Annotated in this window: 92 protein-coding genes and 1 tRNA gene (2 of these 93 only partly in view); 51 read left to right on the forward strand and 42 right to left on the reverse strand. The window is 47.6% G+C overall.

The features are described from left to right. On the forward strand, positions 1-15 hold the end of the coding sequence (locus A0W33_RS03345) for a hypothetical protein (protein ID WP_068836858.1). 531 nt of this gene lie to the left of the window's left edge; the window shows 15 of its 546 coding nt (coding positions 532-546); its start codon lies beyond the left edge, outside the window; the stop codon is at positions 13-15. 256 nt (positions 16-271) lie between these two features. On the opposite strand, the gene A0W33_RS03355 is transcribed toward A0W33_RS03345, so the two are convergent. The 5 genes from A0W33_RS03355 to A0W33_RS03375 form a co-directional block, all read right to left on the reverse strand. Continuing rightward, positions 272-1,045 carry a DUF6503 family protein gene (locus A0W33_RS03355; protein WP_068836860.1) on the reverse strand — a complete coding sequence of 258 codons (774 nt, stop codon included), beginning with the start codon at positions 1,043-1,045 and terminating at the stop codon, positions 272-274. A 106-nt stretch (positions 1,046-1,151) separates the two neighbouring features. Then, complete coding sequence (locus tag A0W33_RS03360) at positions 1,152-1,820, reverse strand: YceI family protein (RefSeq protein WP_068836861.1); 669 nt, start codon at positions 1,818-1,820, stop codon at positions 1,152-1,154. 96 nt (positions 1,821-1,916) lie between these two features. Continuing rightward, positions 1,917-2,573, reverse strand: a complete 657-nt coding sequence (locus A0W33_RS03365) for a YceI family protein (RefSeq protein ID WP_068836862.1) — start codon at positions 2,571-2,573, stop codon at positions 1,917-1,919. A 38-nt stretch (positions 2,574-2,611) separates the two neighbouring features. Beyond that, positions 2,612-3,061 (reverse strand): MarR family winged helix-turn-helix transcriptional regulator, encoded by a 450-nt coding sequence (locus A0W33_RS03370; protein WP_068836863.1) that lies wholly within the window; start codon positions 3,059-3,061, stop codon positions 2,612-2,614. A 266-nt stretch (positions 3,062-3,327) separates the two neighbouring features. Continuing rightward, positions 3,328-4,314 carry an enolase C-terminal domain-like protein gene (locus A0W33_RS03375; RefSeq protein ID WP_068836864.1) on the reverse strand — a complete coding sequence of 329 codons (987 nt, stop codon included), beginning with the start codon at positions 4,312-4,314 and terminating at the stop codon, positions 3,328-3,330. A gap of 308 nt (positions 4,315-4,622) precedes the next feature. Between A0W33_RS03375 and A0W33_RS03380 the strand changes: the two genes are divergently transcribed. Both A0W33_RS03380 and A0W33_RS03385 read left to right on the forward strand, forming a co-directional pair. Then, positions 4,623-6,059: a dicarboxylate/amino acid:cation symporter gene (locus A0W33_RS03380; protein ID WP_068836865.1), complete on the forward strand. Its 1,437-nt coding sequence runs from the start codon at positions 4,623-4,625 to the stop codon at positions 6,057-6,059. Positions 6,060-6,416: 357 nt separating this feature from the next. Continuing rightward, positions 6,417-8,084: a gliding motility-associated C-terminal domain-containing protein gene (locus tag A0W33_RS03385; protein WP_068836866.1), complete on the forward strand. Its 1,668-nt coding sequence runs from the start codon at positions 6,417-6,419 to the stop codon at positions 8,082-8,084. 288 nt (positions 8,085-8,372) lie between these two features. Here the strand turns inward: A0W33_RS03385 and A0W33_RS03390 are convergent, their stop codons facing one another. Then, positions 8,373-8,750: an NHL repeat-containing protein gene (locus tag A0W33_RS03390; RefSeq protein WP_139237195.1), complete on the reverse strand. Its 378-nt coding sequence runs from the start codon at positions 8,748-8,750 to the stop codon at positions 8,373-8,375. A 57-nt stretch (positions 8,751-8,807) separates the two neighbouring features. After that, the gene (locus A0W33_RS03395; RefSeq protein ID WP_068836868.1) at positions 8,808-9,209 is read right to left on the reverse strand and encodes an NHL repeat-containing protein; all 402 of its coding nucleotides are present in this window, start codon (positions 9,207-9,209) and stop codon (positions 8,808-8,810) included. Between the two features lie 663 nt (positions 9,210-9,872). Here A0W33_RS03395 and A0W33_RS03400 point away from each other — a divergent pair. The 7 genes from A0W33_RS03400 to A0W33_RS03430 all read left to right on the forward strand — a co-directional run bounded on the left by A0W33_RS03400 (position 9,873) and on the right by A0W33_RS03430 (position 17,698). Then, the gene (locus A0W33_RS03400; RefSeq protein WP_068836869.1) at positions 9,873-10,133 is read left to right on the forward strand and encodes a hypothetical protein; all 261 of its coding nucleotides are present in this window, start codon (positions 9,873-9,875) and stop codon (positions 10,131-10,133) included. A gap of 190 nt (positions 10,134-10,323) precedes the next feature. Continuing rightward, on the forward strand, positions 10,324-11,907 hold the full coding sequence (locus A0W33_RS03405) for an amidohydrolase family protein (RefSeq protein ID WP_068836870.1): 1,584 nt from the start codon (positions 10,324-10,326) through the stop codon (positions 11,905-11,907). 372 nt (positions 11,908-12,279) lie between these two features. Continuing rightward, on the forward strand, positions 12,280-13,638 hold the full coding sequence (locus A0W33_RS03410; protein ID WP_068836871.1) for a M16 family metallopeptidase: 1,359 nt from the start codon (positions 12,280-12,282) through the stop codon (positions 13,636-13,638). 37 nt (positions 13,639-13,675) lie between these two features. Then, positions 13,676-15,322, forward strand: a complete 1,647-nt coding sequence (locus A0W33_RS03415) for a M16 family metallopeptidase (RefSeq protein ID WP_068836872.1) — start codon at positions 13,676-13,678, stop codon at positions 15,320-15,322. Between the two features lie 178 nt (positions 15,323-15,500). Then, positions 15,501-16,499, forward strand: a complete 999-nt coding sequence (locus A0W33_RS03420; protein WP_068836873.1) for a c-type cytochrome — start codon at positions 15,501-15,503, stop codon at positions 16,497-16,499. Between the two features lie 105 nt (positions 16,500-16,604). Continuing rightward, positions 16,605-17,084, forward strand: a complete 480-nt coding sequence (locus tag A0W33_RS03425) for an RDD family protein (protein WP_068836874.1) — start codon at positions 16,605-16,607, stop codon at positions 17,082-17,084. Positions 17,085-17,266: 182 nt separating this feature from the next. Further along, positions 17,267-17,698, forward strand: a complete 432-nt coding sequence (locus A0W33_RS03430) for an RDD family protein (protein WP_068836875.1) — start codon at positions 17,267-17,269, stop codon at positions 17,696-17,698. Here A0W33_RS03430 and A0W33_RS03435 read toward each other — a convergent pair whose 3' ends face one another. The 5 genes from A0W33_RS03435 to A0W33_RS03455 all read right to left on the reverse strand — a co-directional run bounded on the left by A0W33_RS03435 (position 17,699) and on the right by A0W33_RS03455 (position 23,904). Next, positions 17,699-18,979: a DUF389 domain-containing protein gene (locus A0W33_RS03435; RefSeq protein ID WP_068836876.1), complete on the reverse strand. Its 1,281-nt coding sequence runs from the start codon at positions 18,977-18,979 to the stop codon at positions 17,699-17,701. Positions 18,980-19,099: 120 nt separating this feature from the next. After that, entirely contained in the window at positions 19,100-19,681 is a 582-nt protein-coding gene (locus A0W33_RS03440; protein ID WP_068836877.1) for a histidine phosphatase family protein, read from the reverse strand. Positions 19,682-19,720: 39 nt separating this feature from the next. Beyond that, a complete protein-coding gene (locus tag A0W33_RS03445) occupies positions 19,721-22,600 on the reverse strand; it encodes a tetratricopeptide repeat protein (protein WP_068836878.1) in 2,880 nt (959 codons plus the stop codon). Between the two features lie 268 nt (positions 22,601-22,868). Next, positions 22,869-22,950 (reverse strand) — tRNA-Leu (locus A0W33_RS03450). A gap of 237 nt (positions 22,951-23,187) precedes the next feature. Continuing rightward, a complete protein-coding gene (locus A0W33_RS03455; protein WP_068836879.1) occupies positions 23,188-23,904 on the reverse strand; it encodes a phosphatase PAP2 family protein in 717 nt (238 codons plus the stop codon). A gap of 94 nt (positions 23,905-23,998) precedes the next feature. Between A0W33_RS03455 and thpR the strand changes: the two genes are divergently transcribed. The 11 genes from thpR to A0W33_RS03510 all read left to right on the forward strand — a co-directional run bounded on the left by thpR (position 23,999) and on the right by A0W33_RS03510 (position 37,443). Continuing rightward, positions 23,999-24,544, forward strand: a complete 546-nt coding sequence (thpR, locus tag A0W33_RS03460; RefSeq protein ID WP_068836880.1) for an RNA 2',3'-cyclic phosphodiesterase — start codon at positions 23,999-24,001, stop codon at positions 24,542-24,544. A 66-nt stretch (positions 24,545-24,610) separates the two neighbouring features. Further along, entirely contained in the window at positions 24,611-25,102 is a 492-nt protein-coding gene (locus A0W33_RS03465) for a CinA family protein (RefSeq protein WP_068836881.1), read from the forward strand. Positions 25,103-25,136: 34 nt separating this feature from the next. Beyond that, positions 25,137-25,790, forward strand: a complete 654-nt coding sequence (locus A0W33_RS03470; protein WP_068836882.1) for a class I SAM-dependent methyltransferase — start codon at positions 25,137-25,139, stop codon at positions 25,788-25,790. A 789-nt stretch (positions 25,791-26,579) separates the two neighbouring features. Next, on the forward strand, positions 26,580-28,412 hold the full coding sequence (locus A0W33_RS03475) for a M61 family metallopeptidase (RefSeq protein WP_068836883.1): 1,833 nt from the start codon (positions 26,580-26,582) through the stop codon (positions 28,410-28,412). A 95-nt stretch (positions 28,413-28,507) separates the two neighbouring features. Beyond that, positions 28,508-29,176, forward strand: a complete 669-nt coding sequence (locus A0W33_RS03480; protein WP_068836884.1) for a hypothetical protein — start codon at positions 28,508-28,510, stop codon at positions 29,174-29,176. Positions 29,177-29,441: 265 nt separating this feature from the next. Next, positions 29,442-30,464, forward strand: a complete 1,023-nt coding sequence (locus tag A0W33_RS03485; RefSeq protein ID WP_068836885.1) for an MBL fold metallo-hydrolase — start codon at positions 29,442-29,444, stop codon at positions 30,462-30,464. 71 nt (positions 30,465-30,535) lie between these two features. Continuing rightward, on the forward strand, positions 30,536-32,011 hold the full coding sequence (locus A0W33_RS03490) for a sodium:solute symporter (protein ID WP_068836886.1): 1,476 nt from the start codon (positions 30,536-30,538) through the stop codon (positions 32,009-32,011). An 898-nt stretch (positions 32,012-32,909) separates the two neighbouring features. Continuing rightward, entirely contained in the window at positions 32,910-34,733 is a 1,824-nt protein-coding gene (locus A0W33_RS03495; RefSeq protein ID WP_068836887.1) for an ABC transporter ATP-binding protein, read from the forward strand. Positions 34,734-34,957: 224 nt separating this feature from the next. Then, positions 34,958-35,461, forward strand: coding sequence for a hypothetical protein (locus A0W33_RS03500; protein ID WP_244888614.1), 504 nt, complete (start codon positions 34,958-34,960; stop codon positions 35,459-35,461). A gap of 100 nt (positions 35,462-35,561) precedes the next feature. Continuing rightward, positions 35,562-36,443, forward strand: coding sequence for a DUF2911 domain-containing protein (locus A0W33_RS03505; protein ID WP_068839902.1), 882 nt, complete (start codon positions 35,562-35,564; stop codon positions 36,441-36,443). A gap of 85 nt (positions 36,444-36,528) precedes the next feature. Further along, positions 36,529-37,443 carry a class I SAM-dependent methyltransferase gene (locus A0W33_RS03510; protein ID WP_068839903.1) on the forward strand — a complete coding sequence of 305 codons (915 nt, stop codon included), beginning with the start codon at positions 36,529-36,531 and terminating at the stop codon, positions 37,441-37,443. Positions 37,444-38,173: 730 nt separating this feature from the next. On the opposite strand, the gene A0W33_RS03515 is transcribed toward A0W33_RS03510, so the two are convergent. The 3 genes from A0W33_RS03515 to A0W33_RS03520 form a co-directional block, all read right to left on the reverse strand. Continuing rightward, positions 38,174-39,883, reverse strand: coding sequence for a sodium:solute symporter (locus tag A0W33_RS03515; protein WP_068836888.1), 1,710 nt, complete (start codon positions 39,881-39,883; stop codon positions 38,174-38,176). Then, positions 39,880-40,026, reverse strand: a complete 147-nt coding sequence (locus tag A0W33_RS21050) for a hypothetical protein (protein ID WP_172798082.1) — start codon at positions 40,024-40,026, stop codon at positions 39,880-39,882. The genes A0W33_RS03515 and A0W33_RS21050 overlap by 4 nt, the downstream gene beginning before the upstream one ends. Positions 40,027-40,119: 93 nt before the next feature. After that, positions 40,120-42,666 carry a PIG-L family deacetylase gene (locus tag A0W33_RS03520; RefSeq protein WP_068836889.1) on the reverse strand — a complete coding sequence of 849 codons (2,547 nt, stop codon included), beginning with the start codon at positions 42,664-42,666 and terminating at the stop codon, positions 40,120-40,122. A gap of 362 nt (positions 42,667-43,028) precedes the next feature. Between A0W33_RS03520 and A0W33_RS03525 the strand changes: the two genes are divergently transcribed. The 7 genes from A0W33_RS03525 to A0W33_RS03555 all read left to right on the forward strand — a co-directional run bounded on the left by A0W33_RS03525 (position 43,029) and on the right by A0W33_RS03555 (position 47,111). Continuing rightward, complete coding sequence (locus A0W33_RS03525) at positions 43,029-43,724, forward strand: hypothetical protein (RefSeq protein ID WP_068836890.1); 696 nt, start codon at positions 43,029-43,031, stop codon at positions 43,722-43,724. 205 nt (positions 43,725-43,929) lie between these two features. Further along, positions 43,930-44,595 carry a DUF2461 domain-containing protein gene (locus A0W33_RS03530; protein ID WP_068836891.1) on the forward strand — a complete coding sequence of 222 codons (666 nt, stop codon included), beginning with the start codon at positions 43,930-43,932 and terminating at the stop codon, positions 44,593-44,595. Continuing rightward, on the forward strand, positions 44,596-44,973 hold the full coding sequence (locus A0W33_RS03535; RefSeq protein WP_068836892.1) for a hypothetical protein: 378 nt from the start codon (positions 44,596-44,598) through the stop codon (positions 44,971-44,973). A gap of 19 nt (positions 44,974-44,992) precedes the next feature. Continuing rightward, positions 44,993-45,451, forward strand: a complete 459-nt coding sequence (locus A0W33_RS03540) for a hypothetical protein (protein ID WP_139237196.1) — start codon at positions 44,993-44,995, stop codon at positions 45,449-45,451. 106 nt (positions 45,452-45,557) lie between these two features. After that, positions 45,558-45,908, forward strand: a complete 351-nt coding sequence (locus A0W33_RS03545; protein ID WP_068836894.1) for a Rieske (2Fe-2S) protein — start codon at positions 45,558-45,560, stop codon at positions 45,906-45,908. 131 nt (positions 45,909-46,039) lie between these two features. Beyond that, positions 46,040-46,528 (forward strand): hypothetical protein, encoded by a 489-nt coding sequence (locus tag A0W33_RS03550; protein ID WP_229802257.1) that lies wholly within the window; start codon positions 46,040-46,042, stop codon positions 46,526-46,528. Between the two features lie 133 nt (positions 46,529-46,661). Beyond that, positions 46,662-47,111, forward strand: coding sequence for a hypothetical protein (locus A0W33_RS03555; protein ID WP_229802254.1), 450 nt, complete (start codon positions 46,662-46,664; stop codon positions 47,109-47,111). Positions 47,112-47,133: 22 nt separating this feature from the next. Here the strand turns inward: A0W33_RS03555 and A0W33_RS03560 are convergent, their stop codons facing one another. Beyond that, positions 47,134-47,331: a hypothetical protein gene (locus A0W33_RS03560; RefSeq protein ID WP_068836895.1), complete on the reverse strand. Its 198-nt coding sequence runs from the start codon at positions 47,329-47,331 to the stop codon at positions 47,134-47,136. 282 nt (positions 47,332-47,613) lie between these two features. On the opposite strand from A0W33_RS03560, the gene A0W33_RS03565 reads away from it, so the two are divergent. The 6 genes from A0W33_RS03565 to A0W33_RS03590 all read left to right on the forward strand — a co-directional run bounded on the left by A0W33_RS03565 (position 47,614) and on the right by A0W33_RS03590 (position 52,643). Continuing rightward, positions 47,614-49,089: an APC family permease gene (locus A0W33_RS03565; protein ID WP_068836896.1), complete on the forward strand. Its 1,476-nt coding sequence runs from the start codon at positions 47,614-47,616 to the stop codon at positions 49,087-49,089. Between the two features lie 201 nt (positions 49,090-49,290). Next, a complete protein-coding gene (locus tag A0W33_RS03570; protein WP_068836897.1) occupies positions 49,291-49,851 on the forward strand; it encodes a vitamin K epoxide reductase family protein in 561 nt (186 codons plus the stop codon). 2 nt (positions 49,852-49,853) lie between these two features. Continuing rightward, positions 49,854-50,255, forward strand: a complete 402-nt coding sequence (locus A0W33_RS03575) for an SPW repeat protein (RefSeq protein WP_068836898.1) — start codon at positions 49,854-49,856, stop codon at positions 50,253-50,255. 337 nt (positions 50,256-50,592) lie between these two features. After that, a complete protein-coding gene (locus A0W33_RS03580) occupies positions 50,593-51,291 on the forward strand; it encodes an alpha/beta hydrolase (protein WP_068836899.1) in 699 nt (232 codons plus the stop codon). Then, positions 51,243-51,494, forward strand: coding sequence for a hypothetical protein (locus tag A0W33_RS03585; protein ID WP_068836900.1), 252 nt, complete (start codon positions 51,243-51,245; stop codon positions 51,492-51,494). The genes A0W33_RS03580 and A0W33_RS03585 overlap by 49 nt, the downstream gene beginning before the upstream one ends. Before the next feature lie 3 nt (positions 51,495-51,497). Next, a complete protein-coding gene (locus A0W33_RS03590) occupies positions 51,498-52,643 on the forward strand; it encodes an NAD(P)/FAD-dependent oxidoreductase (RefSeq protein ID WP_068836901.1) in 1,146 nt (381 codons plus the stop codon). 109 nt (positions 52,644-52,752) lie between these two features. Here A0W33_RS03590 and A0W33_RS03595 read toward each other — a convergent pair whose 3' ends face one another. The 3 genes from A0W33_RS03595 to A0W33_RS03605 form a co-directional block, all read right to left on the reverse strand. After that, positions 52,753-52,962 (reverse strand): hypothetical protein, encoded by a 210-nt coding sequence (locus A0W33_RS03595; protein WP_068836902.1) that lies wholly within the window; start codon positions 52,960-52,962, stop codon positions 52,753-52,755. Between the two features lie 418 nt (positions 52,963-53,380). Next, positions 53,381-55,036, reverse strand: coding sequence for a dipeptidyl-peptidase 3 family protein (locus tag A0W33_RS03600; RefSeq protein WP_068836903.1), 1,656 nt, complete (start codon positions 55,034-55,036; stop codon positions 53,381-53,383). Between the two features lie 865 nt (positions 55,037-55,901). Continuing rightward, positions 55,902-56,516: a deoxynucleoside kinase gene (locus A0W33_RS03605; protein ID WP_068836904.1), complete on the reverse strand. Its 615-nt coding sequence runs from the start codon at positions 56,514-56,516 to the stop codon at positions 55,902-55,904. Between the two features lie 452 nt (positions 56,517-56,968). Between A0W33_RS03605 and A0W33_RS03610 the strand changes: the two genes are divergently transcribed. The 4 genes from A0W33_RS03610 (at position 56,969) to A0W33_RS03625 (ending at position 60,118) form a co-directional block, all read left to right on the forward strand. Further along, positions 56,969-58,111 (forward strand): tyrosine-type recombinase/integrase, encoded by a 1,143-nt coding sequence (locus A0W33_RS03610; protein WP_172798083.1) that lies wholly within the window; start codon positions 56,969-56,971, stop codon positions 58,109-58,111. Between the two features lie 138 nt (positions 58,112-58,249). Further along, positions 58,250-58,561, forward strand: a complete 312-nt coding sequence (locus tag A0W33_RS03615; RefSeq protein WP_068836906.1) for a helix-turn-helix domain-containing protein — start codon at positions 58,250-58,252, stop codon at positions 58,559-58,561. A 177-nt stretch (positions 58,562-58,738) separates the two neighbouring features. Further along, the gene (locus tag A0W33_RS03620) at positions 58,739-59,764 is read left to right on the forward strand and encodes a phage/plasmid replication domain-containing protein (RefSeq protein ID WP_068836907.1); all 1,026 of its coding nucleotides are present in this window, start codon (positions 58,739-58,741) and stop codon (positions 59,762-59,764) included. A gap of 150 nt (positions 59,765-59,914) precedes the next feature. Beyond that, positions 59,915-60,118 carry a hypothetical protein gene (locus A0W33_RS03625; RefSeq protein ID WP_068836908.1) on the forward strand — a complete coding sequence of 68 codons (204 nt, stop codon included), beginning with the start codon at positions 59,915-59,917 and terminating at the stop codon, positions 60,116-60,118. 421 nt (positions 60,119-60,539) lie between these two features. On the opposite strand, the gene A0W33_RS03630 is transcribed toward A0W33_RS03625, so the two are convergent. Then, positions 60,540-60,776 (reverse strand): helix-turn-helix domain-containing protein, encoded by a 237-nt coding sequence (locus A0W33_RS03630; RefSeq protein WP_068839906.1) that lies wholly within the window; start codon positions 60,774-60,776, stop codon positions 60,540-60,542. Between the two features lie 240 nt (positions 60,777-61,016). On the opposite strand from A0W33_RS03630, the gene A0W33_RS03640 reads away from it, so the two are divergent. The 4 genes from A0W33_RS03640 (at position 61,017) to A0W33_RS03660 (ending at position 66,077) form a co-directional block, all read left to right on the forward strand. After that, a protein-coding gene (locus tag A0W33_RS03640) for an IS3 family transposase (RefSeq protein WP_394331609.1) occupies positions 61,017-62,164 on the forward strand; the annotation gives its coding sequence in 2 pieces (ribosomal slippage) (positions 61,017-61,278 and positions 61,278-62,164; 1,149 coding nt in all). A 948-nt stretch (positions 62,165-63,112) separates the two neighbouring features. Then, on the forward strand, positions 63,113-64,204 hold the full coding sequence (locus A0W33_RS03650) for a sensor histidine kinase (RefSeq protein WP_068836911.1): 1,092 nt from the start codon (positions 63,113-63,115) through the stop codon (positions 64,202-64,204). Between the two features lie 392 nt (positions 64,205-64,596). Continuing rightward, positions 64,597-65,670, forward strand: coding sequence for a PAS domain-containing sensor histidine kinase (locus A0W33_RS03655; RefSeq protein WP_172798084.1), 1,074 nt, complete (start codon positions 64,597-64,599; stop codon positions 65,668-65,670). Positions 65,671-65,681: 11 nt separating this feature from the next. Continuing rightward, a complete protein-coding gene (locus A0W33_RS03660) occupies positions 65,682-66,077 on the forward strand; it encodes a response regulator (protein WP_068836913.1) in 396 nt (131 codons plus the stop codon). Positions 66,078-66,167: 90 nt separating this feature from the next. Here A0W33_RS03660 and A0W33_RS03665 read toward each other — a convergent pair whose 3' ends face one another. Continuing rightward, positions 66,168-66,365 carry a hypothetical protein gene (locus A0W33_RS03665; RefSeq protein WP_068836914.1) on the reverse strand — a complete coding sequence of 66 codons (198 nt, stop codon included), beginning with the start codon at positions 66,363-66,365 and terminating at the stop codon, positions 66,168-66,170. A gap of 191 nt (positions 66,366-66,556) precedes the next feature. Beyond that, positions 66,557-68,131 carry a PQQ-dependent sugar dehydrogenase gene (locus A0W33_RS03670; RefSeq protein WP_068836915.1) on the reverse strand — a complete coding sequence of 525 codons (1,575 nt, stop codon included), beginning with the start codon at positions 68,129-68,131 and terminating at the stop codon, positions 66,557-66,559. Positions 68,132-68,608: 477 nt separating this feature from the next. On the opposite strand from A0W33_RS03670, the gene A0W33_RS03680 reads away from it, so the two are divergent. Next, positions 68,609-69,364: an SDR family NAD(P)-dependent oxidoreductase gene (locus A0W33_RS03680; RefSeq protein WP_068839908.1), complete on the forward strand. Its 756-nt coding sequence runs from the start codon at positions 68,609-68,611 to the stop codon at positions 69,362-69,364. A gap of 516 nt (positions 69,365-69,880) precedes the next feature. Here A0W33_RS03680 and A0W33_RS03685 read toward each other — a convergent pair. Then, complete coding sequence (locus A0W33_RS03685; protein ID WP_068836917.1) at positions 69,881-70,804, reverse strand: hypothetical protein; 924 nt, start codon at positions 70,802-70,804, stop codon at positions 69,881-69,883. 563 nt (positions 70,805-71,367) lie between these two features. On the opposite strand from A0W33_RS03685, the gene A0W33_RS03690 reads away from it, so the two are divergent. Beyond that, positions 71,368-72,537, forward strand: a complete 1,170-nt coding sequence (locus A0W33_RS03690) for an alpha/beta hydrolase (RefSeq protein ID WP_068836918.1) — start codon at positions 71,368-71,370, stop codon at positions 72,535-72,537. 252 nt (positions 72,538-72,789) lie between these two features. Next, the gene (locus A0W33_RS03695; protein WP_068836919.1) at positions 72,790-73,473 is read left to right on the forward strand and encodes a hypothetical protein; all 684 of its coding nucleotides are present in this window, start codon (positions 72,790-72,792) and stop codon (positions 73,471-73,473) included. Positions 73,474-73,777: 304 nt separating this feature from the next. On the opposite strand, the gene A0W33_RS03700 is transcribed toward A0W33_RS03695, so the two are convergent. Continuing rightward, positions 73,778-74,599 carry a ferritin-like domain-containing protein gene (locus tag A0W33_RS03700; RefSeq protein ID WP_068836920.1) on the reverse strand — a complete coding sequence of 274 codons (822 nt, stop codon included), beginning with the start codon at positions 74,597-74,599 and terminating at the stop codon, positions 73,778-73,780. 13 nt (positions 74,600-74,612) lie between these two features. After that, positions 74,613-75,341 carry a ferritin-like domain-containing protein gene (locus tag A0W33_RS03705; protein WP_068836921.1) on the reverse strand — a complete coding sequence of 243 codons (729 nt, stop codon included), beginning with the start codon at positions 75,339-75,341 and terminating at the stop codon, positions 74,613-74,615. Positions 75,342-75,926: 585 nt separating this feature from the next. Here A0W33_RS03705 and A0W33_RS03710 point away from each other — a divergent pair. Continuing rightward, entirely contained in the window at positions 75,927-76,487 is a 561-nt protein-coding gene (locus tag A0W33_RS03710) for an RNA polymerase sigma factor (protein WP_068836922.1), read from the forward strand. 545 nt (positions 76,488-77,032) lie between these two features. On the opposite strand, the gene A0W33_RS03715 is transcribed toward A0W33_RS03710, so the two are convergent. From A0W33_RS03715 to A0W33_RS03780, 14 genes are all read right to left on the reverse strand, one after another. Further along, complete coding sequence (locus tag A0W33_RS03715) at positions 77,033-80,299, reverse strand: SNF2-related protein (RefSeq protein ID WP_068836923.1); 3,267 nt, start codon at positions 80,297-80,299, stop codon at positions 77,033-77,035. Beyond that, positions 80,292-81,740, reverse strand: a complete 1,449-nt coding sequence (locus A0W33_RS03720; RefSeq protein ID WP_068836924.1) for an EH signature domain-containing protein — start codon at positions 81,738-81,740, stop codon at positions 80,292-80,294. Before A0W33_RS03720 ends, A0W33_RS03715 begins: the two co-directional genes overlap by 8 nt. Further along, positions 81,740-82,435 carry an OmpA family protein gene (locus A0W33_RS03725; RefSeq protein ID WP_068836925.1) on the reverse strand — a complete coding sequence of 232 codons (696 nt, stop codon included), beginning with the start codon at positions 82,433-82,435 and terminating at the stop codon, positions 81,740-81,742. The genes A0W33_RS03720 and A0W33_RS03725 overlap by 1 nt, the downstream gene beginning before the upstream one ends. Next, positions 82,432-84,240, reverse strand: coding sequence for a MotA/TolQ/ExbB proton channel family protein (locus tag A0W33_RS03730; RefSeq protein WP_068836926.1), 1,809 nt, complete (start codon positions 84,238-84,240; stop codon positions 82,432-82,434). The genes A0W33_RS03725 and A0W33_RS03730 overlap by 4 nt, the downstream gene beginning before the upstream one ends. A gap of 79 nt (positions 84,241-84,319) precedes the next feature. After that, on the reverse strand, positions 84,320-87,286 hold the full coding sequence (locus A0W33_RS03735; RefSeq protein WP_068836927.1) for a type I restriction endonuclease subunit R: 2,967 nt from the start codon (positions 87,284-87,286) through the stop codon (positions 84,320-84,322). A gap of 11 nt (positions 87,287-87,297) precedes the next feature. After that, positions 87,298-91,164 carry a UvrD-helicase domain-containing protein gene (locus A0W33_RS03740; RefSeq protein ID WP_068836928.1) on the reverse strand — a complete coding sequence of 1,289 codons (3,867 nt, stop codon included), beginning with the start codon at positions 91,162-91,164 and terminating at the stop codon, positions 87,298-87,300. Further along, a complete protein-coding gene (locus tag A0W33_RS03745) occupies positions 91,161-95,450 on the reverse strand; it encodes a DEAD/DEAH box helicase (protein ID WP_068836929.1) in 4,290 nt (1,429 codons plus the stop codon). The genes A0W33_RS03740 and A0W33_RS03745 overlap by 4 nt, the downstream gene beginning before the upstream one ends. Positions 95,451-95,668: 218 nt before the next feature. After that, entirely contained in the window at positions 95,669-96,625 is a 957-nt protein-coding gene (locus A0W33_RS03750) for a hypothetical protein (RefSeq protein ID WP_068836930.1), read from the reverse strand. Between the two features lie 68 nt (positions 96,626-96,693). Continuing rightward, positions 96,694-97,926, reverse strand: a complete 1,233-nt coding sequence (locus A0W33_RS03755; RefSeq protein WP_068836931.1) for a restriction endonuclease subunit S — start codon at positions 97,924-97,926, stop codon at positions 96,694-96,696. After that, the gene (locus tag A0W33_RS03760) at positions 97,923-99,386 is read right to left on the reverse strand and encodes a type I restriction-modification system subunit M (protein WP_068839909.1); all 1,464 of its coding nucleotides are present in this window, start codon (positions 99,384-99,386) and stop codon (positions 97,923-97,925) included. Before A0W33_RS03760 ends, A0W33_RS03755 begins: the two co-directional genes overlap by 4 nt. A gap of 1 nt (position 99,387) precedes the next feature. Beyond that, a complete protein-coding gene (locus tag A0W33_RS03765) occupies positions 99,388-101,280 on the reverse strand; it encodes a DUF262 domain-containing protein (RefSeq protein WP_068836932.1) in 1,893 nt (630 codons plus the stop codon). A 10-nt stretch (positions 101,281-101,290) separates the two neighbouring features. After that, entirely contained in the window at positions 101,291-102,796 is a 1,506-nt protein-coding gene (locus tag A0W33_RS03770; protein WP_068836933.1) for a type I restriction-modification system subunit M, read from the reverse strand. A 117-nt stretch (positions 102,797-102,913) separates the two neighbouring features. Continuing rightward, positions 102,914-103,945, reverse strand: a complete 1,032-nt coding sequence (locus A0W33_RS03775) for a hypothetical protein (RefSeq protein ID WP_068836934.1) — start codon at positions 103,943-103,945, stop codon at positions 102,914-102,916. A gap of 7 nt (positions 103,946-103,952) precedes the next feature. Further along, complete coding sequence (locus A0W33_RS03780) at positions 103,953-105,701, reverse strand: AAA family ATPase (protein WP_068836935.1); 1,749 nt, start codon at positions 105,699-105,701, stop codon at positions 103,953-103,955. 570 nt (positions 105,702-106,271) lie between these two features. Between A0W33_RS03780 and A0W33_RS21055 the strand changes: the two genes are divergently transcribed. Then, a complete protein-coding gene (locus A0W33_RS21055) occupies positions 106,272-106,448 on the forward strand; it encodes a hypothetical protein (RefSeq protein ID WP_172798085.1) in 177 nt (58 codons plus the stop codon). Between the two features lie 74 nt (positions 106,449-106,522). On the opposite strand, the gene A0W33_RS03785 is transcribed toward A0W33_RS21055, so the two are convergent. Further along, complete coding sequence (locus tag A0W33_RS03785; protein ID WP_068836936.1) at positions 106,523-107,152, reverse strand: DUF1640 domain-containing protein; 630 nt, start codon at positions 107,150-107,152, stop codon at positions 106,523-106,525. A 233-nt stretch (positions 107,153-107,385) separates the two neighbouring features. On the opposite strand from A0W33_RS03785, the gene A0W33_RS03790 reads away from it, so the two are divergent. From A0W33_RS03790 to A0W33_RS03805, 4 genes are all read left to right on the forward strand, one after another. Beyond that, on the forward strand, positions 107,386-109,827 hold the full coding sequence (locus tag A0W33_RS03790) for a GAF domain-containing protein (protein ID WP_068839910.1): 2,442 nt from the start codon (positions 107,386-107,388) through the stop codon (positions 109,825-109,827). Between the two features lie 262 nt (positions 109,828-110,089). Next, on the forward strand, positions 110,090-110,896 hold the full coding sequence (locus A0W33_RS03795) for a hypothetical protein (RefSeq protein WP_068836937.1): 807 nt from the start codon (positions 110,090-110,092) through the stop codon (positions 110,894-110,896). 139 nt (positions 110,897-111,035) lie between these two features. Then, on the forward strand, positions 111,036-111,257 hold the full coding sequence (locus tag A0W33_RS03800) for a CDGSH iron-sulfur domain-containing protein (protein ID WP_068839911.1): 222 nt from the start codon (positions 111,036-111,038) through the stop codon (positions 111,255-111,257). A 9-nt stretch (positions 111,258-111,266) separates the two neighbouring features. Continuing rightward, entirely contained in the window at positions 111,267-111,716 is a 450-nt protein-coding gene (locus tag A0W33_RS03805) for a putative signal transducing protein (protein ID WP_068836938.1), read from the forward strand. Positions 111,717-111,769: 53 nt separating this feature from the next. Here A0W33_RS03805 and A0W33_RS03810 read toward each other — a convergent pair whose 3' ends face one another. Then, positions 111,770-113,125 (reverse strand): RagB/SusD family nutrient uptake outer membrane protein, encoded by a 1,356-nt coding sequence (locus A0W33_RS03810; protein ID WP_068839912.1) that lies wholly within the window; start codon positions 113,123-113,125, stop codon positions 111,770-111,772. 18 nt (positions 113,126-113,143) lie between these two features. Beyond that, a protein-coding gene (locus A0W33_RS03815; RefSeq protein ID WP_068836939.1) for a SusC/RagA family TonB-linked outer membrane protein crosses the window boundary here: on the reverse strand, positions 113,144-115,343 show its 3' portion. It continues 767 nt past the right edge of the window; only the last 2,200 of its 2,967 coding nucleotides appear in the window; the start codon falls outside the window, past its right edge — the gene reads right to left on this strand; its stop codon occupies positions 113,144-113,146.

Here is a 115,343-nt window from a genome sequence, read left to right on the forward strand (position 1 = left end):
TTTGAGGTGGAGTAATTCTAATTTTGAATGAGTGAATTTTGAATTAATGAATAAGATCTGCAGGGAATGGATGCTTTATACTTGCTTCATTCTTTCTACCTTTCCAACGCACCTGCTGTTCCAAGCTGTCATCCTGGAAGGATCTCGTGGGCGAACTCCAGAAGCTGTTCCTTTTTACAGCCAAAATCTTCGTAAACAAAAAGAGACGGAGCTTATACTTCGCCTTGCCCCCTGAATTCACTCAAACACTCATTCACTCATTCAAAATTCACTAGTTCAGCCCGAATACCTTTACTTCCTCCAGGTTAACCTCTGACACTTTCTCCAGTTTGCCGGCTTCGAAGACCCTGTCGTAATTCGCTATGGGGAAATCTTTGCCGTTATTGGGGGCTTTGTAGTTGTTGTAGTCCTGGAAGCGGATGTTGCCGATCTCGCGTGGGTTGGTGGCCTCGCGGAAGCGCGAACCGCCGCCGTTCTCCTCAAAGTTGTAGGCCAGGTAATCCATGGTATGGCGCTGCTGGTGGAACCAGTATACGTACTCGTCCTCAAAGCCCTCTCCGCCACCCTCCTGCCTAAAGGTAACTTTTACCTTGTGGTAAGGCTCCCCTTTCACGGTGGCTTCTCCTAAGTACTCTTTCTGCACAGCAGCATCGTTCAGGAAGTAGGGCAGCAGCGCAAAGTATATCACCGCGTTTACCGACTCACTGTACGCCTGCTGCTCCTCTTGTGGCAGCGTAACTTCCGCGTCATCCACCGTACGCTTAAAGCCACTGTTGCTCAGCACATCATGCACCCGCTGCCCCGTGGAGTCGGTGAAGGTGCGGCTATACACAAACGCGCCGTTGTCGCGCAGGGCGCGGTATTGCCTGTCGCGGAGCCGGAACGTCACCACGCCCTGCTCCAGGTTCTGAGTACCGTGCGCCGCCAGGGCCGCATCAACAATCTCCTGCGCCTCTGATGGCTTCTCATTGTTAGTGCAGGAGGTAAACGCCAGCAGCAAAGCCAGCAAAAACAAAGTATAGGTGTGGGTTCGAAAGAAATACATGCTCAGGTATAAAGTATGGCCAAAGGTAAGCAAAAGGCGCAAGGCATAAAAAAACCGCACCAGACTAAAAGGCCGGAGCGGTTTTTCAGGATATAATTTAATACGGTTACTGCTTGGCAGTCACGTCAAAAGTAACAGTGAACTCATCGGAGATCGCCTTGTCGCCTAGCTCGCCCAGCAGGGTCTCGGAGCCATAACGCACATCATACTTAGAGCGATCTACCTTTACATCGGCTTTTGCGTTTACAGTGCCATTCTGGATGTTCACCGTTGCCGGGAAGCTCACAGGCTCTGTTTTGCCTTTGATTGTCAGGTTACCTTCTACGTTATAGTTCGGCTGGCCGGCAGCTGCATTCTGGATCGGGGATGCGTTCACCAGCTCGAATGTAGCTGTTGGATGTGCCTCCACGCCGAAGAAGTCATCAGACTTCAGGTGTCCTACCAGGTTTGCGTTATCTTCTGCTGCTGTGATATCGGTGTTGGTGATAGTCGTCATGTCGATCACGATGTTACCACCCACCAGTTGGTTGTCCGCTACGCGCAGTTCACCACCCTGCAGCTCAATTTCACCTCTGTGCTCGCCAGCTACTTTCGTTCCATGCCACTTCACGTTGCTTTGGTCCTGTACAATCTGGTAAGCTTCGCCTTCAGTTGTTGCTGCGGCAGCTTCTTCAGTTGTCACGGCAGTTGTTTCTTCCACTGCTTCCGTTTCGCCTCCGCAAGCAGTAAAGAAAAGGGCTGCGGCAAACGTGGCATAAATGGCTGTTTTTTTCATGATTCGTCTTTTTAATTTATACTTATACTTCGTTTCTAAAAAATAAACCACTCCGGTTTAAGGTGCCGGAGTGATTTTATACTTGTCTTTCTGTGATTACTGCTTTGCAGTCACATCCAGCGTTACTACAAACTCATCCATAATCGCTTTGTCGCCAAGGCCATCAAAAAAGCTGTTGGAGCCGTAGCGCACGTCATACTTGGAGCGGTCGATGGTTACGTCGCCTTTGGCTGTCGCTACACCGTTGCGCACTGAAACAGTGGCAGGAAAAGAAACAGGCTTCGTGATGCCTTTTATTGTCAGGTCGCCGGTTACGGTGGCGTTTGGCTTGCCTGCGGCAGCCTTTGCGTTAGACTTTACTTCGGTGATTTTGAAAGTGGCGGTCGGGTGCTTCTCCACGCTGAAAAAATCATCAGACTTCAGGTGGCCGATCAGTTTGCCGTTGTACTCAGCATCCTTTATATCGGAGCAGGTCATCGCGTTCATGTCGATCACGAAGGTACCGCCCACAATCTTGTTTCCCTCAACCAGCATCTGGCCGCTCTTAAGGCCAATGTTGCCCATGTGCTCGCCGGTAACTTTCTTGGCGTGCCACTTCAGGTCGCTCTTGGCCACGTCTACATTGTAAGCACGAGCCTTCGCGGGCGCAGCCACTTCGGTAGCAGCCTTCGCAGCTGCATTGTTTGTGTTGCCTGCGGAAGCGGAGAACACCAGCGCACTAGCAAGTGAGGCTAAAATAACGTACTTTTTCATCTGTTTGATCTTTAAACTTTAGTGGTTATGGTTTTTTGTTAGTCTCTGATTTTGTCAAGCAATACATTCAGTTGGGCAGCTTCTTCCTCGGTAAGGTTGGTGATGCCGGTACCCTTGCCGCCCTCCAGCACGTCCATTTCCTTCAGGAGATCCAGCCCTTTGGCTGTGATCAGCACATCCACGGTGCGGCGATCGGCAGGACACTGCTTGCGCGTTACCAGCTCCTTTGCCTCCAGCTTGTCCACAATGCGCGAGGCATTAGAGGTTTTATCCAGCATGCGCTCAATCAGCATGCTGATGGTAGCCGGCTTCGGGTGCTGTCCCCGCAGAATGCGCAACACGTTGTACTGGGGCAGTGTAACGCCGAACGGCTTAAACATAGCCGACTGCCGCTGCTCCAGGTACCCCGACGTATACACCACGTTGATGTAGGCTTTCTGGTACTCACTCTTAAAAGAACCTTGCTTTATTTCTTCTTCTATCTTCATATCAAGCCTCTGCTTCAGAATGACAATGCAAATGTATGTACATACATTTAATGTATCAACAGTTATTGCAAATTTATTTTAACCACTTTAAATAAATGCCTGTGTAACAGGTTTTCCGGGCTTTTGTTCAGCTGCCTAAAACATGTCGTTATATAACAGGCTATTTAACCGCTCAAAAAAGTATAACGAAACGCATCGCCATATCTTTTATATCCTATATTAAGTTGTTTGGTTGAATTCTTTCACGCTTTAGTATAGGGACAGGGCTACAGGTACAGAAACCCCTCCCGCTCCTTCACCAGCCCGAAAGGGTCCTGCTCCAGCGCCAGGAAGCCGCTAAGATCCACAAAATCGAAAGCGTTGGAGAGTTGCAGCGCGCTCCAGGTGCTTAGGCTTGTCTCCACCACCGAGTTCAACACCGTCAGAAGTCCGTTGTTTTTGGCCTGCTGCAGCAGCCGCACAGTGTTCAGGTAGCCGCCCGCTTTCATAAGCCGGATGCTGATGCCGTGAAACTGTGTGCGCAGCATGTCGAAATCAGCCTCATCGGTCAGCGACTCCTCTGCAATCAGCGGGATCGGGGTTTCGTTTTTGAGATGCGCATAGGCAGCTACCTTAGCAGCGGGCATTGGCTGCTCCACAAAAAGCACGCGCCGGCGGTCAAGGCTCTCCAGGAATACCAGCAGCGCATCAGGGTTCTGCCAGCTTTCATGGCCATCCAGCACAAGCGGCAAATCCGTGACCTGCAGCAGCTCGTGCACCAGGGGCATGCCTGCTTCCGGGCTCACCCTCACTTTCAGGTGCTGAAACCGGTCCAGGTCGTGGTGCTGCACAAACTCCCGCACTTGCCACGGCTCCAGCGCGGGCAAGGTAAAGCCGGTGGCCTGCGCCTGCGGCAGCGACTGGCCCAGCAGCTGGTAAACCGGTATGGCCTTGTGCTGGCAAAAGTAATGCAGGTAAGCCGACTCAATGGCAAAGCGGAGCGCATTCACCGGTGGGTGCTGCACCAGCAACTGCAGGAGCTCATCCATACTTTGCAGCTGGGGTAGGCCAGCCAGCAGCAGGACTTTGTACTGTTTCAGCAGCAGCTCGGGTGTTTCGCCATAGCGCAGGGCAAGTGCTGCCTCCCCAAACCCACTGTACGTGCCGTCCGACACCTGCACGAGGAAATTGATCTTCCCGTTGCCTGCGGCCTGTGCCGCACTGCGGCTATACTGTAATTTCAGGTCCAGGGCCTCGATGCGCCATATCAGCATAGGTGGTAAAGGGTTAAAGGTTGAGGGCTTGAATTTGCACTTTTTATCGCAAACAAGCCAATTTTGCGTTGGCTTCCACTGGCTATACTTCTATTTGTTTTCAGGATGCGGTGGCGCCAATAAATTAATTTTACAATACGCCCCGGGCTGCTTGCAGATGCATTTCCAACACTTATATTTGCTAAGTTTTTGTAGGTGTGCCCTGTCGGCAAATTCATCATTTCAAGGCTTTTCAGCCGCACTTGCTACAAAGGCTTTTCTTGAGGAAAAGGCTAATCCGACCCTTTCCTTTTTACAACTCACTGTATATGAAAAAGTCTTTATTACCGATGGCGGCGCTGCTAAGTATAACTGTGGCGGCCATCCTGACTGTACTGCAGCAGTACAGCTTTATTTCACTGCCGGCAGAGGTGCTGATGGGCGTGCGTTGGACGGTGGTGGGCGTTTTGCTGCTCTACGGCCTGCAGAAGCGCTCCCTCACCACCTGGATTCTGGTCAGCATGGTGGTGGGCTGCGCCATAGGCTACGACTTCCCCGGGTTTGCCGTCAGCCTGAACGTGCTGAGCAAGATCTTCCTCAAGCTGATCAAGACCATCATCGCCCCGCTTATCTTCGCCACGCTGGTGGTGGGCATTGCCGGCCACTCCAACCTGAAGCAGGTGGGCAGCATGGGTTGGAAAGCCATCCTGTACTTTGAGATCGTTACCACGCTGGCCCTGTTCATCGGCCTGGCCGCCATCAACATCAGCCGCGCCGGCGTGGGCATAGACCCGGGACTGGCGCAGAGCCAGGAGGAGATCGCCCCGGTGGCCGCGCAGAGCACATCCGACATCATCCTGCACGTGTTCCCCGAGAACATCGTGAAGTCCATATCCGAGGGGCAGGTGCTGCAGATTGTGGTGTTCAGCGTCCTGTTCGCCATCGGCCTTGCCATGGTGGGCGAGAAGAAGCGCAAGCCGATGCTGGACTTCTGCGAGAGCCTCTCCGAGACCATGTTCAAGTTCACCAACATCATCATGTACTTCGCCCCGATCGGTGTGGGCGCCGCCATTGCCTACACGGTGGGGCACATGGGCTTCGGCATCCTGCTGAACCTGTTCCAGCTGCTCATCACCCTCTACGTGGCCCTGATCGTCTTTGCGGTGGTGGTGCTGCTGCCGGTGGCCCTGATCGCCCGCGTGCCGATCGTGCGTTTCCTGAAAGCCATCTCCGGCCCGGTGTCCATCGCCTTTGCCACCACCAGCTCGGAGGCGGCCCTGCCGCGCGCCATGGAGGAGATGGAGAAGCTGGGCGTGCCGCGCAAGATCGTGGCCTTCGTTATGCCTACCGGCTACAGCTTTAACCTCGACGGCACTACCTTGTATCTGGCCCTCGCCTCCGTTTTCGTGGCCCAGGCCGCGGGCATCAACCTGACGTGGGAGCAGCAGCTGGTGATGGTGTTCACCCTGATGCTGACGAGCAAAGGCGTGGCCGGTGTGCCGCGCGCCTCCCTGGTGATCCTGCTGGGCACCGTGGCCTCGTTCAACCTGCCGGTGTGGCCGGTGTTCGCCATACTTGGCATCGACGAGCTGATGGACATGGCCCGCACATCGGTGAACGTGACCGGTAACTGCCTTGCCACCGCCGTAGTGGCCCGCTGGGAGGGCGAGTTCCACCCGGAGCGCGAAGTAGGCCTGGTGGAAACCTCGAACCCGGAGTTGCTTCAGAAACTGGAGGAAGAAAACAGAGTTGCAAAATTGGTGTAAGTATACCGCGCAGCTAAGTATATAAATACTCCTGCTTATATTATTAAACCCGCCCCTATTGTCCATTGGCAGTTGGGGCGGGTTTTGGATTTTAAAGTAATGAAGGCCTCCGCTATAAACTACCCTAAAATGTATTTAGCCTATATAGTATATTCGTTAGCCCGATTCCATTTATCTGCCTATATTGGGCAATTAAGAATAATAAAATAATGAGAAATAGTCAAATATAGATTCAATAGATGCGAAAGTTAATGGCTTTTGCATCTATTGAATTTAGCTGTGCCCCGTTCATTTTACGCCCTGCTGGAAAACAAATAATAATCTTTACCTGTGCATACCTCGCATACTTCTGCTTTTATGAATCTTAGAATCTGCTCCCTTATAATATTTCTACTTTTCCCCCTTTTTAGCGACAGCTCTAACCTAATTGCACAAGATAATGGATGGCTGAAAAGATACGGCAGTTCTGAAACTAACAATTTTAGCTCTTCTCTTCTTACACCAGCGGGTGACGTAATTTTAACAGGATACTTTACAGGAGGTGAAGGCAGGATGCTTTTGGGTAATGTTGAACTAGTCAGTCATGCTCCTAAAGAGAAAAGCTGTGGATTTATTGCAAAGGTAAACAGAAGTGGTGAAACTGTCTGGGCACAGACACTACAGAGCACTTTTGGAGGAGTTCTGCATACAGCCACCCTAGATACTAAGGGAAACATATACGTTATGGGAAATTTTATAGGGGAATTAACATATGGCTCTCAAAAATACGTTAGCTTTCCAAATACTCCTCAAAGCTTCCTGGCAAAATATGATCCGGAGGGCAGACCTCTTTGGGTTTGGATGGCACCTGCCTCCATCTATTTTAATGCATTTAATGCAGTTGCTGCCGACCCCTTGAATAACATTTATTTCGCTTACAATGAATCACAAACAATATATTCTGATAGACTGGGATATAATCTTAAACTAGCAAAATTAGATGTAAATGGAAATCTGCTTTCAGACCAGTTGATAGCAGAATCAGTACATTCAATCGGTTGTACTTCCATTAAATTTAATACACAGTTACAACCTGTATTGCTGGGATCTTATAAAGACAAGATTGTAATAGGAAGTCAGGAGCATGCATCACCAAATACATTTAACATGTTCCTACTAAAATCTACAACAAACGGAATACCCCTATGGTCTATAGACATAGGCAAAAATGCTCACACCTTAAGCGGAAGCAGTGAGTTAGCCCTAGATGATGCAAATAACATATATGTTGCAGGTAGCTTTTCTGATTCACCTGCAAAGGTTACTGTACTCAAGAAATTTAATTTAAATGGAAGGCTGATCTGGCAATATACCCTTGACAGAGAACTGGTGCCCTATTTAGGCGGCTTAGCGGGCACAAGTTTAAAAATTACTAGTAGCCACCATATTATACTTACAGGCTTTTTCTCCGGTGATGTTAGTTTCGGTTCAACTCGTTTCAAGACACAATTTCCAGAATACACAGATCTTTTTGTTACTAAAATAACCAAAGACGGACAAGTAGCAGGGGCAATCCGCTCAGATGCAAAAGGCGCTGTCAATCCCATGTCTATACTTATTAATAACATGGGCGATTTCTACGTGTCTGGTTCTTTTGTATCAGACAACTTCGTTTTTCAAAATTCAACATCGAAGCAATCAGGAAACTTTTACGATATATTTCTTTTGAAAGGCTCTCTTGCGGCTCTGGAAACAAATGAAATACCAGAAGAAATAGAAGAAAATAATAGTCCGGCTCTCATCATACCTAATATCATCACGCCTAATGGTGATGGGAAGAATGATGCTTTTGTTATAAACACGCTACAGCAAGATACAGAGAACCTAATTCTGATATACAACAGGTGGGGCAAGCTCGTATACCAGTCTAAATCCTATCAAAATGACTGGTCTGCCGCCGGACTTCCTAATGGCTCTTATTTCTATGTGCTGCAGCACCTTAAAACAAACCGGCAATACAAAGGCTGGGTGGAGGTAATGAGATAGCATGATGGGATAGACGGTAAAAAAATCAAAAGCACTTGGTGCCGTGAAGATTACCGACTGAATCAGTAAAAAAACATAGTAAAGCAGGTGCCAGACAAACCAAACGTATTAGTAATACGTGGTCGTAATAAGCGACGAAGCAGAACAGCTGAGTATATATTTGAGAACTAATAAATGTGTTTTGCCATTAGATTTGCTAGACTCAGCTTTATTTATCTATTGGCAAAATACATAAGTAAGATTTTTTTTAGCAGATACAGCTAATTTTTTGTTTCTAGACACAGCAGCCTATTCTTGCCTCCACCTCTGTACACGTGCATTTCCAGAATCAGCTACATAGATGTATCCCTTTTCATCCACAAAGATGCCTGTTGGCTCAGTTAACTGGAAAGCTGCGTTACCTGGTCCTTTGCCTCCAGCAACAATAACACCCTCAGTGGCTCCTGGTGCCCACTTCTGGACGCGGTCATAATGAGAGTCCGTTACATAAACATTACCTTCAGCATCCACAAACAAACCATGAGGAAATACAAGATGGCTTGATGTTTGGCCTTCTATTCTTTCTCCTGCGACAGTGATACCTACCGAGTTTCCAGGGGGATACTTTTGAACACGCTTGCTCCCGTACTCAACAACATAAATGTTTCCCTGTGGGTCCACGTGGATCCCTTTGGGAGAGTAGCTATTTTCAACTACGGTAACGCCTTCCTTTGCACCAGGGGCCTACTTCTGAACACGGTTGTTTCTGGAGTCAGCTACATAAATGTTACCTGCCTTGTCAACGAAAACTCCCCATGGATTGTCTAACTGGTTGGCTGCACTGCCCCAACCTTTCCCTCCCGCTACGGTTATGCCTTTTAAGGCACCTGGTGCCCATTTCTGTACGCGGTGGTTGGCTTCATCAGATACATACACATTACCTTCTGCGTCAACGTGTACACCTTTAGCATGAAAGCTAAGTTGGTTATCATTATCTCCAAAATTATTGCCGCCTGCCACAGTAACTACTAAGGGCTCCTTTGGCGCTGGCTCGGGCGCTTCTTCCTTTTCACCGCAAGAAATAGTTAATAGGAGCAGCGAAAAAGCAAAACTTCTTAAAAGGGGGAGAGAAATGTAATGTTTCATTCTGTTTGTTTTTATAGTTTAGAATTGAGACACAATATAAGTTATATAAAAGAAACGCTATAGTAGATTTGTCCAATGTTACAGTCAATACAAAAAACAGAGGCAACCGAAAAGCCATTCGGCATGGATGGTTTTTATTGTGCGCTTGAAACATACAATTCCTATTATGTCTACCTGCCGTACATTTAGCCATTATAGAGATGGTTGTGATAATGTTCTTCTTTCCGAAGTCGTCTTTTAGTAGATATCAAGCTGAATTCATTTTCTAAGGGCTTTCAGCCTGCACTAGCCAGTATTTAGAGAATTATTTTAAAAAACTTCATTCTGAACGACGTGGAAAATTGAGTTTGATATTAAAAGAGATCAAAAGCAGGAGAACACCACCTGAGAGGAGATACAAGATATTGTGTCTGATGTAATTAATAAGAATATATAGTATAAGCCTGTATTAAAATAGTCTGTTGTTCAGCATAACTTCTTTTTTTAAAGCAGTTGATTTTAGCTTAAATCTATAATGGCTGCACTCTCCATGCTTACAGAGAAATCACCCCTTCGTCGAGGTTATATCACTATATAGCCACACTCTTAGTCTTCACCTGCAAAATTTCGTAGTCTAAAACGCTACTTGATGCACAGTCATTATCAATCAACAAAAAAGTACATATGAGACACAGGTTTGCAGCCCTGTTGCTGCTGCTGACTGTTGCCCTTACCTCGGCAACGGCACAGCAAAACAGCCAGAAAGACAAAATCCTGCCCTACCCTATTCACCAAAAGGAACTTGCCAATGGCCTGAACGTGGTCACGGTGCCATACAACAGCCCGGGCCTGGCAGCTTTTTACATTGTGGTGCGGGCGAGCTCCCGCGAGGAAGTGGAAAAAGGCAAAACCGGCTTTGCCCACCCTATTATTTCTTTTAACTAAATAATTAGAAAATATTTTGAAGTAAGCTAACACAGGAGGGGCAGTTGAGCTAAATTATAAAAAAGGGCTTAGCCTAACCAAACCTATTGTGCATAAACGCACAATAGCCAGAACGTTACTATCCCCCTATTTATACCCTTTTTTTCTCATAAATTCATATATTAGTCTCTCCTAACTAACTAGAGGTTCAATGAAAAGGCCCCTGCTCACTTTTATACTTTGCTCTATCTTTTTCACATCGCTGGCCCAGGTTCGGAAAGCACCTCCGAGACAGGAAGGTGAAGGCCCCTGGCCTCAACTCATTATTCGTGGGGTTACCCTGATCAATGGGAATGGCGCACCGCCAACCGGACCGGTAGATGTTGTGGTGGAGAACAACAAGATCGTTGCTATAAAAACCGTTGGTTACCCCGGGGTAAAAATAGATGCTGCAAGCAGGCCTAAACTTAAGATCGGTGGCAAAGAGCTTGATGCCACTGGTATGTACCTGCTGCCAGGATTTGTAGATACGCACGGCCATATCGGTGGTGAAGCCCAGGGCGCAGATGCAGAATACGTTTTCAAATTGTGGCTGGCTCATGGTGTTACCACTGTTAGAGATCCTTCGGCAGGCAATGGGTTGGATTGGGTGCTCGACCAGAAAAGAAAGAGTGCCAAAAATGAAATTACCGCGCCACGTATTTTGGCTTATACAGCTTTCGGGCAAGGTAGTAGTGAGCCGATCAGTACGCCGGAGATGGCACGCAAGTGGGTGAAGAACAATGCGGCCAAGGGTGCAGACGGTATAAAATTCTTTGCTGCCAGCCCGAAGATTATGGCTGCCGCGCTCGAACAGAACAAGAAGGAGGGCCTCCGGTCTGCCGGACACCACGCCCAGATGGATGTAGCCCGTTGGAACGTACTGCACTCTGCAAGGGCAGGCCTTACTTCTATGGAGCATTGGTACGGCTTGCCGGAAGCGCTTTTTACCGACCGTACCATTCAAAATTATCCTGCCGATTACAACTATAACAACGAGCAGGATCGCTTTAGTGAAGCAGGTAAGCTGTGGCAGCAGGCTGCTCCGCCCTATTCTGAAAAATGGAACCAGGTGATGGATGAATTGCTTTCCCTGGATTTCACCATTGGACCAACGTTTAACATTTATGAGGCAAGCCGTGATCTGATGCGAGCAACCCGTGCTGAGTGGCACGAAACCTATACCATGCCTTCTCTTTGGGAGTTTTACCAGCCCAGCAAGGTATCGCACGGCTCTTACTGGCATTACTGGGGTACTGAGCAGGAAGTAGACTGGAAAAACAACTACAGGCTATGGATGACTTTCATTAACGAATACAAAAACCGTGGCGGCCGCGTTACAGCGGGTTCAGACTCAGGCTTTATTTTCCAGTTATACGGCTTTGCTTATATCAGAGAACTAGAGCTGCTACGGGAGGCAGGTTTTCATCCATTAGAAGTGATCAGGGCAGCTACCCTAAACGGTGCCGAGGCCTTGGGCATGGACGACAAGATAGGTTCGGTGGAGATAGGAAAGCTGGCCGATTTTGTGATTGTAGCGGAAAACCCATTGGTGAACCTGAAAGTGCTTTATGGTACCGGGGCGATAAAGCTTACAGAAGATAACGAAGTAGTACGGGTTGGCGGGGTAAAGTATACCATCAAAGACGGCATTGTTTACGATGCAAAAGCCCTTTTGGAAGATGTTGCGCAGATGGTAGCTAAAGAAAAAGAAAAGACCGGCTATAAGATCATGCAGCCGGGAATTAAGGAGTAACAGGAAATTTCCTTCAAGTTTTCAAAGACCTTTATGAGAAAGTCGAGGGAAAATTATTGTCGATTTTAAAATAGCGGGAGAATATTTCTGTAGAGGAAGTAGTAGATATTACGCTGAAGCGACAGATAAAAATGTAAGGCAGGTAATCAATCTATACTTAGAGAATCTGTTGCTGAGCATGCATTAAAATGTTTTCAGTAACAGATTTTTGCTTAAAACTAAAAATTGCCGCACGCACACTCACAGAGAAATCTGCCTCTTAGTCGGGCTTATATCGCTATATAGCCACGCTCTTAGCCCTAAAGATCAAAATCTCGTAGTCTAGAATGCTACTTGTTTCACAAGCATTTAACATTCAACGAAATAGTACATATGAGACACAGATTTGCAGCCCTGTTGCTGCTGCTTGCTATTGCCTTTTCCCCGGCAATGGCACAGCAAAGAAGCCAGAAAGACAAAATCCTGCCCTACCCTATTCACCAGAAAGAGCTGGCCAACGGCCTGAATGTGGTAACGGTGCCTTACAACAGCCCGGGCCTGGCAGCCTTTTACATTGTGGTGCGGGCGGGCTCCCGCGAGGAAGTGGAAAAAGGTAAAACCGGCTTCGCCCACTTTTTTGAGCACATGATGTTTCGGGGCACCGACAACTACTCTAAAGAAGCTTATGGCGATATTTTGAAAGCCATTGGGGCCTCTGCCAACGCCAACACCTCCATCGACCGCACCGTGTACCACATGACGGGCAACGCCGAAATGCTGGACAAGATGTTTGAAATTGAGGCCGACCGTTTCCAGAACCTGAACTACAGCGTGCACGACTTTAAAACAGAGGCCGGCGCCGTGAAGGGCGAGTACACCAAGAACTCCGCCAGCCCCTACCAGCAGCTGTATGAGAAACTGGTGAGCACCGCCTTCACCAAACATACATACGCGCACACCACTATGGGCTTTTTTGAGGATGTGGTAGACATGCCCAACCAGTACGATTACTCCCTCACTTTCTTCGACCGCTTTTACCGCCCCGAGTATGCTACAATAGTGGTAGTAGGTGATGTAACGCCGGAGCGCGTGAATGCCCTGGCACAGCAGTACTTCGGCGACTGGAAGCGCGGCAACTATAAGCCTAAAATAGCCACGGAGCCAAAGCAAACAGAAACCCGCTATGCCCACGTGAAACAGGAAGGCTTTCCGCCTTACCTCACGCTGGCTTTTAAAGGGCCGGCTTTCTCTGACAAGGACAAGGACCTCCCGGCTCTAAGTATCCTCTCCACGCTACTCTTTGCCGAAAACTCCGATTTGTACCGCAAACTGGTGGTGGAAGAGCAGAAGGCACGCTTTATTGGTGGTGGCCCGCAGTTCTCCCGCGATCCAAACCTGATCTCCGTGTCGGCCTCGCTGTTGGATGCAAAGGACATGCAGTACGTGAAAGACGAACTGATGAAAGCGCTGAACCAGGCGAAAACGAAGCCGATGGATTCGAAGAAAATCGAGGAAACAAAGTCGCGCATCAAGTATTCGTTTGCCATGAGTATGGATAGCCCGGATGCGATCGCCAATTCGCTGGCCCGTTTCATCTGGCTTTCCGGCGATCCGGAGTCGCTCAACAACATCTACAGTGTGTACGATACCATCACGGCAGATGACCTGATGCGCGTGGCAAAGAAGTATTTCACGCCAGCAACCATGACCGTGGGCACCATCGCCCCAACAGAAAAGTCGCCGGTAAAGTAAGGCGGTGTTCTCTCAAGTATAAACCGATCGCAAGCACATGAGCATGAAAAAAATAGCTGCCTACATACTTCCCTTTGCCCTGCTGGCCACCTCGTGCGCCAGGCAGCCGCAGGAAGCACAGCAAACCAATACCGAAACAACCACAACGGCTACTACCGCCGCAACAACCCCTTTCAACGCAAACGAGGCATTTGGTCCCGGTAAGGTGGTGGAACTGAAGCAGCCCGAATCAAACAAGGTGATCATCAAGCTGATGTTCAAAAACGGCTCGATGGTGGACCCGGAAGATAAAAAGGGCCTGACTTATACTACCGCCCAGATGATTTCCGAATCGGGCACGCAGGACATGACCATAACAGAAATCAAGGATAAGATTTTTCCGTGGGCAGCCGAGTACGGGGCCAATGTGGACAAGGAGGTAACAACCTTTACCTTTGCGGTGCACACCGACTTCCTTGATCAGTTTTATCCCATTGTGCGTGGCCTGATGCTGAACCCTGCCTTTGCCGAGGAGGATTTCAAACGCGTAAAGTCGAACCAGCAGAACTTTGTGGACCAGGTGATTCGGGCCTCTTCGGATGAGGAGTACAGCAAAAAAGCGCTGGAAGACCTACTGTTCCGGGGCACCAACTACCAGCATGTGGTGGAAGGCACTTCCGCCACCGTGCCGAACATTACGCTGGAGGACGTTAAGAAACACTGGCGCAACTACTTTACCCGAAACAACGTGCTGATTGGCATAGCAGGCAACTACAGCCAGGAATTCCTGGACAGGCTGAAGGCCGATGTAGCGCAACTATCGGAGGTAACGCCCAACATTCCTAAAGCCGGAGAGCCAAACAAGCCGAATGGCATTCAGGTGGAAATTATCAAGAAAAATGATGCGCTTGGTTCTGCCATCTTCACAGGCACCCCCATGCCGGTTACCCGCTCTGCCGATGATTTTGCTGCCCTGATGGTGGCTAACTCCTACCTGGGCGAGCACCGCAAAAGCTATGGCCAACTGTACGACAAGATCCGGACAACGCGCTCGATGAACTACGGCGACTACTCTTACATTGAGTGGTACGACCAGGGCGGCTCCTACCAGTTGCCCAACCCCGGCGTGCCGCGTACCTCGAACTACTTTGCCCTCTGGATTCGCCCGGTGCAGATTGCCGAGGGCCTGCAAAAGCAGTATGCCGAGCTGAAGGGAATAGATGTGGGCCATGCCCATTTCGCGCTGAGGCTGGCCATTCGGGAGGTGGATGACCTGATTAAGAACGGGCTGACGCAGGAGGAGTTTGAGCTGACACGCAAGTTCCTGCGCTCATATATGAAGCTCTACATCCAGACAACTGAGAAGCAACTGGGCTTTTTGATGGACTCGCGCTTTTACGGCCGCCAGAACTATATTGAGGAGATGGACCAGTTGCTGGCTAACCTGACAGTGGAGGACGTGAACGAGGCGGTGAAGAAATACTGGCAGACGGAAAACATGTTTATCACCATCGTGACGGATGACAGTGAGGCCGAACCGCTGAAACAGGCGCTCCTGAACAATACACCCTCGCCAATGAGCTACTCCAACCTTGTAAAGGAGGGCCTTCCGCAGGAGGTTCTGGCAGAGGACGAAGAGGTTGCCAACTATAAACTGAACGTGAAAGATGTAAAGATCATCGACAGCAAAGACACCTTCAAGTAACTCATTCTTAGGTCTTAAACAAATGAAAAAAGCCGCATGATTATTTCTGCGGCTTTTTTATTTGCCTCTGCCCATCAAATTATTCACCACACTAAATATCCAGGAAGTTGCAAAAAAGTTGTGTTGCTTACTATAAATATTTTAACATAATTTATACTTATAATAAGCAAGTCTAAGTATGAAAAAAGTATTTAAAGTGATTGGCTATGTACTGATGGCTGCCATGGTAGCTGTCGCAGCTGGGGTAATCTACCTGCAGTACGCTTTTCCGAATGTGGATGCGGCACCAAACATAAATGTGGTGAAAAGCTCTGACCAGATAGAACGCGGTCGTTACCTTGCCAACCATGTCACCGTCTGCATTGACTGCCACTCTACCCGGGACTTTTCCCGCCTGGCCGGACCTCCCGTGCCCGGTACGGAAGGCAAAGGCGGCGACAGGTTTGACCACTCCTTTGGCTTCCCGGGCACCTTCTACGCCAGAAACATCACCTCCGACAAGGAAACAGGCATTGGCTCCTGGACGGACGGCGAAATATACCGAGCCATCACCAAGGGTGTAAGCAGGAACGGAGAACCACTCTTCCCGGTGATGCCGTACAAGTCGTACCGCAACCTGACAACTGAAGATGCCTATGCCATTGTGGCCTATATCCGCACGCTGGCTCCTGTTAAGCACCAGGTGCCGGCGTCTGACCCTGATTTCCCGGTGAACCTCTTGCTGCGTACCATGCCGTCTAACGACGCACCGCCCGCCCTGCAGCAAACAGCACTGAACGATGAACTAGCCCGGGGCGAGTACCTGACAACCATAGGCGGCTGCGCTGATTGCCACACACCAAAAGATAAAAAGACAGCAGGCAAGAGTTTTGCAGGTGGCATGGACTTCACCTTTCCAAACGGTGCCGTGCTGCGGGCAGCCAATCTCTCTCCCGACAAGCAGCATGGTATAGGACGTTGGACAGAGGATGCGTTTGTGCGCCGGTTTAAGATGTTTGAGGACCCGGCGTTGACAGAAAAGCAGCTGGCACCCGGCGATTTCCAGACGCTGATGCCCTGGAAAATGTATTCCGGCATGAAGGAGGAGGACCTGCGGGCCATTTATACCTATTTAATGAGCCTGGAGCCAAGCCCGAATAAGGTGGTGAAGTATACGCCGGCACCGGAGAAGTCCTGACCTTTGGCAAGTATAAAACAGCACCAGAGAGCCGCCCGCACCTGCAGACGGCTTTTTTTTGTGCCCCAGATGTCGTATCATCGCTGCCAGTATCAACTTTTACCCATGCAACTTTACCAACACGACGAGGACAACACGCCTCTAGCCCTTGCCTACGCCCGTTTCTGGACCCGGCTTTCTGCTTTTTTTGTGGATGCCCTCCTAATGTCCCTCGCGCTGGCGCTGCTCATTCCAATTCTTGGCCTTCCGCTGGCACCGGAGCTGGATGATTGGGAAAACCGGGCGAAATTACAGGGAATCAGCGCCTTTATCGGGTGGCTATACTACGCCGGCTTTGAGAGTTCAGCCAAACAGGCCACTTTGGGAAAGCAACTCTTCGGCATTTTTGTAACGGATACGCAGGGGTACCCCTTGTCATTTGCCCGCGCCAGCGGCCGCTACTTTGGCAAGCTGCTGTCGGGCCTGATCTTCCTGATCGGGTACATTATGGCTGCCTTCACCAAACGCCGCCAGGCCCTGCACGACATGCTGGCCAACACCCTGGTATTGCAACACCCGGGCGTAAAGCAGGAGCAGGAAAATTAGCTTTTTCTAATACTTGTAACTGCCTGGGATAATCCCACTACGTGGTAACTCAGGGAAAAACACCTCATCGCACAAACATCAAACCCCTGGTTTTTAACACGGTACAAAACAAAAATCATCCATGGCTGTAACCAAGTGTCTGGCTGCAAGTATAGTAAGGTTCCCGAATAACTTTACCATATATGCAGGCCACTTTTACCGAATCTAACACGAACGCTGAACTCGCCACCCTTGGCCCCCGACTTACCGCCTTTGCCCTGGATGTGCTGCTGCTGCTCACGTTAATAGGGCTGGCTGATTATTTCACCATTAGCACCGACGAAAACGCGCTGTTCCTGAAACCTGAACGGCTTCTGCACCTGGTGCTGGGCTGGCTATACTTTGCCGGCGGCGAAACCTGCTACTGCCAGGCCACCCCAGGCAAATACCTCCTCCACCTGCGCGTGACCACTACCCGCGGTAGCCGCCCCTCCTTTAGGGCGACAACAATACGGTTTTTTGCCCGACCATTTTCCGTTCTGCTTTTCACGCTTCGCTTCCTCGTAAGCGCTCCCTCTGATACTCGCAGCATGTTTCACGACCGGCTGGCAAACTCACAGGTGGTAAAAAACTAATTAGGGCTTCTCGGCTTTACCGGGGTAATTCAGCACGGTGATACTGAACATTGGGTCGGCGTTCCAGTCTTCGGCCTTCACACGCGCATACAGTACTTCACTCACCAGCTTCTTTACCTCTTCATCTGTCATAGCATCGTTGCGCTTGTACAGGTATACCTCGCAAATAACGGGGTTCAGGTTGGGTAACGTGCCGCGGGTAAAACGAGCATTCACCTCAATGGGCTCAATCCCTTCCATCTTGTTTAGCTCGGTACGAATAACGGAGGCTATCTGTACATTTACACTGCCTTTCTGCAGGCCCGGCTGCCCGGCGTATTGCCAGTACAGCAGCCCTGCCACCAGCAGCGTAGACACGGCCAGCGAAAGTTTGAAGACATAGGCCTTCCCATCTGCAAAGCGCACCCCATTGGTCGTAACTTTGCCCATGTACCGGAATATTAGCGCAGCCGTGAGTTGGATGACTGCCAATTGCAGCAGCAACAGAAACACGCCGCTCCGCACCAGTTGCCAGTTGCCAAAGTTCACCGCCATGCCAATCAGGCCGGTGGGTGGCGCCAGCGAAGCCGCCACCAGCACCCCTACGGCAGCGCCAGGCACTAAACTGTCCCGTTCCGACGAAATCAGGTTAACGCCGCCTGCCAGGCCTGCCACTATGGGCAGCAGTATCGACATCTGCGAAATATGGCTCACCGAGACCATCAAAGGCGTTGCGAATTTCTGATCGATAAAAAAAGACAGCAGGAAGGTCACGAGGATACCTGTGCCAATCGCCATAAAATAGCGCATCAGGCTTTGCTTTAGCAACTGCATTTTGCCTGCCGCGGCGGCCAGGGCCGCATTCATGGCCGGCCCGGCAAATGGCGACACCAGCATGGCGGCCACCAGCAGGTATACAGTGCCGGTGTACAAGCCAACCCAAACTAAAATTCCGCCTGCCGCCGAATAGATAAGCATTCCCTTTTTCGATCCGACACTCTGTATACCTCCCAAAAATATTTCAATCGGGCTGCGCAGGGACACATCTGCCACCTGGTCGGGCGCCTCACCCTGCGGAGGGTACAGCGTAATAATACCGCGTGGAATGAGGGTAATTTCTGCGTCCTCATATTTGCTGATGCTTTCTAAAAAGCTGCTTACCTTCTGGTTGTTCAGGTGCAGGGTCAACAGTTCTCCGTCCTCCAGTGGCTGCAACTGCAGATTTTTTCCGTTGTGCTCCTTGGCTATTTTTTGTATTTCTCTACCTTCTCCTTGTTTTACTTTAATAGATAGTTGGCGCATAAGTTTCTGTTTGTCTTCTTTATATTACGGCGGCACCTGCTGTTGGTGTTTAGTTAAAAAGCAAAAGCCCCCTGCAGCCTTTGCTGCAGGGGGCTTTTGAAAAGTGGATCGCTCGCCGTTTTAGTTGCTGGTCGCGCCATACTTGTCTGTCTCTACCGTTGCGGTGCCATTGGGCGCCACAGTAACTTTAAAGATGTAATCGTACTGCTGTTCCGAGATATCCGACACCGGACGCTTTGCCCCAAGGGCCTCCACGAGCGGCAGCAGGGTGTTTGAGTGGCCTGCTACCACCACGGTCTGGCCAGCATGGTTTTGCAACAATTTCTCCGTAATCCCTTTAAAATCGTGCGCCTCATACTGCTGCACTTCTAGCTGGGCGCTTTCGGCAATTGGCTTCAGTGTATTTTTTGTGCGCATGTACTTGGTGGCGTACAGGGCATCTACCTGCTGCCCCTCCAGCAGTGAGCGCAATGCCTCTGCCCGCGCCACTCCCGCTGAGGTCAGGTCCGGGTCCTGGTTGCCCGGGTCCGATATATCTTTCTCTGCGTGGCGCACCAGGTAAATCACCGTAGGCTGAGCGTTGTTGTCTACCGGATTCACCACCGTCAGCGCTCCTTCCTGTCCGGTTGGCGCCTGTTGGCAGGCAGCAAAAAGCAGCATCAAAAGAAATACCCATGCCTGTTTTAGTAGTGTTTTTTTCATGTAATCGAAGTTGTTGGTTAGATGGTTTGGATGTATGGATTAATTGGATTGTGTTAAATGCTCTCCTGCCTCCTGCACGTTCTGGGCATCCTGCCGGCGCTTCTTCTGCTGTAGCAGCTGCACCAGCCGCTGCCGGATGTCCAGCTGGTAAGGGTACAGCAACAGCGACCGCTCATAGGTGCGGATGGCACTACCCGCCTGGCCCTTTGCTTCCTGCATACGCCCTTTAGCAGCTAGTTGCTGCGCCTGTTCTACCACTGTCTGCGGCTTAGGCAGTTGCTTTAAGGTTGCTTTGGCCTTGTCAGCTTCTCCCAGCGCCGCCAGCACCGGCACCAGCAGGTGCTGCTCCGCCACAGCCAGTTTTGCCTTGCCATCCAGCAAAGGTTGCGCGGCAGCCCGGGCAGCATCTTTGTTGCCCAGCTGCAGGTGGTAATCAGCCATGCGCACCATAAAATCTGCCCGTGGCACGCCAGCGGCGGCAAGAATGCGCTGGGCCTCCTCCAGCGTTTCGATGGCTGCTTTAGACTTGCCCTGAGCCGCCAGCACATCCGCGTACTGCTTGCGGAGCTCATAACGCTGTGGCTTTAGCGCAACGAGCTTCTTCAGCTCCTGCGCTGCCTCGTCTGTGGCGCGAGTGGTACCCTTTAGCCAGTTGGCATAGGCCAGCGCCTCGTCGCGGCTGTCGCGGAGGTAGGTGGAGATTGTGGGAGCATTTGCCGCATACGTCTCAGCGACGGCAATTGCCTCGGGTACCATGCCATAATCCGCGTAGAACTCCCGGAAGCGCTCGTTTATGCTGGCACGCGTAAGCAGGTCGTTTTCGAGTGCCGCTGCTTTCTGGTAGAGCGCCACCTGGCGCATCATGGCATCAGTGGCTTTTAATTTGCCGCTGCGTTTCATGGCTTCGTACAAGTTGGCCTCGGCCACATACACCGGAGCGTAATCAGGGTTAACTTTTATTGCCCTGTCCAGCCACTCCCTTGCCGCCTGATACTCCTGCTGTTCCTGCTTCACACCTGCGTAGGCAAGTATGGCGGGTTGGTAGGCCGCATCCCACACCAGGGCACTGTCTAAGTATACTGTGGCTTTTTTCAGATCTTTCTGCCGCTGCGCCTGCTCAGCCAGGTTCAGGTATACCTGGGCCCAGTTACTGGCCATGGCCTGCTTGTCTCCTGCCAAGTAAGCCTGCTGCCGCTTCACCAAGCCATCCAGGAAAGTATAAAGCTCGGGGTCTTTGGCTTTAAGGTCGGCGGTGGTATTGATGGACTTATGATTGAGCGGGTGCACTTTCACCGGCTCAAAGTAGGCTGGATAGGTTTGGGCCAAGTACTCGTGCTCGTTGTTGGCAGAGTAATAGTCGAGGGTGCGGTTTTCGGCCATGGCCTGGTTGTAGAGCCGGCGCACCTCACGCTTCTCGGCATCGGTGAAAACGCTCTGGTGGAAAAGGTGTACATACTCATGCAGCACCACGTTTCGCTCCAGGTATGAGCCACGCACCACGTACTCAATGCCCGCCGCACCGCTGCCCACGCCCCGGATATCCATCCACTGGCGGTTATCGAACGTGGTAGCCTGCCGGAAGTACGGTGAGCCCATGGCAATCGTCAGATCAACGTGCAGCGGCGGAATCACGAATTTTTCGTCTTGTTTAGAGAGAAACGGAAAGTACACGATGCTCTCATACAGCTGCGACCACACCATCTGCTGCACTTCCTTGCCTGGGTAATAGGCGGCATCCGGGAAAACACGTGCAAAGTTCTTCGGGTCTTTAATCACCGTTTGCTCCACCACCTGGTGCAGCGAGTCATAATTGTGGAGGTAAGTAAGTTGCTTTTGCTTGATCACGGCGGCAAGGGCATTATGAGCCGGACCGTAATGCTCTTTTTTGTCCAGGATGCGCTGAAAAATAGCCTGGGCAGAATCAAGCCGCGCCACCCGCTCCATATCAAAGGCCATATAGTAGGCAGAGCCCCTCAGCATGGCAGGCAAAACAGAGGCTTTATACTTCTGCTGCACCATCTGGATCTCAGCTAGCGCCTCTCTCAGTTTATTTTCCGACAACAGTTTATCAGCTGAGGCTAGTGCCTTCCGTACTTCCTCGTCTTCCGGCTGGGCGTAGTCGGCATAGGTTAAATTTGTGTGTCCGTTGCCCCAATGCCAGTGCGTGACGTAGTGCAGCGGGTTCAGCGCCAGCGCCAGCTCCCACTGCGCCGCCATGGCGTCGAGCTGGGTGGCATCTACGCGCCGCCAGATGGCATAGCCGTAGCTAAAGCGGGCATCCGCGTTAAAGGGGTCTAAGGTCAGGCTGTTGATGAGCGGCTGCTCGGCCAGCTCCGGCTTTTGGTTCCAGAAATGCACATCCGACTCCAGCAGGTAAGCCTGGGCATTCTCCGGGTTCCAGACCTGTACTTTCTTTGCCCATCCCAACGCCTCATCATACTTCTTCTGCAGCATCAGGGCACGGCCTACCGCCAAGGCAGCGGCTTCGTCTTTTGGGTTCTTCCGGAGCAGATGCTTAGCGGTGGCCTTTGCTTTTTCCAGTTCCCATGCCTGCACCTGCAGTTTGCTTTGCAGCAGCAGTGCCTCGCGCTCCTGAGGGCTTTTCTGCAGCACCTCCTGCACTAGTTTCTCTGCCCGCTCAAATTCGTTCTGAAGTATGGCGAGCCGTGCCTGCACCAGTTTTGCCTCCTGATCTGGCTCTGCCGCCTGCAGCACTTGTTTTGCCTGCTGCCAGGCACCCAGATCCAACAGCCGCGAAGCCTTTGCGGCGGGGCTGGTGTTTGCAGTCAGTGCCTCCTGTCGCTCCTGTTGCAGCTTTTGCCGCACGGCAGCCACTTCATCGGGGTGCTGGGCGAAAGCGGAAAGACTGGCCAGAAACGCGGCACTGCAGAGCAGGAGTTTTTTTGGAGTGAGGAGCATTGGGAGGTGGCTTGGTTTTCTAATCTCTAAAAATAGCAACTTCCGCCTACTGATGAAAGCCTGCTCCCCTAAACTTCAGAATTGGACTATCTGCTGCCGGAATTTGCGGGTATGAGGCCTCCTCGGTGTGGCATTTGGCACAAGCGAAGCTTGTGCCAGCGGGATTAGTTAGTGGAAGCGGGGTTTAAGGAGGGTTTCCCTGGCCTGAGCACGGCAGAAAACAAAAAAGGCTAACCCGAAGATTAGCCTTTTTTAATGAAGTATGATGTGCGCACGGGGAGATTCGAACTCCCACACCCGAAGGCACAGGCTTCTGAGACCTGCACGTCTACCAGTTTCGCCACGTGCGCAAAACTCGTTACACTACTTCAAAATCCCCAAAACCCTTAAACCCTTTGCGTTGATTGGGATTGCAAAATTAGCAGGCATTTCAGAATATGCAATACTTCAGAATAAAAATTTCTGATCTGGTTATGCAAATTCCGACGCAAAAGGAGCCTGGCACCTGCTGCATGAGCTGTAATTATCTGGAAGTGTGCTTCTTAATACAGCCATCCCTGTTTAAAAATATTTTTTTGCGATCTGCGCTATTTCACAACCGGATCGTCCTCCAGCACAGGAGTGATCTCCTTTTTAGAGTATCGCTCGATGCGGCGCAGTGCCCCGATGCCAATGATTACCCACAGAAAACCCGCCGCGAAACCGGCTACCACATCCGTAGCGTAATGCACCCGCAGGTAAATGCGGCTGAAGCCAATCAAAAAGGCGAAAGTCAGCAGCAGCACCGTGAGCGTATACTTCAGGGCCTTGCTTTCCACATTTTGCCAGACCAGGTATATGATCAGGCCGTAAAAAGAGGCTGCCATCATGCTGTGCCCGCTCGGAAAGCTTAGGCCCGAAGCCTTCACCAGGGGCTCCATGGGCCGCTCTCTGTCAAAAAAATACTTCAAGATAAGATTGAGCGATATACTGCCCAGAGCCACAACCGGCACTTTGAGGGAGTACCAGCGGTGTTTGCGCACAAACAGAAAATAGGCAATCAGGATCAAGCCAGCCGGAATCAGGAACTGCTGTGAGGCAAAAAAAGTAATGAACTTGATAAAGCTGTCCATGGCCGGGCTGCCCAAGCTGGCCGCAAAGTCGAAGGCTGCCTCATCGAACCCAAGGGTATCGCCCTGTAGCAACTCGGCCCCGATATAGAGAAACGTGACAATGCACACCAGGAAAAGGAGCCATACAAACAGCAACTCGAAGGTGAAAAGCGCCGCGCCCGCCGCAACTCTTTTATATATGTTTCGGATCATACGGAATTAATTTCGTTTAAAACCTGAAGAAATCCTGCTGCCAGGGCCTCTTTGTTTTTACGCATTTACCATCATAAACGTACCCTTTAAAACTATGAAAGACACTATCAGGTTGTTTGTAGCCGCTATTTTGCCCCCTGACGTACAAAATACGCTGCAGCAGCACCTACAGCCCTATACGCACCCGGCCATTCGGTTTCTGCCTGTACAGAACCTGCACCTCACCTTGTTCTTTATCGGCAACGTGCCGCAGGAGCAGCTCACAAGTATAACCCACAGGGTGCAGGAAGTAGCCCAGCGGCATCAGCCTTTTATACTTGACCTGGAGCAGCTGGAGCCGGGACCGAACCGCAGGCAGCCGCGTTTGCTGTGGGCACGTTTTGCCGCCAATCCCACTTTTGAGGCGCTTAGCTATGAACTATCGGCGGCCCTGGCACAGCAGCCGGCAAAAAAGCTGAAGCCCATTCCGCATGTTACGCTGGCCCGCTTTAAGAAGGACAAACCTGTCCCCGCTGATCTGCCGGTAGTAGAATTGGATGCCCCGCTTCAGCTGCCTGTGCCGGAAATAGCCCTGTGGCAGTCGGAACTGGCTTCGCCGCACCCAGTTTACTCAGTTCTAAAGCATTTCCCGCTCTCGTAAAACCACAAAACCCGACGGCGCCAAAACGAGTAAACCAAGCTTCATTTATACTTTAAATTTTACCCCATGGATCCGAAAGAGCTGACTGAGCTGATGATGGAATTAAAGGACAAGGGCCTGACGGTGGCATTTGCAGAGAGTTGCACCGCCGGTTTGCTGGCCTCTGAGTTTGTGCGCGCCAAAGGCAGCAGCGATGTGTTTAAGGGAAGTATGGTGGTGTACCAGCCCGAGGTGAAGCAGAAACTGCTGAACGTTAAAAAGGAAACCCTTGAGTTATACACCGCAGAGTCGCAGCAGGTAACTAACGAGATGGTGATGGGCCTGAAAAAGCAGTTGGATGCTGACTTTAGCATTGCCACCACCGGCTTGCTGGGCCAAGGAGGCTCTGAGACGGCTGAAAAGCCTGTGGGCACAGTGTTTATCTCTTTCCTGTATGACGGCAAGGCAGAGGAGTTCCGCGAGGTGTTTAAGGGTGATGGCGAGAAGATGCGCCAGCAAGTTGTAGCCTTTGTTTTCAAGAAGATAAAAGGCGTGCTGGACCAACACTATAACCGCTAACATGTATTTTTGAGGCATCAAGCAAAGAACCAACTTGCCCAAACTCCCCGACAGCGGCTTTTCCCGAACAGCTCCCTTTTATGATACGCTGGCGCACCTGGTATACGGCCGATCGCTGCAGCAGGCGCAGCTGGCTTTATTGCCGGCCATACCTGCACAGGCGCGGGTGCTCGTAATTGGCGGGGGCAGCGGCTGGATTTTACTGCAACTGCTGCAAACCGCGAAACGGCTCGATATTTTATACCTGGATGCCGCCCCGGCAATGCTTCAGCGCGCGCAGAAAAAATATGCCCAGGGCAGGCAGGCTCATACGTGTACTGTCAGTTTCAGGCTAGGCAACGAAGATAGCCTGCAGCCTCAGGAACGCTTCGATGTAATCCTAACGCCTTTCCTGCTCGACCTTTTCCCGCCTAAGCGCCTGCAACACCTCATGGGGAACTTGGCGCATGCCCTTGCTCCTGAAGGGAAATGGCTCTTCGCTGATTTCTGGCCAGTACAACAGCCGCCGCCGCTGTGGCAAAGGCTTCTGATCCGGGGCATGTATACTTTTTTCGGCCTGATCAGCGGCGTACAGGCCAGGCAACTCCCGGATTATGAAGAGCATTTTAGTTTATTGGGCTTTAAAGAGAAGTATAGCCAACAGTTCTATGGCGGTATGGTGCAGGCGAAGGTGTTTGAGAGAGGCTAGAAAGGTAATTTTTTTGTAAGCTATTGCTTGCCTTCTCCTAAATAGCCACACTGATTACCTCTGTCCCTCCTTTTCAAAAGTTGTGGTTTATCTTTAACAAGCGTTTTCGAAGGCTTCGATGGCTCCCTGGCCCTCTCCCCAAGGAGCATAGTAATCTGCTGGTGGCTTGGCTGAAGTATGAAAGTCAAGCGCAACTTTCTGTGCACGATTAACCCACCCCTGCCCCTCCGAGGAGGGGAATGCTCAGCAGTAGTAAAAACATCCCCCTACCCCCTCCAAAGGAGGACTTTAGGTTAAAGTTGCATGAACAGTGGCTACTAGAACTGATTCCATTCCTTGGGTGGGGGTAGGGGCCCTCGAAAAAGAGCGCCTTTGGAGGTTTTCGGTCCCGCTGGAGGCGGGATTGCAAAGCGTAAGTGAGCAAAGAAAAGGTCCCAGCGCGATGCCCGAGGACGGGGCTTCGCTTATATAGGGCCCCTACCCCAGCCGTGAGCGCCCCAAAGTAGGAGGTGAAACATTAGGTATTTGGGAGTTAGAGGATGAGCCGTTGCTTGAAAAGATAGCTTGTTCTGAGTTGCGGAAAGCAGAAGCTATGCAAGTATAGCAGAAGCAGTTAACGGCACAAGCGGACGCTTACGCCAGATAAGTATGTTAGAAGAGTAGCTACAGCAGCTATAAATTCCGACAAAATCAACATCCTAAATCTGCGACTTTTAACTATAACAACCACAAATTGCTCCCCTCCTCCCCAATCACTATATTTAAATCCTGAACTACTCCCACTACCCCATGAAGTCTAAACTATACAGCCTGCTTGGCCTGGCGCTAGGTTTGATGGCCCAACCCGCACTGGCACAGCAGCAGGCACGGTATGAACTGTCTTTCCCGAACGCGGTGCACCACGAGGCGGAGATAAAAATCACGTTTTCGGATGTGAAGACGGACACGCTGAAAGTGCTGATGCCGCGCACCTCGCCCGGACGCTACGCCATACATGAGTTTGCCAAGAACGTGTACAACGTGCGCGCCACCAATGCACAGGGCCAGCCGCTCCGAATCTTCCGCCCGAACACGAGCGAGTGGGACGTGCTGGGGCACCAAGGAGAAGTAATCATCACCTATACCTTATTTGCAGACCATGCCGACGGCACCTATGCCGGTGTGGACGAAACGCACGCGCACCTGAACATGCCGGCCACTCTGATGTATGCGAGGAGCTTTGAAAAATCCCCTGCCTACGTCACCTTCAACATACCTGAGGGCAGCAACTGGAAAGTAGCCACACAGCTAAAGCAGGAACAGGGCAACACGTATTTCGCGCCTGATTTTCAGTACCTGATGGACAGCCCGACCGAGTTGAGCAACTTCGATTTCGCGGAATGGACGGTGAACGAGAACGGCAATCCTAAAACTATCCAGGTGGCGCTCCATCACCGGGGTACAGCGGAGCAGTTTCAGCAGTATGTGACCCAGACGAGAAAAATTGTAGCAGAGCAGCGCGCGGTGTATGGCGAATTGCCCGACTACGATTTCGGCCGCTATACCTTTATCGGCTGCTACATGCCGCAGGCCGTGGGCGATGGCATGGAACACCGCAACTCCACCATCCTCACCAGCTCCAGGCCACTGGCTACGGCTATGAGTTCTCTGCTGAACACGGTATCACATGAGTTCTTTCATGCATGGAATGTGGAGCGCATCCGTCCGAAAACACTGGAGCCCTTCAATTTTCAGGAGGCGAACATGAGCGAGGCGCTGTGGCTGGCTGAAGGATTTACCAGCTATTACGGCGATTTAACGCTCGCCCGCACCGGCATTTTTAATGTAAAGGAGTATGCAGAGAATTTGGCCGGAGACCTGAACTACGTGCTGCTTTCGCCTGGCCGCCAGTACCACAACTTGGCACAGATGAGCCAGCAGGCGCCCTTTGTAGATGCAGCCCGCTCTGTAGACCCTGTGAACCGCCACAATACGTTTATCTCTTACTATACTTATGGCAGCATGCTCGGCCTTGCCCTAGACATGACGCTGCGCCAGCAGCACAACAAAACACTCGACGATTACATGCAGGCGCTCTGGCGCAAGTATGGCTCACCGGAAAAGCCCTATACCTCAGCCGACCTGCAGGAAACGTTGGCGGGAGTAAGCGGCGATGCGGCCTGGGCAAAGCAGATTTTTGAGCAAAGCGTAAATGGCAGCCGGTTGCCGGACTATGCCCCGCTCTTAGCCCAGGCTGGCCTGGAGTTGCGCAAGGCAAAGCCCGGAGAGGCTACGCTGGCCATGGTTTCGCTGAACCACAAGGCGGGCGGAGCCGAGATCATGAACGGTACTTTTGTGAATTCAGAGGCGTATAAGGCAGGTTTGGATCGTGGCGATGTGATTCTGACGCTGGACGGCCGCAAGATCAAAGGCGAGAAAGACTTGCAGAAAGTGCTCAAGGCGCACAAACCCGGCGACAGCATTCCGGTAACATTTAACCGCCTCGGCCAGACCCGCAGCACCACCATAGTGCTGGAGGAGGTGCCAACGCTGGAGGTGGTGACGTTTGAAAGTATAAACAAGCAGGTGACGCCGGAAATAAAGCAGTTTCGCAGTGCCTGGCTGGGTTCCAAGGCAAAGTAGTGCAATAACACTAAGGGCAGCGCGTTTTAGTGAAGTTGCTTTTGAACCATCAAAGCGCTACCTTAGTATAAGCATTTATACTTCAGAGATTTCACGTGAAAAATATACTTAGAACATTAATGGCGGCTGGCCTGCTGTACGCCGGTCAGGCAACAGCACAGGAGGTGAAGCCTAGCCTGAATGCAGCGCCAGTGCCTACAGCAGAAATGACTGCCCCGGTTGCGGCCACTGCTTCAGAAGCAAGTATAGCTGCCGATGAGAAGCCATCCTGGACTGGCCCAAAGCTTAGCTACGGCCTTAACATGGGTGCCAGCTTCAGCAGCGCGTATGGCAGTGCCACTTTTGTGGAGCCAACTGTGCGCTACCAGGTTAGCAATCGCTTCCGGGTAAACGCCGGCATGAGCTATGTGCACACCACGCCTTACCAAACCTCCTTTACCGGTGCCGAGGGCACTACGGTGATGTACCGCAACAACGGTGGCAGCCACTATATCGGCAGTGTCGGGGTCGATTACCTGGCCAGCGACCGGCTTATACTTAGCGGCAACATCTGGAAAGACTTTTCGAACATGCCAGCCAACGGGCTGAATGGCGGCTTCTACAGCCCCGGCCGCATGGGCGCTGATTTCAGGGCCACGTACAAGGTTACCAGCAACTTTACCATCACAGGCGGTATTCGCTACACAGACGGCGCCTCGCCTTACGGCAGCCCCTACGGAAACCAAGGCTTCGGCTACGGCAACCCGAACAGTCTCTGGTACTAGTGCTGCGCCAAATTAGAAATGATGAATTATGAATTAGAAATGATTCATAAAAAGACTTCAACACATTTTTTAATGACACGGGCTAACTCAAAAGATTAAATTGGTCAAGCACGAGGAATAGTCACCTATAAAATCATAAAACGCTTTCCTGCACGACAGGAAAGCGTTTTATGTTTACAGCCGTACCGGATTCCACCGCATTTGTATCTGCTTAACCTTAACCGCCGTTATGCTGTTATAGGAACAGAACCAACAAAGACACACTTTGCAGCAGCACAATACCACCATCCGCCATGTACGTAACGAACGCCTCGAAACCATAAAGCCCGGTTACCGCGGCAACAAAACCATCGACGGCCAGTTTGCCAATGGCGAGGAACTTTTCAACCCGCCGTTCAGGAAGGTATTGCGCTGGCAGCTGACAAAGAACCCGCAGCGTGAGGAGAAGAAGCACGATACCTATACACCGCACGTACAGGTGGGCAGCGATTTCATTCACAGCGATCAGGACATGGTGGTCTGGCTGGGTCACGCCTCGTTTTTCATTCGCCTGAACGGTGTTACGTTTATAACCGATCCGATCTTCTACGACCTGCCCCTGGTGAAGCGCCGCGTGAGGATGCCCTGCTCTCCGGAAGAGCTGCGCCACATCGATTTCCTGCTGCTCTCCCACGGACACCGCGATCACCTCGACAAGCAGTCTGTTCACACTGTTTTTAAGAGCAACCCGCAGGTAAAGGCCCTGATCCCCTTGCGCGCCGGGAATATCCTGCGGGGTATAGAACCGCAGTTGCCGTACCAGGAAGCAGGCTGGTTCCAGAAGTTTGACCTGGTGCCCGGTCAGGTGGAAGTATACTTTATGCCCGCCTCCCACTGGCACCGCCGCGGCTTGCTGGACATGAACAAGGTGCTTTGGGGGAGCTTTGTGCTCAAAACCCCCGAGCTTACCCTGTACTTTGCCGGGGATTCTGCCCTGGCCCCGCATTTTGAGGAGATTGAGAACCTGCTCGGCCCGATGGATGTGTGCATTATGCCCGTAGGCGCCTACAAGCCGGCTTTTATGATGAGCAAGAGCCATATGAACCCGCACGAAGCCATCAAAGCCTACAACTTATTGCGCGGCGGCGTGTTTATCCCGATGCACTACGGCACCTACGACCTCTCTGACGAGCCGGCAAGCGAGCCTGTACGCCTGCTGGAGCAAGTAGCCGCTTCCGGGGCACTGCGCGGGCTACGGATTCCGGCTGTTGGCGAGCCGGTGCTGTTAAATGACAACCTGCTACAATAGCTTGGGATGCTAGTTTTGCTATATTTGTAAATCCGGCATAATCGCCGCGTTTACGAACTATAGTTTATACTATGTCCTCTACCCTTATTATTGGCCTGATAGTCGCCTACTTTTGCATTCTTATTTTTATATCCTACCTCACCAGCCGAAACACCGATTCCGATACCTTCTTTCTGGCTAACCGAAACTCGCCCTGGTACGTGGTGGCTTTTGGTATGATCGGCACCTCACTCTCGGGTGTTACCTTTGTGTCGATACCTGGTATGGTGGCTGCAGCCCAGTTTTCGTACCTGCAGTTGGTGCTGGGGTACCTGCTCGGCTATTTTGTGATTGCCACGGTACTGATGCCTATGTACTACCGCCTGAACCTCGTATCGATTTATACTTATCTGGAGGACCGTTTCGGGTACTGGTCGTACAAAACCGGGGCGGCGTTTTTCCTGCTTTCCCGCACGCTGGGTGCTGCTATTCGCCTATTTCTGGTAGCGGGTGTGCTGCAGCTGGCTGTTTTCAACGATCTGGGTGTTCCGTTCTCCGTTTCGGTGGTCATCACCATTCTGCTCATCTGGGTATACACGTTCCGGGGCGGCATGAAAACCATCATCTGGACAGACACTTTTCAGACCGCCGCCATGTTGCTTGCTGTTGCAACCAGCATCTGGCTAATCTCCGATGAACTGAACCTGGGCTTCCAGGGCCTGATAGACACGGTGCAAGCAAGCGAATACTCTCAGGTGTTTTTCTGGGATGTGAAGGACAGCAAGTACTTTCTGAAGCAATTCTTCTCCGGCGCTTTCATTGCCATCGTGATGACGGGCCTGGACCAGGACATGATGCAGAAAAACCTAAGCTGCAAAAACATCGGCGAGGCCCAGAAAAACATGTTCTGGTTCAGCATTATCCTGGTGTTCGTGAACATCCTGTTCCTGGCGCTCGGTGCTTTGCTTTACATTTATGCCAACGCCAAGGGCATTGCGCTGCCAACCCGTGGCGACGATGTGTTCCCGTTCCTGGCTCTGAACCATTTCACCTACTTTGCGGGCATCGTTTTTATATTGGGCATCATTGCCATCACCTACGCCTCCGCCGACTCTGCCCTCACCGCCCTCACCACTTCCTTTTGCGTCGATTTCCTGGACTTCAAGAACAAGACTGAGCAAGAGAGGGTCCGCATCCGCTATATTGTGCACGCGGGTATTTCGCTTGTAATGGTGGTGGTGATTATTGTCTTTGATATCCTGAACAACCAAAACGTAATCACGGCTGTGTTTAAGGTGGCGGGCTATACATATGGTCCGTTGCTGGGGCTTTATGCTTTTGGACTTTACACCAAGCGCGCCGTCCGCGACAGGTTTGTGCCCGCCGTTTGTGTTATCGCACCGCTGCTCACGCTCATCATCAGCTTCAATTCTGTAGACTGGTTCTGGGGCTACGAGTTTGGCTTCGAGGTGCTCATCCTCAACGGCTTCCTGACGTTTGTTGGCCTGATGGGCATTTCCACTGGCCGAATCGATGAACTGGAGCTTGCGCAAGAACAGACAGTGTAATCTATACTTGAGTTTTAATCTCAAAGGAAGCACTTTATGTGCCTCCTTTTTTTGTGGCTGTTTATACTTCCTAGACGCTCGCAGGAGCTGCGCACACTGCGAGGTCTTTGGGTGCTGGAATAGTTGTAGTTCTTGGAGGTGTACCCCCCTCACCCTAGCCCTCTCCCCGAGGGGCGAGGGAATACTGCTGTTGGTTTGGCTGCAGTGTCTGCGCTTTAGTCTCGGTTATTGTGATAACCCACCCCTGCCCCTCCGAGGAGGGGAATCTACCTTACTGCTGATACTCAAGTATAAGTTACAAAGCTGATGCTATGGAGTGGCTTTATGAACCAATTCCAGTCCTTGGGTTGAGCGCCTTGTGCATGTTGCGGTGCCCGCTAGGGCAGCCCGCAGCGGAGCGAGGAGCAGCTTCATGCACACAGCGCGAGGCCCGAGGACGAGGCCTCGCGGCCGTGAGCGCTCCAAAGTATGGAATGAAACATTGGGTATGTGCGAACTGGAGGATGAACAGCAGCTAGTAAGGATAGCTTGTTTGAAATTGCGGCATGCAGATGATATAGAAGTATAAACTGTAGTTAGCAAAGGTAGATTAAGTCACAAGCGGATGCTTGCGCCAGGGAAGGACTGGAGGCTAAACGGCATCTAGAAATAATTGCAAGCCGGCAAAACGAAATATGAAGTGCAACTAACAAGTGGCGGTAGCAGCTAAAAATCACTCGCACACCACATCCCGTCACACAAACAGCCATTCTTTCCGCATAATGCTTACCTTTGTAAGATTTTGCAGGGCGGTGGCATTATTAGGCTTGTTTGGCTGTTATACCACTATACCTACACGGCTGCAGAGGCTTTGATTAAGCCTACAGCCGCCTTTACACACTAAAGCAGCGTACTATTAATGGCTAAACGCGGATTCGGGTCAGGCAACAACGGCGAACAGGATCAAGAGGGCAGAAAGAAGATCAGCAAAGAGAGCTTTCGCCGTGGCCTCCAGGTTTTCAGGTATGTACTTCCTTACAAAGTAAAATTCATTATCGGTCTTGTGTTCCTGGTGCTGTCTAGCCTTACGTTCATGGCTTTTCCGTACCTGGTGGGCAAGCTGTTCGATTCGGCTGGCGGCAATGCCAATGGGTTGTTGCAGGACATTAACATGATTGCGCTGGGCCTATTCGGCATTATCATGCTGCAGGGCATCTTCTCCTTTTTCAGGGTATTCTTCTTTGCACAGGTAAGTGAGAACGCGGTGGCCGATTTGCGCCGTGACCTCTACAGTAAGTTTGTGCAGCTGCCCCTGGCTTTTTACGAGAAACGCCGCATCGGCGAAATCACCAGCCGCATCACCACCGACGTGGCGCAGGTGCAGGATGCCATGTCCATTACGCTGGCAGAGCTTTTCCGGCAGATAACCACCCTTGTGGTTGGTGTGATTGTGATCATGTTCATGTCGATCAAGCTGTCGCTGTTTATGCTGGCCACCTTTCCGGTGTTAGTGGCACTGGCGCTGGTGTTTGGCCGCCGTATCAAAACCCTTTCCAAAAAGACGCAGGACGAGCTTGCCAACACGAACGTGATTGTGGAGGAAACACTGCAGGCCATCAATACGGTGAAGGCATTTACCAACGAAATGTTTGAAGTGAACCGCTACAAGACTACTCTGAGCAGAGCCGTTAAAACAGCCCTCACCACAGCTTATTTCCGCGGCGCTTTTATCTCCTTCATCATTGTGGGCTTGTTTGGCGGTATTATATTGGTGATCTGGTACGGCGTAACGCTGGTGGCAAACGGCGAACTGGCGCAGGGCGATCTGGTTTCCTTTGTGCTATACACGGTCTTTATTGGGGCATCTGTGGGTGGCCTGGGTGATTTGTATGGTAAGGTGCAGTCAGCCCTGGGTGCGACAGAGCGTATTCTGGAGATACTGCAGGAACAGGAGGAGCCAACCGATAAGAGCTACATCAGCTTAAGCGAAATTCCGAGGATGGAGGGCAATATCGCCTACCGCCACGTGGCATTCGCCTACCCTACCCGCCCGGATCTGCAGGTGCTGGGGGATATAAACTTTAACGTGCGGGCCGGCGAGAAAGTAGCCTTGGTGGGCCCAAGCGGTTCCGGAAAGTCTACCATCATACAGCTGCTCATGCGCTATTACGATGTGCTGGGCGGAAGTATAACGGTGGATGGCCGGGATATCCGGGACCTGAACCTGACCATGCTGCGCGGAAACATAGGCGTGGTACCGCAGGAAGTGCTCCTGTTCGGAGGCACCATCCGCGAGAACATCGCCTATGGCCGCCCAGAAGCAACAGCAGCTGAAATAGAAAGCGCCGCCCGCAAAGCGAATGCCTACGATTTTATCATGTCTTTCCCCGAAGGGTTGGAAACGCTGGTGGGCGAGCGTGGCATCAAGCTCTCTGGTGGGCAGCGTCAGCGCGTAGCCATTGCCCGGGCTATACTGAAAGACCCGGCCATACTTATACTTGATGAGGCTACGAGTGCCCTGGACTCCGAGTCGGAGCACCTGGTGCAGCAGGCCATGGACGAGCTGATGAAAGACCGTACCACCATCGTAATCGCCCACCGTTTGGCCACCATACGCAAGGTAGACAAGATCCTGGTGATTGAAAATGGCGAAATTGTGGAGGAAGGCTCGCATGAGGAGCTTTCGCTGAACCCGGAAGGAATGTATGCAAACCTGCTGAAGCTGCAGTTTGAGTTAAGCTAGCGGTATTTTGAATTCTGACTTAGGTGCCACTATCTTTGCTTTCTTACAAAACACCGTCTCTTTTCCAGTTTAAGAATAAAAATGAACACCAGCCTGCGCTCTATTTTGCAGCCCGGGCTAGCTTTACCGCCATCACACCACAACTTATAAACCCTTATTTATTTCAAATGCACTTCCTTTTCAAATTACGCTTAAGGTTTTTCTTATTGGTATCGTTTCTACTTTTGGCTGGCGCAGCGCAAGCTCAGGACGACGAGGGAAAAGAAGGCCCCGAGATAGAAGTACCCGGTAAGGAATTTACCGCCCTTAGCGCCTATTACCTCGAGATCGGCAACAACTCAGATGCCTATTCCATCAACTACGACCGCATTGTGTACACGCGCGACATCTTTAAAGCCGCTGTCCGCATTGGATTGGGAACCAACATCTTCTTTCAGGAAAATGAGCCTGGCGTTTACCCGGTGGTACCGGTGGAGGCCATCGGCATGTTCGGGCGCTATGAGAAGCACCTGGAGCTTGGCCTGGGCTATACCCGCCGCTTCACCGACGAGCCAGACCTGTTGCAGAACATGTACTTCGGCCGGGTTGGCTTCCGGTACCAAAAGCCGAACGGAGGCCTGGTGGTGCGTGTTGCCGTGACTCCATTTATCTCGCCCGAAAACAAATCCTCGTCCTCAGGGTTAGCTGTTGTGCCCCGGTTTGGCTTAAGTATAGGCCGCAGCTTCTAGCCTTGCTGAATTCATAGATCGGCGGCTAAACAACGTTCGTTTTAAACGCAGATAATTTGTAATATTATACCCTAATTAAGTGAACATCAACCAGAAAAACATGAAGAAGAAACTTATTGGCTTCGCACTGTCGGCAGCACTCTTATTTGGCGCCGGCGCTGTTCAGGCACAAAGCCCAGGCATTAAAATGCCAGCACCCAGCCCATCTCAGAAAGTAGAGCAGGTAGTTGGCCTATCTACTGTATCGGTAGACTACTCCCGCCCTTCGGTGAAAGGCCGCAAAATATTCGGCGAAGGTGGTTTGGAGGCTTATGGTGATGTATGGCGCACAGGTGCCAACGCTTCGACCAAAATCAAGTTCTCTGACGAAGTAACCATCGAGGGCAATAAGATTCCGGCTGGTGAATACGCACTTTATACCATTCCTGGGCCGGACGAGTGGACAGTTATCATCCATAAAAACCTGAAGCACTGGGGTGACGGTGGCAAAGACTACAACCCTGCTGAAGACCTGGTGCGCTTCAAGGTAAAGTCGCAGAAGAACCCACGCAAAGTAGAGTCTTTCACCATCAACTTCACTAACCTGAAGCAGGATGCCGCAGACGTAGAGTTGCTGTGGGACGATGTGATCGTGCCTTTCACCATCAAGACGGATGTGGATAGCAAGGTGATGAGCCAGATACAGCAGCAGGTGATTAACGGCACTACCGTTACGCCTAACCTGTATGCCGCGGCAGCTAGCTATTACCTGGAGAACAATCGTGACCTGAAGCAGGCGCACGAGTGGATCAAGAAGGCCAACGCCACGGACCCTAAGTTCTGGAACGTGCACACACAGGCAAAAATAGAGGCGAAGCTGAAGAACTACAAAGCCGCCATCAAAACGGCAGAGAAATCAAAAGAACTGGCCAAAGCCGCCGACAACGCAGATTACGTAGCCTTGAACGACAAGGCGATTGCTGAGTGGAAAAAGGCGAAATAAAGCTATCTTTGCTTTTAGCGTATAAAAAGCCTCCGAAGCTATGCCTTCGGAGGCTTTTTTGTGGCAATTAAAACAAGAAAAACTGTTGGAAGAGAAGAAGCATTCTGAAGACCACCTGGGTCCGGCCCGGGAGTACTGGTGGAACGACGATTACCTGGAGTTGCTGGCCGAGCGCCTGTACCTGCCCTACATTAACACGCTGGTGGATATTGGCTGCGGCAAGGGCATGATGGGCTTTAAGTTCTCGAAGTACATGCCCAGTGGCGGCAAGGTGTATGGCGTGGATTATGAGCCCGGCTACATTGCCGAGGCGCGGCAGCGGGCACAGAGCGAATTCGGCCACAACACCATCGACTATGAGTTCAAGGTTGGCAATGCTACTGAAATACCTTTACCCGATAATATAGCCGATGTAACGCTTTGCCAGACCCTGCTGATTCATGTAAAAAACCCACAGCGCGTGATTCAGGAGATGATCCGGGTGACAAAGCCGGGTGGTTGGGTGCTGGCGCTGGAGCCAAATAACCTGGTGCCCAACCTCATGTTCGACCGTTACGGCGAAACGGATTATAACGTGGAGGCGATGCTGGAGGTGCTCGAAATCAAGCTCCGCATTGAGAAAGGCAAAAAGCATTTAGGCGAGGGCTTCAACTCTTTAGGCGACGTAATCCCGGACCTGTTCATGAAGGCTGGTCTAAGAGATATTAAAGTATGGATATCGGACAAAGCACTTTCGATCATTCCACCCTACGACACACAGGAGAAGATGCTGCGCGTGGAGCAGATGTTGCAATGGGTGGAGTCTGAGGCAATGGGTTATGATTACCAGGACAACCTAAACTACTTTATGGCCGGCGGCGGTGACAAGGAAAAGTTTGACGCTTACTGGCAGAAGCTGCTCTACAACAAGATCATGCTCAAAGAAAAGCTGCAGCGGGAGGAGTATGTGTCGGCGGGGGGTAGTTTGGTATATATTGTGGCGGCGCAGAAACCGCGGTAAAGGAGTGATACTTTATACTTGTAGGTTTGCCTATACTTTCTGGCAACCGTTCATTCTCTAGAAGGCTTATCTGGCGTTAGCGTCCGCTTGTGCCTTAAATTGCCGCTGCTCCCGCTGGCGCAAGTCTTCAGACTTGCGTTCTATAATGATGTAGGGGTTTGCAACTCGACTGGCTTAAAAAGCCATACTTGCTAGGCGGTGGTTATACTTGTTACGCTTCCTGGCGCAAGCGTCCGCTTGTGCCGTCGACTGCTACTGTTATACTTCCATAGTTTCTGCTTTCCGCAACTTCAACCAAGCTATCCTATCTAGCTGCTGTTCATCCTCCAGCTCCCAAATACCAAACGTCTCACCTCATACTTTGGAGCGCTCACGGCTGGGGTAGGGGCCCTATGTGAGCGAGGCCTCGTCCTGGGGGTAGGGGCCCTCGATAAGGGCATCGCGTTGTGTGCCTGAAGCTGCTCCGGGGGTAGGGGCCCTCTATTCGCTCCGCTGCGGGCTGCCCTAGCGGGCACCGCAACATGCACAAGGCGCTCTTTTTCGAGGGCCCCTACCCCCACCCAAGGACTGGAATCGGTTCAGGTAGCCAAAGCAGTTGCTATGCCACAAGTATACCTGTCCCCTTGAGGGGACTACAGGGGAGTTTACTTCTGCTGATAACTCCCCTCCTTGGACAAGGAGGGGCCGGGTTTGGTTTGATACAACAGCTCCTCAAGAAACCTTACTTCCCCTACACCACCCGCTTCTTCTCCCCAATCACCGCCTGAAGTATGAATCCGAACAAAATCACACAGCCACAGCCGATGACATTGAACCAGAGGAAGGCGATATCGGTGTAGTAGTGGCAGTAGAGCACAACGGCTTCGGCGAGCAGGGCGGCAAAGAAAACGGCGTTGCCCTGGATGCGCTTGAAGTAAAAGGCCACCAGGAAAATGCCCAATATGGTGCCGTAGAAAATGGAGCCGATTATGTTCACGGCCTCAATCAGGTTATCGAGCAGGGTCGCGTAGGTGGCGAAAAGGATGGCTATCAGTCCCCAAAGCATAGTGAAGAGTTTGGAGGCGTTCAGGTAATGCCGCGGGCTTCCATCCTGCTTTACCGAGCGCCTGTAAATATCGATGACGGTGGTAGAGGCCAGCGCGTTTAGCTCGGAAGCGGTAGATGACATGGCTGCAGAAAATATCACGGCCAGCAGCAAACCAACCAAACCAACCGGCAGATACTTCATGATGAAGGAGATGAACACGTAATCGGTGTCCTTTGCCTCGGAACCCGGAACAGCTTTCTCGATGACCTTTTTTGCCTGCTCCCGTACTTCCTTTCCTGTTGCGGTAAAACCGTTGACTTGTGTTTCTGCCGCTGCAATGGCTGCCTCGTCCTCCGCTTTCAATGCAGCGACCAACCCATGCACTGCCTCCTGCTTCTGCTCGAAAATAGCTGTGTAATCCGCCTCCAGGCCACGCATTTCATCAGCATATTCGGTAGCGTATACTTTGCCTTTGGCCACATCATTGAAAAACACCGGCGGCTGGTTAAACTGGTAAAACACGAACACCATCACCCCGATAAACAAAATCAGGAACTGCATCGGAATCTTCAGCAGGCCGTTGAACAGCAATCCCAGACGGCTCTCTCCTATTGATTTGCCGCCCAGGTAGCGCGCCACCTGGCTCTGGTCGGTGCCGAAGTAAGAAAGAGCCAGAAACAGGCCACCCGTGATGCCCGACCAGAAATTATAGCGGTCGTCCCAGCTTGTTTCCCAATCCCATGAGAAGTCCACTACGTTCATCTTGCCCATTTTTCCAGCTACGGCCACAGCATCCCCAAAGCTCACGCTGTCGGGCAGGTAGCTTATCACCATAATGCCAGCTATGATCATGCCGCCCATCATCACAGCCATCTGCTGTTTCTGCGTTACGCTCACCGCCTTGGTGCCGCCCGACATGGTGTAAATGATCACCAGGATACCAATAAACAGGTTAGTCGCCGTCAGGCTCCAGCCGATGATGGAGGAAAGTATAATGGCCGGGGCATAAATGGTGATGCCTGCTGCCAGGCCGCGCTGAATCAGGAAAAGGCAGGCGGCAAGAGAGCGTGTTTTCAGGTCAAAGCGGTTTTCCAGGAACTCGTAGGCCGTGTATACTTTGAGCCGGTAGAAAATAGGAATGATGGTGACCGAAATGATGACCATGGCGATGGGCAATCCGAAATAGAACTGCACGAAGCGCATGCCATCTTCAAACGCCTGCCCGGGTGTGGAGAGAAACGTGATGGCGCTGGCCTGTGTGGCCATGATGGACAGGCCAATCGTCCACCACTTCATGCTGTTGTCGCCTTTCAGGTAACCTTCAATGTCTTTGCTGCCGCGCGTTTTCCAGACGCCATAGATCACAATAAACCCCAGGGTGCCGATGAGCACGATCCAATCGAGTGGCCTCATTCGTAAATTTTGGTGATGATGTAAAACAGGATGATCAGGAAAGCCAGGTTGCCCAGCACGAGCCAGTACATACCCGTCCAGGTCTTAAAGAAAGGTGGTTTAACAATGGGTGGCTCCTGGTCGACAGGCTCGTCTTTTTTCATGGGTTTTGTTTGATAAAGGACCTCTGGACAAAAGATATAAGATTTAAAATTATTCGCCCTTATACCTTTGTCCAGAAACCTTTTGTCTAAAATCTAATTCGCCGCGTTCTTGGTTTTGCTGTCGGCTGACCCGGTGGATTTGCCCAGCGAGATGAGGTTGGCAAACAGGCGGTAAGCGCCAGGTACTCCGGCAGGCAGTTCGCGGAACCACGAGTAGCCGGTGTAAATATAATAGCCTTTGCCATACTTGGCTACCAGCAGGCCACCATCGCGCGCAGGCTCCCCTGGGTCGTTAGAAGAAAGTATGGCAGTAAACTCGTCGCTCCACTTGTTCGGGAAGTATAGCCCGCGCTCCTGCACCCATCCCTCAAAGTCTTTTTGCGTAATCTTGTTCGGCGTGTTCAGCACCGGGTGGTTCGGCGCCAGGAAACGCACCTCAGCACCCTCCACAGCCACGCGGTCGCGGCTCAGCTGCAGTGGGTAAGGAGCCACGTTAGGCAGCACCAGGCTGTGGTTGGTATTGTACTGCACAATCAGGTTACCGCCCTGCTCCACATACTGCAACAAAGTCGGCTGGTAAAACCGAAGGCGCTCCACCGTGTTGTAAGCGCGCACACCAAGTATAACTGCGTCAAATTGCTTTAAGTAATTCAGGCGCATGTCGGCATCCTGCAGCAGCGTTACATCATAGCCGATCTGTTGCAGGCTCACCGGAATCTCATCACCCGCTCCCATCAGGTAAGCCACCTTTTTGCCACGTGTCTGCAAATCCAGTTTCACAATCTTAGCCGTGGCCTCCGGAAAAGTAACCTGTGCCGGAATATGGCTATAGTTAATCTCGTTCAGGCCCTGCCCGTAGGTTTTGCCATCCACCACGGCCACCGCCTTTAGCTGTGCCTCCTGCTGCTCCTTTGGAGGGTAGATAGAGAAAGAGGCATTCATCTCTGCGCCTTTCTGAACCAGCTGAAACGGCACACTGGCTGGTTCGGCGCGCCACCCTTTCGGCAGTTGCAGTTTCAACTCTCCTGATACGTTAGCCTTTCCGGCTTTCACTAGCACCTGCACCTGCTTCGGCTCCTGGCTGGCAAACATGAGCACCTGCTCCTTCAGGTTCACAAACACGGGCGGCGTCACCACAAACGGGCGGTATACTTCGCCTTCCACCGGATCGGTGCGCTTGTATACCACCGGCACCCGCAGTTGCACTGGCTCCCCGGCTATCTGCAGGTTAAAAGTTGCCTGTGCGGCCGGTGCGTTTTCCGGCAGGCCCACCTCCTGCTGATCCTGCACGTGGAACATGCCCAACGAGCCCTCCTGCCGCAGCCAGTACGGTTGCGAGTAAGCCATACTTTGCGGCAGCACTTTGGTAGCACTGAACTCCAGCGGGTCGTTGTTCTTTAAGGTATAATTGAGAGTGGTGTCTTTTTTAGCGAAGGAATACTGGATTTCCTGTAGCGTAACAGGCACGGCAGAGCGGTTGATGGCCTCCACCTGCAGTTCCACCGACTGGCCAGGTGCGGCCGCATAGTCGTTGGCCGTCACCTCCAGGTATAAACCGAGCGATGCCTGCAGCACGTCCTGCAACTCCTCCAGTTTCACGCGCTTCCAGTAGCCGTCCGGCAGTTTCTCCAGTTCTTTTTTCGCGGCAATCAGCGTGGGCACCACGGCCGATGGATTAGCCGGTGTATACTCATTGATGGCTTTCTGGATGAGCTTCTGTACTTTGTCGCCTCCCTTCACGCGGCTCCAGCTGGTGTTGATGCCTTCAAACAGCTCCTGCTGTGCCTTGTCGCCGGCGGTGTGCTGCAGGTACTCTATACTTGTACCGCGCGCGCCGCTTGCCCCAAAGCCTTGGCTTTTATGCATGCTGCGGCTCTCTGCGGCAATCTCGCCGTAGGATTTGCCGAGCAGGGGATTATAGCCGCCCACATCCACTTTCAGCAGTTCTTTGCCGAACTTCTCAAATTCCTCCTGGCTCTTAAACGACCATACGCCGGTGTTCCACAGCAGGCGCTTGGGCTGCCACGTCTCCACATGCTTCAGCTGCTCCGGAAAGCGCTTCGGATCGGCGGCGGCTTTAAACGCCTCCGCTGCAAGTATGGCCGAGGCCGTATGGTGCCCGTGGCCAGCGCGCTCGTCGGGCGGAAAACGGGTGATCATCACATCGGGCCTGAACTTGCGGATTGTCCAGACCATGTCGGCCAGCACCTGTTCACGGTCCCAGATGGTAAAGGTTTCGTTGGCGTCCTTAGAATAGCCGAAGTCGTTGGCGCGGGTAAAAAACTGCTGTCCGCCGTCGGTGCGGCGGGCCTGTAACAACTCCTGTGTGCGGATAATGCCCAGTCCCTCCCTGATTTCGGGCCCAACCAGGTTCTGCCCCCCATCGCCGCGCGTTACCGCCAGGTAGCCGGTGTTGTAGAGCTTTTCGTTGGAGAGGTAGGCTATCAGGCGCGTATTCTCATCATCCGGGTGGGCGGCCACGTACAGCGCGGAGCCCAGCACGTTCAGCTGCTTCAGGTCCTGCAATATTTTGGCCGCAGACGGCTTTTGCGGCATTTGTGCAAAGGAGGGTGCAAACAACAGCAGCAAAGCCATTGCCAGCAGCGGCAAACACAAGTGTAAAACGGTTGTCTTCTTCATTGTTTTTCTGATCGGGCAGTGCTTGTAAAACTAAGCAATTCCAGCGAGGCATAACAGGTTCTCGCCCTGCAATCTGACTAAATGTAATTGCTCGCCTCTATACGACACCCGCACCTCCCCATACACCTAAACTCCTAAAATAACTTGTTTCAAGCCCTTTTAGGCATATTGTAGCTTTTGTATAAAAAAATTCACTAAAACGATAGGATTTATATTAGCCTAATACTATGTTTGTGATACACTTGTTCCTATTCCTATTTATTGTTAAAATAGTTGTATGCTAATCCGGCTGCTGCTGTTCTCCAGTAGAACCAGCTGCTTTAATTCTGCATGCGCACCCTTACTCTTTGACTGGAGATTTTATGGCAGCACGGAAAGAAAGTAACATCAACGACTACGCCTTTGACTACCTTCGCTCTTTTTACATGCAGCGTTATGGCCTGGAGCAAGTAATGCTGGACAGAGCCCAGAAAACAAAGCACGGTCACCAGACAGATGGTCTTTTTTCATTTAACAGGCAGAGCAACGATCTGTTCATCGCCTCGTTGCATACTTCCCAGTCCGCCACTATCACCCATTTACTGCTGCGCTATAAGAAAAAGGGCCTAAGCAAGGTGCGCTACGTCACACTGCTGCTCGTGCTGGCAGTTTCGCTTTTTCTCGCTTGGGAGTCAGGCCATTGGGCCATTCGGTTTGTCTTGCCAGCGGTACTGGGGTGTGCGGCTTTCCTGTTCCACACGTTGCTGGAGGAGAAGTACCTGCGCCTTAAACTGTGCGCCTTCCTCGACAGCATGAAGAAAACACCGGCCGACGAGCAGTGGCTGGGCCTGTCAATCAGCAGCCTGGCTTTCCGCAACAACCCTCTTGGAAAGTTCTTTTTGAAAACCTGTCACCAGCGTGGCATCGGCATCATAACAGTGGGTAAGCGATCTAAAGTTATTCTTTTGCAGGAGCCTAAAACCATTGTCTGCCGCCGAGGCGATTTCCTGTCGCATTACAGTGCCGAGGCACGCATACGCAAGGCTGTGCTGGGAGACTCTTACCTGCGCGTGGCCTAACACTGACCTAGAGCGTATGGATACTCAAAAGCCCTTTTGTTGCCGCGTGTGTAACAAGAGGGCTTTTGCATTAGTACACTAAGCAGCACCCTGAACTTAAAACAACAGACTTATGACACTGATTCTGATTATTATACTGGCCATTGTGATAGCGATAGGGGTTTTCTGGTTTAAATCAAACACTCCCAAGCGATAAGCTTTCAGCATGAGCATTGCCTTTATCCTGCATTTCCTGGAGCAACTGCGCGAAAACAACAGCAAAGACTGGATGGATGCCCACCGGGAAGAGTACCTGCAGGCGAAGGCGTATTTTGTGGAGATCGTTGCACAGCTTATTGGGGAACTGCAGCAGTTCGACCCCTCTTTGATTGGGGTGACGCCGCAACAGTGCATTTTCCGCATCAACAAAAACGATTTCTCGAAGAAGGGCGAAGCGCCCTATAAGGGACATTTTGGGGCAGGCATTTCGCAGGGAGGGCGGCATTCGCCATTTGCAAACTATGTGCTGTTGCTTGAGCCGGGAAATAACTCGAGGATCGGGGGAGGAATACGGCAACCTGGCACCAGGCAATTGGAGCTGATACGCGAGGAGATTGACTACAACCCCGGCACCTTGCAACAACTGCTCGGTGAGCCGGAGTTCGGGCATTTATGGGGGAAACTGAGGGCAACGCAACGGAAACAGCCGCCCAAGGGCTACGACAAAACACACCCTGAGCTGGACCTGCTCAAGTATAACGGCTTTCAGGTGCTGCGCTACTACACCGACACCGAAGTGCAGGCGGAAGGCTTTTTAAGTTCTCTGCCCCCGCTGTACAGGCAGGTAAAACCCCTGCACGATTTTCTGAACACAGCTTTAACCGATCTATAAATGAAAAAACGCTCCCTTATTCTTTCGTTCCTGTTGCCGCTGGCCCTGCTCCTTTCCAGCTGCGAAGAGCCCAAGCGCATCCCCTCTACCCTGCCCGATGTGTACGGCTACATCACCAACATCAAACGCACAGCTAACAACGGCAATGCGGCTAAAGCAGTAGTTGCTGTAAAAAGGATGGAAGGGGTTGAGGCCAAGTATGCCGACGCCAGTATTCGGATTGATGAAAATACACTGATTGAGAACCAGGATGGCAAGGAGCTGAAACTGGAACAGCTGCGCGAGGGACACGAAGTGCAGGCATGGCTGGAGGGCGATGTGCTGGACGCTACTTCTCCCGTGCAGGGCTATGCAAAGGCAGTGCGCATCAGCTACTAGAAAGTCATTCCGAACGATTGTGAAAACCAAGCTCCTCCTTTACTCCGTTATGCTGTTGCTTAGTGGCTGCAGCCTCTTTGATCCCTGCTATGGTTCTGACCCTGCGCCAATTATGCCTGTATCCTTTTATTTTACCGATAACGACGGCGTGAATCTGGTTGGTGACAATGGCGGAGCCGTCCATCCTGATTCTGTAAGGGTAAAAAGCAATATGCCGCCTTTCATAGTCAATCCCTCAAAGGAGTACCGTCCCAAAAAAGGAGGCTTTGTGTTTGACGTTTTTCCAGGTCAGGGGAAAAGTGGCACCACCACCTATTACATAAAATTGGCAGAGGGTTTTTCTGATACCTTGGTAGTATCTTATCTAGTCGACAACTCGGGATGTTTTTCTTCCTTGGAGTACACCGAGTTTTTTCACAACGGAAAAGAGATTATCATGGAGCCCGAAACGGGATATCTGCAACTCGTTAAGGAGTAGCTGCACTTCTTGTTCCACATCAGCATCGTTTAACTGAATAAGTAATTACTGAAAACAACTTCACGCATTATGTTTTTACACCATTCGCTCATACTTCTTTTCACCTATGGATCAGGAGAAAACTTACACATGGCATAAACTATTTGTATCAGCCGAAGAGGCTGCAGCGAAGGTGCCAGTGCGCAAGCTGCAGCTACTACAGATAGAGGGGCTTTCTATCTGCCTTGCCCACACAACTGCTGGCTTTTTTGCCGTGGCCGATGCCTGTCCGCACCTGGGCTACTCTCTGAGCAAAGGCACCACCAACTACCTTAACGAGGTAATCTGCCCCTGGCACAGCTACCGGTATAATTTAAATAACGGGCGGGAGTGCGAGTACAAAAGCCGAAACGCGGTAACCTATCCAGTGGAGGTACGGGAAGATGGCGTCTACCTTGGTTTACCGTCAGTTCAATAGTACTTTAATTATATTATAAATTATTTCGATGCAAATAACGATCTTATTTTGTGGGGGATCGTAAAATATGGCGGCTGGTGCTATAGTGCTTAGCAGTTTTGCCTCCCACAATTTACAGCAGGATCAATTATATGTCGGGTAATGAAGCAGAAAACGATAACAGGGTAGCCGCATGGCCTGCTCCTTTGGAACTGAAACATCAGAATGGGGAAGTGTACGTAACGCTTTTTCAGCGTGAGAATTATATTGAAGCTAAGTGGGTGGGGCATATTACGGCAAGCAACGTGATCACCGCTTGCAAGGCGTACCTGGAGATTGTGGAGAAGCACCCTTGCCGTGGGCTACTGAACGATAAAACAGACGTAACCGGCGATTGGTCTGAAGCGAATGACTGGTTGGAGTTTGAGTGGCTCCCGAAGTCTATGTGGGCAGGGCTTCGTTGCCTGGCGCACGTTTATTCCAACAACATGTTCAGCAGGCTATCAGCGCGCGACCTGTACATGCGCCTGAGCCCGCGCCTGGAAATGAACAACTTTTTCGACCGCAGTACAGCCCTCACCTGGTTACATACCCGCCTTAACCTCGCCCTGGAGGAGCCTTTTTCTGCCTCTAAAGTATAGCGCCGGAGCTTGTTAAATTTAGCTTTGACCCACTTCTAGCAGCATATGGTTAATCCTGTCCACTTTTACTAGGCCACCGCTGCCATAACCTACACGCGTTACAAGTGTATACTTACAAGGTACACATAGCAGTATGAATGCACCGGAGAAGAAAAACGCTATTATACTGGCGGCACCCATAACGCTGCAGAATCCGCAGGGAAGCGAGTTTATCTCCCTGTCCCAAAAACAGGATTTCCTGGTTGCCAAGTGGTACGGGCATATTACTTCTGAAGACGTCGTGCAGGCAGCAAAAGCATACCTTCAACTGATCAGCGCCACCCCTTGTCCAAAGCTACTGAACGATAAGTCCGAAAGCACGGGAGAGTGGGAGGAGGCCAACGAGTTTCTGGAGTTTGAATGGGTTCCAGCGGCGGTGGATGCAGGGCTGTGTTGCATGGCGCATGTGTACTCTCAGAACATGCTAAGTTCCTCTTCAGAATACGAACTGTTTATGCGCGCTGCCCCTCAGCTGCAGATGGCAAACTTCACTGAACTTGCCCCGGCCGAAGAATGGCTTGCTGGCGTAAGGCCCTACAGATAGGCAATCGCCTGCAGCAGCTACCCTATTTCAGGGCAACTGCCGCAGGAGCAACTGCTGTGATCTCTATTGTATCCAGCAACACATGCGCAGCTGGCTGCTCCAGCATTTCAGCGCTGGCAGCACGAACAACTACTTCACTCTGCTGTGGTACACGGTAGGTCTCCTGAACAGCAAGTCCGAAACCAAACATAGAGGCGGCGATAACGATTAGGATTTTCATAATTTTAAATGTTATAAGGTTTAACTTCGTTTTGTATGCTACAAATATACTATACAGTACTATGTGATACAAAGTACTGTTGCACCAAGCACTACCCTTTTATACCAACTGCCTCTTTTTATCCGTGAACGACCGCAGGTAGCAGACAAACACCATATAATTTTTTAAAGCTAAAATATGCCTTTTACAACTATATAGATGTATAGGCCCAAAGCCATTATTTTGGGCCAAGGAGCAACTCTAACCGCAAAAATGACGTAACTTCGGCCCAATTTTACGAGCATGCGAAACGACACGACTCCCCTCCTATCCGAAGAAGAGAAAACCAGCAAGAGCGGCTTTAAGCGCGAAATCACCCTGTTTGATGCCATCATGGTTGTAACAGGTGGCATGATCGGCTCGGGTATTTTTATAGTAACAGCCGATATCTCCAGAACGGTGGTTAGCCCCGGCTATATGCTGCTGGTGTGGGTTATATCCGGTTTCCTGACCATGGTGGGTGCCATCAGCTATGGCGAACTCTCCTCTATGTTCCCGAATGTGGGCGGCCAGTACGTTTACCTGAAGGAGGCCTACAACAAGATGGTGGCCTTCCTCTATGGCTGGACGCTCTTCCTTGTTATCCAGACAGGCGTGATTGCTGCGGTAGCCGTGGCCTTTGCCCGCTTTACCGGCGTGCTCCTTCCCTGGTTCAGTGAGCAGAATGTGCTACTGCAAGTAGGAGGTTTCCAGTTCTCATCAGAGCAGTTATTGGCTATAGCAAGTATAATATTCCTGACCTATATCAACTCCAGGGGCGTGAAAAGCGGAAAGCTGATTCAGAACGTTTTTGGCAGCACCAAACTCATCGCGCTGTTTGGGCTTATCATTCTCGGCCTGCTGCTGGGTATCAACGACACGGCCATCGAGGCGAACTTCTCTGATTTTTGGGGCCCAAGCGGAGCTGCAAGTGCCGTGCCTACGGGTATGGCCTTGGTATCGGCGCTGGGAATTGCCATGGTAGGCGCTCTTTTCTCCGCCGACTCCTGGAACAACATCGGCTTCTCGGGCGATGAGATCGTAAACCCGAAGCGCACCATTGTGCTAAGCATGGTTATTGGCTCTGCCATTGTGATGGGCATTTACCTGGTGATAAACCTGGTGTACCTGCTGGTGCTGCCCATGCACGGCACGGCAGAAGCCGCAAGCGCCTTCGGACAAGGAATTACTTTCGCAGAAAACGATCGGGTAGCAACGGCGGTGGCCGAGGTAATTGGTGGTTATCAGGCCACAGTCGCCATTGCCATACTTATCATGATATCCACCTTTGGCTGTAACAACGGCGCCATACTTTCGGGGGCCCGGGTGTATTATGCCATTGCCAAAGATGGTTTGTTCTTCGAGCGGATGGGCCGCCTGAACAAGCAGGGCGTTCCGGCTGCGGGCCTGTGGCTGCAGTGCGTTTGGGCCTGCCTGCTCTGCCTTTCCGGCACTTACGGCGATTTGTTGGATTATGTAGTGTTCGCCGTCATGCTGTTTTACATCCTAACCATTATCGGCGTGTTTGTGCTGCGGGTGAAGCGCCCGGACTTGCCCCGGCCTTACAAAGCCTTCGGCTACCCGGTGCTGCCTGCCCTGTATGTGCTGCTGGCCTCGGCCATCTGCATCATCCTGCTCATAGATAAACCAAACTTTACCTGGCCGGGCCTGATTATCGTGGCGCTGGGTGTACCTGTTTTTTACCTCTTCGGCAACAAGTTCAGGCGGCTGAAAGGCTAAGATTTATACTTGCGAAATCACAAAAGCCCATAGATCAGTCTGTGGGCTTTTTTCTTATCTAAAGTAAATGGATGAGAAAGCACACTTTCTTCTTAGGCGCTAAAAACTGCCCCTTATAAAGCACAAATGCACAAAGTATAACGGATACCTGCTGCTCACGTAGTAAAGTGCTAGAAACTGATTTGCAACTAAATCTGTGCTATGAGCAACAACGACGGAATTCCACCGGGGTGGAGTTACAACCCCGCCACCTGGGGGCAGCGAATGCCCATTATAGTGCTTGCCCTTATAGGAATGCTTATTGCCTCCTATATGGCGCTGTTCCAACTGAATGTATTCAGTACCGTTTGGGAGCCATTTTTTGGCAACGACAGCCGCAAGATCCTCACATCGGCCACGTCAAAGATTTTGCCTATACCAGACGCGGCCTTAGGTGCTATTGGCTACCTGGCCGACGCGGTTACGGGCGCTATCGGCGGCACGCGCAGGTGGCGCACCATGCCCTGGATTGTGATCATGTTCGGACTGGCTGTTGGCCCGCTTGGCTTTATCAGTATTCTGCTGGTGGTGTTGCAGCCGGTTATGTATGATGCCTGGTGCACGCTCTGCCTCACCTCTGCCCTTATATCAGTAATCATGATTGGCCCGGCGATGGACGAAATGCTGGCAAGCCTGCAGTACATGAAGCGCGTGAAAACCGCCAATGTATCGATGTGGAAAGCCTTTTGGGGGTATAAAGAAGTACAAGGAAAAGTTATATAGCTATGTGGGCACAGGTCATAAACGCATTACTCGGCATCTGGCTGATGGCATCATCAAATATACTAGGCTACACCGACGCTAAAACAATTTCGGATAACGAGCACATTATAGGCCCCGTTGTTGCCGCTTTTGCCATCATCTCGTGGTGGGAGGCAACGCGCAATGTGCGCCTCTTTAACACACCGCTCGGTTTCTGGCTGCTGCTGGCTCCCTGGGTGCTGGGCTACGACAACGGCATGGCCACCACGAACAGCATGGTAGTAGGTGCCCTTGTAGTGGGCCTTAGCTTTGTAAAAGGCAAGATAGAGGAAACATACGGCGGCGGTTGGACCTCACTCTGGAAATCAGACGCGCTTCACGAGCAAGAGGCACGCAGGCAGCCGCGAACAGACATGAAGCGTTAAGTGGTTTAACAGCTGTGGTTTAGAATAATCTCCACAGCTGTTCCTAATTTTATTTTGAGTGCCCCTGGCGCAAGCGTCCGCTTGTGCCCAACTTATAAAACCTCATCACTGCTCATACGCTCTGTCATCTCGAGTGCAACGAGATATCTACCTGAAATTCTGACTAGTTTTGTCACGTAGTTCGAAATGACATCTGTTGGGTGGCATGGTTGATTCAAACACCAGCAAATTTATCTGCCTAAGTCGGCGCCCGCATTTCATACAAAATGCTTTCCAGGCAGCAATCCTGCAGGATTCACTGTAGCATTATCCTCCAACTTCATAACTTAGCCCCAATATGAGCACAATTTATTTCATAAGCGGGTTGGGAGCCGACCGGCGCATGTTCCAGTTCCTGAAATTGCCCCGGTACATGCCGCAGCAGCACGTGGAGTGGATAGCGCCGCTACACCCGGAGGAGCCCCTGCAGGAATACGTGCTGCGGCTAAAAAAACAAATTACAACCCCTGCTCCCATACTTATAGGCTTGTCTTTTGGAGGAGTGGTGGCCATAGAGTTGGCTAAGGTGTTGCAGCCCCGGCAGGTGATTGTCATCTCAAGCCTAGCTACGCGGCACGCTCTGCCGCTGTACTACCGCCTGATGGGCAAAGCGAACATGCACCAGTGGGTGCCGTTCCGGCTGCTGCAGAGTATACATCCGCTAGCTCCCTTCTTTTTTGGGGCGCGCAGCAAGGCAGAGCGCAGTGTTCTGAAAGATGCTATACTTGATATCGACGAAAAGTTTCTTCGCTGGTCGCTGGGGCAGCTTCTGGGCTGGCAGCAGGAGGAGATTCTGCCGGGGCTGGTGCAGCTCCACGGCACCCACGACAAAGTGCTTCCCTTCCGCGAGAGGCCTGGCATCATTAAAGTGCAGGGCGGTGAGCACCTGATGGTGATGCGGCAGGCCGATCAAATAAGTGCTATATTAGCAGGGATTTTAAAAGACACATGGACAAAAGCAGATACATCGTTACAACCACCGATGGGCAACAGGTAGAACTGACGCAGGCCATCATCTTAAAAAGCAACAATCTTTACCCCTTCGGGCAGCACAACTACGCCATTTACGAAACCCCGGAAGGCGTGTTTGTAAAGGCCATGAACAGCGGAGAGCGTGAAATTATGCTGACGCAGTACGAAAAAATAGACGAGGCAAGCGCCCGCAACTACAGCCATCCTTATTTCCGAACAGACGATTAATTCATGCAACTGAGTTTCTGGGAACGCGAAACGTATTTTAAAGACGTCGATGTACTGATCATCGGCAGTGGCATTGTGGGTTTGAATGCAGCGCTGCACCTGAAAACACAGCAACCGAAGCTAAAGGTGCTGGTAGCCGAGCGCGGCCTGCTTCCCACCGGCGCCAGTTCCAAAAACGCCGGCTTCGCCTGTTTTGGCAGCCCCTCCGAAATGCTTGAAGACCTGCAGCACCACTCTGAGAACGAGGTATTCAGCCTGGTAGAGCGCCGCTGGCAAGGCCTGCAGCGGCTGCGCCACAACCTCGGCGATGCCGCCATCGACTACAACCGCTGGGGCGGCTATGAGCTTTTTCAGCCAAAACCGCAGGAGCAGGAGCTTTACGAAGCCTGCCTGGAGCAACTGCCTTACCTGAACAGGCACCTCCAAAGTATAGTGGGCGAACCAGCTGTTTACCAAACGGCCGACGCCCAGATCAGCCACTTCGGTTTTAAAGGTGTGCAGCACCTGCTGCTAAGCACCGCTGAGGGGCAGATAGACACAGGCAAGATGATTTTGGCGCTGACACAGAAAGCACAGGCATTAGGAGTATTGGTGCTGAATGGGCTGGAGGTCCTGGAATTGAAAGAGGAAGCACAAAGTATAAAAGCCAGCACGGTACAGGGTATTAACCTAAAAGCAAAAGCCGCGCTGGTGGCCACCAACGGGTTTGCGCAAAAGCTTCTGCCACAGCTGTCAGTGGTGCCGGCGAGGGCGCAGGTGCTTGTTACCAGACCCATCCCAGGCCTCAAACTAAAAGGCACCTTTCACTACGACAAAGGCTTTTATTACTTCCGCAACATTGGCAACCGTGTACTTTTTGGCGGCGGCCGTAACTTGAACATTAAAGCAGAGGAAACCACTGAACTTGGCCTGACGGAGCTGGTGCAAAATAAACTGGATGCGCTGTTGCGCGAAGTTATACTTCCGGAAACACCTTTTGAGGTAGAGCACCGCTGGAGCGGCATAATGGGGATGGGTAACGCTAAAACCACCCTCGTACAGCAGGTGTCGGAGCGGATCAGCTGCTCTGTGCGGTTAAGCGGCATGGGCATTGCCATTGGCTCTCTGGTAGGCGAGGAAGGCGCAGAATTGGTACTGCAGCAAGTATAAGTTCATAAATTTTTACTTGAGAAGCCGGAAATTGTAGGAAGCCGCAAAAAGAAAAAGGCAAACTGTCCAGATTCAGCTTGCCTTTAGAAGAGAGTGCATTTAGTGTAGTTTATGCATGTACCCATTTGGAGGTGGTTTGGTGATACATGGGTACCGTAAAGCGCTGCGATTCCTTTTCTGCACGGTAAAAGGCGTTATATTCCTCTTCGCCTAATTCTTCCCGAAGGGCTACATGGAATAGCGCCATCTCGGGGTACAACTGATACTGCTCCTGACGTTCCTGCGGACTGTTTCTGTTAAATTCATAAAAGCTTCTCATGACTGACTTACATCTAAATAAATGATTATTAAATATTTGACCAAACTTTACATACTCCTCTCGGAGATCATTAGTTGCTAATCGTTTATTTATTAATCGCTTATCTAGAAGAGGCAAAGTGATTGCCTAAAAAATACCCCCGCTACACACAGCAGGAGCAACCGGTTATCCGGGATCAGAGCTTTCAAAAATAGTACAACTATTTTACGGCAACCTTCTTGCACAGCCCGCTGCATTGCGGCATTTTCCCTACCTGTCCTGAAAAAGCAGTTCTATGTAGCTGCAAAAGCAAAGGCCCAACCAATATGGCCGGGCCTAAGAGCTAATAATTAAACTGTTGCCGGATTTACAGCAGGCCTGTTTGCTCATAAAAGGCATCGCCTGAAGTATATGAGCAAACTAAATCAACTCTGCCCGCTTACAGCCCCAGCACCTCGGTACCCTGCTCAAAAACAATATCCACCGGAATGTTAGCCTCCGTCAGGCGGTTAAGACTTGTCTGCAACTGTGGACTGATCTGCCCCTGCTTATCCAGCAAGGCAGCAACGCCCGCGTAGTCGCCATTGCCCTGCAGCGTCAGTATTTTCTCCGACAGCTTGTTCATGGCCTCACGCATTTTGTCGTAGTTCACTCTATACTTACCCGTCTGCGCATCTCGCTCAAAGGCGCCGTTCTCCTCAAAGAAGTTAAACCGCACCATGTTCGCCTTGCCATGCGCACTTGCCGCACCAAAACGAACGGAACGGAAAATACCAGCTAAAAAGGTCGTATAATATTCTTTCAGGTCGCCTTCCAACTCTCCTTTTTCATGTAGTTGCGTTATCATGTACAGCCCCAGGATGTCGGCTTTGCCTTCTTCCAGTGCCGATGCCTGCTCCTTAAGCGCCTCCCGCACGGTACCTTTGTTGTTCACGGTGTTCTTGATGCCCAAGCCGTGCGCTACCTCATGAAACATGGTGTTAGCGAAGAATGCGTCGAATGTTACATACTTCTCCTGGTCCTCCACAATCAGTTCATCCGCAATCGGTACCATAATTTTCTCGAACTTGGCCCGCATGGCATTTTTCAGTTGCAGACGGCGCGTACCTTTTTTCAGTTGCACCTCCTCATCGTTCGGCAGGTTAATGGCGATGGTTTTGCTGCCTGCGTTGCTGTCGCCAGCGTAGTAAATTACATCGTAGGCGTTCAGGTCAGAATCCGTGCCGGGTGTCTCCGCTTTATACTTGTCAGGTACCGGCAGGCCACGCTGCAATTCGGGCAGGAATGCCGCATACTTGGCCAGGCGTTCGCTCCACTCCATGTCTTTCACCAGCACATAGGCCTCGTGCGCGGCTTTGTTGCCAAGCAGCTTGTCTTCGTATGTTTCAATCGGACCGATTACGATATCGATCTTGTTGTTCTTCATATCCATCCAAGCCAGGTCAGATGGCTGGTAATTATCTGTCAGGAGGGCCTCTGCGCGTAGGTTCAGGTACTTTTGCAGCCCCGGATCTCCGGCAAGCTTAGCAGCCTGCTTCAGCAGGTCAGCCGCTCGTTGTACTTCCTCCTTAAACTGCACATGGTAAGGCACTGTAATCAGTTTTCCGTTCCCGTCACGGCGCACAAAGGTGTACTGGCTGTCTTTGCCCGGCAGGTTGGCCTGCTCAAACTCCTCCTTCGTCATATCTTCAGGATAAAAGTTGGCGCCCTCCGGCTTCGGCCCCACTCCCGGTATAAAAGGCTCGTTGTTGTTCAGGCGATCCCAGGGGCCATAGTTAATTCGCGTGTATTGCTTGGCGGCCTCGTTATCCAGGGCGGCCAGCAGAGAATCGCTATTGCCGTAAGCCTCGTACCAGAACAGCTTGTTCATGATATCGGATGCCTCGATCAGCAGGGGAATCATTTTCTTTTCGTTAGCGCTCAGGTGGCCTAAGTCTGCGGTCAGGCGCACTGTGGTGTAAGCATCCAGTTTCTGCTGCAGGCTGTCTGCCGCAACTGCCTCCGTTGTAGCGACAGTGCCTTCTGTGGTATTACTGTTGCAGCCAAAAGAAGCCGCGGCAACCGCCGAAGCAAAAAGTAAGTGGCGTGGTTTCATGTGTTTTGTCAGGATTAGTTTACAGGTTGAAGATAGTGTTTTTTGGATGGAAGGCAAAGGGGGTGATGGCCGGAGGCTGCTTGAGCGTATCATACTTGGTCATATATGGCTTTAGCTATTCTACCTAGCTACCGCCTCTCTGGCGCAAGTCTTCAGACATGTGTCTTACTATGGTATCGGGTTTGTAACCCGACTGGCTTGAAAAGCCACACTTGTACAGACGCATTTTGATGGAGCTTAGCTGGCGCAAGCGTCCGCTTGTGCCTTTAACTGCCGCTATTTATACTTCCACAGCCGCTGCTTTCCTCAACTTCAGCCAAGCTATCTTTTCTAACCGCAGTTCATCCTCCAGCTCCCAAATACCCAAAGTTTCACCTCATACTTTGGAGCGCTCACGGCTGGAGTAGGGGCCCTATAGGAGCGGGGTCTCGTCCTGGGGGTAGGGGCCCTCGATCAGGGCATCGCGCTGTGCAATTGAAGCTGCCATCGCTGCGCTGCAGGCTGCCCTTCGGGCACCGCATCAATTACAAGGCGCTCTTTTTCGAGGGCCCCTACCCCCACCCAAGGACTTGAAATGGTTCAGGTAGCCACAGCCTTCGCGATGCAACAAGTTAAATTGCCCCCTTGAGGGGACTACAGGGGTGTTTCACATTTGCGGATAATTCCCCTCCTTAGACAAGGAGGGGTTAGGGGTGGTTGGACCACAGCAACCACAAAGCATCAGCTCCTCAAGCTACCCATCCTGTTGTCAGGGACCAGACAAACGTTACTGCACCAGTGCACAGCTACTTTACAAATCAAAAAAGGGCAGCGGCCTCAGCTACTACCCTCTTCAGAAGTATATATTCAAGTATAAATCGTATGGCTAGAAAAGGCCGAAAAGTTCACTCTGAATTCGTTCGATAATGGAGCCTAAGTCTTCGGGGTTGGCTACGAAGTCAATGTTGTTCACATCGATCACCAGCAGTTTGCCCTGGTCGTAGTTGCCCATCCAGGTATTGTAATGCTCGTTCAGGTTGCGCAGGTAATTAATACTGATACTGCTCTCGTAGTCGCGGTTGCGCTTCTCGATCTGGCCGATCAGCTTAGGCAAATCCGCCTTGAGGTAGATCATCAGGTCGGGAGCCTTCACCATGTCGATCATCGACTGAAACAGCGCGAAATAATTGTCATAGTCGCGGCTGCTCATCAAACCGGACTGATGCAGGTTCTTGGCAAAGATATGCGCATCCTCGTAAATGGTGCGGTCCTGGATCACATCATGCGACGTAGCCTGTATCTGGCGCACCTGGTTAAAGCGGCTGTTCAGGAAAAAGACCTGCAGGTGAAAGGCCCAACGCTCCATATCCTCATAAAAGTCCTTCAGGTAGGGGTTGTTATCGACTGCCTCCAGGTATAGGTCCCACTTAAAGTGCTGCGACAGTTTGGTGGCCAGGGTGGTTTTGCCAGCGCCAATGTTGCCAACGATTGCAATATGCATGATATTCTGTACTAAGGTTAAATCAGGAAAACAAAAGTACAGCTTTTTGCACAGGCATTATCGACAAGTTCCCCACCGGGTTATCAACACACGGCAGGGCCGTACTTGTGCTCAACCAACTAAAGCACAGTGCCGCCGTAGACGTTAAGTATAAACGAAACATACACCTAACATCTGAAAGCTATGACAAAAGGACATTGTCAAGACTAGTTTACAGCCTTTTACAACATCTTACACTGAATGCTCTAATACAACAAATTAGAGCATTATTTATTTACATCTGTAAGTATCTTTTCAACAATTTTTCTTATTTTACTGACTGAAAACTGACTAAATAAGATATGTATTGTAAGCTGGTTTTAAGGAATAAGGATAAGAATAATAAGTCTTCCGTCTATGTTCAATATGTGAAGAATGGAGAGTCATATAGACATAACACCAACATAAAAGTGTTGAAAGAGCATTTTAAAGAAGGAAAGCTAACTAAAGGATATGACTCAAAAAGGTTCCAAATAGATAACGATCACATTGATACTATCTATAAAAAAGTAGACAACATTATAAAGGACTACTACCAGAAGTACAGTGTCACTCCAGAAATAGATTATGTTGACAGTGAGTTAAAGAAAGCCGATAAAGAAAGAGAGTTAAGTAACAAATCCCTCTTTGAATACTTTGAAAAGTATATTGAAGAAAAGAAACTCACACATCCATACAACACTGTAAGGAATATTGAGGCTTGTAAAAGAAATCTTGAAGCGTTCGCAGAAGATACGAAATACACGATAACTTTTGAAAGCATCAACTATGAGTTTGTAAATGCTTACAGGGTGTTTTCAATAAAAAAGAAGAGGCAAGATGTTAGTATAGCGCATACAATGGCGTTGCTGAAGAGCTTCCTTAAGTACTGTAACAAATGTGGCTATACGAACATCAAAGAGCTCCCAGATCTCAAGATTAGGCATAAAAAGAAAAATGATGATCCTATAGTTCTAACTGAGAAAGAAGTATCAGATCTTCAAGGTGTAGAAATACAAGATAAGGGAAAGGAATACGTCAGGGACTTGTTTGTTTTGATGTGTGCTACTGGATTACGTTTTAGTGATGTAATTAGGATCAACAAAGCAAAAATTGAATTTAAGAAAACAGAGGAAAACAGAAATTTTATTAATACTGACATCACTAAGACAAAAGATAGAGTTAGCATTCCTTTGACTGACCTAGCAGACGAAGTACTTATAAAATATGATTATCAAACACGGCCAATTGATGCGGGTTACTTTAATAAGACTATAAAGGAAGTGTGTAAGCAAATTGAAAGCTTAAAGCAGGAGGTACAAATTATCAAATATATAGGTGCAACTCCTAGTGCTGAGTTAAAATATAAACATGACCTAATATCAGCACATACAGGAAGACGCACTTTTATTTCAAACTGTGTGAATGCGGAGAGACCAATTCCGTTTAGCACAATCATGAAATGGACGAATCATAAAAAGATAGAAATCTTCTCAAGATATATCAACAAAAGTATTAGCGAGGAGCAGCACATAAGCAAAGTGTTTAAAAAAGTAATTCCGCCTATTGATAAATAAAATTAAAAGGTGTAAAATTGCAGCGTCCCTCCTAATATTTCTGTAGGGAAGACCGTAAAGATTGTAAAGCGTCAGTAGCCTATTTATATAAGTTACTGTCCAAAGATTGGATTGCAAAAATCTATTATCAATCACTTTATGGACTTCAATGGCCAACAGAACCTAATTTTACTTTCAGAAGAAAACTTACAAGCCTTAGTTGAAAGCTCTATCCAAAGAGCTCTTCAGAAATTTATAAGTTTACAAGAACACCAAGTAAATAAAACAGAATACCTCTCTATCAGCGAAGTAGTTAGGCTGTTTAAGCTTACCAGACCTACTCTTAATAAGTTAGTTAAAAGCAACTCCATTAGATCATATAGACCTGGAGGTGTAAGAAGAATATTATTTATTGAATCTGAGTTGAAAGAAGATCTCAAAAACTATCAACAAAGGCTACCCCACCCATAATATTACCTATCGAAGACTAGAGATAATCATCCATTCCTTGGGTAGTTCAAGTGTATTCTTTTCACATCAGTTTTTGGCTTACCAGACCAGTTAGCCTGCCGACTCTTTGGCAAAGATTGTAAAAGCTACAGAAAAAAGCTCTGCAGCAGACTGTACATCTTCAAGTGTAATAGGTTTATGCTAATTGCCGCCTATTTGAATGGTTTACTACCTCATAAAACCGTTCATCCATTTCTGTCTCAATACAAGATAGATAGTTTCTGTATAAGCGAAGAACTCATTCAGGAAGTCAAACTAAAAAATCAGCCGCAACCGCCAGATTCAAAAAACACATTGATCGGCGGGATTGGCTATGATACCATAAATGCATATAGAAATGTAAATGAAGAGCAGTATAAAAAAATTGAAGAAAATATAATTGCTATTAAAAATGTAATTATAAAAACAAGAAGTAAATCTGAAGCGATTAGAGCCGCATATATCCAGTATGAAAAAAGCAAAATACTCGTTTATTTAAAAAAGAATTTACATGTCTCTGTACATGTTAGTTTACCAAGCCTCTTAAACAATGGGTGCAATGTATTACCCACAGATAGCAGGAATGCTACAAAAGCCATTAATCTAATAAATAAGATTCTAGGATTTGATAAAATAATTGGACTTGATTTTAGAACCTTTAAACTCACAAGAGTGGACATAACTGCAAATTATCTTGTAGATGGCCAGCCTTCAGATTTATTGAATACCCCTGCTCCTAGCTACTTTAAAAGAGCTGCCATTTATGATGAATCAGTATATTTCGTAGCAACAAATAAAGCGATTAAGACTTGTGACTTAAGATTTTTAAAGAAAAGAAATGAGAAAAGCAAAGATCTCAGGCAAGCTTTAAGAGGTTATAGGAGACAGTTACTGGTTTATGAAAAAGAAATTGATGAAACAGAATTAAAAGCATGGAGGTTTGAAGCACGACTTAAAAAGAACAGAATCATTAGGAATCAATTAAAATACGAAGCTACAGTCATGGCACTTGAAGATCATGAATTTTATCAAAGATGTATTAGCTATTTTGACACACTATTAAAGAGCATGATTAAAAAATCATATAAACGAACTGCAGGTTTAATAAAGAAAGCTTATCTGGAAGGTAAAACATCTCTTAGTGCCTACAAATTTGATTTTTGGGTAAACTATAATAAGGGGTAACCTATAATATATATCATTGTGTATCAGCAGTGTATAAGACAAAACAAAAGAAGGGAAATGTAATAAGAGGTATTAAATTATACCGGTAATAATCCTTTTAAAAGTATAAATAACTATGTATATTAATTAAAGATTTAAATCAACAACAAGATGAAGAATAATAGAAAAAGAAACCAAAAAAGCATTGCTAGAAATGAAGTGTATCCCAATATAGCAGCTAAGGAGTTAAGAAGAGACATAACAAACCTCTATTTAGAAGAGCCTGATTTGATTATGGACAGTCCTGAAGAACTGGAAGCCTACCTGCAAAAGCTCTATGGCAAGAACTACCTGGATGGCCTAGACATCTCATAGAGATTTTTAAGTTACTTAATTAAGTAACTTAATAGCTGCTTCCCCATTTCAACGGAAATTAGAATAGGTCGCGACTCCTAACTTTAGCATAGGTGCAACTAGTTAGGAGAGCAGTGTAAATCATTGATGTACTGTACGATAAAATATACTTAACTATGGGATTCCTATCAACAGGGTTAAGTGCTTAGTCATGTACAGCTTCTATAAACAAGATTCAGTCTTCAAATAACATTAACTAACGTACTTTTATTCAACAGGCGAATCCTGTCTGGCGATATAAGCTTCATTAAATCCGTAGTAAACTTTGACATGGTCTGAGCACCTAATCCCTCCTAGCAATAGAATGTACTTAGGGGCTACATGAGTAGCATAAAACTACATGCTGTACCTAATACTTACATGATAGTAAATATCAGAGTAATTAGATACCCCGCCTACTACTATCTAACAATTCATAGATAGAAACATCAAGAGCATCTGCTATCGCATAAAGTGTTACAACAGTAACATTTACCTTACCAGTCTCAATTCTCCAAACTTGTGAAACGGCTATGTCAGCTTCGCTGGCTAACTGAACGTGTGACAAACCTTTGGCAATTCTTGCCTCTTTAATTTTAATTCCTAATGCTTTGAGTAGCTCTTCTCTTTGCTTGACCACAGAGCAAGAAGAGACAATAACAAAAATCAACCATACGCATATATGCGTATCATAATATTACTACCTTTATCTCTAAGCAAAACTCTGAGTCTGAGTCATGCGGCTTTTGCATTATAAGTGTCTATAAAAGCTATTTGCATAGTCACGGCTCAAGAGCAAAAGCTACCCCTATGTGTAAGTACCCCTAAAATCGAGACAGTTTAAAAGTAGACAAAAAGGTCATACATTTAAATTGATAAGATGAAGAAGACACGATTCACCGAGAGCCAGATCATCAAGGCCCTCAAAGAGCACGAGGGAGGCCGGAAGGCAGAGGATATCTGCCGAGAGCTGAATGTCAGCCGGGCCACCTTCTACCGGTGGAAGAGCCAGTACGGGGGCATGGACATTTCGGAGGTGAGGCGGCTCAAGGAGCTGGAGGAGGAGAATGCCCGGCTCAAAAAGATGTTCGCCGACCTGAGCCTCAGCCACGAGATACTCAAGGAGGTCATCACAAAAAAGGGCTGGGGCTCTGGCAGCAAAGGCAACTGACCGAGGAGATCATCTCGGACTACGGCCTAAGTGTTGCCAGGGCCTGCCGACTGACCGGCCTTGCCCGCTCCCAGTTCTACTACAGGAGCCGCAGAGATGATACGGAGGTGATAGAGGCGCTGCAGGAGCTGGCCGCCGCCCACCCCACCTACGGCTTCCGTAAACTGCTGGCCTACCTGAGGCGGGCCGGCCGGAAGTGGAACCACAAGCGGGTATACCGGGTCTACAGGCTGCTCAAGCTCAACAAGAAGAGAAGGGGCAAGCGCAGGCTTCCTGCTCGGGTGAAGCAGCCGCTGGTTCAGCAGACGGAGCTCAACAGCAGCTGGAGCATGGACTTCATGTCAGACAGCCTTGCCTCGGGCAGCAGGTTCAGGACGCTGAACGTGATAGACGACTGCAACCGGGAGGCGCTGGCCATAGAGGTGGCCTCCTCCATTTCCTCCAAAAGGGTGATTCGGACGCTGGAGCAGCTCATCGACTGGCGCGGCAAGCCGGCAGCCATCCGGGTGGACAACGGGCCGGAGTTCACCAGCGCTGACTTTACCGGTTGGTGCAGTGAGAAGGAGATCAATGTACAGTACATCCAGCCCGGCAAGCCAATGCAGAATGGCTTCATTGAGCGCTTCAACGGCAGCTACCGCAGAGAGGTGTTGGATGCTTACCTGTTCCTTGAAATGGAGGAGGTCAGGGAGCTTACCGAGCAGTGGGTGGAGGAGTACAACACCAAAAGGCCGCACGAGGCGCTGGGCAACCTGACCCCGAGCGAGTGGCCGCTAAGGAGTAGAAGTGGAAATATGGAAAACTCCTCCCATGGCACAAGGCCTGCCCAGCGAGTTTACCACATTACCACTTCATAGTGGTGGTAGTAAAGATTGAGAAATGTCTCATTTACACTGTCCGAATAAAGGGGTACTTACACTCCTATGTGCAGAAGTCTTACTTTAAAGGCACTAAGCATAATACAAAAATTGAGTTACTGTTAGCGGTTGACATGGAGAATGGTCAGTTTGAATTCATGAAAGCTAATCAAGATGGTAAGTCGCTTAGTAAGTTTGAGATGATGCTGATGCTCGGTGCTACTAATGGAATCTTTTAACCTACTCTAGCAGCACAGGATTCCCCTCCCGTAGGATACTCACACATTTGTACTGAAGGCATTCTAGTGGTACCACACTCCACATCATTACAGTTCCAAAAAAAACATGATCCTTTTTGGAGGAATGTTACCATACTCATTGAAGAATCAATCTTATATACTCCAGTTCAAACAATTGTCAATCATGAAGATGATGTAGACACGTGATGATTGAGGAATGTTGAATAGTATTGTAGTTACAGTATTTTGCCTAATTCTTTAACTTCAGAAGGACAACGGTCCGACATGAATACAAGGCTGAAAACTACTTGGCTTTCGTCCTGCTGGCTTGCCTGAGAATCATGCTAAGGTGTTTTAGGGATAGCTTCTAGTTATATTGCATAGGGTCACAGCGTCAAGATGTAAACTCAAACTTTGATAGTAGGGAGATCTGGGTGCACCCTACGTTCATTGGGTTGTCTCATTAACTCGTCTCGAATATACAAAATCGCTTTTGATTAATGAGACGGCAATTCGGGATGGATTGGGAGACGTGGGGGCAGCAGCACTCGTTGACTTAGTGCGTCCCGAATAACGGCCCTTTCTTGATACAGCGCCTGTCAACCTATTTCAGGACTAGGCATTTTAAATACATTATTAACGGGGCCTCCAACCATCTTTAACAACTTAAGTATATGTTTTAATCTCTATTGAGTAAATTACTTTCATCATGATAAATAAACCGCTTGAAACCTATTTCCCCAACATTGTCTCAGAAGTGAAGGGCTTTGCCATTTTCATGATGGATAAAGACGGGGTGATCTTGACTTGGAACATCGGCTGCGAGCTGATGAAGGGTTATAAAGCCGAGGAAGCAATAGGGAATAACTACGAGATGCTTTTTCCGGATTTTTTGAGGGAGAAAGGCTTACCTGAAAATGAAATTGAGATAGCCTGCACATACGGCCGCTATGAAACGGAAAATTGGCGAAGGCCCAAGAACGGAGAATTATTCTGGGCTCATGTTGTCTTAACAAGAGTCACCGACGAGGAGGGAAACTTGGTAGGGTATGTGAAAATCACGCAGGACCAGTCAGAGAAAAAGAAATTCCATGACCAACTGCTCAGCAAAATAGACGACTTCAAGAAAATGAATACGGAGCTTAACGAGTTTGCTAACACAGCCTCCCATGATTTGAAAGCACCTATCAATAACATCGAAGGCCTTGCCTTACTGCTCAAAGCAGAACTGGAAAATAAATTAGATGATCGGCACATCCACCACATTGTTGAACTGATGCATCAATCGGCCTTAAAATTTAAGTCTGTTATTACCGATATGGGCAAGTCTGCTCAGGAAGAGACGGAGCATTATACATACCAGTCATTCAACGATGTAGTGGATGAAATCAAGTTGCTACTCAGTCAGGATATAAAAAAAACAAATGCAGTTTTTCATGAAGATTATGGTGGAGCTCCTTTTATCCGGTACCCCACTAAGCATATCCGCAGCATCCTGCAGAACCTGATTACAAATGCCATTAAGTACAGATGTCCTGATAGAAAGCCTGAAATAAGCATCAGAACAACGCTGGAAGAGGGCTATACTTTACTGGAAGTTACAGATAACGGACAGGGTATAAATGAAGAACATCAACAACGGATTTTTTCCATGTACCGGAGAGGAGAGAATACCAACGAGGAAGAAGGAACAGGTGTAGGCTTAGGGTTAGTGGCTAAAATAGTGGATGGCAACCATGGGAAAATAGAAGTGGAAAGCAGGAACGGCGAGGGAAGTACGTTTAAAATCTATCTCAAGTAAACAGAGCGGAGATATATTGATAACAGTATTTGATACAGATTTTCAGTGGGCAATTAACTTCCAACTATCACGGGATAACAGTTGCTTAACTGTACAAAAAATTTGAAAAATAACCCCATACAACACAGTTCAGCCTTAACCATCGCTCCGCACGGGCTTCGGCTGCACCACTCCGTTACCCCCCCATATTTGTCTCAAAATTCCCGCGTTTTCCGGGATAACCTATTTCAGGACTAGACAGTTTATGTGGAAGCTTGAGAAGGGGTTTAGCATCGGAACCTGTCATCCTTTACCAGGACAAGACACATCGATGTTTATTTATTTATAAAAGTTTTAACTTTTACTACCAGGTTATCGTTTTCGCTAATGTTATCTTAATGATAAGGTTGCCTATGGAAAATGATTTCTCAAGCCCTGCAAGAGACATTCGGTTTCGTTCTTTATTCGAAAATACCCCTGAGCTGATTCTGTATCAGAACGAAGAGTCCACTATACTGGATGCTAACCCTGCCTTTCTAAAGCTGGTCCAGGAACCAAAGGAAAATGTAATTAACCGAAACTACAATGAGTTTCTGTCTGAGGATGTTCAGCTCCTTTACGAAGAAAAACTCAAAGAAGCATTCACAGGCAAAACAGTTAGGTTTGATCTTTATACCCCTCAGGGAAACTCTGCTCCCCGACACTGGGACGTAGTAAAAATACCGGTGACGGAGAATGAAAAAGTGGTAGGGGTACATATGATTGCAAGGGACATTACAGAAAAAATGCAGGCGCAGGAGGAAATATTGGAGAAAAACAAAGATTTGCAGCAGTTCACTTATGTGATCTCTCACAACCTGCGCAGCCCCTTGACCAATGCCTTAGGCTTAGTAGAAGTGCTGGAAATTTTAGACCCAAACTCTTCTGATTTCAAATCCACGCTGACACACTTGGGAACCAGCCTTAGACAATTTGATCAGGTTGTTCGTGATATAAATACAATTTTGTCAATACGCGACAAGGAAGGCCTTGTGCAAATGGAATCCGTTCCGCTAGCCCAAGTCGTTCAGCAAGTCGTTCAAAACTTTCAAGAAGCTCTTTATGAAGGCGGAGGAACTGCACGGGTGGCCATTCCTGAGGGTATTCAGGTGTTGGGGAACAAGGCCTATCTCTACAGCATATTCTCTAACCTACTGTCCAATGCGATAAAGTTCCGATCGGAACAGCGGCCGTTGCAGGTCGATCTGACTGTAGCAGTAAAGGAAGGTCAAAACAAGGAGATTTCATTTGCTGATAACGGCTCAGGAGTTGATCTTGACAAGGCAGGCGAAGATATGTTCAAGCTTTACAAACGGTTCCATCCAAAGCATTCCGGTCGTGGCCTGGGCTTGTATCTGGTCAAGGCTCATGTGGAGAGCATTGGAGGCCAAATTGAGGTAAGCAGCAGGCCCAATGAAGGGACAGTTTTTAAAATTTCACTACTTTAACTTAACTATTTGTGGATTTTGTACTAATTGATGATGAGCCAATTACTTTGTTTTTATACAAAAACCTTTTTCAACTTGAAGGCCTTTCCGACAAAGTGATTGCTTTTGATGATCCCGAGGAAGCCTTGGATTTTCTCCAACAACAAATATCTTCCGGTCAGATCCCCCAGGTCATCTTCGTGGATTTGAATATGCCTAAAATTTCAGGATGGGACCTTTTAGGGGCTCTCGAACCATATAAAGAGCAACTACAAGCAAAATGCCTCATTTACCTGTTAACCTCATCACTGGACCCATCAGACATAGCGCGGGCAAAGGAGCATCCACAGGTGACAGAACTGATTCAAAAACCCCTTGATAGGCATATCATACATAAAGTTCAGGAAAATATGAGGGGAAGCCGCTGAGAACATCATTTAGTTCAGGTTCTGTGGTAACTAAAAAATGTATTCACCTCCATTTTTATACCTGCAATTCTCTCGTCTGGTTCCTTCGGGTTAGTGATCTGCCACGAGGGATACATCAGTTTCAGCAGGGGCATGTCCGAGCCCCCTCTTCGTCTTGCTCCCCTTCCTGACCTGGCGGTGAAAGTTCTCGATGGTCTTGGTGAACACAATTTTAATTTCATCACCATCCTTCGCTATCACTTCAGGCTTCGCATGCAAGCGGCCGTTACAGACGTTCCAGTTGAACATAAGTGTCGTTATAGAACAAGAAAAGATTCCTGTGATGAGGAGCCTTTATTGTTTGTAACCCATAAGCCAGTTTATATTCAACAACAGGGCAAAAGCAAGGTTGACTAACCTTGCTTTTGCCCTGTTATCTCCTTCTTTTCAAGCTAAACCACTGGTTTAGCCTTTACCAATCTAAAGAGTGACTAAGCAATTTATTTCATTTTTGTTACTCTCCAGACCATGCCTGTTCCCCTGTCAAACTCAACCGGGAAATGCCCCTCCGCTATGCGTTTCAGGCTTGTTCTGTGCGAGCCAAAGTCAACGATGTACATGGCCCCGTCCGGTCCGAACTTCACATCATACGGCCTTTCGATTCCCTCCCCAAGTTCGCCCTGCTGAGAGCCAGGACCTACTTTCTCGTTCTGGATAAAAGCGTGCACGGTGTTTTCACCACTGCCGCTTGTCTCTATCCGGGCAATGCGGTTGCCTGCGAACTTGTCCCTCATCGGGTTGGTGATCCACTGGAAGTCCCCGTACTCCGGCACAAAAAGGTGGTTGGCATAGTCCCCCCAGCCCTCAGGCGCCACATCAGGCTTTGAGGGCGAGGAGTTCACTTCGTGCAGCCCCAGAATCAGTGATGTGTCCGGCTGCTCCAACCCGCTCGCCTCATGGTCAATGAGAAAGTGCAGTTCCTTTGCCACCCTTTCCCTGCCTTTGTAGGTAGGCGGTATGGCCGAGCTGCTGGGCTTGAACCTGGCATCGGTCACAGGGGAGAAGTTAGCCGCAAAGTCAGGCCAGCCGTACCAGGCCCCCTCCCTCACGCGGTAGGTGCCGTCGTGGTAATCGTTGATGGGCCTGCCGGCCGCGTTGTCGTAGCCGTTCACGGCCACGAACATGTCGTTGTCCCTGTTCCATGCAATCCCTATGGCGTTGCGGAAGCCCCAGGCATAGGGCTGCACCGTGGCCTCGGCATTCTCCGGGTCGAACACTAGGATGGTGCCGCCCGCCTTGTTGCTGCCCTTGACTGCCTGGCCGGGCTCTGTCGCTGTCCCAAAGGGCATGAAGGCACCGGTCAGTACCGTTCCCTTCCCGCCTTCCCGGAAATCGGGCAACTCGATGTTATAGCCTGTGAGCACAATGTCTTTGGCCGGGGTGGGGTGCCCGTCAGGCGCCTTCAGCACGAACGGGATCATGTTCTCGTCCATGTACCCTGAGTTGCCGCCTATGCCCACGCACACGTACATCCTTCCGTCCCTTCCCACGCGCACGTCATTGGGCTGGTGGTCACTCTTGCTGTCAACGATGCCGCCGAGTATCTGGGTAACCTCCCCGTCCGGGGTCACCCGTGATACGCAACCGTACAGTTCCCTGTCCCGGTGGGTGATGTAGAAAGCGCCGTTGTACCAGGTCATGCCGGATATGGCGGGGTAGATTTTCCCGTCCAGGTTGACCACTTCCGTAGCCGTGCCGTTGGAGTCCACGCGCAGTATCCTTGCCGAGGCGTTCTCCTCATCCAGGAAGGTGCCACCGGCCTCCGCCACGTACATGTTGCCCCTGTCGTCCCAGGCAACGGAAGTGGGGTAAGTAAGGCCCTGCGCTATCTTCTCAATCTCATAGCCTTCGGGTAGCCGGATCATGGGGAAGTTAGCCGATGCCTTTAGCTTCTTGCTGTCAGCGTTGTGTTTCAGCTCTGTGAATTTTTCCCCCAGCATATTCGCGCCAACACTTACGGCCCCCGCCATGGCAGAGGCAATGGGCCCGCGTCTTGATTCTTCTTTCTCGCTCATATCTAAATTGTTATGCTTTGTTAATGGTATAGGATGTAACGGTGTAGATACACGAACGTTTTCGGAGTTTAGCCATCGGTAGGCTGTCACTGCCTTTCCTCTTGGCCCTTGCTTATTTGCATTCAGGAAGTGCCCCCCTAAGGAATGGGTGCTGTTAATGAAGCAGGGGATGCTGTGATATGATGCCAGGCCTAAGGATCCGTAGGCTGCCAGGAACTTGATCTTTCAGTTTTACAGGCTAAGCGTGCATGTGTTGCTAAACAGAGGCCGTGCTTTTTTTATTGCGCTGGTTTCCAGAGACTATCTTTTCCACCAGCTCCGCCATGCACCTGTGAGCGCAGGAAGCATGGGGGAGCTGGTGGAAATCTTTTTCGCTGTCCTGGGCATCCTGTTCCCGCACCGGCAAATATATCACGCCCCTGCCCCCATTACTCTCCTTGCTTCCGTATGATAAGGACTGACAACCAAATAGAGAAAATGGCAGATCAAGCATTGATAGTAGGTGGCACGACAGGAATGGGCAGGGCCACAGCAGAACTGCTGCTCAGGGGCGGCATTGAAGTAATCATCATGGGCAGGCCTGGCAGGAAGCTGGAGGCGGCAAGGGAAGAGCTGTCCGCTCATGGTAAAGCCCATGCAGTAGGCGTAGACCTGAGTAGCCTGCCTGACGTACAGCAATTCAGCAGCAGCCTCAAGACAGCGTTTCCTGATTTAAAGTACCTGCTCAATGCAGCAGGGTACTTCAGCCCTAAGCCCTTCCTTGAGCATACCGAGGAGGACTATGACCGCTACCACGCGTTTAATAAAGCTTTCTTTTTCATCACCCAGGAGGCGGCCAGGGTGATGAAAGGCAATGGGGGCGGGTCCATCGTCAACATCGGTTCTATGTGGGCCAAACAGGCAATCAAGGCAACCCCCTCCTCGGCGTACTCGATGGCTAAGGCGGGTGTGCACAGCCTTACTCAGCACCTGGCCATGGAGCTGGCAGACTACAACATCCGCGTCAATGCCGTCTCGCCGGCAGTGGTGGTAACGCCTATATACGCTGCGTTCATAGAGGAGGACAAAATCGAGGAAGCGCTGCAGGGATTCAACTCCTTTCACCCGATAGGAAGAGTCGGGCGGGCGCAGGATGTTGCCAATGTCATTCATTTCCTGCTCACAGACAAAAGCTCCTGGGTAACCGGGGCCATCTGGGACGTGGACGGGGGAGTGATGGCAGGCAGGAACTGAACAGCAGCGCAATAAGATGGCTTTAAGCGCTTGCTTGCTACAACTGACTCCCAAGCTTTCCACCCTCTATGTGATATGTGAAACTGCAATTCCTAAACAGCGACCAAGAAAGAGTAGTAGCTGTTGCATCATATAGGGCCATATCCCTTCTCAATGAGATGGATACTCCGCCAGCCCTACGCCGGGAAGGCCCTGGCAAGAAACATGGCTTCAGGAGGTGGCAGGTTTTTTCCTTTGGAGGGTTGTTGTTTGTGTATAGAGCCGTAGTGCTTTTTGGGGTGCTAAACATTGAGTAGCGGGTCAGCAGGTAACCAAGCTAAAAGACTGTGGAGTTTAAAAACTATAAAGAAGAAAGAGTTTTGCTGTACAGAAACTATTATTTTATACAGCGGCTTTAACCTATATAACTGACGTTATAGAACAGTAAAGGCTCCCCGTGATGAGGAGCCTTTACTGTTTATAGCTCATAAGCTCAATTATGTTAAGCAAGAGGAACGAACTTAGCTAAAAAGCCTTCTAATGCTTTCTAGCTGTTTTGAGTGCTGTGTTCTTCACTTCAAATTTATTTTCAATTCTGATACTTGAGTCAAAGTTTCCTTCATGGCTGATAATGACCTTTCCCCCAACCGTGTAAGTGCCTTCTTCAACAGGGGTGTACAACAGAATATAATGAGGTCCCGACCTTATAACCTTTGGTTTTAAGTTAACGCCATCTTCGGCCCCTTTACAAGTCACCTTAGAGAAATCCAAGCCTATTTTTGATAAGTAAGTTTCATTGGCATTAACAGTTGAGGATACTGTATCTTTCGTGCCGTGTTCTTCCTCCTCTAAAGGTGAGGGAACAACGAAAGTATAGGCATAACCTGTACCAAGAGAACTGCCAAAATCGGCATTAACAGTTAAGTACACTGTATCTCTAGTGCCGTATTTTTCTCTATCTAAATAGGAGGGAATAACAAATGAATAGCCATAACCTGTACCAAGGGAAGCTTCGTAATGCATTAATATCATTCCTTCAGCGACAGTAGTTAAATATAGAAGGTTATAATACTTCAGACTATCTGCTGAGGAGCGCAGTTGGTTCTTTATTTCCTTAATAGAATACGACAATTCCCCGCCGTCTCTACTATGCTTAGTGTATCTTGCCTCCACTGAATCAGAGTAGAGCAGTAGGTTTTCAATGGTTCGCTCTTTCATGAAATTTCTTCTCCAGGAAACAATCTGATTGCAATCAGCGGCTAGGATCGAGTCCCTAGGATCTCCTAATTCTTCAGGAACTCTTAATTCTTCATAATAGGCTATGACCGAAGAAAATGCTTGCTCATTAAAGGCTATATTCCGCATGCAACTATCCCTTTTAATCATCAATTCAAGGTCATCTGATTTCTTGGAGCACGAAAACAGTAAAAGAACAAACAGAAATGGTATAGCTGATTTCATTATATAGTACCTGATTATGGTATAAATGGAACCGAATATACTATAAAAAACCTATCGGCAGTTCCTAGCCTCTTCTACTTCGAGCTGTGGAGGCTGAGCTAATAACAAACCTTATGTTCAACCCTACTTATATTTGTCTCACTATTCCCGCTATTTCCGGGACAACAACACCAAGCAACCGACAGCAAGTGTTTGTCACTCGCCAATACGAGCGGTATAGCCACTGTCTAACTCCAAAGGATAACTCCAACATACATCCGTTCACTTACTCCCAATGGGAGGTCGACCAACTTTAGGACAGCGTTGGCCCGGCAGGTTGACTATTCATGAACCCAGAGAGGACGGTGACGTAAAAAAATTGACAGAACAGCAGCAGCTGCTCTGTACACTACCACTCCACTGCTCCTTTCAGCGCCCACCCTCCCTTTGCCGAGCAGTACCCTATTTTATTACTTGACTGGTTTCTTATGCATTACATTTCGTTCGTACCGCCTCCCTTCTACCCTGCAGCAGGAACCAAGCAGGAGTTCTTTACGCATATTTTTTAACTACAATTTTTACTTATGAAAAACAAACAGACTCATGTAAGTGCCGTTATGCTTCATGCCGGCACTGTGCGCAGGCTATCAGCACAGGGGGCCAGACTCTTCGCCCTGCTCTTCCTCTCCACCTTCCTGCTCAGCTGCGAAGACGAGGTGATCGGGGACATCTTCGACAAAGACGGCGGCAAGGCGGAAAACATCCAGCCCAACGGCCCAAACCCGGAGTGGGCGCCCGACATCGACCCGCAGATGCTGGCGGTGATCGAGCAGTTCCAGAGCTATGATATCGTGCCCTACCCCATGCTGACGGCGGACCAGGCGCGGGAGGAGCCCACCTTCCATGACGCGCTGGTGGACCTGCTGCGCGAGAACGACATCAGCCCCGAGCCAGCCAAGGTGTCGGTGAAGCACATGACCATTCCCAACGGCACGGGTCAGGGGCTGCTGGTGCGCACCTACACCCCGCGCAGCGGCACGGGTCCCTTCCCGGTGGTGGTGTACTACCACGGCGGGGGCTGGGTGCTTACCGACCTGGACACCTACGAACCGTCGGCCAGTGCGCTGGCGGAGCGATCAGGGGCCATCGTGGTGTCCGTGGCTTACCGCCAGGCGCCGGAGCACGTGTTCCCGGCCGCCCATGAGGATGCCTACGCCGCCTACAAGTGGGCACGCGAGCATGCTTCCCAGATCAACGGAAACCCGGGCAAGGTAGCAACAGCCGGTGAGAGCGCCGGGGGCAACCTGGCGGTGGCCGTGGCACTCATGGCCAGGGACCGCGGTATGCAACTGCCGGACCACATTGTGTCGATCTATCCAATAGCAGATGGGGACGTTGAGTCGCCAACTTATGAGCAATATGAGAATGCTCTGTTTCTCAACAAGGCGCTGATGCGCTGGTTCTTCAACCTCTATGTGCCCGATTGGCAGACCCAGACCCGCCCGCTGATCTCGCTCATCGAGGCGGACCTTAGCGGCCTGCCGGCCACCACCATTATCAACGCCGAGATTGACCCGCTGCGCCATGAGGGAGGCGTGCTGGCCGAGCGGATGATGGACGCTGGGGTTCCCGTGGAGCGCAGGGTGTACGAGGGAGTGACTCACGAGTTCTTCGGCATGGACGCACTGTTGGAGCAGGCCGTGGCGGCGCAGAAGTTTGCCGCCATGGAGCTTCGGGATGCCTTCAACGAGTAAGGCAGCATAAAATCATCCAGCTAGGGAGCGGGCTCTCTCCCTAGCTACTGCACAAGGCCGCTTTGTACAAAACAGAGCGGCTTTTGCATGCCTGCAAGCACGTTCTCGCAATAACTTTAACATTATAAAATCCACCGTCGCCTGCAAGCACGGAATATTTGTTTAAAATTCATCTATTACTGCCTGACTGTCAACCTTTAAGTATCGCGCTGTCGTATATAACATCTAATGTATTACTAAAACAAAAAAGTTATGAAGAACAAATACTTAAGCGTGGCAGCGCTTGCACTCAGCACGTTCCTTTTTGTTGGCTGTGATGACGAAGACATAAAAGACTTCTTCCCAAAGCCCTCTGATGGCGACTCTAAAAATTGGGATATTATAAACTTCGAGATGTACAAGACAGGCTTTCTGACCGAGGTGAAGAGCTCCAATGGCACCGGCCCTATCATGGTGAACGCCATGCGCAGGCAGAGCAACGGCACCTACGCTAATGGGAACCACGCTATGATCTTTAACACGCACACACCCACCGGCGATGACACGGACCTGTTTACCGGCATACACCACCCGCAGGGCTACGACCTAAGCAAGGTACTCATCATCAACCAGGACATGAACAGCACGCCCAACGACAACCAGTATGGGGGCACTATGACACTGGACTTCTCCTCGATGGGGACAGTCACGCTGCATGAGCTGACGGCGCTGGACATTGACAAATACGAGAACATGTCTTACGTGAGGCTCTACGGCGCAAACAACCGTATGCTGCTGGAGAAGAAGCTGATGAACATGGGCAACAACTCGGTTCAGGTGGTTGATCTGGGAAATACTTCCGGCGTTATGCGACTGGAGGTTACACTGGACGGAACCAATAACGGCATGCCAGCTGGTTCAGGAGCGATAGACAACATCAAGTTTATGAAAGACTAAGCATACTGCTCTTTGTTGAGCGGATGCATTGTCAGATCTAATTAGAAGGGTAGAAGAGCCTTGTATGGTTCTTCTGCCCTTTTTTGCTTTTATAGCTGAATCATACTTAGTAATAAGTATCATTTACCCTTTTTCACACGAAGGAATTGCTAAAAGGCGGCTATAAAAAGCCTCGGCCCCTGACCAATATAAGTGGTCAGGGGCCGAGGCTCATTTTAAGTTTAGCATTAGCAACGTATAGCCAAACAGCTTTAAAACTATTAGGCTATACTTTATACCGAGTGTATGTTCGTTCTGTTCCTGATTAGGAAACGATGAACGGGGCCACGATGCTGGTCACCTGCTCCTTTGTGAGCGGCTCATCCCAAGCCTCCTTCACAGCGTTGGCTGGTGCCTTCGTTACGCGGGTAACTTCGACTCCCACATGGGTGGTGTTGTCCTCGTTAGCGTATATCGGCCTTGTTGCCTGCATGAAAGTGCTTCCGAATCCTTCGATGCCGTCATCCTCAGTGATCCAGCCCTTCTCGTTGCGCAGCCTTCTTACCTGGGAGGCATGCCGTGCTTCCACTGAATGTATTTTCAGCGCCACGGTTAGCAGTGCATCATTGTCCATTAGGTTCGCTGCCTGTCCCTTGTAGGCGCTGACGCCTGTATCCTCAAAGGCCTGAGACACGGCAAGGAAGAGCTTGTAGTTGGTGAAGGGGCTTGGAAAAGCACCTTTCGCCGTGAAGTCAAAGTTGCTCGGCACACCAGCCAGGTTTCCCCCGAGCGAGTTTATGGTAGACTCCAGCAGCTCCACATGAATTCGCTCGTGCTCCCGAATGGCCGTGAACACGTCCATGTCCGAAGCCGCCACCACGCCTGAGCGTACCCCCATGAGGTAGTACTGGTACTCCAGCCTTTCCAGCGTAAGGGCAAACTTAAGCACAGCCATTACATCGTTGCTTTGGGCAAAAGCCATTTTAGGCATAGCCGTGAAAGCTGCCAGCGGCAGTGAGGAAAGGGCTACTTTTTTTGCCAGGCCGCCCATTTTACGGAAGGCCTCTTTCCTGGACATGTAGGTGTCGATTTCCTCTTCTGTCTTTGTATCTGTATTGAATGAATCAAATAGTTTAATTAAGTCCATGGTCGTCCTCCTGTTAAGATTTTGGTAAGTTACTAGCATTGATTTTGGTCACGATAAACGGTGAGGCCGCCTGAAGCACCATAGTTGGTGTAAAGGCACGGTCAAGGCCGTCATCAATGAAGTCTACAAAAGCCCCACCCGGGTTTATCAGGTCCTGGATGGCCTCCGCATGGCGGGCCTCCACAGATACAATTTTTCCGGCAACTAGCAGAAAGTCCTTGTTCTTAATTAGGCTGCCCGCGCCATTGTAGGCGGCAACCCCAAGGTCCTCGAAAGTTTGGGCTGTAGACAGCACGCTGGACTTGTCTCCAAAATCTACCATGCTAAAATCAAAACGGAGGTCCGGAATGGCATTGCTTCCAAGTGCGGCCTTGAAAAAATCGCGGTGCGCGATTTCATGCTGCAGCACGTCGTTGAGCACCCGTACGTCCTCGTAGTTGGCTCCCCTGAAGAAGCCAGTCAGCGCCACTTTAGTATAGAAGGCCGCCTCCAGCTGCTCAAGGGCATAGGCATAGTTAAGGATGCCGATGTCACCGCTGCCCAAATTGACGGTATTGGGAGCCGGGTCCCCAGGTTTTGGGTTTTTAGGCGGTATGTAATCCTCCAGCATTTCGCAGCCGGAAAGCAGTATGGCTGAGGTGGCGATCGCAGCCCCGCTATACTGTAAGAAAGACCTGCGGGAGCTGTTCAGCTCCTTTTCAGGTCTCGGTTTGTTTTCATCCTGATTAGTAGTTTTCGACATAATAAACCTCCTGATATAAATAAAACAAAATATTAATCTAACGGAAGCCTCCTCCAGCGGCGATTGCGTAGCAAAAGGAGGCATACCTATCCCATGGACAGGTATATGTCAGTGGCGGATTAACAGCGATGAAAGGAGCTGATAAAATGTTGAAAGGGTGTGGCTAGGCCGTGACGGGATGTTGGATGCGGATATGGAATGATTTACGATGTGGAGCAGCTAATGGTTTGATCAACTATGCTTTATAGTCAATTATTATACAGTGTAATCATAGTTGTAACATAAGATAGCTGTTGCCTGTTGCCGCACTTGGGGATTTGGGCAATACGCTGTTGCAGCAACCTCTGCAAATTTGAACGGATGCCAATATGCTAACAAGAGGCAAACTGAAGTAGCTACAGGAATCAGGCTTGCAGTAAAACAGAAAGAGGGAAGCATGCTGCACCCCTCTTTCTGTTTTAACAAGATGGGAAGTTCGAGCCATGTACGCTTCTGGCCGTGCATAACTGCCGCTAAATGAACGTCTTCCGCTTCTCTCCGTATAGCCCATTTCCTATGTGTTACTTAATCTAATACCAGCCTAGTATGGCTTTGCACCCAACAAAGACACTTTTAGAACGGCAACTGGTGGAACGGCTGCAGTCGGGAGACGAGGCTGCCCTCTCGCTACTCTACGACCACTACGCTGCAAACCTTCACGGGGCGATCCGCCGCATCATCAGGTGCGACCAGACGGCCGAGGACGTCCTGCAGGAGTGTTTCCTGAAGGTATGGGCCTCCATCAACGGCTACGACGCTGCGAAGGGCAGTCTGTTCACTTGGCTGCTGCGCATTGCCCGCAACAAGGCCATAGACGCCGCACGGGCGCCCCATTACCGGTGGAGCCTTTGCAGCAGCGGCGTCAAAGCGGCGAAACACGACCCTCGCAATGTATGTCATTCCCTCAAGCCAGAGCACGTGGACGTGGGCGGGCTGGCTAGGTGTCTAAGTCCTGAGCACAGGATCGTGGTGGAACTGCTTTACTTCGGTGGCTGTACACAGGCGGAGGCGGCCCGGGAGCTGGGCATTCCGCTCGGCACCGTGAAGACCAGGGCAAGAAACGCCATCCGGGCGCTTCGCATGGTTTACAAGGCCCCGCCGCGTTGAAGCCTTTTGAATAGCAAAGCCCGGAGGAGCACGCAAATCCATATGCTGTGTGTCCTCGGTGGCAGTGGAGTGGTATGCCTCCCAAAGTTCTGGTAAGACCAGCGTGCGGTGCTAGAATGATTCAGAGCCGCCTCTCCTAAGTCCGTGGTACAAGCTATAGTAAGCAGAGGGGCAATAATCCTATAAAAACATTCCTATAATAAGTATACAGGTAACTAGAAGGAGTCAAAAAGATACTTGCTGACCTTTCTTGACACGTTTTGCTATAGTTCCGTTCGATTCTTGAGAGTGTACTCATACCCTGCTGACAAACCCGAACAATTGAGGCTGTTTCACCTATAACACATGTTATGTTTAATAAGGTTTGAGCTTAAACGTATTTCTGATAGAAGTTAACCTACTTGATAGCCAAATCCTCTCCCCTGTTTCCTTCAGAGCTAAAAGATATTAGTTTATTATCAAAAAATACTTTCACTTTTAGCCATAACACTTCTGCAAGGGACGTTGCAGATGTGTTATGGATATGTCTAATATTGTATCAATAGTTAAATTCTTTTGATTCTTTGGAACTCAAGTACATTTAGATCTTGAATACTGACTTTGGAATCCTTTATCATCTGTATAAGATCAGACCTTCTTTTTAAAATCACCTTAGAAGATAAAGACAATATTTCTGCTGATTGGCCAAAGTCACTATTAGTAAATACTAAAGGAATTAAATTTTCTCCGAATCTTTCTTCATAATATTTCTTTGCTGTAAAGACCTCTTGGACAGCGCTGTTTCCTACTGATGATTTTGACTGCTTAGCCTGTATTAAGACACTCTCACCTCTTTTTAAGGCAACTACATCTGCACCTTTGTCATTCGCATAAGGAGTAAGAAAGACATCATATCCTTGTTTAGCATATAGAGCTGCGATAAATGCTTCAAACAAGTTAGGGTTAAGCTTATCTACTTGTTCAATTGTTAAAGGCACCAAATCTTTTTCTCCCCTCACACCAAAGACATCTCCAAAAATTTCATCAGGTCTTAGCTCTGCTTGATCAGTTGGAAATAATGTGCTTGTAGCCAACGCTTTTTTTCTATTAAGAAGAGTATTTAATATTTCATCAAATGACTCCTGCTTCTTTCCATCTTCGCTCACCATATCATTAGGAAAAACAGCCATAGGATAGTATACATAAACATCCTTTTGCTGTCCTATTCTATATGCTCTATCAGTAGCTTGCTCCTCTTTAGCAGGGTTCCAATGTCTTGTATAATGAACAACATGATTTGCTTGGGTAACATTAAGCCCAACACCTGCGGCTAATTGAGACATTATGATTACGTTAAAACCATTACCTGCTTGAAAACGGTCAATAGTTTGTTGCCTACTCAGTTTGACGTTTTTCTCTCCCCGCTTTGTGGATGGAGTATCTCCATTTATAATACTTGCTAAAACTTCAAAAACTTCGAAGACAACTTTTTGCAGCATCTTTTGCGTCTCTTTTCTGTCTGCAAAGACTATTACCTTTTCACCTTTAGATTTTACATCTGTTAAAATATCTGACAGAATTTGGAGTTTAGCCGATGCCGAAGTTAACTCTTTAGAAGAATACGCCTGCGTTTGAGAATTAATTAGATAAGGATGATCGGAAATATCCCGTATTGCCCACAGAGACTTTAGGATTTGATTTCTTCTTTCCACTCCCTCCAAATCTGCATTTTGAGCTAACTCGAGCTCGGCCTTATATCGCTGCAGCTGCTCTAGAGGCATCTCCTTCGTTATGATAACTGTTTTTTTCTCAGGTAACTCCTTTGCAACATCTCGCTTAAGTCTTCTCTTGATAAAGAAGCCTATTTCATTTCTGAGCTTCTCCCCAAGCTCATTGACATCTACTCCAGGCTGTTTTAATGGATTCTGATACTGCTTAGAGAAGTCTTTTGCATTACCTAAAAGACCTGGAACAGAAAAATCCATAATGCACCACAGGTCAAGCAATGTATTTTCAACCGGAGTACCAGTCATAGCGATTTTAAAATCGGCTTTTAATGCTTTACTAACATTAGTAATTAGCGTACCAGGAGTCTTAATTTTCTGTGCTTCATCCAGCACAACTAATGAATAATCAACAGCACATATATTGAGTTGATAGGTCCTCAGAGTTTCATAATTGGTAAATATAATTTGCTTTTTCTGCAAACTATCTATATCCTCTTTTTTAAATCTTTTACTTAGGCTAGTCTGGCCATAAAGTAAATTAATATGCAAATTTCGAGGAGAAAAGAACTTAGAATACTCGTTTTCCCAATTTTCCAATAAGGAAACTGGTGCTACTACAAGATATGGTTTTGAATGATGATAGTTCTGTGAATGCCACTCAATAAAATACAATAATTGGATTGTCTTACCGAGCCCCATATCATCGGCTAGTAAGCATCCTCTATAATTCTCTTTATATAAAGATTGAAGCCATGCAACCCCCTCTTTTTGATGATCCTTTAGGTGAATAGAAGTAATCAAATTATGTACTCCATAAAACCTATGATCTATCTCTTCAAGATGAGAACTGTTTTCAGCATACTCCAGAAACTCTGCATTTTCTTTGATGATAAGTACCCGCCCATTTGGGGAGTTCCCCCCTGGATTTAACGGATCATCATTTTGATAGGGTTCTTTAGGATTTTTAAACTGCTCCTTTGCAACACGAACGAATCTTTCTGCTTCCTGAAGTGGTATTGCATTTCCCTTCCACTCAAATGATTCTTTACCAATATTTCGAGCTTCGAAAACTTCTGTCTCAAATTCTGCTAACTCAACCGGCGTTTTAAAGGTAATTTTCTTTTCTCCATCTATTTTATCCTTAACAACTATACCTGGAATCCATTCAGATTTGTAAGGACATACAAAAGGGTAAAATTTGGGCCTATAAACACCTATCTCCTTTACCCTTTCTCCATAGAATACTGAAAGATCTACAAGCTCATCGTCAAAAAAGTATTCAGGATGTTCAATGATTTCCTCAATTTCTTCTTTAGAACTAATACGCCTTTTAGTCTTTATTTTTTGAAGCTCTTGTCTTTGCTGCTCTTCAATTACTACTCTAGTAGTATTCCTGTTGGCATCGGAAATATTATAAATATATTTTGCCGTGCCAAACATATCTACTGCCTTGACAAAACCTTCTTTATTGGCTATGTCAATTGCAGGCACAACTTCTAATATGCCATTTTCAAAATTAAGATCAATTTTTATTTTGTCAGGGAAATGTACGCTTTGACTACTTAGGTAACTATCCAGCAAAACGGCTGTATCATCAGATAAAGCTTTGATATCAGCAAAGGATTTTAAATTGTATTGAAAAGATCTATCACTTTCTGGAAGGCTATTGAAAATATCTAATGAGTTACATATTAAGTATTGATTAGCAGATAACAGATATTCTATACCTTCAACATCAACTATTGCACCTTTCCTTTTCGTATCAAAGCGATTTCCATTGGGAGCAAAATCATAGAATCCATATTTGAAATAAAATGTTTTTTGATTTAGCTGTCCCGCCGATTGTATATATATTTCATAAGGATAAGCATCTGGCAAACCTAAAAGCTGTTTTTCTATTGTAGTTAGTTGGAGAATTTGAGAAGCCTCAACTTGAACGGTTTGGTTTATTTTAATAGCGAACCCATTGTCTACTAATTCATTTAAAATAGAAAACTGTGCGAGATAATCAGACTGCCTCTCCTGCCAAGTGATGGTAGGCAACTTCTCACCTTTTTCATTAAGAACGAAAAACGAGAAAGCTTCATCTTGAGAATAACTAAACATGTACTCCTACCTTTCTCCTAATCCATTCATTAAACACAGTCTCCCACATCAAGTCACCATCATTGTGACTTAATCTTCCCTCATCAGAAAAATGATTCATCTCATAACCAGTCCTGTAAACAAGCATTGGCATACTACCATTTCTAAATAAGTCAACAGATTGATAAGCTTTACTATCAAAAGACGGAGCGTAAGTGTTTGATCTCTTATAAGCATAAAAAGCATAGCCAGGATCACTAAACTCTATCATTTTATAATCCCCTAGCATAAACAGGAATGCTGAGGTATTTCTGTTACTTGAGACAGTTTGGAATCTTGCATGTACATATTCAGCGATCCTTTCATCCGATTTAAGTAAATCTCTTACATGTTTAGGACCATATACTTTGAAGGAGTTTATCTTCTTCGCATACTGCAACCAGAATCTTTTTCTCCTTATGTCATTGATACATTTATCAAAAAACACATTAATGAACTGCTTTGTAACCCACTCATTCAATATGTTTCTACCCTCTTTCAAAATTTCCTTTTCAGTATCCAGCGCATTTTGATAAGGAGCCCAGTTAGAAGCGACTCCTGGATCACCAACAAGCCTAAATGCGAAATCTTTTACTTTATCTTGTAAATGTTCGTAATGAACTTCATTACAGAGTACAATTATATTACTAGTTATAAGCTTGTTTGCTTTAGTTCCTTTTGTGTTATTGCTATGTTGCTCCATAGCACGGAAAAGCTCATCAATAACTGTATCAAGATTAGATCTGTTCTTTTCGAAGTAGCTTAAGATTACTTTAGTAAAGAAGGAACAAGAGAACCAACTTTCTGGCAAACCTAGAAAAGTTGCAGCATTTAGTATGGGAACCTTCAATACTGCTAGTGTATAGCCTAAGTCAATGTCTCCTCTCTGTTTATCGAAATACTTGACATTAGATTTTAGTGATGTAAGCGCTTTTCTATTCCCTTCATAGTCATTTAGCTTGTAATAAATAAAACCCGCTAAAGCCTCAAAGGAGCTTTTATTCTTCGACTCCCAGCTTGTTAAGTAGCAGTATAAAAGTCCGAATAGGTATGAATCTCGCCAATTTTTGTCAAGAAGTTCTAGCGCTACCTCCAGCTCCTTCTGCAAATTGATGATAGCATCCAATTTATCCTCCCTATAGCTTAAAGCATGAGATAATGTTCTGAGCTCCCTTCTATTGAAGTTACTTGTGAGTTGACTTCTATTGTTGTGTAACCGTTTAAACTTTTTCGAAACCTCTTTTATAGTTGAAGTATTAATTTTAGGAAATATACTTTCTCCTAATCTTTCAGTGATAGATTTCAGCTTGTCTACTCTTACTTCAACAATTTTATTAATGTGTACAGGAATAATACTTCCGGCCTCTCCACACAAAGCAGAAGGATTGAAATTAAATGATAGGAGCTCTTTAGCGGTGGGCATTAATCTTTGACGTTAAATTTAAGAATCTCATCTATCTGCTTTTCAGCGTTAGTTCTAATTTTAAATTCAACTCTTCTGTTCAGATTTCTTCCTTCTTCTGTCTGATTATCAGCGATTGGTTTACTAAATGACAATCCATTAGCTGTTAGATTAGATTTAACCCAATCTTTCTCCCCTACTTCAATCATGGTTTCTTCCAGCACATAGTTTAAAACACTTCTTGTTCTATTTTGAGATAATTCCATATTGTAATAGTAACCTCCGCGATTATCGGTATGACCCTCTATTCTTATTTCTTCTATGTTCTCTCTGAATTTCTGTTTCGACAGAACCTGAATGTATCTTGGAAAGAAGTCGTCTAATATTACTTTGAACTTGTCACGTATTTCATACTCATTTGTCTCGAATAAAACATCTGGTTCTTTAAATCTGAATGAAAGGTCTTTTGGGTCAATTTCAGCATTCCATTTCTGCAAATCCCTCTCGAATTCGCTCATTAATTCGTTATAGATATCTGCTTTTATAGCGGTATAACGCTCCGCTATTTGAGACTTGTTTTCAAATTCATCCTGAAGGCGAAGAAGGGTAGACGACAACAAAAGGATAAAGATCAAGAGCAAAGAAGCCATCAAATCCCCAACAGATAATGCAAAGGGATTTTGCGGCTCCTCAGTATATAGTTGGTGTCTTTTCATACTTTAACTCTGTTCATTTGAAGCTTACTAAGCTGTTCTGTTAATTCTTCTAGAATTTCCTCCTGCTTAGTAGATGCTCCTTCAAGGGAGGAAGCAGTATTTGTAAGAGCCTCAGAATACTTAGACAAAAATGTTTCTAAGCTTCCTCCTACTGTATCCCTATAATTATTGATTCCCTCTTCTATTTGTTCAAAAATGTTCTGTAAACCATTCTCTATCACAGAAAATTTATCAGCATAATCCGCAGAGACTTCTTTGGCCTTAGTAAGTGATTTTTGAATTTCTTGTATTGTTTCTGAATTCTTTCTTATAAAATCGTTTGAATGCTGCGAGAACTCATTTTGGGCATTCTTGAAGGTATTTGTAGAAGTAACGACATTGTCAGAAATATGCCTTAGCTGTCCAGAAACGGAGTTCAATTCAACTTGAACTTTACTAAACTTACTTATGGAATTGGTAACCTCAGCCGATAATCCATTCATTTTCTCAATACTATTATTGAAGGAACTTAATAGCCTGTCGGATATATGCAGATTTTCTGACTGTCTGCCCATCAGAACCTCCTGCCCTACCTGCAGCTCTCCCATCCTTTCTTTTATAATTTCACTCATTTCATCAACTTGGCCTCTCATTCTGTCTGTCACATTTTCTGACTGAGAAAGTGTTTGAGTTGTGATTTTCTCAACAACATCTTGTAGTCCCCTGAAATTTTCACCTAAATTTTCCGTCATTTCTTGCAACTTGCCAGGCAAATCTGTTAGTGAGCTACCCGCTTGACTCAACATACTTGATAGATGCTCAAGATCTGATTTTGTTGAGCCACTCACCGCGGAACTAAACTCCTCCATCATCTTAGACATCGAAGCTTCCAGATTCTTAACTATATTCTGGGTCATCTCTGTAGTTGGGTCCTGAAGTTTGTTCCCTAAATTCTCTATCTCTGACTTCAGGCATCTAAGTTCATGAGTTACCCCTTGATCGGGATCATTCAAAATTTTCTCAAAACCTGCCTCAATTAAATTAGCTAGATCTGTTGAGAAAGACTGAAGTGCTTCAGACTGTTTCCTTGACTCCTCATATAGGTCTCTAAAAAGGTTTGCAGGCTTAACCTTATTATTATGTTCATCTGTAAAGATGAAGTAATCAGACAGCACTGTTTCTTGTCTTCGCAGTTCAAGTATCCTTTCCTCCTCCTTTGTGATCCTGTAGCTTCTATCTAGCCTGTAACAAAACCTATGAAGAGAATTATGAAGGGAGTTTACTTGTATCTTCTCAACAACGGTGAATATGAGTGACAGTAACATTCCATAGAGAGAAGTAATGAAAGCTGTTCCCATACCAGCTAAAAGAGTCTCAATACTTTCCTTTATCTGCTCGGTAGATTCCGTCTGAAAATTCGAAATACCATAGGTTAAGCCAATGAAAGTACCTAATATGCCAAGCCCAACGAGAATGTTCGGGATCGAATTGATTAATTTTAAATTGGTGCTTTTTGACAAGATATTAGACTCATTAAAGTATTCGTACGAATATTCGTCTGTTCTCTTGCCCTCTTCTATTTCGATAAAAGAATGACTATAATCATTCCACACTGAAGCAAAGAGTTTGTTGGAAAGAATGGATTCCTCAGAGAAGCTTTCCGTAATCTTCTTTAAGTTATTGCTCAAGTGTTTTGTGATGTAAATTAGATATATCACAAACCCTAAGAATATGGAAATAATTAGCAGTACCCACCAAGCAGTCAAGGTGTTTCCATCAGCTTGAAATAAGGATTTGTAGGGGAATAATCTATATAGGAAATCCATAACATTCTATTTAACAAAATTTAGTTATATTAATATAGGTAAAAAAACAGATATTCTTCCTACATTACAATCCTTACATCTAATAATACTCCTTTATATAAGCATACCCCCGCTCAAACAGTAGTTGGTCCTTATGCAACTTATATTTAAGCAAAGTCTTCCTAAGTGATTGTTGTACTTCCCGCTCGCCCGAAGCGGTGGTTTGCCAGCCTGGGAAGCGTACAACTTTTACAATCTGGTCTATGTCATTTACTAAGCGCTCTACTACCGCTGGGGTTTGATCTGTTTTAAGTTCCAAGAACAGCTCGGTTAGAGCTGCTGTAGCGGATTTTTGAACCGTTACAGACTCTACATCCTTCTCGGCCTGCACCGTTTCCTGTGCGAGCTTACAGAGTTCTTTTATGAAGTCTATGCTCGAGACCAGACCGCGTTCTGCTTTGTCTCTCAAATCTTCCAAGCGGTCGCTTAGCTTTTTAAACTTCGGATTTCCGCCATACTTGCTCCAGCGCCTGATCAACTCCTTCTCCAGCTGCTTTACCTTTTTGGAATTGGGGTTCTTGAACAGGTCATCAATTACTTCGGCATCCAGTATAAACTCTTCCAGATCACCTATACCACCCACATGGATGTTCTCGTGAATGAGCTTTGTAGTCTGAGCACCCAGTCTGAACCAGAGTAGCTTTCCGATATTATCAATGGGTGGCTTAACGGATTCGTATACCTGCGAGAGCCATTTGTAATCCTGCTGGTAAGAGTTTAGCACATCGTCCGGTGACAACGATTCCCAAAGCTGCGTCAGGTACTTGTAATTTTCGGCAAAGGCATCTTTCTGCTCTACTGATTTGATGGCATCCTGTGCAGCTTCTAGGCCTTCAAAGCCATCCAGTGTTCTGTCTACACCTTCAAAGTGTTTCAGGCAATCCTGCATGGCCTCTGGCAGCTTGTTGCGCAGCTCCTGCAGGTTGGTGATAACTTTTTTTACACTCTCTTCATCGAACTGAAGTGCTCCGGCAGCATCATCGAATATGCCGAAGTAATCTACTATGCAGCCAAAGGTTTTGTTTGGGTACAGGCGATTGGTACGGCAGATGGCCTGCAGCAACGTATGATCTTTCAGCGACTTATCCAAGTACATGGTTTGCAGGATAGGCGCATCGAAACCGGTAAGTAGTTTGGCAGTTACAATGATGAACTTCAGCGGGGAGTTCGCATCATTAAACTCATCTACAATCTTCTCCTGCTGCGACTTATCAGTGGCCCACTTTTGTTTGAACTCATATTCGTCGTTGGCACTGGTGGAGATAACTACCTTACTGGCTTCAGTTACAAAATGCTTGTCCAGTTCTTCCTTGTATTGAATGCAGGCAAAACGATCCGGCGTGACGATCATAGCTTTGAAGCCGTGTGGCAGCACCTTCTCTTTGTAGTGCTGCACGATGTCTTCGACAATAGTCTGCACCCGCTCCGGTGACTTCAAAAAGGCTGACATCTTAGCGGCTTTCTTGCTGAGCGCATCAGCCTCTTCATCGCTCAAAGCAGCTTCGTCTTTCAGCTCTTTAAAGAGTTTGTCGATCGTTTCTTTATCGACGTGCACATCTACTAGGCGCGGCTCAAAGTGTAAAGGCAGCGTGGCTTTATCCCGTATAGAATCCTGGAAGGTATAGCGGGACATGTAGCCTTTCTCGTCTTCGTCTGAGCCGAAGGCCCAGAACGTATTTTTATCAACTTTATTGATAGGTGTACCGGTTAAGCCGAACAGAAATGCATTGGGTAAGGCTGCCCGCATTTGCCTGGCCAGGTCACCTTCCTGCGTTCGGTGCGCTTCATCCACCAGCACAATGATGTTGTCGCGGGTGTTCATTTTGGGCTTTGCATCCCTGAACTTATGGATCATGGAGATGATGATCTTGCGTGTATCTTTCTCCAGCAAATCGTGCAGGTCGCTTATACTTTCAGCAGGCTGCACGTTGGCTACATCAGCGGCATTAAACGTGCCGGAGATTTGCGTATCCAGGTCTGTTCTGTCGATCAGGATAATCACCGTCGGACTTTTCAGTTCCGGCATTTTGCGGAGCTTCTGTGCGGCAAACACCATCAGCAGGGATTTGCCGGAGCCCTGGAAGTGCCAGATCAGTCCTTTCTTGACACGACCTTCCTTTACTCGCTCTACTATCTTGTTGGCACCTTCATACTGCTGGTAACGGCAGATGATCTTGATGCGTCTTTTCTTCTTATCTGTTGTGTACAGGGCAAAGTTCTGCAGAATGTCGAGCAGACGCTTGGGGTGCAACAGGTCGGTCAGCTCATTCCCTACTTTGCCAAGCCCCATTTGCTTTACCAGGTCATCTTTCTCGGCTTCTAACCTCCACGGCGACCAGAAATCCAGTGGGCAGCGCACAGAGCCGTAGTACAGGTCTTTGCCTTCGGTGGCGAAAGACAGGATGTTGGGCACGAAAAGCTGCGGAACAGCATTCTCATAAACGCTGTGAATCTCATTGGCACCATCCAGCCAGGATACTGCCGGACGGATAGGTGTTTTGGCCTCTCCTACCACCACAGGTATGCCGTTGATGAGCAGCACGATGTCTGGTATCTTGGTTTCGTGATGGTGAATGCGGTACTGGTTAGTGATGATAAAGCTGTTGCTTTGCGGGTTGTCAAAGTCTATGAGCCGAACTGGTACGTGGCGGTTGTTCTCGCCAAAAGGCATGGTTTTCTCGCCGGTAAGCCATTCTGCAAATGATTCGTTGGCTTTTACCAGCCCCACCTGGTTCACGGTGATCAGAATTGCTCTTAGCTTGTAGATTACCTCATCGGCACGGTCCGGGCTTTGGGCAATCTCCGGGTTAATGCGGATAAGCGCCTCGCGCAGTGCACACTCCACCAGCACCTCATTTACCCCGCGCGCTATGGCTGAAGCTGGCTTGTACTGCCACTGGAAACCATACGGTGCCTGTGCATCTGCCCAGTTCGGCTGGTTCAGGTTTACACCGCTAAGTTGCTGAACAATGTAATGCTCAACGCTATTCAGTTCGTTAAAGCTCATAATTATATCCGCTAAGCTTGACCATAACCAGAAAAATCAACTAAGTATATATAGCCTCTTGCAACTGCACTTGGTCCCCAACTGTTTTTAGTATATGAGGTTCCATGCCGCTCATCATAATCCATTGACTCTGCATGTGTGTAGTATACAATACTTGAGATGTTAAATCCTTTAAGAGTGTTATGCTGGATTGTATGGCTTAATTGATTAGATTTAAGTTTACCAATTTGAATGTTCCTCCACCTTACCTCCCATCCACCGAAGTTATCCTTTATCAATTCTACAGGGTCGCCAACTGATACTTTATCATTTATAAGTTTGAAGGTGCTATTGTTGAATTCTTTTGCACCCCATGATATAAAGAGCTTATCAATTTGCTGCGGAACAACTACACCAAGCCTTTGTCTAACATCGGCAGAAAAAACAAAACTTCTACTGTCATCAATAGCGAGCTCCCGATCAAACTTTATTACTACCAACCTATACCTCGCACGAGTATAAGCGACATAAAGCAATCGTCTTTCTTCTTCTACCAACTCTTTAAATCTTCCGCTATTAGTGTCTTCTCTAGAAGCAAAATCTGAGAACGAAGGAGGTATGATCACGGCATCAAACTCAACGCCTTTTACCTTATGCATAGTTGTAATCACTACTTCTCTTACAGATTGAGCAGCATCAATATCATTTATATGCTTATCAAAAATTTTAGAGAAATGACCATCATCTTTACCTGATACATCTTCTATAAAATCTGTAAGATCCTGATAAGTGGACTCATCAGATTTCTCAACCTGAAACTCTTTAAGAAGGCAATGAAATAAGTTGATTAAATAGCTGTCCCAATTACTATTAGATCTTATAACCTTAGACTTCTCTTGCTCAAAATCGTGTATGAAAGAAGATGGGAGAATTTCTTTACTTTTCAGTTCTAAAGATTGAACAAAGTGGAAGAACTCTCTGGAACGGAAAGGAGATGTTGATGCGCCCTGTATACGAACTCTAACTCCTTGCAGCCCCATATTCTGCAAATCATTGAAGGATTTAAATACCTCTTCATTTGAACGATACATTACTGCGATTTGCCTGTACTGCTTGCCTTGCTCATACTCCTCGTTCAGCAACTCTAGTAACTTATCTCTCCAGCTTACTTTAGTTTCTCTAAAGTTGAAGATTTCGCAATAATCACGATCAATCTCAGGAATTCTATTAGCTACAAGCTCCGGTATGCCAAACTCACTTGTGTTTTTGCTAATCAGTTCTTTGGCTGCTGTCAGAATATTTGGGTAAGAGCGATAATTGGTACTTAGACTAAGCTCTTTTGGCTGATAGGATTGTTTGAACTTATCATAGTATGGCCGCGGACTCATTGCACCACCCTCTTTAACCCTGTCATAGCCATAAATACTCTGATTTGGGTCACCAATCACACATATTTTTGTTTTCCCTGGATTGGCAATCTTTTCAAGCAACTTAAGTCTTTCGTTTGTTATGTCTTGAAATTCATCCACAAAGACGTATTTGATTTGCCCCAATTTCTGACTTATCCTTCCTGGATTCTGCTCTAACTCTTTTATAAAAGCAGGCACCCAAGAATCGAAATTGCTTCTATCAAGGTTATTATCTAAACAATGCAAACAGAATTGATGAAAATTAAATACCTTAAGTCTACTTATCAGCTTTGCGTAACCGAGGTCCTTAAACAGCCTATTCAAGCGATCTTTTAACTCTACTACAACAGCTCTGTTATAAGCTAGAACAAGGATTTGTTCAGGACTTATCTGTTCCTTCTGTATAAGTTTGGCTACTCTAAGTGTAAGTGTGTGTGTTTTACCACTTCCTGGTCCAGCTATTACTTGTAAGTTACTATCTATTGGAGCATCATAAACTGCTCTTTGTTCGTTGTTGAGCTTCTCTTCAGCTTTGAACAAGGCTTCTTTTCTGAAAGCCTTTAAATTTTCATGGTCTTCACCAAAGTGCTCTTCTAATAAGCTCACAAGATCAGATGAACTTGAGCAAGAGAAATACTTCTTTATAAAAGCATCTTGCTGATCTTTATTTAAGGTAGAAAGGCATTCTAGAGAAAGGAGTCTTAATTCTTTCATTTGAACCCCTTCTTCGAACTCTTGAAAGACTTGATAGTCTTTAGAAGCTCTGTCTCTCTCGTCAATATCAGAAGTGTCATCTATAAAGAGTTCTATACCCATAGGGATAAAAGAACCCTCCCCTTTTAGGTATCCAAGACCTTTGGAAATAAATATTAAGTCACGGAGATACTCATGGTCATCACCCTCTAATCCAAGTTTAAGAACTAAATCAGCATAATTAAATACCTTAACATTCTCCCTGAAAAACATAGGGCCAACATGAGATATCAGAGCTTGAAGCTTACTTTTGAATTCTATCAATTCAGGTAAGCAGGCGTTCTTTTCAGAGTTACCGTTATAGACTAGCTGGACCACTTCAGGTTTCTTCCGGTCTTCTTTTGCCTCAATAATAGATCGATGACGCATTCCAGGAAGCATACTTATGATCTTGAAAGCAAATTTTGCTCTTTTTGCAATAAAATCGTTCCGAAGGTTTTTGGCTATTTCTTCAACAGGTATTTCTTCGCCATTCTTTTTATATTCCTTCCAGAATATTCTTCGTTTTGAGAAATACTCGTCTATAGTATGTCTACTTATTTGATCTAAATAATCTCCTGAAAAGCTCATTTGCTCACAGGGCCTTACACTTGTTAAGATCTTCTCTGCCAAATTAAATACTGCCTCAAGGGTAGGAGCTCCATTATAGCTTGTCCACTTCTCTAGCTCACTTGCTCTCGTCTTTGTAGGTTCTAGAGTTACAGTTCTTTCGATTGAGATAGCTCCTGCTTTCTGTGCTCGAAAGAGAAATTTAAAGAGCTCTGAATTTCTCTTTTTACCTGTAATGCGACGAATCTCCTCCATAGGTATCGCCACAGACTCACCTTCAGGAAACTTTGCCGATTGATAGGACTTTATAAATGAGATAAAATTCTGAAGCGAACTTCTTTCTTCAACATCAAGGACATTAGGAGCAATAGTACTTTGCTTTAAAATTTTAATTGGTAGAAATGCTGGGGTAAACAAGCCCAACCTTACTCTGTTAAGCCTCTCAAGCCAGTAAAGAGAAAGGCGGAAAAGTGTATCCCTGTCAAACTCATCCTCAAACTGAGGGTATGAGTTGAGAAGGTCAAACGGCAATGGGAAAGGATTTTCAGGATCGGGATTTACTTTTCGAAACTTGCCAATGTACTCAAAGAGAGTTCTCTGAACTAGCTTTATATTATTCCAACTAACTGATCCTTTATGGTTTAAGTCTTGCAATGACCGAAAATCACTTTTAGTCATAACGCACTTCGCTCTAATCGGCTTCTCTTCGGAGAAACCAGCCTTTTGAAGCTCTGCCTTATCTCTACCAGCTCTACCAACTTCTTGTAGGAAGTCCTCAAACGTAGAGGAAGGACTTAGATGATAAATGTAATGGATATTTTTAATATCCATACCCATGCCAAAAGCTTTTGTAGCCACAAGAATAACTTTTCTGCCGGCTTCAAAATCTTCGTAATTTATTTCCCTGTCTGAGCTATCCATCCCAGCATGAAAAAGGCCTACCTTATCAGCCCAAGCGACTTCTTTCTTACTTAGAAAGTCAATTAATTCTTCTGTCGCTTCTTCTGCTAACTTTCTGGTTCTAACAAAAACAAGAACACGGCTAAGGACTGGATCAAACTCTTGATTTAAGAGATCTTCTACAATAGTCTCTATCCTTTGTTCTTTGTCCTGTACAAGCTGAAAGCCGATGCTGATGTGCTCTCTCACAGGATTATAAGCAACCTGATCGTTTAATCTTTCAATCATCTGAAGATGGAATTAAAATCGCGGAAGATCTTTTCAGAAACTGTAGCAGAAAACAGCAGCACCGGAAACTTTCGCTCTGTCATATCTTTAAATCGCTGGACAGCTTTTCCTGAATACAAATAATCGGGTCTGAACTCATGTCCCCATTGGGAAATACAGTGAGCCTCATCATAAACAGCGTATTCGAGTCCTCCATCGTTATCAAAGCGTTGCGAGAAAGCTTTGATGAACCCGCCACTTCGGAATCTTTCTGGAGTGATGAAGAGCAAGGATAACTCACCACCAGCCATGCGACGGTAAATTTGCTGCACTTCATCACTTTTATCCTGATTAATGTAATCTACGCTTCCATAAAAGCCTTTTTCCCAAAGTGCTTTTACCTGATCCTCCATCAAGGCTTTTAAAGGTGTAACTACAATGGTAAGCCTATTTGTAAAAGAGCTTCTGTACAAAGCTGGGGCTTGGAAAAGTAAAGATTTTCCTCCTCCTGTTGGAAGAGAAACCAATAGGTTAGTTTGAGCAGGCAATATCTTGTTAAGGTAATCATGTTGATAGGAGTACCAGTTATTTCCTTCTGATAAGAAAACTTTTGCCAACAGCTCCTTTGACTTTTCAAGAGAAAAGGGAAGTTCAGTTTCTGGCTTGGGACTTAATATGCACGTATCCACAATGGCTGCATCACGATCATATTCCTCTTTATTGTCCCAAGTACTAACTGGCTCTTTCTTTGCATTCCACTCCTCTCCTATCGAAACAAAGTCTTCAATCCTTGCATCAAGAAGCCACAGCTTGCTATCAACATTATCATCAAACAATAAAAACCTAAGCCTATTTATGAGTGGTTGCTGCAACTTTAGAAGAAAATACACATCTCTCTGCAGAAAAGCACTCTCCTCTACTTTTTCAGTATTTGTTAGACCATCTTCTTCTATATTGTCCCTTTGCTCTCTCTTGCGCGTATCACTAAGTGCTTCAGCGGATGCGGTAATAGAATTTTCAAAAAGCTGTGATCCTTTAGCTAAGTGATAGTTCTCGTAAAGATTAAAGCTATCAAACAAAAAGTTCAAAGGCCCCACATAGTTTGCACTGACAATGTTAGAAGCATCAGCGACAGGAGCAACAATGATCTTATGGCTCTTTGTATTTTGATGCAATAGCTCCAACCTTCTGCCTAAGGCTATGCTACTATTAGGAATGTAGTAACCTAATTTATAGAAGTACTGTTCTAGTACCAGAACTTCATCTTTGCGCTGTACAAGAAGAATAAGAGGCCGCCTTTTAGACTCTTTACTTACAATCCCTGCTATCAGCTCCTTTTGAATCAGCCAGTACCTCGACCTATAAATAGTTTCAGGATTGAATCGTGTTATACCTACTCTACTCTGTAGTTTTTTTTGATCTACAACAACAAAGCTAGCCTGGTCCTTCGGCAGCTTAGCTTTCTCTCTTTCTACTTTAAAGATCTTGCTAAGCGGAAATCCCTGTAAGTGATTTTCCCAGTTGTAGTTACCCCAGATGCGGTATTGGCCATACACATACTTCTCAATCCAGAAGTTATTAAGACCATCAGGAATTTCTATATGAAAGCTTTTTACCTGCTCCTTGCTTAACTCTATAAAGCTTTGACCTCCAGAAAATTTAATCCAAAGCTGCTCCGTTACAGGATTATTGATAATGTAGGAAAGCTCAAGCTCTTTTAGGAGCACTTTGAAAGTAAGGGAGATAAGATCTGGTTCAACTACAAAGATTTCAACACCCTCAGAATTTAGAAGATCTTCCTCATATTTGGCAAGCTCATAAACATCTAAGCAGATTATCTGATCCTCCTCCCAAATGGGTTCGGGAGGTGCAACACAAGAAGTGGCAAAATCTACTTCTTCAGATAGTTTTATTCTGACAATTGGAGGTAGGTTCACAGACATAGGTTTTAGACCCGCCCGTTTACAGTGGCCGAAAAAACTTTTACCTAAAACCTGATTGTAACCCTCCTTAAGTTGGCCTAAAAATGCGTCTTCATCAAGCTCCAAAAATCTGTTATAGGAGCTATTTGAAGATCTAAACTCAATTCCAGGTATACCTCTTAGTTCGTCCCAGAAATCTGAAGAAGCTAATACTACTTTAACCTTCGCTGAAGAAGCATCAAGTTTTCCCTCAAGCTCTTTAAGCAAAGATGACTTCTTAGGCTGAGGCCTAAAATAAGTAAGCAGTTGCTCCTTAAGTTCGTCTACATCTATCCATTGAAGAGACATAGAAGTCCGTAACCTCTGCAGAATTTCCTGAACCTTTGGCTCGAAGATAGCTTTGACAGTACTCCAGGTTTCCTCCTCCAAAACTAGCAGCCTGAAAACCTGATTGATAAAAACTTTAGAAGCTAGTTTAGCATCATCTAACGCTTGGTGGCTAGTTTGTAGAGCATATGTTCTCAAATCTGGGCTAAGAACCATCTCTACCAGCATTGTATCCCAAAGCTGTTCACGCTGTATCTCCAGACCTTGCTCTAGAAGTATAGGATAATCGAAATCAACAATATTATGTCCTATCAGTAGAGGTGTGTATTTTACAATCCTGTTTTGAAGAGTTTGTTTTACGGCTTTTATTTCCTCTGGCGATACTCCTGCAAACCACTTGCTGTTATCACCCCAAGCAAATTCATTAATCTCTTTGCCATCACTCTCTATATCCAGAGCTAAAGCATTAAACTTTGCTAAAAGCTCACTCTCAAAAAAGTTTTTACCTTTTAACTTACTTTGTTTACTATTTGAGGCTGATAGATACTGTACAACACTCAGTAACTCGCTTCCGTTAAGCTGCTCTATAATTAAGTCCTGCTCTACTGGTGAACAAGTAGGAAACAAACTGATTGCCTCATGATGAGGAAAGTATAGAGATAGATTCTGAAGCCATAACTCAAGTTTAGTTTTGGCACTAGTTTTATCATTCAACTCAGCTTCAAGTACTGTTGACAAACCATTAAAGGCAGTCTCAGTAAGCTTAGTTAGAGAAATATATGTTACTGTAGTATCGATAGATTCTATGCTATTGCAGTGCTTCTGCAATAGCTGATTATAAGTATCCTTCTGCTCATCCTCCAGAACATTCCTGAACTTTAAGAAAACTTCTAATACCTCTAATTCTGGATGCTCTAAACTATAGTTATAAAAGACTTGTGATAGCTCATCATCCCAAAATTTAGCCGGAAGTATTTTTTTGAACCACAGATCTAAATAGTAGTTATTTGATACAGATAAATTAAGATTATCGCGGCAAATAAATTGGGGAAAGAGAATTAACCAATTTTTAACGAAGGCCTCGAACGATGGCTCGTCAAAATTCTCGCTTAGCTCAGCTCTTTGTACATCAAAAGCTTCTTCGAAATATTGATTTAGCTTTTCCTGATCCTTTGTTAGTAAGCTACTTAGAGCCTGAATATTCTCAACGTCATCACCCGAATAGACACTCTTAAAAATGGTTTTTTCAAAATATCGCTCTGCTGGCTTTGCATGTTCCTCTGGTAACTGTTCCGGTTTTGGAAGTAGCTTTATAACATCTTTATTTCTGGTAACGTGAAGAGTAAAGCTACTAAAGCTAGCCTTATCTGTTAAAGGTTTATCTGATACGAATCCAGCAACATTGGTAGCAGGCAGTAAACTTGACAGCACTTTAATTTTAGTCCTGTCTACTATTCCTGAATGTGTTACGGCTTCAATTTTAGCAGTTTTTTTATTAGAATTTACAGTGGTGCTACTACAAATAACTAGTTCTTCTCCTGTAACAACTTCATCCTTGAGCTTAATGTAATAGTTATCTTCATTTTTCTCTTTCAGCTTATAGTAGTTGAGACCGTCAAAGTCATGAATTCTTTTTACAAACCCATACTTGCCTGGAATGTAAAATATAACAAAAGCCCAAAAGAACTCTTTATCATTTTCTATTTTCTTCTCATCAACATCATAATACATTACACTTCCCTTTTGCTCAGTAGTAACTGGAACGGAAGTAAGCAAGCTTAACGCTGTATTTTCAAATTTATCCCAGTCGAACGCTTCAGGTTCTAAGACTTTGATATCTCCTTTAGCTGCTTTTGCCTTTGAAACGGGAACAGGTATGTTGGCACCTGTATTAGATGATGGCGGAAGAATAGCTGTAGCAGTAGAAAGAATGGGGAGCCAACCTTCTGGTATTGTTTTAATGAATCTAAGGTTTGTCTTAATACCATTCTCGCTCAGCAGGTTCTCTAATTGCTGTGGAGTAAGACCGTAATGGTTTAATAACTGCGGTAACTGCATTATTGTAAGCGGTAAAGTTTGTTTTCAGACCTGTTATATAGGTGTAGGCCTTGTTACAGGCGTAGAAGCTTAGCTATGCGGTTTGTAAACAACTGTAAACCACATAAAAAAGCACTCCTTGATCTGCTGTTCAAGAAGTGCATAAATATACTAATACGCTTATATATATTTTTATTTTTTTACATAAATTATATTTCTTCAATAAATAAAGTACAAAATCAGCACCAGCAATATTTATACTTGAACCGGCTTAGTTTTTTAGCTACTTCATCCTCTACATACCTTCCATAAAGCATCCTATCTATTTCATCTAATCTGTTCAAATCGGTTTTATGTTGTGCCAGCATTTCCAGGTTACATGGATGATTGGTAGGTATAATTCTTACTTGTGCTCCCGTTTCTAAGTCTACACCTACGAAAGCTGATCCTATGTTCTCAAGATTTGTAAGAGTCAGCAGGAGTGGTCTGCTATAGCTATGTTTTGAAAGGGACTCAAATCCATTGAGTAAAACAGGAGCAAAAGACCAAAAGGAGATCCAGCCTTCACTAGTTTCATGTGTGTGATGAGGGATGGCTTTCGTTATAAGATAACGTTTATCTTCTCTCTCTAGCACAAATAAACCCTCTTGATACTTTGCAAACCGTTGTTGAAGGTATGCTAGGTGTTCTTTAGCTGCCACAACGACTGCAGTTTCTAAGAACAGCAGGTTTAAAGTGTTAATCAGCGGAATGAATGGCAGCACAAACAAACCACCCATAAAGCTATGCCTATCTGGGTGTGCAAAGTTATTTCGCAGCTTTCTGCCATGGTGTAATTGCCACTTTAGATCCTTCTCAGGCTCCTGCTCACACAGCTTATCCATTAGCTCCTCTAGCCTAAAGCTGTATCTCCTACCCTTCTTATTGATTTCCTCTAGCGGAATACCTATATCCTGGCATCTTAATTTCACAGCCATTTCCAGTATACCTAAAAGCTTTTTGAGAGCTTCATCATATACAGGGTAATGGTACCAAGCCAAGGCCATTAGGTGCTCAGCAGTTTGATAAGCCTTTACAACATCTTCATGCACACTTGCGTGAAAACGCCCTTCCACCACATAATGCCTGACATAATCTTCCCTGTCTTCTACACCAATAGCTGTCCACCTTTCATCAAGTTCGTACCACTTATCCATATGCGTATTACTGCTGAACAATGTAATGCTCAACGCTATTCAGTTCGTTAAAGCTCATAGGCTTTGGGTTAGAAGATTTGGTTGATGAGGGACTTTTGCAGTTTTAAAGCATTGAAGTTATATGCTGCAATATCATTTTGAGTCTGTTCTACTTTCTTCAATTGCTGTACAATCTCATTTTGCTTTATTATTGGCACTACTGGAATTGGAACGCTCTTGATAGTTTCAGTATTAATATTGTAGTTACCAGCTGATGAAGTAGCATTTCTTTTGAAGTACTTCCTTATTGTTACAGATTGAAGGTATCTTAAAATGAATTCAGGATTATAGAGTTCTGAATTAACTGAAATCTTTATCAGATATGAAGCGAAGGCATGTCCATTATCTATATCATAAAGTGCGCTTCTGCCTGTATATTCAGGATTCCCGTTAGTCCTCACAATAACTATATCACCAAAATTCAACCTACAGCTTTGGTACTCTTTTTCATCTAATGACACATGGCTTATTGAGTCCAAGGAAAGTTTTCCATTTATTACTTGAGGAATCCCTATCACCTCATAACCTATACCTTGAGTATTTCCCTTCTTTGATGTGCCATATCTTATATCAGTTAGTACTGACCCTAACTTTGTAAATTTTATACTAGAGTTAACATTCTCTTTTAACAAAGAATTGAAAACCAATGGAGCATTTCCATCCATATGTAAGTATAAAAGCTCACGGTATGAAATGTAATAGTTGTTACAAATGTTATAGGTTCTAATCCCCTCATTCGCTGCTTCATCCCCAGACCAAAGCAATTCAGCTATTTGCTCTTGCTGGTCAATAGGTGGAAGTTGAAATTCATAATCCGCGAAATCAGCAAATTTTGCTCTTGGAGAAAGTGAACCAGCTGAGTTTTTAACTGCAAGTTCAAAGAATTTGTCGTTCTGAATCAGAAAAGGCAGAAGCTCTGGCAGTAAACCTTTCTTAGCCTCCAGTACTGTAATATCACCTGAGCATATACCATCAAAAGTAGCCAAGGCTGCCTTTTTCAGGTAGGCACGTCTCCGGCCAAAAAGCACCTGCCCCTTGCGGAACACTTTTGTAAAAGTGGTGCCGTCTGTAAGCATGCCCCAAGTCCTGATGTGCAGACTTTCAGGCTCCAGGTGCTCCAGTCCAATAATACGCTCTATACCTTCAGCTACTGGGTCCTTCACCGTTTCACGTACTTCTCTTACTACATCCCCGAGCTTTACTTTAATCCAAGATGATTTATCTATCCCAAATGTTGTTTGTATTTCTTCAGCCAGCATCATCCCAGTATTTCAAATAATTCGTTCATAGATTGCTTTAGCTCCTTAGAGCTTTGCTCCCAGTTTTTCAGCGCCTGCTCTAAGGCTATACCTTCGTTGGCAGCGTCTTTCTCAGGCTCTACATACAGGTTAATAGCCAGCTTCCCGTTATTAGCCATTATTTCCTCTACATCAACTACACGAGCTAATCCAGTACTGTCTTTATAGCCTTTGTAGGCATTGTAGATGGTTTGAATGTGTCGCTCTTCCAGGAAAGCAATATTCTTATCCTGCCTTACTTCCTTCACCGCGTTAATGAACAGCACTTTGCCTTTCTGCTCTTCTGACTTGTTGTTCTTCGTCACCAGCAGGCAAGCCTCCATCGGAGAGTTGTAGAACAGATTAGGCCCCAAACCAATCACGCACTCCACTACATCGCTTTCAATCATGGCACGGCGCATGGCAGCTTCGGAGTCACGGAAAAGTATCCCGTGCGGCCAAAGCGAAATGGAGCGGCCATTCTGCGGGTCCAGGCTTTTCTGGATGTGCTGCTGAAAGGCATAGTCGGCACAGCCCTGCGGCGGCGTACCCCAGATGTTACGGCCATACAGGTCGCTTTCAAAGGCTTTGCGGTCCCAGGCCTTGATAGAGTATGGCGGGTTGGCCAGTATCACGTTGAACTTCTTCAACTCATCATTTTCCAGCAGACCCGGCTCGCTCAGTGTATCGCCCCGTACAATCTGGAACTCCTCAATGCCGTGCATAAACATGTTCATGCGGGCAATGGCCGAGGTAATCAGGTTAATTTCCTGTCCATACAGCTTCAGTGAGCGATATTCTTGCCCGTTGGCCTTTAGCTGCAGCGCACAATTCAGCAGCAAACCGCCAGAGCCGCAGGTAGGGTCGTACACGCTCTCGCCTGGCTGTGGGTCCATCATCAGTGTCATCAGGCGCACCACTGTACGGTTGGTATAAAACTCGGCTGCCGTGTGGCCGCTGTCGTCGGCAAACTGTTTGATGAGGTATTCGTAGCCGTTGCCCAATTGGTCGTCAGGCACGTTCTGCATGTTCAGCTTGTGCTGCGAGTAATGCTCTATCAGGTTGGTCAGCGTCTCGTCGCTCAGGCGGTCCTTGTTCGTCCAGCTGGCATCCCCGAATATCCCGAACAAGGTTTCCGGGTTCGCTTTCTCAATGGCACGCATCGCCTCCTGCAGGGCCATACCTACGTTCACCGTCACCTCCCGCACATCGTTCCAGTGCGCACCCTCCGGTATCTGGAAGCGGTGGTTCTCTTCAAAGGCGGCATACTCTAAATCGCCGTCGCTTTCTGCTAGCGCCAGGGCATACTCCTCGTCGTACACATCCGAAATGCGTTTAAAGAAAAGTAGCGGAAAAATGTACTGCTTGTAATCGCCAGCATCTATATGGCCTCGCAGGTAGGTGGCGGCTCCCCAGAGGTATTTTTCTAATTGTTGTTGGGTCATGTTATACCAGGGCTTCTTCAGCCTCATTGTCGACCGGCTGCTTTTCAACAGCTTTATAAATGTCAGAAGGAACAATGTCTCTTCCATTCGTTAATTGCAGTGCTGCTTCATACACCAGTTTTGCTCTCTTCTCAATAAATCGTGTGTAGTCCAGCATTACTTTTTCCTTCTTCTGCTCTTCTGAAAGGCCCTCATAGCCGCCATTGGCTAATTCATCAATCGGAATCAGATGGCTTTTTAGTCTATTCTGCACAATATCTTCGTCAGTCCAGGCATACCGCTCTTTCAAATACTTTAGAGGTTCCTTATTACTAATATTTAGGTTAGTTTTATCAGTTATAAGTGCGCAATTCAAAGCAATGTAGCTGTTTTCCATACCTGCCTCCTGGAGCAGGTTGTCTGGAAACACATGGTGGTAATGGCGCTTGCCCTCTAAAAGCTGATCTCTTGTAAGCTTGGTACCGTCAGCAAAGTCGTAAGCTCCTAGTTTCGAGAAAACGGCCATTATGGCGCGAGCCCGAATGTTTTCACGTTTGGGCCATCCTATTCTGATCAATTCTTCTGGGGTAGAAATTGGATGATGTGTTTTATTGAAGATTGGCACATCAGCTTCTGTAAATAAAGTACCATCTTCTTTTGTTACCCCATTAACTATCTTCTTCAATGCCATATAATCAGTAAAGGCACTGCTAGCAGCAGCGTTTTCATACCTGTCGGTAAAGAAGCCGGACCACATGTATTTTTTAAGCAACACATGCGTATTACCATGTGCATCCAGACATTGGGGTGCCTGCACATAAAGCGCTGCAATAACAGCAAGTACTGCATTTGTTGGCAAACGAGCACGGTCATAAATGCCTTCCTGTTCCATAAAGGATGCCATTTGTGCGAGGCCCGTAGTCATTTTGTCCCAGTTCTCTACCATTACCCCTTTGTCCATATCCCACATTCCTCTGTTGTTTGGTAACCTGTCCTGAATCAAGGAAGATGTAGCTAACACTAGGAAAGGAATATCAAAATAGTGTGTGATGCGAGGGTACTTTGCTTTAAGTGCTTTTTCAAGATCATCAAGTGACTCCCCTTTCACACTTTCAATCTCAGCACGGATAATATCATATTGTGATAAAGGCTTACTATTTGTATTCATGTTAATGAACACTTGTAGCGCTGTATCTTTGGTAGTACTTGAGAGAAGCGCCAGGTATGGCAGGTTGTAATGCGCAATCGTTTCTCTCACGTCTCTGATCAGGCTAATGATTGCATTCTTTTTTTCCATCCACCCCTCTAGCTTCTCTTCATAGTCCTCCTCTGCAGCTTTCGGCTTAGCAAATTTTAATGCTTCGGTTACCCAATTCTCGTAATAGGAAGCTTTATCTCCTGGCATGAACAAGTCAATAGGCAGTAAGCCACGGTGTAAAGTATCAACGGCACTGTCAGCCCATAAAGGCATTTTTTGGCCGTCCTTTTTATTCCACCTTCCCTGACAATGTACAGTCACAACTCTCTCTTCAGGTTTCTCTCTGCTACTATCTAGGTCCGATACGTACAGAAAGTACTTCTCCCATTCATAGTTGTTGTGCAGCGCTCTCCAAAGTGCAGTAAGTCGTTGTTGACCATCCAGCAAATGTTCCGTTACTCTACTGCCAGTCTTTTCCGGTGCAGTAGCAAGATAGCGGGAAACAAAAGGCTCCGTGCTCCCTACCTCAAGAATCAAAGTTACTCCCAGCGGTAGGTTATGAATAACTGTATTCAGGAGGCTTGTGATTTTATTTTTATCCCAAGCCTGGTGTCGCTGAAATCTGGGCAGCTTGATTTCACTATTTTCTATTTTCTGAAACCACACCGAGATACTACGATCCTGTGCACTGCTTGAGGGTAATTTGTCTGCTCTCATTGCTTAAATATTAGGAGATAAAGCGGTTTAATATTCTCTTAAACTTTTCTTCTGCATCAAGACACTCATTCCAAGCAGCTTTTAGGTCTGCTAATGCTTCCTCAACTGTAGGCAAGTTGTGCTCTACTGTCTTTTCGATGTAAAGCGGGATGTTCAAATTATAGCCGTTTTCGGCAATCTCCTCCAGCGTGGCCACCTTTACATAGTTCTGCAAATTTTTGAAGTCAGAGTACCACGAAAAGATTTGGTTCACATGCTCAGGTTCCAGGTAATTCTGCGCACGACCGACACGCATCTGCTCAGACGCATCAATAAAAAGCACCTGCTTTTGCTTGCCTTCCTCTTTCTGACTTCTGAACACCATGATACAGGCCGCAAGCCCTGTGCCGTAGAAGATGTTTGGTGCCAGACCAATTACAGCCTCCAGCAGGTCCATCTCCAGCAGGGCCTGACGAATCTTACCTTCTGCCCCTTTGCGGAACAAGGCACCGTGCGGCAGCACGACCGCCATACGTCCGGTCTCAGGCTTCATGGACTTGATCATGTGCTGCACCCAAGCCATATCACCATTTCCTTCAGGTGGCACACCGGCTATGTTGCGGCCATAGGGGTCGTTTACCCAGTTCTCTGCCCCCCATCCTTTCAGCGAGAAAGGCGGGTTGGCTATAACGCAGTCAAAGGACTTCAGCTGGTCGCCTTCAAAAAAGGCAGGGTTGCGAAGGGTGTCGCCTCGCGAAATTTGAAAGTCCTCGATGCCATGTAGGAACATATTCATGCGGGCAATGGAAGAGGATGTCAGGTTTTTCTCCTGTCCATAAAGCTTCAGCGTTCTGTAATCTTCATTGTTCTCCTTCAGGTGGTTAATAGACTCCAGCAGCATACCGCCCGTACCGCAGGCCGGGTCATAAATACTCTCTCCCTCGTGCGCGTCGATAATAAGCCCCATCAGGTGCACCACCGAACGCGGGGTATAAAATTCTCCGGCTTTCTTGTTGGTAAGGTCAGCAAAATGCTTGATGAGGTACTCATACGCCTGGCCTAGCATGTCCGGGTCCACGTTGGAGTTCGCCAAGTTGTACTGCGAGAAATGCTCTACCAGGTTAATGAGCAAGTGGTCAGAAAGCATGTTCTTGTTACTCCACTGTGCATCCCCAAAGATACCGTACAGAAACTCTTGGTTCGCTTGCTCTATGCCCCTAAAGGCTTTCTCCAGTGCGAGGCCCACGTTCACCGTCGTCTCCCGCACATCCTGCCAATGGCACGCCTCCGGTATTTCAAAACGGTGGAACTCTGGCAATGAAGCATACTCCTCATCACCATCTGATTCAGCCAATGCCAGCTGGTACTCCTCGTCATACACATCAGAGATGCGCTTAAAGAACAACATCGGGAAGATATATGCCTTAAAGTCCGAAGCTCCAACGGGCCCCTTCAGTATCCAGGCAGCTTTAGCCAGGTACTGCTCCAGTTGGGACAGGGTGATCTTATCTTTTGGTAATTGTAAATCTAACTGCACTCAATGCTTGCTTTAAGAATGGGTAATTATAAAGTGTACTAGAGGTTTACACAGGTAATATTTGCTTCAATATCAAAATATAAATTTCCGAAGCAATTACAAATTAAAATAAACCATTCATTTACAGTTGAATTGGGTCAGAAGCCTGTTATTGTTAATTCCGTAAACTTCTTTGGCTATGTTTATATAAGCAGCATAACCTCTGAGTATGTGCTGTAACAAATTGTAATTATGCCCTAACAGATTGAATTTATAATTGATGAAAGAGTCAGAATCTTTAACTTTGCCTTTATCATTTATAATATTGAATCCTATTCCGGATTCTATCCAGAAGTAATTTGTTATAATCCGTCTATCATGTATGCTAAAACCTTCTGTTTTAAGTTTATATAAAAGATTTCTATCAAATCGTACGATGGACAGGCTAAACTCTAATTCCGTTAGTTCTTCTTTTAAATAATTAACTAAACTCTGCTGTAGCGCCTGAAAGTTTGAAGTTTTAGACTGTTCTTCAGTTATGATAGTAATATCTACTGGCACGTCAGTTTTCTTATTAGGCAGAAGGCTTTTAAGTAAAGGCTTTAAGTTATTATCAATTCGCTGCTGGCTCTTGTCTGAAAGTATATATCCATCTACAATCAGAACTGAATTGATGGGGTGCTTATAATCCCTTAACTTTTCCCAAGAATCAAAACGCAACATATCAGGCGTAGTTCTATTGGAAGTGATGCAACGGCTAGTATCTTCTCTGTCTGAAAAGAACGGCTTCCACTTGTAAGCCATATTTTCACCACTGATGTAACTGTAACCGAAAGCCTCCTCTAGTGTACTACAATCCTTATTATCAAAATCTACTAGACCCAGCTTAAAGCAACTGCCTTCGTGATAATAAGCAGGATGTTTTAGCTTTTGCTCAAAATCCTGCTCCAGTAGTACTTTAGGCTGCTTCTCTATAATGAGTTCAAGCAAAGGATTTACTTTTGCTTGTTCGATTATTTCATCCAAAGAAGAGAAATTACTTACTAAGGTAAAGCCCGGATGTAGCTTGCGAATGAATTTTACAAAATCATCATAAACCGGCTTGTGCCGTTCTGATGAATTATACCTAAAGAAACTTAGTAGGAATCCTTTGTCAACCAATAACTCCATTGTTGGATTAGTTTAGGTTGTGCAGTTGTGCGTTTTTAAGGCGCATCAGTTCCATCTTCCAGTTGGTAGCTTCATCAATGAAGCCAGGCCCAAAATCGTTAGTTAAGCTACCATCTGAGTTGATATTGATTTTTGTTACAAATTTATCCGATTCACTTGGCAGGTTGCCATCAAGGTAATAAATAACCGAATGTTCAGGCTTTACTTCTCTTGCGGCTGTTAGTACCTGCAACCTGCGAATCAGGTATTCGCTGTGGGTTTCGATGAGGAGCATTACTTCAAACGTTTTAGCTACGTCAATAAAAAAATCAGCCAGTAGGGATTGAAGTCTTGGGTGTAGATTAGACTCTGGCTCTTCAATTAATAGCAACGGCCCTCCTAATCTTATCATACTGTTGTTATCAATTTTATAGTCTTCCAGTGGCGCTTCTTTTAAATTAAAGAGGAAGTCTATTGGGGTGAGCATATGCTCAATTTTTTTGTCAAGCTTTGAGCAGACAGTCAAAAGAATAGGCAAAAATTGAGTTACACCGTAACCCATATCTATGAGGTCGACTACCTCTCCACCTCTCTCAATAACTACCTCAGTAGCTATACCCTTAATTCTGGTGATAATTAACTTATCACCTATTCCGAACTTTCTAAGCCATTTATCAGCAAACTTCAAAGTGGGGTTTTTCTCTCGTTTGTCCTTTTTACTCCATATATTATCTATCTGTAGAAGCAACTCATTAAATGATGTCCCCTGTGATTGATTAGAATACAGTCTTTGAGAATTTGCCCGAATGGACTCTAGGTAATGTATTCCTGTGGTTGCACTTTTAATTGAACTAGCAATTGCCTTTACCTTTGATTCTGCCTCTTCTTTTAATTCATAGATAGAGTTTTGCTCTATGATTTCAGAAACGGAGCTGTTTCCTAGTTGATCTTGAATCTTGAAATCAACATCTGTGTTTTTAAGCAGTAAAGCACACGTAATGTTGCTTAATCGACTAAAGAATTCAAAATCATCAAATATCTGATAAAAATTTTTGTACAGAACATGAACATCTGGGAAAAAGTAATCAGTAAACCTAACACAAAAGCTTTCCAGGATGATGTCGTCAATTTGTAGAGCTAGTTTTTTTGCTGTGTCAATATCGAGACTAGGAATTAACTTAATAAGCTTTCTTGGAGAGACAACAGTGCTATTCATTCCTTCTAACCGGCCATATTCTTTTGAAGCTGCATCTTGATTAGGTGTAGGGGTAGAACTACTAGAGCCACTTTCTTTCCGTTTTTCCAAAAGTATGCTTCTTTGGTACTTTAAGTTAAAGTACATTTTGATTCCACTACCATCATCGTCATGAGATACTTTTAATAGTAACTCATCCTCATTGTAATGGTCCTTAAGCACATCCTCCTTTGTAACAAAAAATTGTTCCCAGTACCCCCCCTCTAGATTCCCTGATCTTGATGGCTTATAATCTATAATGAAAAGTTTTTTATCGTGCAGTTTTACACAAAATCTAATGAATTCAGAATCAGAGGTTCGTGATGTTGCCGTATGAAATGTTCCTAATTTATGGCCTTCTCCTGAAAACTTTAGATAAGACAGGTCTTCAGCATTGTTATTTAGAAGCTTTAACCCTTTGAAGATGCTACTCTTGCCAGAACTGTTTGTGCCAGTAAAAACTGTTATTGGAGCAAAATCAAATAGAGTTGATTGTTTAAAAACCCTAAAGTTTGAAAATCCTATTCCTGTAATATGTGCCATGTACTTAAATATCTAAACTAATTATATTTCTCTCCGAAAGCTCCTGTTCTAAAGTCAGAGACTCCGACTCTACACCTAAAGCATGGAAAGTCTTTTCCCTAAAGGAAATACATACTTCAACTTTTGGATATTGCATACTATATGCTTGATGTTGATTGCAGCTTAAAAACTTAATTTATTCTCATTTTAAACTTAGCACTTATAATTATAATGTATCAGTAAATGATTCTTTACTGATACATTATATATATTAGTTGTACACAATATATAGTGAATATAACTCTCTACAAACAGTTGTTTTAAATTTACTTTTATGAAATAGTCTATTCAGGCTATAGCCAAATCAGATAAGTGGTTTTGGATACTTGTTTTCAAGTGTACGCTCAAAATGCATGATGCACGTAGCGGAATACTAGCAATACTACACCTCCCATTTCAACCAAAGCTCCACATTAGCGTTTACTTAATAAGAAGTAAGAAAGCAAAAGTAGTTTACCCTGACTAATAACTGACTAAATAAGTGCAGTAAAACTACAAGTATCTTTTAATCAATCAATTATATATATAGCTATGACAAAAGGACATAATCAGGACGACAGCAAACAAAGCAAGCCGTTCCCGAAGGATGAAAACGATAAAAAAGAGAACCGCCACCTGACCGACCAAAAGCAGAACAAGAGCCCGGATCAGGGCCGCAACGAAAACGAAGATCAATCTGGTGGCACCAAAGGACAGAACGCAATTTAAGTTAAACTCTCAAAAAAGAGCCCCGGCAGTAAAGTATACTGCCGGGGCTCTTTTTTGCACTGAATTAAAAGATTCTATTTACGTTCTTCCCGCATCTGCTCGTAGGAGTCTTTCACCTCCCGGCTTCTTTTCAGCGCTGTAAACTCTACCTGCAAGGCAGCAATCTTTATTTTATCACCCGTATTTAGCAGGTCCAGCGTCTGCGCTTTGCGCGCGTTCAGTTCCCCCACCACAAACTCAGCATATTCCCAATCGCGGAGGCTCCAGTTCTGGCGGTTGGAGCGCGTATAATCCAGGGCACGCACGAAAGCATCGCGCAGGTGCACCGGTTTGATTTTGGCTATCTGCGTAGAGCCCGTCATGTTTCGTTCCCAGCGCTCCAACTCACGGCCGTCCAGATTCACCAGTTCGGCCTCGTTCCGCTGCTCCCACTCTTTATAGCGCTTTTTATAGGTATTGTACTCCGCCCGCGACTGCTCCGACATCTTTTTGGTGTTGCCGTCCAGGCTGTACGACAGCTCCTTAAACTCCCGCTTCACCGTTGGCCACTCTGCGGCAATGGTATTGTCGGCCTGGGCGCTGCGCTGCTGCATCCAGGTACGCAACTCTGCCAGGTCCTTTTCTAACTGCGACTGCGCCTGCGCCAGCCCGGTGACAGCGAGCAGCAGCACAATCGTCAGCATTCCGGTTAATTTTCTCTTCATAGTATATGGTTTTTGATGGCTAAAACTTTAACAGGTTCCCTACCGTAAATATTATGCCACAAATATAGGAAGTAGCCATAGGATTAAAGAGAAATAAGGCTTATCCTACTCCAAAATCAGCCAACACAACCTTTACGCCATCTGCCAAAAATTGTACTATCTTTTAAGCGCATTTGCCGTTTAATTTAGTAGTACAACTTCTGGCTACAGCAGCAGAGGCAACGTTTTTTATTATGAGCAAATACCAAAAAGGCAGCTTTCACGAAACAGTCGTGATGATGACGAGCAACGACGATGTCATCCTGAGTGTGAACGACTTCCCGTTCAATACCACACTTAGCCTGGCGCCGCTTATCTCCTACTGGGAAGACAAGGTGAAGAACGACCCGGGTTGTAATGCTGAGCGCATAAAGGAGCTGACAGAACTGCTGCGCAGTAAATCAGAGTTAATAGGACATATAGAAGACACCTCCATCATCGACAAGTACATTGACACGGTTGACTTGCTGATGGAAGATATTTTCCCGGTGGCGCTTTGGGAGAATGACCTGAAGGCCGTATCGGTGCCATTTAAGTTTGAGAGCTTCTACGCCTCCCCAAAACTGGAGGAGCTGCGCCTGGTGGATGGGGGCAACTATGCCAAAAAGCTGAACCTCGATCCCAAAACACTGTTGTTTCGCCTTACCCTGCAGGCGTACACCATCATACTTACCAAATTCTACAACGCCAATTTCAAGATCGACGAGCCTTTTGTGTTTGTAATCGAGGATAAGTTCACGGGGTTGGCACGCCATTACAAGGTAGATGTGGACCTGAAGTTTATGCAGGTGGAAGCAAGGGGCCCGATTAAGCCACTGACAGCACAGGAGATTAACTTTCTAATTAACCGCTACAACGACCTGGACCTGTGGATGCAGGTGCTGCCGCCCGATAACTTTGAGTTCAGCGGCTTTGCAATCTACGATTTCACGGACGTGACCATGGAGCAAACCATCTCGTCGCTGCGCTTCGATTTGCTCGACCGGGACTCTGTCAGCACCGACGAAGGCTTTCTGGACCTGCAGCAGAAGCTGCGTGTGCTCTTTGGCTTGCCTGGTATCCAGCTGGGCTTCGCCTCCTACCCTAACCTGCGTGAGTTCGACACCAGCTATGCCCGCCGCCTCTGGAACGGCCTTATACTTACACAGGAATGCAACCTGAAGATAGAGGACCTGAAGCAGTCTATCTACGAGCCGGTGATCCGGAAAGGGCACACCATTGTGGTGGAAGATTTGAACGCGCTGCCAAACCCAACCTGCATTGAGCAACAGCTGATGGATGCCGGGCTGCGGAACCTAATTATCGCCCCGCTGCAGTACGAGGGCAGAACCATTGGTCTGATGGAGCTAGCCTCCCCTATTCCTGGTGAGCTGAACGCTTTATCGACCATACGCCTGAAGGAAATCCTGCCGCTGTTCGCGCTGGCCATGAACCGCAGCCTCGACGAATTGCGCAGCAGAATCCAGAGCATCATCAAGGAAAAATATACAGCCATCCACCCGATTGTGGAATGGCGCTTCACGCAGGCGGCCATTAACCTGCTCGAGAAAATAGAGCACAACACCAGCTCGGAGATAGAGCCGATCGTGTTTCGAGATATTTACCCGCTGTACGGCTCTTCGGATGTACGCAGCTCGGCAACAGAGCGAAACAAGGCCATACAGGGCGATCTGCTCGACCAGTTGGTGCTGGCCAAGGAAGTGGTGCTGGCTGCCAAGGATAACCTGAAGCTAACGATACTGGATGAGCTGCTGTACCGCATCGACCAGTTCTCACAGAAAATATTGCAGGAACTGAGCTCCGGCGACGAAGCGGCCATACTTGATTTCCTGCGCAAGGACATCGAATCGCTCTTCGAACATTTTACGCGCAAGGCTCCTGCGGCTCAGCATGCCATTCAGGCGTACCAGTCGGCCATAAAAAACCAGTACAAGGCGGTGTACAACAAGCGCCGGGCCTACGAGGAAAGCCTGTACATGATAAACGAGACGATCTCCAGCTTTCTGGACCGGGAAGAGGAGAAAGCACAGCAGATTTTCCCGCATTACTTTGAGAAGTATAAAACCGATGGCCTGGAGTATAACATCTACATCGGCGCTTCGCTGCTGAGCAACGGCGACTTTGAGCCCATGTACCTCAGAAACATGCGCCTGTGGCAACTGATGCTCACCTGCGAAATTGGCCGCCGCATTAGCACCCTGCGCGCCAACCTGAAGCTGCCGCTGGAAATCACACAGCTGCTGCTGGTGCATTCCGAACCCATCTCGATACGCTACAGGCTCGATGAGAAGAAGTTTGACGTGGATGGCGCCAACAACATCCGGTACGAGATCATCAAGAAGCGAATAGACAAGGCCAACATTCGTTTTTCGGATGAGCGCCTGACACAGCCGGGCAAGATCGCCATTGTGTATACCCAGCAGAAGGAAGCCGAGGAATACGAGCGCTACCTGGACTTTTTGAGGTCGGAGGGGTATGTGCAGGGCGAGATTGAGCACCTGGACGTGGAGGATTTGCAAGGGGTGCAGGGACTGAAAGCCCTGCGTTTTGCCATCAGTTTAAAGAAGGAACTGCGCCACAATATCGACGCAGGCGACGAACTACTAAGTATCGCTCAGTCGGCGAGTTTGAATTGAAATCAGCCGCAGTTTAAATATATATAAACTTATATTTACGAAATAATTTAAACAATTTTCAGTTGCTGCCGTAGGCGACAATAAGCAGGTAAATCACTAACTTACAACATATTATCGAAAACAAAGGGAGAGTCATGTGGCTGTCCCTTTGTTTTTTATTTGCAACCAGTGCAATTATTTGAAATCAACCCGCGTTCTCCATGCAATTACCGATTAAAGGTTAGCCGGTAAAAAATGTTTCGTCAAATCAACTTTTAGCCAAATGAAACTGAGAAACAAATTTATGCCCGCCATGCTATTTTGTGGGGTGGTAGCACTTAGCTCATGCGACAAGCAAGAGCAGGACTCGATGGAGCCAGTACTGGAGCAGGGAGTAATCTCGCACATCCTTGTAGACTCTGCCGAAGTTACTTCCTACAAATTCGCGGGCAGACAACTCAGCCAAATCAATCACTACGATGTGAAGACTGGGGACCTGGAGACGTTCGACAAGTATGAGCGCGACGGAAAAGGCAGACTGCTGAAGAGCAGCATGCACGCGGGGAGCAACAGTGCCGTGCTTTCAGAGCAAACCTTCCATTACGACAACAGCGACAAACTTGTGAAGGCCGACATGAGCTACTACAACGGCAACAAAGTAGAATATGCTGCCTATGCCGCTTACGAGTACAATGCACAGGACAAGTTGGAGAAGAAAACAGTGTTTGAGGGCACTGATGGCGACAGCAAAGCCCAAGTAAAGTCAGTGACAGTGTATGAGGTGCTACCAAACGGCAATTACAGCCAGGAGAAGCAGTACGTGATAGACGACAACCAGGAGCCGAAGCTTTTCTCCACCACTACCTACTCCTACGACACCAGCCTGAACCCGTTCCATGAACTGGCAGAGCCCGGCACGGCCAGCAGCCCGAACAACCTGGTGGCTGCAACAACGGTAGTGCATAACAGCAAAAAGACCTACAAGTATAACTATGCGTATACCTACGATGAGCGTGGATACCCACTCACGCAATCAGTGGAGAAGCCAGACGGCAAGCGCCAGACGTACAGGTACCTGTACAGCAATTAGGCTTTCAAAAGACTATTAGAAAAGCGGCTCCGGGTGTTCCCCGGAGCCGCTTTTGCTTTGCTACTAAACAACCGCCACCCCGGCTTGCACTGTTAAATCAGCAGAAATGAGTATATTGGCTAAAAACAAGTATAAAACAATGGCAAAAACGAAGATAACAGTGCTGAGCAATGGCTCGCTGCGCGTGGATGGTGACTTTGAAGTAGTAGACAAGGACGGAAACAATTATGACCTGGGCGGCCGTACGCTGGTGTCTTTCTGCCGTTGCGGGCTGTCTGCCAACAAGCCCTTCTGCGACGGCTCGCACAAAGGACATTTTGAACACGTGGCAGAGGCCTTTGCGCTTCCGCCTAAAAAATAGCACCGAAGTATGGCAGAGCGCTTGGTCACTATAGCCACTTTTAACGAGGCCACCGAAGCCCACATCCTGAAGGGCCGCCTGGAATCTGAGGGTATTCTGTGCTTTTTGGGTGATGAGCATATTATCGGTGCGCAGCCGTTTTACTCTGCAGCGGTCGGAGGTGTAAAACTGCGGGTTACAGAGCAGGATGTGGAAGAGGCCAAGGCCATACTTTCCCGCATCCACCGCGGCGACAATCAGTTTGACTACGACACGATAGAGTTGGCACCGCCCATGCAGGAGCACACGGAGGAGATTACCTGCCCCCGCTGCGGCTCTGACAACGTGAACGAGGAGAAGTATAACAAAACGGTTTTCTCGCTCAGCTACCTGCTGCTAGGGTTCCCACTACCCTTCCTCAGCCGCAAATTCGCTTGCTACAACTGCGGCAACACCTGGAAAGGCAAAGGCAAGAAATAGAAAGGGGATCCCTCACAGGCTCCCCTTTCTACTTTTTGCTTAATCAGCTGCTTTTAAATGTTCTCAGCGAACGGTATCGGGAAATTCACCCATACATCGTCGCCAGCACGGTCTATCGGCAACTGGTCCAGGCGGTTGTAGCGGCGCAGGTCTACCCAACGGTGTCCTTCGAAGTATAGGGAATAGCGCCGTTGGTACAGCATCTCATCTATCAGTGCGGCCTGGGTTACAGGGCCTGTATAAGGCTGCAGCCCATGCCCCCTTCGGATAATGTTCAGCGCCCGTACGGCCTCGCCTAAATCACCCGTTTGGATGTTCGCTTCGGCATAAATAAGGATAAGCTCCTCGTTACGGATTATCGGCACCGGAGCGGTGTTGGTCTCGTACAGCGCCACGTCATACTGCCCGGTTAAACCACTTTGGGTAGCTGCCTGTTCGCGCCGCGATACTTTGGTGGCCCTGTCGTCGTTTGGGGCGATGTCGGCAATAAAGCTCGGATGGGCAATGCGTACTTCGCCTGCCGCGTTGGGGGCAAAGTACAGCGGGTTCAGCTGGTCTCCGGGAGAGGTGCTGAACACATAGTACACGCCACGGTCAAACGGTGCCGTCAGGTCGAAGAAAGAATCCTCCAGCAGGCTAAGCGCCTCTGTAAAGTTCCCGCGGTAAATGGCCACACGGGCAGCAAGCGCGCGGTTAAACTTTAAAAAGCCAGCAGGCTCGTCAAAGAACTCATTCTCGCCCGAGGCAGTGCTGTTGCCGGAAAAGCCTGCCAGCGGAAACGGAAACGACTCACCGGCCTGCGCAATATGCGCGGCCGCCTCATCAAACAGCTCTGAGATAGCTGCAAGCGCAGTGGCTTTGTCCACGATTGGCCCCAGATTGTCCGGGTCCTCCACATCCAGCCGTATGCCGTTTTCATTCATCATGGTCAGGTTCAGCAAAAGCTGGTAAGCCTTGATGGTTTTGGCAAACCCAAGATACGCCTGCCGCTGCTCCTCGGTGATGAGTTCTGTATTATTTACAGCCTCTATGAGCAGGTTTGTGTTTTTCACCACGCGGTAGCGGGTAGACCAGGGTGTGGTGGTGTAAAAGGTGTTGTTATCCAGCGTGGCATTTACCGCCCCCAGCAAATCAGAGGTGAAGCGCGGATCGGCACCTGAGAAGCGGTAATGCTCCCGCCCGATCACGCCCACGTTGTCGTAGTAGGTACCCAGGCCGTTGCGCATGCCCGATACCGTGCCCACCACCAGGTTGTTCAGGTCATCTACGGTGGCATTCTGCAGCAACGACTCCACAGTAGGGTTGTTTGGGTCCGGAATATCATCCAGCTCACAGGCCGGCAAAACCATGGCCATGGCCAGCATGGCCACCAGCGGCTTATACTTTAGTTGTTTTATATATCTTTTCATGATGCTCATACTTTAGAATTAAAACCCTATCGAGAAGTGGAAGAAATAGCGTTTGGACGAAGGGAACGGCGTTACATCCACTCCTGTAGAAAGCCCGTTTCCACCGAAGTTCGATACTTCCGGGTCATAGCCTTCGTAATCAGTAAAGGTTAGAATGTTGTTTGCCGATGCCCCGATCTTCACCTGGCGCACAAAGCCTCCAAAAGCGTTTTCCAGTAAGGGCGCCGGTAGCGTGTAGTACACGCCTATCTCGCGCAAGCGTAGGTAAGAGGCGTCCTGCACAAACGGCTCCGCCGATACTCCAAGCTGGCTTACCCGCTCTGCTGCATTCGAGATACCGTCACCATCGTTATCGTCGTCATAGTCGAAGGATGTGCCGCCGAGGTCGGTCAGCAGCTGAGTCAGGTTTATGTTCTGGCCACCTTTTTTCCAGTGCAGCAGGAAAGAGAAGGTCAGGTTCTGGCGCACGGTAAGGAAATTGTGGAAGTTCATCTGGAAATCCGGAGCGGCATCGCCCAGTTTCACCACGCCCTCTTCACCTTTTATACCCACAATCTGCGTGGCCGAAGCGCCCTCTTCTATAAAGAAAGTACCCAGCGTGTTACCAAAGGCTCCCAGCGGGAAGGCAGGCACATTCAGCTTCGTGATCTCCGACTCGTTCGTCCAATAGCTCAGCTTAGAGTCCCACTTAAAGTTGGGCGTCTCCACCGGAACAGTGCTCAGCGAAAGCTCCACACCACGGTTTTGCAGCTCACCAGCGTTTACCACCTGCGTGGTGAATCCGGAAGCAGGCGGTGTGTTTCGAATCAGAATAAGGTCAGATACGGTTTTGATGTAGTAGGTAGCTTCGAAGAGCACCCTGTTTTCCATGAAACCGATGTCAAAGCCGGCTTCAAACTCCTTCTGCCGCTCCTGCTGTATTTGCTGGTTACCCCGCTGCGTTGTTACCAGCAAACCCGGGTCGCCGCCGATGTTGGACGCAATCAGGGAAGTAAACTTGGCCCCGAACGGCGGGAATCCCCCTGCCTCCCCGTAAGCCGCACGCAGCTTCACCATGTTGAAGTTCTCATCACTCCAAAGGTTAAAGTTGGTCAGGTTCAGGGCTAGGGAGAGTTTTGGGAAGGCGTTAAACTCATTCACATCAGCGTTGTTCGATGATTTATCGAGGCGCAGGCCGGCGGTTGCGATGATACGGTCGCGCCAGTTTACTTCTTCCTGCATAAACAGGCCTTTGTTACGCACAATTAGCTGGGTCTGCTCTACTTCCACGGCACCGGCCTGGTCCAGGTTGTCCTGGGTGCCGATCAGTTGGGTGGCCACATTAAGCGTCAGGTCCTGGTTAAAGTTCTCGCGCGTAACCCCTAAGGTGGTGGTAAAGAAGAGCGTATTGTCTGCCAGGTTCAGGTTATTTACCAGGAAAGCAGCGTAATTGGTGTTCAGGTTATAGTTGTTGCCCTGAATAGAGGCACCACCCGTACCGTTGCCGTTAGACTGGAACTGGAGCAGTCTCGGGAACAAGGCCCGGGTGCGCAGGTTGTAAAAGTCAAGCCCTGCCCTGATCACGAGTTTTGTGTTGCTGGTGGCACTTTCCTGCAGATACGAATTCAGAGTCATGCCACCCAAAAAGCGATCAGTAAGCTCTTCATTCGTCATCAGGTCGCGCGTCTGCAGGAAGTTAGAGGCTCCGTACGGGTTGTTTGGGTACAGCCCGCTTTCATTCGGGAACAGGTCCACAAAGCTTGGCGTAGAGGACAGCGCCACCCCAAAGGATACACCCGCGTTATCGTTGTTCGTTAAACCGCGCCGTGCGGTGGAGTTTATGTAGTTAGAGCTCAGGCTAAAATCAAAGCGCTCCGAGATAGTATGGTCGAGGTTAAAGCGTAGTGATTTTTTTTCGTAGCCGGTATTTTTCACGATGCCTTCCTCGTCCTGTATCAGGCCGCCCACAAAAAAGCGGGTTTTCTCGCTTCCCCCGCTTACGTTCAGGCGTGTGCTGTAGAGCATGCCGGTATTTCCATAAAGCTCTTCCTCATAGTCTATCAGGCGGCCAGCGTCGCGCGCAGCTATAAACAACGGAACAGACTGCTCCCCAAACGAAGCCCGCACGCGCTCCTCGTTCAGATCGCGCATGCCCAGCAGGTTCGCCGCCTTGGCGAAACCGATGTCCTGCGAAAAATCAATCAATGTCTTGCCTGCCGCGCCACGCTTGGTGGTGATG

The organism is Pontibacter akesuensis, assembly GCF_001611675.1.
Lineage (GTDB): Bacteria > Bacteroidota > Bacteroidia > Cytophagales > Hymenobacteraceae > Pontibacter > Pontibacter akesuensis.

What these genes read in the sequence shown, in the direction of transcription:
- A0W33_RS03355 (WP_068836860.1), bottom strand. Translation starts at nt 1,045, where the DNA reads ATGTATTTCTTTCGAACCCACACCTATACTTTGTTTTTGCTGGCTTTG.
- A0W33_RS03360 (WP_068836861.1), bottom strand. Translation starts at nt 1,820, where the DNA reads ATGAAAAAAACAGCCATTTATGCCACGTTTGCCGCAGCCCTTTTCTTT.
- A0W33_RS03365 (WP_068836862.1), bottom strand. Translation starts at nt 2,573, where the DNA reads ATGAAAAAGTACGTTATTTTAGCCTCACTTGCTAGTGCGCTGGTGTTC.
- A0W33_RS03370 (WP_068836863.1), bottom strand. Translation starts at nt 3,061, where the DNA reads ATGAAGATAGAAGAAGAAATAAAGCAAGGTTCTTTTAAGAGTGAGTAC.
- A0W33_RS03375 (WP_068836864.1), bottom strand. Translation starts at nt 4,314, where the DNA reads ATGCTGATATGGCGCATCGAGGCCCTGGACCTGAAATTACAGTATAGC.
- A0W33_RS03380 (WP_068836865.1), top strand. Translation starts at nt 4,623, where the DNA reads ATGAAAAAGTCTTTATTACCGATGGCGGCGCTGCTAAGTATAACTGTG.
- A0W33_RS03385 (WP_068836866.1), top strand. Translation starts at nt 6,417, where the DNA reads ATGAATCTTAGAATCTGCTCCCTTATAATATTTCTACTTTTCCCCCTT.
- A0W33_RS03395 (WP_068836868.1), bottom strand. Translation starts at nt 9,209, where the DNA reads ATGAAACATTACATTTCTCTCCCCCTTTTAAGAAGTTTTGCTTTTTCG.
- A0W33_RS03400 (WP_068836869.1), top strand. Translation starts at nt 9,873, where the DNA reads ATGAGACACAGGTTTGCAGCCCTGTTGCTGCTGCTGACTGTTGCCCTT.
- A0W33_RS03405 (WP_068836870.1), top strand. Translation starts at nt 10,324, where the DNA reads ATGAAAAGGCCCCTGCTCACTTTTATACTTTGCTCTATCTTTTTCACA.
- A0W33_RS03410 (WP_068836871.1), top strand. Translation starts at nt 12,280, where the DNA reads ATGAGACACAGATTTGCAGCCCTGTTGCTGCTGCTTGCTATTGCCTTT.
- A0W33_RS03415 (WP_068836872.1), top strand. Translation starts at nt 13,676, where the DNA reads ATGAGCATGAAAAAAATAGCTGCCTACATACTTCCCTTTGCCCTGCTG.
- A0W33_RS03420 (WP_068836873.1), top strand. Translation starts at nt 15,501, where the DNA reads ATGAAAAAAGTATTTAAAGTGATTGGCTATGTACTGATGGCTGCCATG.
- A0W33_RS03425 (WP_068836874.1), top strand. Translation starts at nt 16,605, where the DNA reads ATGCAACTTTACCAACACGACGAGGACAACACGCCTCTAGCCCTTGCC.
- A0W33_RS03430 (WP_068836875.1), top strand. Translation starts at nt 17,267, where the DNA reads ATGCAGGCCACTTTTACCGAATCTAACACGAACGCTGAACTCGCCACC.
- A0W33_RS03435 (WP_068836876.1), bottom strand. Translation starts at nt 18,979, where the DNA reads ATGCGCCAACTATCTATTAAAGTAAAACAAGGAGAAGGTAGAGAAATA.
- A0W33_RS03440 (WP_068836877.1), bottom strand. Translation starts at nt 19,681, where the DNA reads ATGAAAAAAACACTACTAAAACAGGCATGGGTATTTCTTTTGATGCTG.
- A0W33_RS03445 (WP_068836878.1), bottom strand. Translation starts at nt 22,600, where the DNA reads ATGCTCCTCACTCCAAAAAAACTCCTGCTCTGCAGTGCCGCGTTTCTG.
- A0W33_RS03455 (WP_068836879.1), bottom strand. Translation starts at nt 23,904, where the DNA reads ATGATCCGAAACATATATAAAAGAGTTGCGGCGGGCGCGGCGCTTTTC.
- thpR (WP_068836880.1), top strand. Translation starts at nt 23,999, where the DNA reads ATGAAAGACACTATCAGGTTGTTTGTAGCCGCTATTTTGCCCCCTGAC.
- A0W33_RS03465 (WP_068836881.1), top strand. Translation starts at nt 24,611, where the DNA reads ATGGATCCGAAAGAGCTGACTGAGCTGATGATGGAATTAAAGGACAAG.
- A0W33_RS03475 (WP_068836883.1), top strand. Translation starts at nt 26,580, where the DNA reads ATGAAGTCTAAACTATACAGCCTGCTTGGCCTGGCGCTAGGTTTGATG.
- A0W33_RS03490 (WP_068836886.1), top strand. Translation starts at nt 30,536, where the DNA reads ATGTCCTCTACCCTTATTATTGGCCTGATAGTCGCCTACTTTTGCATT.
- A0W33_RS03495 (WP_068836887.1), top strand. Translation starts at nt 32,910, where the DNA reads ATGGCTAAACGCGGATTCGGGTCAGGCAACAACGGCGAACAGGATCAA.
- A0W33_RS03505 (WP_068839902.1), top strand. Translation starts at nt 35,562, where the DNA reads ATGAAGAAGAAACTTATTGGCTTCGCACTGTCGGCAGCACTCTTATTT.
- A0W33_RS03515 (WP_068836888.1), bottom strand. Translation starts at nt 39,883, where the DNA reads ATGAGGCCACTCGATTGGATCGTGCTCATCGGCACCCTGGGGTTTATT.
- A0W33_RS21050 (WP_172798082.1), bottom strand. Translation starts at nt 40,026, where the DNA reads ATGAAAAAAGACGAGCCTGTCGACCAGGAGCCACCCATTGTTAAACCA.
- A0W33_RS03520 (WP_068836889.1), bottom strand. Translation starts at nt 42,666, where the DNA reads ATGAAGAAGACAACCGTTTTACACTTGTGTTTGCCGCTGCTGGCAATG.
- A0W33_RS03525 (WP_068836890.1), top strand. Translation starts at nt 43,029, where the DNA reads ATGGCAGCACGGAAAGAAAGTAACATCAACGACTACGCCTTTGACTAC.
- A0W33_RS03530 (WP_068836891.1), top strand. Translation starts at nt 43,930, where the DNA reads ATGAGCATTGCCTTTATCCTGCATTTCCTGGAGCAACTGCGCGAAAAC.
- A0W33_RS03535 (WP_068836892.1), top strand. Translation starts at nt 44,596, where the DNA reads ATGAAAAAACGCTCCCTTATTCTTTCGTTCCTGTTGCCGCTGGCCCTG.
- A0W33_RS03545 (WP_068836894.1), top strand. Translation starts at nt 45,558, where the DNA reads ATGGATCAGGAGAAAACTTACACATGGCATAAACTATTTGTATCAGCC.
- A0W33_RS03550 (WP_229802257.1), top strand. Translation starts at nt 46,040, where the DNA reads ATGTCGGGTAATGAAGCAGAAAACGATAACAGGGTAGCCGCATGGCCT.
- A0W33_RS03555 (WP_229802254.1), top strand. Translation starts at nt 46,662, where the DNA reads ATGAATGCACCGGAGAAGAAAAACGCTATTATACTGGCGGCACCCATA.
- A0W33_RS03560 (WP_068836895.1), bottom strand. Translation starts at nt 47,331, where the DNA reads ATGAAAATCCTAATCGTTATCGCCGCCTCTATGTTTGGTTTCGGACTT.
- A0W33_RS03565 (WP_068836896.1), top strand. Translation starts at nt 47,614, where the DNA reads ATGCGAAACGACACGACTCCCCTCCTATCCGAAGAAGAGAAAACCAGC.
- A0W33_RS03570 (WP_068836897.1), top strand. Translation starts at nt 49,291, where the DNA reads ATGAGCAACAACGACGGAATTCCACCGGGGTGGAGTTACAACCCCGCC.
- A0W33_RS03575 (WP_068836898.1), top strand. Translation starts at nt 49,854, where the DNA reads ATGTGGGCACAGGTCATAAACGCATTACTCGGCATCTGGCTGATGGCA.
- A0W33_RS03580 (WP_068836899.1), top strand. Translation starts at nt 50,593, where the DNA reads ATGAGCACAATTTATTTCATAAGCGGGTTGGGAGCCGACCGGCGCATG.
- A0W33_RS03585 (WP_068836900.1), top strand. Translation starts at nt 51,243, where the DNA reads ATGGACAAAAGCAGATACATCGTTACAACCACCGATGGGCAACAGGTA.
- A0W33_RS03590 (WP_068836901.1), top strand. Translation starts at nt 51,498, where the DNA reads ATGCAACTGAGTTTCTGGGAACGCGAAACGTATTTTAAAGACGTCGAT.
- A0W33_RS03595 (WP_068836902.1), bottom strand. Translation starts at nt 52,962, where the DNA reads ATGAGAAGCTTTTATGAATTTAACAGAAACAGTCCGCAGGAACGTCAG.
- A0W33_RS03600 (WP_068836903.1), bottom strand. Translation starts at nt 55,036, where the DNA reads ATGAAACCACGCCACTTACTTTTTGCTTCGGCGGTTGCCGCGGCTTCT.
- A0W33_RS03605 (WP_068836904.1), bottom strand. Translation starts at nt 56,516, where the DNA reads ATGCATATTGCAATCGTTGGCAACATTGGCGCTGGCAAAACCACCCTG.
- A0W33_RS03615 (WP_068836906.1), top strand. Translation starts at nt 58,250, where the DNA reads ATGGACTTCAATGGCCAACAGAACCTAATTTTACTTTCAGAAGAAAAC.
- A0W33_RS03620 (WP_068836907.1), top strand. Translation starts at nt 58,739, where the DNA reads ATGCTAATTGCCGCCTATTTGAATGGTTTACTACCTCATAAAACCGTT.
- A0W33_RS03625 (WP_068836908.1), top strand. Translation starts at nt 59,915, where the DNA reads ATGAAGAATAATAGAAAAAGAAACCAAAAAAGCATTGCTAGAAATGAA.
- A0W33_RS03650 (WP_068836911.1), top strand. Translation starts at nt 63,113, where the DNA reads ATGATAAATAAACCGCTTGAAACCTATTTCCCCAACATTGTCTCAGAA.
- A0W33_RS03655 (WP_172798084.1), top strand. Translation starts at nt 64,597, where the DNA reads ATGGAAAATGATTTCTCAAGCCCTGCAAGAGACATTCGGTTTCGTTCT.
- A0W33_RS03665 (WP_068836914.1), bottom strand. Translation starts at nt 66,365, where the DNA reads ATGTTCAACTGGAACGTCTGTAACGGCCGCTTGCATGCGAAGCCTGAA.
- A0W33_RS03670 (WP_068836915.1), bottom strand. Translation starts at nt 68,131, where the DNA reads ATGAGCGAGAAAGAAGAATCAAGACGCGGGCCCATTGCCTCTGCCATG.
- A0W33_RS03680 (WP_068839908.1), top strand. Translation starts at nt 68,609, where the DNA reads ATGGCAGATCAAGCATTGATAGTAGGTGGCACGACAGGAATGGGCAGG.
- A0W33_RS03685 (WP_068836917.1), bottom strand. Translation starts at nt 70,804, where the DNA reads ATGAAATCAGCTATACCATTTCTGTTTGTTCTTTTACTGTTTTCGTGC.
- A0W33_RS03690 (WP_068836918.1), top strand. Translation starts at nt 71,368, where the DNA reads ATGAAAAACAAACAGACTCATGTAAGTGCCGTTATGCTTCATGCCGGC.
- A0W33_RS03695 (WP_068836919.1), top strand. Translation starts at nt 72,790, where the DNA reads ATGAAGAACAAATACTTAAGCGTGGCAGCGCTTGCACTCAGCACGTTC.
- A0W33_RS03700 (WP_068836920.1), bottom strand. Translation starts at nt 74,599, where the DNA reads ATGGACTTAATTAAACTATTTGATTCATTCAATACAGATACAAAGACA.
- A0W33_RS03705 (WP_068836921.1), bottom strand. Translation starts at nt 75,341, where the DNA reads ATGTCGAAAACTACTAATCAGGATGAAAACAAACCGAGACCTGAAAAG.
- A0W33_RS03710 (WP_068836922.1), top strand. Translation starts at nt 75,927, where the DNA reads ATGGCTTTGCACCCAACAAAGACACTTTTAGAACGGCAACTGGTGGAA.
- A0W33_RS03715 (WP_068836923.1), bottom strand. Translation starts at nt 80,299, where the DNA reads ATGTTTAGTTATTCTCAAGATGAAGCTTTCTCGTTTTTCGTTCTTAAT.
- A0W33_RS03720 (WP_068836924.1), bottom strand. Translation starts at nt 81,740, where the DNA reads ATGCCCACCGCTAAAGAGCTCCTATCATTTAATTTCAATCCTTCTGCT.
- A0W33_RS03725 (WP_068836925.1), bottom strand. Translation starts at nt 82,435, where the DNA reads ATGAAAAGACACCAACTATATACTGAGGAGCCGCAAAATCCCTTTGCA.
- A0W33_RS03730 (WP_068836926.1), bottom strand. Translation starts at nt 84,240, where the DNA reads ATGGATTTCCTATATAGATTATTCCCCTACAAATCCTTATTTCAAGCT.
- A0W33_RS03735 (WP_068836927.1), bottom strand. Translation starts at nt 87,286, where the DNA reads ATGAGCTTTAACGAACTGAATAGCGTTGAGCATTACATTGTTCAGCAA.
- A0W33_RS03740 (WP_068836928.1), bottom strand. Translation starts at nt 91,164, where the DNA reads ATGATTGAAAGATTAAACGATCAGGTTGCTTATAATCCTGTGAGAGAG.
- A0W33_RS03745 (WP_068836929.1), bottom strand. Translation starts at nt 95,450, where the DNA reads ATGCAGTTACCGCAGTTATTAAACCATTACGGTCTTACTCCACAGCAA.
- A0W33_RS03750 (WP_068836930.1), bottom strand. Translation starts at nt 96,625, where the DNA reads ATGGATAAGTGGTACGAACTTGATGAAAGGTGGACAGCTATTGGTGTA.
- A0W33_RS03755 (WP_068836931.1), bottom strand. Translation starts at nt 97,926, where the DNA reads ATGATGCTGGCTGAAGAAATACAAACAACATTTGGGATAGATAAATCA.
- A0W33_RS03760 (WP_068839909.1), bottom strand. Translation starts at nt 99,386, where the DNA reads ATGACCCAACAACAATTAGAAAAATACCTCTGGGGAGCCGCCACCTAC.
- A0W33_RS03765 (WP_068836932.1), bottom strand. Translation starts at nt 101,280, where the DNA reads ATGAGAGCAGACAAATTACCCTCAAGCAGTGCACAGGATCGTAGTATC.
- A0W33_RS03775 (WP_068836934.1), bottom strand. Translation starts at nt 103,945, where the DNA reads ATGGAGTTATTGGTTGACAAAGGATTCCTACTAAGTTTCTTTAGGTAT.
- A0W33_RS03780 (WP_068836935.1), bottom strand. Translation starts at nt 105,701, where the DNA reads ATGGCACATATTACAGGAATAGGATTTTCAAACTTTAGGGTTTTTAAA.
- A0W33_RS21055 (WP_172798085.1), top strand. Translation starts at nt 106,272, where the DNA reads ATGACAAAAGGACATAATCAGGACGACAGCAAACAAAGCAAGCCGTTC.
- A0W33_RS03785 (WP_068836936.1), bottom strand. Translation starts at nt 107,152, where the DNA reads ATGAAGAGAAAATTAACCGGAATGCTGACGATTGTGCTGCTGCTCGCT.
- A0W33_RS03790 (WP_068839910.1), top strand. Translation starts at nt 107,386, where the DNA reads ATGAGCAAATACCAAAAAGGCAGCTTTCACGAAACAGTCGTGATGATG.
- A0W33_RS03795 (WP_068836937.1), top strand. Translation starts at nt 110,090, where the DNA reads ATGAAACTGAGAAACAAATTTATGCCCGCCATGCTATTTTGTGGGGTG.
- A0W33_RS03800 (WP_068839911.1), top strand. Translation starts at nt 111,036, where the DNA reads ATGGCAAAAACGAAGATAACAGTGCTGAGCAATGGCTCGCTGCGCGTG.
- A0W33_RS03805 (WP_068836938.1), top strand. Translation starts at nt 111,267, where the DNA reads ATGGCAGAGCGCTTGGTCACTATAGCCACTTTTAACGAGGCCACCGAA.
- A0W33_RS03810 (WP_068839912.1), bottom strand. Translation starts at nt 113,125, where the DNA reads ATGAAAAGATATATAAAACAACTAAAGTATAAGCCGCTGGTGGCCATG.